We start from the raw sequence: 83694 nt of genomic DNA on the forward strand, positions 1-83694 counted from the left end.
TGTCCGGCCTGACCGCCGGTGCGACCAAGGGCTGAGGGTGAGCCTCCCTCCGATCGTCGTCATGGGTGTGCAAGGTTCAGGCAAGTCGACCATTGGTGAACTTCTCGCCAAGCGCCTCGGTGCCCAGTTTCTCGACGGCGACACCCTGCATCCCGCCATCAACAAGGCAGTCATGGCCGCCGGTCATGCGTTGCAGGACGAGCACCGGCTGCCCTGGCTGCACGAGGTGGGGCGATGCCTCGCCGGAGATTATCCGAACGGTATCGTCATCGCCTGCTCGGCCCTCAAACGTAGCTATCGAGACCTACTGCGCGGTCACGTCCGCGACCTGTTCGTCGTTGATCCGGAAGGATCGATCGACCTGATCGCCGCCCGGCTCCGCGCACGCACCCACGAATTCATGCCTCCAGCGCTGCTGCAATCGCAGCTCGACACGCTCGAGGTACGAACAGACGATGAACGCGGCATGACCGTGGACATTGTCGAACCGCCCGGCGCCATCGTCGAACGGATCGTCGCGGCTCTCGCCGTCGAAACGGAAGGTGGTGAGGTCGACCGTGTCGCAGATCACGCGCGTTGAAACCTTTCTGGTCGCGCCTCGTTGGTTGTTCGTGCGGATCGAGACCAGCGACGACGTCATCGGTTGGGGCGAGGCCAGTCTGGAAGGCCATGCGGATGCCGTGCGCACCGTTGTCGACCAGTTCGCTGAATATCTCATCGGCGCTGACCCTGACCGCATTGAAGACCACTGGCAGGTACTGACCAAGAGTGGCTTCTACCGCGGCGGACCGGTGTTCGGCAGCGCCGTCTCCGGCATCGACCAGGCCTTGTGGGATCTCAAAGGGAAGTCTCTCGGGGTGCCGGTCTACCAGCTGCTCGGCGGAGCGGTGCGGGATCGCATCCGCATGTACGGCTGGGTCGGCGGCGACGATCCGAGCGGCATCACCGACGCGATCGCAGCGCAGCTGGCCGTGGGGTTGACCGCCGTCAAGATGAACGCTTCCGGCATCATGAGCAGGGTCGGCACGGTCGCCGAAATCGACGGCGTTCTCGAACGGGTTGCAGCTGCGCGCGCAGTGCTCGGCCCCGACCGCGATGTAGCCGTGGACTTTCACGGCCGGTTCACGCTCGCCAATGCCCGCCGGATCGCCCCGCTTCTGGAGCCGTTGCACCCATTCTTCATCGAAGAGCCGGTGGTTCCGGAGAACTCCCACCTGATCGGACAACTGGCCCAGGCCACCGCGATTCCCATCGCGACCGGGGAACGGCTCTACACCCGGCAGGATTTCCTCCCGGTACTCCAGGCCGGCATCGCTGTGGCGCAGCCCGACCTTTCCCACGCCGGCGGTATCTCCGAGGTGCGCCGCATTGCGGCGATGGCCGAGGTGTACGACGTGCAGCTGGCTCCGCACTGTCCGCTCGGCCCGATCGCGCTGGCGGCCTGCCTGCAGGTGGGCTTCGCCACACCCAATTACCTCATCCAGGAGCAGAGCATCGGCATCCACTACAATCAGGGCGCCGAAGTGCTGGATTATGTGCTCGACAAGCAACCGTTGAAATTCGTCAACGGCAACATTGAGCTGTTGACCGGCTCGGGCCTCGGCATCGAAATCGATGAGGTGGCCGTGCGGGCCGCCGACGCGCGGGGACATACCTGGCGCTCGCCGATCTGGCGGCACGCCGACGGCGCATTGGCCGAGTGGTGACGGCCATGAGCGTCTCGTGGACCCCGGATGATTTTCTCGCCGGGCTGCAGCGTGAACGCCTGCTCGCCATTATCCGCGCAACCGACCCGGACGCTGCGATAGCCGCGTCACTCGCACTCTTTGCCAGCGGCATCCGCTTTCTTGAAGTATCTCTCGTGACGACCGACGCGCTCGGAATCATTGCGGAACTCGCCCGGCTGGCTCCGAGTGATTGCCTGGTCGGGGCGGGAACGGTGCTGACCACCGACGATGTGCACCGCAGCGCCGCAGCCGGCGCAAGCTTCATGGTGACCCCGGCCGTGACCGAAGCCATCGCCGAGTCGGCCCGGCTCGGTCTGCCGGTCTGCGCGGGTGCGCTCACTCCGACCGAGGTCGTTGCGGCCGGCCGCGCGGGCGCCACCGTGGTCAAGCTGTTTCCCGGATCGTTCGGCGGCCCCGCCTACCTCAAGGCGCTGCGCGACCCGCTACCCGACGTGCCGTTCGTGCCCGTCGGCGGCGTCGATGCCGCGCTGGCCGCTGAATACTTCGCGGCCGGAGCTCTCGCCGTGGGCATCGGCGGCCCCCTGCTCGGGGATGCAGCACGCGGCGGCGACCTCGACGCCCTTAGGGGGCGAGCGGCTGCCTTCCTCGCCGTGCGCGACGACGTCAATCGGCTGGCGGCTGCGCGCGCATGACCGGGCCCGACGTCGTCACCCTCGGCGAAACCATGGTCAGCCTGCGCACCGGCAGCCCGCTGCGCCTCGGCGGTGCCCTGCAGATGAACGTGGCCGGTGCCGAATCGAATGTGGCCATCGGCCTCGCCCGACTAGGCCATACGGTGCGCTGGGGCGGCCGCGTCGGCGACGACGAGGTCGGTGCGTTCCTGCTGCGGACTCTGCGCGCGGAGTCGGTGCTCGTGGACACCGTCGCGATCGATGCCGACCGAGCCACCGGGCTCATGCTCGCTGAACGTCGCATCAATGACCTGTCCCGGGTGACCTACTACCGCAGCGATTCCGCCGGCTCGGCGCTCAGTGCAGCGGATGCCGCTGCCTGCCTGACTGCACCACCTCGCCTTCTGCACGTGACAGGTATCACCCCGGCTCTGTCGAGTTCGGCCGCGGAGGCCGTGACCGAGGCTGTGCGGCTTGCGCGCGCGGCCGGCGCCCTGGTGAGCGTCGACGTGAACTATCGCGCCAAACTCTGGAGCACGACCGCGGCCCGCACGACCTTGTCGGCTCTGGCCCGCAGTGCGGATATTGTCATCGCCTCCGACGACGAGCTCGGGCTCATTGTGGCCGGTGCTGGTACCCCCGAAGCAGAAGAGCGGGCAGCGGCCGAGCTCTCGGCCTGCGGCGTGAGAGCGCTCGTCATCAAGCGTGGTGCGCTGGGCGCCAGCGTCTACACCGACGGCGAGGTCGTGCACGCATCGGCGATCCCGGTGACGGTGCTGGACACGATCGGCGCTGGCGATGCTTTCACCGCCGGCTACCTGTCCGGCATGCTCGACGCCCTCACCCCCGGGGAAGCGCTGCACCGCGGCACCGTCACCGGTGCCTTCGCGGTCGCCGCCATTGGCGACTGGGAGGGTGCGCCGAACCGGGCCGAACTCACCCTGCTCGCCGCACCGGCCGGGACCACCCTGCGCTGACCCGGCATCCGCTTGCCCTGCTTTTTCATCACCCGCACGACCGAGGAGAACGCCATGAAGATCGACAGAGCAGAAGTCATCGTCACCAGCCCGGATCGTAATTTCGTGACCCTGCGCCTCACGACCGACGACGGGCTCGTCGGGCTCGGTGACGCCACCCTGAACGGCCGCGAACTGGCCGTCGTTGCCTACCTGCAGGAGCACGTCGTTCCGCTGCTGCTGGGCTCCGACGCGCACCGCATCGAAGACACCTGGCAGTTTCTCTATCGCAGTGCCTATTGGCGTCGAGGCCCGGTCACCATGGCCGCAATTGCCGCCGTCGACGTCGCACTGTGGGACCTCAAGGCGAAGGCCGCCGGCCTGCCGCTATACCAGCTCCTCGGCGGGGCCAGCCGGGATAGAATTCTCGCCTACGGCCACGCCTCCGGACGTGATCTGCCGGAACTGTTCGATTCCATTCGCAAGCACCAGGACCTCGGTTACCGGGCGATTCGGGTGCAGACCGCCATTCCCGGCCTCAGAGCCATCTACGGCGTCGCCGCGCAGACCCAGACCAGTGGCAAGCGCTACGACTACGAACCGGCCCAGCGCGCGGCGAGGCCCGCCGAAGAAGACTGGGACACCCGCGCCTACCTGCGGCACCTGCCGACCGTATTTGAGGGAGTGCGCGCTGAATTCGGCCCCGAACTGCCCCTGCTGCACGACGGGCATCACCGGATGACACCGATCCAGGCGGCGAAGCTCGGCAAGTCGCTCGAACCCTTCGACCTGTTCTGGCTCGAAGACTGCACACCGGCCGAAAACCAGGATGCCCTGCGCCTGGTGCGTTCGCACACCGTTACCCCGCTCGCGATCGGCGAGGTCTTCAACACGGTTTGGGACTACCAGACCCTGATCAAAGACCAGCTCATCGACTACGTGCGGTCGGCGGTCACCCACACCGGCGGTATCTCGCCCCTGAAGAAAATCCTTGACTACGCCGCGCAATACCAGATCAAGTCCGGTATCCACGGACCGACCGATATCTCGCCGGTGGGTATGGCAGCGGCGTTGCACCTCGACCTGGCCATCCACAACTTCGGAATCCAGGAGTATATGCAGCACGGCGACGCCACCAACACTGTCTTCGAACAGTCGTTCAGCTTCTCCGACGGCTACCTGCACCCCGGCAACAAGCCTGGTCTGGGAGTCGAACTCAACGTCGACGAGGCCGGCAAGTACCCCTACCAGACGGCGTATCTGCCCTTCAACCGGCTGGCCGACGGTACCGTCCACGACTGGTGAGCACGCCCGCACGACACGCCCGGGGTGCAATACCGTCCCGAACTGTGTAGGCTTGAAGACGAACTTCGGCGAGGGATCCTGCCGGGCCAGACTTGGACCGGCGGCATCCGTTATCGACGCGGCGGACGAGGCCTCGGGCTTTTCCTCACGCTGACATGCGTTCGAGTTGAATCAGTACCCCTCTTTCACGGGCTTCGGCCCGCGAACCACGACCTGGGCCCACGCCCCGCAAGGAGAAATACCATGGCTAGAGAAGTTACCGCCGTCGTCGCTGAACTGCGCGAAAGCTTTGGCAAGGGCGCGGCCCGCAAGCTGCGCGTGCTCGGCAAGATCCCTGCCGTCATCTACGGCCACGGCACCGAGCCGGTGCACGTGTCGCTGCCCGCCCACCGCATCGCCCTGTTGCTGCGTCGCGCCAACATGCTCCTCGAGCTTGACATCGCCGGCGCCAAGCAGCTCGTGCTGGTCAAGGACGTGCAGAAGGACCCGGTGAAGGCCATCATCGAGCACATCGACCTCGTCGTCGTGCGCAAGGGCGAAAAGGTCCAGGTTGAAGTTCAGGTGCACATGTCGGGCGAGTCCTTCGCTGGCACGATCGCCGACTTCGATACCAAGACGCTGCTGCTCGAGGTCGAAGCGACCGACATCCCCGAGAACGTCACCGTGTCGATCGAAGGCCTCGAAGACGGCGCCCAGGTTCACGCCAAGGACGTTCCGCTGCCCTCCGGCGCCACGCTGATCTCCGACGAAGACGCCCTCGTCGTCTACATCCACACCCCGCGCGGTGAAGATGAAGAAGAGGCCGAGACCGAGGTCATCACGGCCGGAACCCCGGCCGCTACGCCCGCCGCGTAGTAATAGCACTCATCAACTGGTTCCGTCTGGGCTTTCACCCCCGCACACGGAGGACTTCCCTGGATACGAACCTGTGGCTCGTAGTCGGGCTCGGCAACCCCGGGCCCGACTACGCCGGCAACCGGCACAATGTCGGTCAGATGGTGACGGCGCAGCTCGCCGACCGCCTCTCGTCAAATTTCAAGCGTCACAAAACGGCCGCCCTCGTGGCCGAAGGGCGCCTCGCGCCCGCCGGACCCAAACTGGTGCTGGCCAAGCCCACCACGTTCATGAACGTCTCCGGGAGCCCGGTCGCCGCGCTGCTGCGCTTCTACTCGCTGCCCGTGTCCCGGCTCATCGTCGTGCACGATGATCTCGACCTGCCCTTTGACACGCTCAAGATCAAGGTCGGCGGCGGTCACGGCGGCCACAACGGCCTGCGCGACATCATCGCTGCCGCCGGAACCAACGACTTCATTCGCATTCGCATGGGCATCGGGCGCCCGCCCGGCCGCCAGAATCCGGCCGACTTCGTGCTGCATGACTTCGCTGCCGCCGAGCGCGGCGTCCTGCCCAATCTGATAGCGGATGCCTCCGACGCGATCGAACTGATCGCCACCGACGGCGTTGTGGCCGCCCAACAGAAGTTCCACTCGCCGTCCTGAGGCCAGTTCGGCGCTGTCGGTACCAGTGCGTAGACTCATTCAGTGATCCTTCAGGGCTTAATCGCAGCGCTCGCGCGCGCCTCCACGTTCGACAACGCCCTCGCCTACGCCAGCCGGGATGCTGATTTCTCGCTGACCGAAGGTCTACGCGCCGCACTGCTCGCCGCGCTGCTCAATCTCCGCCGCGATGATGCCCAGGCCCTGTTCGTCATCACGGCGACCGGCCGCGAGTCGGAGGCGATCCGCGAAAACCTCGGCTGCTTCGCCACGAGCGCCGAAATCATCGACTTTCCGGCCTGGGAAACCCTGCCGCACGAACGCCTGAGTCCGAGCGCCGAGATCGTCGGCAAGCGCCTGCACGCCCTGCGCCGCATGCGCGAATGGCAGGAGGCCGAGCCGGCCACGCGGCATCCGCTCATCGTCGTCGCCTCGGTACGGGCCGCATTGCAGCCGGTCGCCGACAATCTCACCGACTACGAACCGATCGAGCTCACCGTCGGCGCCCGCGGCCACGACCTCGCGGCGATCGTGCTGCAGCTGGTCAACCTCGCTTACGCCCGAGTCGACATGGTCACCCGGCGCGGCGAGTTCGCCGTGCGCGGTGGCATCCTCGACGTCTTTCCGCCGGTCGCCGTGCACCCGTACCGGGTCGAGTTCTTCGGTGACGAGGTCGAGCAGATCCGCCTGTTCAGCGTCGCCGACCAGCGATCCCTGCCCGAGGTCGTCGACACGGTCAGCCTGCCGCCCAGCCGGGAACTGCTGCTCAGCCCTGCTGTGCGGCAACGCGCCCGCGAGATGCAGCATGAATTCCCGAGCCTGGCCGGTCTGCTCGCGAAGGTCGCCGAGGGGATTCCAGTCGAGGGCATGGAAAGCCTCGCACCGGCCCTGGTCGACCGGCTGGTGCCCGTCACCCACTACCTGCCGACCAACGCCGCCGTTGCCGTCCTCTCGCCGGAACGGGTCGCGAGCCGGGCGATCAGCCTCGCCGAGACCAACCGTGAGTTTCTCGGCGCCGCCTGGAGCGCGGCGACGGCCGGTGCCGACGCCCCGATCGACCTCGAATCGGGCGACTTTCTCACCCTGGGGCGCCTGCGCGACAGCGTGAAGTACTCGGCCCCTGGCGCGCCGGCCTCCGGTCACAACTGGTGGACCCTGAGCACGTTCCAGGCCGCACCGACCGATGCGCCGGTTTTACCCGAACACCTCGAGATGGACGAGCTGCTCACCATTCGCATCGAAGCGGATGCCGTTCCCACCTTCGCCGGCAGCGTCGACGGAGCCGTGGGTCACGTCGCCTCCCGGCTGCACGACGGCTGGGTCGTTGGCATAGTGGCCCAGGGCGCCGGCCTGGTCGAACGGGCCGCCCAGGTGCTCGCCGAGCGCGAGCTGCCGGCGCGGGTGGTAGAGGCATGGCCGGTGGAACCGGAACCGGGTATCGCCTACCTGCTGAAGGCATCCGTCGACCACGGTTTTGAGCTGCCGCAGAGCAAGCTCGCGCTGATCAGCGAGTCGGAGTTCTACGGGCGCACTGTCGGGTACTCGGAGCGGCAGATCAAGAAGCTCGCCAGCCGGCGCAAGAACGTCGTCGATCCGCTGCAGCTCGTGGCCGGCGACCACGTCGTGCACCAGACGCACGGCATCGGCCGTTTTCTCGAATTGACGCAGCGTGAGGTGTCAAGCGGCGGCCGCAACCCGGTCAAGACCACCCGCGAATACCTCGTGCTGGAATACGCACCGTCGAAGCGCGGGCACGCCGGCGACCGGCTGTACGTGCCGACCGACCAGCTCGACCTCGTCACCCGCTATGTCGGCGGCGAGGCACCGGCCCTGAGCAAGATGGGCGGCAGTGACTGGTCGAGCGCCAAGACCAAGGCGCGCCGAGCGGTACGCGACATTGCCGTTGAGCTCGTCAAGTTGTATTCGGCCCGCATGGCCAGCAGGGGGCACGCCTTCGGGCCGGATACCCCCTGGCAGCGTGAGCTCGAAGAGGCATTCCCCTTCGTGGAGACCCCCGACCAGCTCACCACCATCGACGAGGTCAAGGCCGACATGGAACGGCCCATTCCAATGGACCGGCTGCTCAGCGGCGACGTCGGCTTCGGCAAGACCGAGGTCGCCATTCGTGCCGCCTTCAAGGCCGTGCAGGACGGCAAGCAGGTCGCCATGCTCGTGCCGACCACCTTGCTGGTCAGCCAGCACATGGAGACCTTCAAGGAACGCTTCGCCGGATTCCCGATTCACCTGCGCGCCCTGTCACGGTTCCAAACCGACAAGGAATCGCGCGAAACCATCGCCGGCATGCTCGACGGCACCGTCGACGTCGTCATCGGCACCCATCGGCTGCTGTCACCGTCGATCATCTTCAAAGACCTCGGCCTCGTCATCATCGACGAGGAGCAGCGTTTCGGCGTCGAGCACAAAGACGCCCTGAAGAAGCTCAAGACCAACGTCGATATTCTCGCGATGAGCGCAACACCCATCCCACGGTCGCTCGAGATGGCGGTCACCGGCATCCGTGAAATGTCGACCCTTGCTACCCCACCCGAAGACCGGCACCCGATCCTGACCTTTGTGGGACCGTACTCGCAGCGGCAAGTGGCCGCCGCCATCCGTCGGGAACTGCTGCGCGAGGGCCAGATCTTTTTCGTGCACAACCGGGTCACGACCATAAACCGCATCGCCACGCAGCTTGCCGAACTGGTGCCGGAGGCGCGCATTGCGATCGCGCACGGGCAGTTGCCGGAGGCGCAGCTGGAGCAGGTGGTCGGTGATTTCTGGGAGCGCAAGTTCGACATTCTGGTCTGCACCACGATCATCGAGACCGGCCTCGACATCAATAACGCCAACACCATCATCATCGACCGGGCCGACAAGTTCGGCCTGAGTCAGCTGCACCAGCTGCGCGGCCGGGTGGGGCGTGGGCGCGAACGGGCCTACGCCTACTTTCTGTACGACGAGAACAAGCCGCTGTCGGAGACCGCCCACGACCGGCTCGCCACCATCGCCGCCAACAACGAACTCGGCGCCGGCATGCAGGTGGCCCTCAAGGACCTCGAGATTCGCGGCGCCGGCAACCTGCTCGGCGGCGAGCAGGCCGGCCATATCGCCGGTGTGGGCTTCGACCTGTACCTGCGCATGATCGGTGAGGCCGTGAGCACCTTCCGCGGCGATGTCGCTGAGGGGCAGACCGAGCTGCGACTCGAGCTGCCGGTCGACGCGCACATTCCGCACGACTTCGTCGACAGTGAACGGTTGCGCCTCGAGGCCTACCAGAAGCTCTCCAGTGCGAGCTCACCGACGGCGACCGATGACCAGATCGACCTCGTGCTCGACGAGCTCACCGACCGCTACGGCGAACCGCCCGTACCGGTGCAGAACCTCGTGGCCGTGTCGCGGCTGCGCTGGCAGGCCCAGCAGGCGAACCTCAGCGAGGTCGTGGCCATGGGCTCGAACCTCCGGGTGGCGCCGGCCGACCTGGCCGATTCGATTCAGGTGCGCCTGCAGCGGATGTATCCCGGCTCGCGGTATGTGTCCGCCACCGGCGCGCTCAGCGTACCGATGCCGCGGCCGAACGGCGAGCCGCTCGATGACAATGCCCTGATCGAGTGGACCAAGACGCTGCTGGCGGCGATCTTCCCCCCGGCCGTGCCGAGCGCGCTCCCGGCTGGGAGTTGAATACGGCAGCACCGTGGTTGGATCAACGACGGTGCTGCCGGGCATCACACGCGGGTGTTCAGTTGTTCGAGGTCTGTTCCGGCTGGTAGACATCCGGGATGCCATCGTTGTCACTGTCGATGGCCTCCTTCTCGGCGATGCGCCCATAGTGGCGGTTGCGCAAACGCAGGATCACCGTGGCCAGGAGTGCGGCTACGAGCGAACCGACCAAAATGGCTACCTTGGCGTGGTCGTCGTGCGGGCTGCCCTGGCCGAAAGCAAGCTCGCTGATCAGTAGTGACACGGTGAAACCGACACCGGCCAGCACGGCGACGCCGGTGACGTCGATCCACGACAGATCGGGGTCGAGCGCCGCCTTCGTGGTCTTGGTCACAATGAAGGTCGCGAGCAACACACCGATCGGCTTGCCAACGACAAGAGCAACAACGATGCCGACCGCGACCGGATCGGTGAGCGCCCGGTATAGGCCGTCGGCGCCGCCGATGGTGACGCCGGCGGAGAAGAAGGCGAACACCGGTATCGCGACTCCGCTGGACAGCGGACGGACGCGATGTTCCAGCGTTTCGGCCAGGCCGGGCCCTGCATTGGGCCCGCCGCCGCGCTTGCTGCGCAGCACCGGCACGGCAAAGCCGAGAAGTACGCCGGCTACGGTCGCGTGCACGCCAGAACCGTGCACGAGCGCCCAGACAATGAAGCCGAGAGGCAGCAGCACCAGCCACGCCGCCCAGCCTCTGGTGCCGAAGAAGTAGGAGAATTTGTGGGTCAACAGCCAGAACAGTGCGATCAGGACCAGGGCCAGCACGAGTGGCAGAACGGCGATGTCGTTCGTGTAGAAGAAGGCGATGATGGTGATGGCGAGCAAATCGTCGACCACTGCGAGAGTCAGCAGAAAGATGCGCAGCGCCGGCGGAAGCTTCGACCCGATGACGGCGAGAACGGCAACGGCAAACGCAATGTCGGTCGCGGTGGGAATCGCCCAGCCGCGCAGTGTTTCGGCGCCCGACTCGAGGTTGATAAGTACGTAGATGAGGGCCGGGATGATCACGCCACCAACCGCGGCGGCTACAGGAACGATGGCACGGCTCACACTGCGCAGGTCGCCCGCGACGAATTCACGTTTCAGCTCGAGGCCAGCGAGAAAGAAGAAGATCGCCAGCAGGCCGTCGGCCGCCCACGCGCCGAGGCTCAGTTCCAGGTGCCACGGTTCGTAACCGATTCTGTAGTCGCGCAATGCGTAGTACGCGTCGGAGAAGCCAGAGTTGGCCATGATCAGCGCGGCCACGGTCGCGGCGAGCAGAATCGCTCCGCCGACGGTCTCCTTGCGCAGAATGGCGGAGATGCGCACGACTTCGTTGTGGCTGCCACGACGCAAAATGGTCGCGGTCGATGGGGACGTCTGCGGTGTGGGCACGCGGGAAGGGTCGGTCATAAGAAATCCTCTGGTTTTTTGGGTACACACATAATGTGCCGACCAGACTTCCCGGCTCACCTCTGTTCAGAATACACGAGGCACCCGATTGAGCCGAAGAGGCCGTTTACGATGGAACCGATCTGAGGAGTGCACAACCATGACGAATCCGCTGTTTTCATCGGCCCGTACCGACGCAACGCGACCGCAGGAGAATCCGGCCCCGACAGTGCCGCGAGCCGCAGACACCGTCGCGGATCTGGGGTCCCCTCTTCCGGCAGGGGTGGGGCCAGCTGGCCCGACCCCCTTGGAGACCCTCATCGTTACCGTCGCGCGACTGCGCGCACCCGGCGGATGCCCGTGGGACGCCGACCAGACCCACGCCTCGCTCGTGCGCCACCTGGTCGAGGAGACCCACGAACTGATCGAGGCGATCGAAGACGGCAGCCGGGACGACCTGCTCGAAGAGCTGGGTGATGTGCTCTACCAGGTGCTCTTTCACGCCGACCTGGCAGCCCACACGCCGGAGGAGAACTTCGACATTCAGGATGTCGCTGCCCGCCTGACCGAGAAAATGATCGGGCGCCACCCGCACGTCTTCGGCAATGTCACCCTGCACAGTGCTGAGGAAGTCGCTGCCGCCTGGGACAGTTTCAAGGCCGCGGAGAAACCGGGCCGTACGAGCGTGCTCGACGGCATTCCGACCGGCATGCCGGCGCTCGCCCTGGCCGACAAGGTGCTCGGCCGGGCCGAGAAGATCGGCCTGCTTGAAGCGGATGCCGGTTTTCCCCTCCCGATCGAGTCCGAGGCTGATCTCGGACCGCTGCTATTGGCCATCGTGGCATCCGCCCGGGCCCAGGGCCTCGACGCCGAACGAGCGCTGCGAGTCGCCGTTCGCGATCTGCAGTCTGAGATTCGCGGCGCCGAGCATCCCGCCGCCGATGCCTTCGATGCCGGTATCATCGCACTGCCGACCTAACCTCCCGCTGGCTACGCGATGCGACTGCCGGCGGGGAGGTGCGTCGCGGGGGTGCGGGTGCGGCGCCAGGCCCAGGTTAGGGCGCCCGCGCCGAGCAGCAGATGAATGAAGAAGCCGATGAACCAGCTGGGCACCGCGCCGTCGTAGGTCTCCTGCGGTGTTGGACCGTCGAATTGCTGGTCGGCGTACCCATTGGCGGCCTCCTCGCATCCGTCGTACTCGGTGTACAGCTCTGGCGCGGCCTGCGCGCTTCGCACGCCGACGGCGATCTGACCGAACAGGTCGGTGGGGCGGCCGCCCTCGTCGAAGCTGCCGGGAGCGGCATCCGCCACCACCACGTACGGGTTTGCCGCCAGGATCCACCAGAAATAGTCGAAGCGCGGCACGTTGTAGGTCGAGGTCTGGGCGGTGGAGCATACGATGTCTGACTGCTTGCCGGTCTGCTCGTCGTAGGTTGACTCCACGACCTGATAGTTCACGCTTGTCGCTTCCTGCTGCGTGGCGGTGCCGAGCAGGGCGAACGCGATGAGCGTGCCGAGGCTGAGTGCCGCGACCAGGAGGTAGGTCAGCACGATCGAAAACAGTGGCCGGTTCAGGATGCCCGACAACCCCACTCCGACCGCCGCGATCACGCCCAACTCGGCCGCGAGCACCAGCACCGACACGCTGATCGTGCCGAGCGAAACTTCGCCGAGAACGACTGCGAACATGAGAAACGGCAGCGCCGCCGCCAGAAAGGCGAGCGCGGTGATCCAGGCGGCCAGAAACTTACCGAGAACAAGCTGCCCGGTGCTGATGAGCGTGACCTGCGTCGTGGCGAGGGTGCCGGCATCCCGGTCGCCGTTGATGGCGTTGCCCGACAGCGCCGGCGACACCAGGGTTCCCAGCAGCAGCACGAAGAAAATGATGGTCGAGAACACACCGCCACCGCCGGATAGCCAAGCCGAGGTGGCCAGCCAAAGCAGAAACGTGACGATGCCCACGAGCAGCATGAAGACACCCAGCAGTACGTACCAGGAGACGCCGCGCACCCGCTGGCGCAGTTCCAGCGTGACGATCAACCAGAGTCCGGTCAGGAACAGGCGGTTGCGGTCGTTCATGGCGTTACCTCCGGGTTGACGACGACAGAACTATGTCGCGCCGGTCTGTCCCGTGTGAGGTCGAGAAAAGTGTGTTCGAGGTTGCCGACGGCCGGTCCGAAATCGCACACCGGTACCCCGCTCAGGACCAAGTTGTGTAGTAGAGCGGCTGCGGAGGCTTCATTTTCCACCTGTACGAGGGTGCCGAGCTGGTCCACGCCGAGAACCTGCACGAGCGCACCGACCACGCCGGGCGTAGCCAGCGCACGCTCCAGCGCTGACTCATCGAGTGAGCGGATGCGCCACGCTCTGGCACTCGCGCCCGCCGCGGCCACCTGTTCCGGGCTGGCCGTGCGCCCGTCGGCGAGGTACACCGCGGCATCCGCCATTTCGTCGAGTTCGGCGAGAACGTGACTGGAAACGAGGACGGCGGTGCCCTCGCCGGCCAGGCGGCGCAGCAGCTGGCGCAGCGAAGCTCGCGCCGCGGGGTCAAGGCCGGAGGCCGGCTCGTCGAGCAGCAGGACTCCGGGGGAGTGCACGAGCGCCCGGGCCAGGCTCAGGCGTTGTTTCTGGCCGCGCGACAGCACCCGTGATGGCCGGTCGGCGAAGTCACCGAGGTCGGTCAGCGCGATCAGTTCGGTGGCGCGCACTGCGGACTGCGCGCCGGTCATGCGGTACATGCGGCCGGTGGTCTGCAGGGCCGCTCGGGCACTCAGGCTCGGCCAGGAACCGAGCGTGTCCGGCATCCAGCCCATGACGGCGCGCACCCGTTCCGGCTCGGTGACCGGGTCGTGACCGTTGATGCGAATGGTGCCGGTATCGGGGGTGAGCAACGTTGCGAGCATGAGTAGCAGCGTGGTCTTACCCGAGCCGTTCGGCCCGATCAGGGCCGTGACCGACCCGGCCGGAACGGTCAGCGTGGCGTCGAGCAGCGCGAGCACACTGCCAAACGATCGGCTGACCCCGGTCACCGCGATACCACTCGGCGTCACGGCCGCTGAGTCTGACAATGTCGTGACTAGAATGCGCACCCCCACTTGTTCTTCTCGAGTCTAGGCCGCAGGCATTGTATGGGTCGGATGGCCGCTCGTAAAGAACCTGCGAGACTTGCCCCATGGCTATTGCAGTGACCCCGCCGCGCGGTATGCGCGATTTCCTCCCCGCCGACAAGGCCGTACGCGAACGTTCCCTCGGCATCATTCGCGAGAGTTTTCGGGCGCACGGCTTTGACGAGATCGAAACCCCGGTCATGGAAGATTCCGCCCGCCTGCACTCCGGGCTCGGCGGCGACAACGAGAAACTTGCCTTCGCGGTACTCAAGCGAGGACTCAGCGCAGCGGATGTCGCAGCCGCAGTCGAGCAGGACGACCTGCTGTCCCTGGCCGACCTCGGACTGAGATTCGACCTGACCGTGCCGCTCGCCCGCTTCTACGCGACCCACCGGGCCGCGCTGCCGACGGTGTTCCGGTCCATTCAGATCGCCCCGGTCTGGCGGGCCGAACGCCCGCAGAAGGGCCGCTACCGCCAATTCATGCAGTGCGACATCGACATCATCGGAGAGGCCGGCGCGCTCGCCGAGATCGAACTGATCACCGCAACGGCCGCGACCCTCGACCAGCTCGGCCTCACGGGCTGCTCCATCCGCATCAACGACCGCCGCATCCTCTCCGCCCTGCTCGCCCACTGGGGCGTCCCGTCAGAACTGACCGAGCGGGCGCTGATCGTGATCGACAAGCTCGACAAGATCGGTGTTGACGGTGTCGCAACCGAGCTCGGCGCCCTCGGCATCGACGCCCCCGACCTGGCCGCCCTGCTCACCGAGCTCGGGACCGGCGGCTGGGCCCTCGGCGACAGCGCGCCGGACTGGCTCGACCCGGAGGCGTTCGCCGACCTGACTGCCCTGCGCGCCGCCCTTCCCGGCGTCGACCTCGCGTTCGACCCCACCCTGGTGCGCGGCATGGGCTACTACACGGGAACCATCTTCGAGATCTCCCACCCGGACCTCGGCTATTCCCTCGGTGGCGGCGGCCGGTACGACGGCATGATCGGCCGGTTCCTCGGCACCGACGTGCCGGCCTGTGGCTTCTCGATCGGCTTCGAACGCATCGTCGACCTGCTGCAAGCGGATGCCGCATCCGCTCAGCAGGCGGTCGTGCTCGTGCACGAGAAAGACGCCGATCCGGCCGGCCTGGTCGCCCTGAAGCGTGACCTCGTCGCCGGTGGCCTGCGCGTACGGCTCGAGCGCCGCACCAAGAACCTCAAGGCCCTGCTCGACCGGGCTGGTGAGGCCGGCTATGGCCGATTCGCGTTCGTGACGGCCGACACCCAGGCTGCTGGCGACCTCGACTTCAAGCCGCTCGGCGCCTGACCAGGCCCGGGCGGCCGGCCCAGCGGATCGGCCGACGGGTTTGGTTAGACTAAAAGCGCCTGGATCATCCGGCACACCCCTACTTTCAATCCGACCAGTACCCCGGCGCCTACCCAGACGCCACCCCGACAAATCAGGAGACAGTTGTGGCCCTAATTGAGGCAGTAGACGCACGCGAAATTCTCGACTCGCGCGGCAATCCGACCATCGAGGTCGAGGTTTTGCTCGGCGACGGAACGGTCAGCCGTGCCGCTGTGCCGTCTGGCGCGTCCACCGGCGTCTTCGAGGCCTATGAGCTGCGCGACGGCGACAAGGCCCGCTATCAGGGCAAGGGCGTGTTGAAAGCCGTCGAAGCCGTCATCGACGAACTCGGCCCGGCGGTCGAAGACATTGACGCGACCGACCAGCGCATCGTCGACCTCGTGCTCATCGAAGCCGATGGCACCGACAACAAGGAACGCCTCGGCGCCAACGCCATCCTCGGCGTCAGCCTGGCCGTGGCGAAGGCCGCAGCCAGCTCAGCCGGTCTGCCGCTATTCCGCTACCTTGGCGGCCCGAACGCGCACACCCTGCCGGTGCCCCTGATGAACATCATCAACGGCGGCTCGCACGCCGACAACGACGTCGACATCCAGGAATTCATGATCGTCCCGCTCGGTGCGGAGTCGTTCAGCGAGGCCCTGCGCTGGGGCGTGGAGGTCTACCTCTCCCTCAAGGCGCTGCTGCAGTCCAAGGGCCTGTCCACCGGCCTCGGCGACGAGGGCGGCTTCGCCCCCAACCTGCCGAGCAACCGGGCCGCGCTCGACCTCATCGTCGAAGCCATCAAGATCGCCGGTTACGTTCCCGGCAAGGACATCGCCCTCGCCCTCGACGTCGCCGCGAGCGAATTCTTCAAGGACGGCAGCTACAACTTCGAGGGCAAGAAGTTCTCGGCCGAAGAGATGAGCGCGTACTACGCCGAACTCGTCACCGACTACCCGCTGGTCTCCCTCGAAGACCCGCTCGAAGAAGACGACTGGGATGGCTACGTGCACCTCACCGCGTCGCTCGGCGACAAGGTGCAGATCGTCGGCGACGACCTGTTTGTGACCAACCCGGTGCGCCTGGCCAAGGGCCTTACGCTCAAGGCTGCGAACTCCATCCTCGTCAAGGTCAACCAGATCGGCACCCTGACCGAGACAATGGACGCCGTGTCCCTGGCGCAGCGCGCCGGCTACACCGCGATCATCTCGCACCGCTCAGGCGAGACCGAAGACACCTTCATCGCCGACCTCGCCGTGGCAACGGATGCCGGTCAGATCAAAACCGGCGCCCCGGCACGCAGCGAGCGCGTCGCTAAGTACAACCAGCTGCTGCGCATCGAAGAAGAACTGGGCGAGGGCGCGGTCTACGCCGGCCGCGCGGCGTTCCCGCGGTTCACCGCGTAAACCTGGCCCAACACGCACGAGCGGGCCCCGACCACCGGACTGTGGGCTGGTCAGGGGCCCACAGCGTCACTCGGTACCATTTTCGAACAGGACCGCACCGAAAACAGTGAGAGGAGTTGCCGTGGAGCCGAAACGACCGGGGTCCGCCTCGCAGAAGTCTGCACCGCGGCAACCCGCTGTCGCACATGCCGAAACTCCCGCCGGTGGCTGGCTGCGCAGCATCCGTTTCTCCGGTTTTTCACTGGTGATGATGGTCGTTCTCGTGCTCGCCGTCGTGGTGCTCGCGCCGAGCCTGCGCACCTACGCCGAACAGCGGCAGCAGATCAGCCAGCTCAGCGCGACCGTCGCCGACCAGAAGGCCGAGGTCGATCAGCTGACGAGTCAGCGCGAAAGGTGGAACGATCGCACCTACGTCACGACGCAGGCGCGCGAACGACTGTCGTACGTGCTGCCGGGCGATATCAGCTTTCTCGTCATCAACGATCTGCCGGCCGTCGCCCCGCTCGAAGCGGAGGCGGCACCGGTCAGCACCAATATTCAAAGCACCACAATTGATTGGCTGGGTTCCTTGTTCGCCTCCACCATGACTGCCGGGCTCGCTCCGCAAGCCGCAGTACCAACGACGGATATCCCCGGGCCGGTAGCACCGTGACCCGGCCTCCGTTCGACCCGTTCTCCTCGGCCGACATCGACCTCGTCTCGGCCCAGCTCGGTCGCCCGGCGCGCAACGTCGTCGGCATTGCTGCCCGCTGCGTCTGTGGCGCGCCGACCGTGGTCGCTACCGCGCCGCGTCTGGCCGACGGCACCCCGTTTCCCACCCTGTACTACCTCTGCCACCCGGCTGCGACCGCAGCGATCTCCTCGCTCGAGGCCACCCAGGTCATGAACGAATATAATGACCTGCTCGCCGACGATGACGATGTGCGCGCCGCCTATGAGCGCGCGCACGCGAGTTTTCTATTCGACCGCGACCAGCTGGGCAGCGTGCCTGAGATCGCCGGAATCTCATCCGGCGGCATGCCGAGCCGGGTCAAATGCCTGCACGCCCTGGCCGCACACTCCCTGGCTGCTGGGCCCGGCGTGAACCCGATTGGCGACCTCGCGCTTGAGCGCGCTCCCTGGTCGCCGGAGGTCTGTGTCTGTCTGGACTACTCTGCCGCTCCGCCGACAGTCGAGCCCGGGCCGGCTCGGGCGTGACCGTGATCTCCCAACGGGTTAGCACCGGCGTCGGCCTGGTCCTGGCCACGGCCCTGTTTAGCGGTACCGTCGGCGGCTCCGTCATGCTCGACGCGCCTGCCGCCCGCGCCGACCAGATTCGCGACCTGCAATACTGGCTCACCGACTATGGGTTCTCCGAGGCCTGGAAGACCACCCGGGGTGCCGGCGTCACCGTTGCCGTCATCGACTCCGGGGTCAACGGCAGCGTCGTCGAGCTGAACGGCGTCGTGACCGGGGGAACGGATGTCTCCGGCCTCGGCTCTGCCAATGGCCAGACTCCGGTCGCCGGTGACGATGACGACGGCGAACACGGCACTCTCGTGGGCTCGCTGCTGGCCGGTCGAGGCACCGGGGACGGCACCGGTCTCATCGGGGTTGCCCCTGAAGCCTCCATTCTGGCGGTCTCGGTTGCGTTCGGCAGCACCCGTTCCGCCGTGAGTAACGATGACCAGATTGCGCAGGGCATCCGCTGGGCCGTCGACAACGGTGCCGACGTCATCAATATGTCGCTGACCCGCAACACGCTGTACTGGCCGAAGAGCTGGGACGACGCCTTTCTCTACGCCTTTGAGAACGATGTTGTCGTCGTGGCCGCCGCCGGCAACCGGGGGAGTGGCACCACCGAGGTGGGCGCCCCCGCAACGATCCCCGGCGTGCTGGCTGTCGGCGGGGTGGATCGCAACAAGACGGCGAGTTTCGACGCCTCCTCACAGGGCATCACGATTGCCGTTTCAGCGCCGAGTGAGAAACTCGTCGGGGTCATGCCCGATTCGACCTACGTGCAGTGGGATGGCACGAGTGCGGCCGCGCCGATCGTGTCCGGGCTGGTTGCCCTGGTGCGGTCCGCGTATCCCAACCTGGATGCGGCGGGCGTCATAAACCGCGTCATCGCCACGGCGAACGCGAACGGGCAGACTGTGCCGAGCCCGATCTACGGCAACGGGCTGATCGATGCCGCCGCCGCCGTGACCCGCTACGTCGCCCCAGCAACCGGGGCCACCCCCACGGAGCTGCTGACGGAATGGATCACGCTGCACCGCCGCGCTGAGATCGAGGTCGTTCCCACCGAGGTTCCCGTCGCTGAAGCGCCGGCCGCTGCCGCGGAAGACCCCGCGCTGCCGGCCCAAAACGTGCTCACTGCCTGGCTTCCGAGCCAACTGACCTTGACCTATATCAGTCTTCCGCTCGCTGTCCTCGTGGGGTTTGGTATCCTAGTAACGTTGTTCGGCATTGGGGCCGTTCGGTATCTCAAGCGAATTCGGCGCAACCCCAAAGATTTCGCACCGTCATAATCATGTAGGAGGCCTTCTCATCGTGCCCAAAATTCTCATTGTTGGTGGCGGCTACGCCGGTTTTTACACGGCGTGGAAGCTTGAGAAGTGGCTGCGATCCGGCGAAGCCGAGGTCACCATTGTTGACCCGCTGCCGTACATGACGTACCAGCCCTTCCTGCCGGAGGTCGCTGCCGGGTCCATCGAGCCGCGTCACGCGGTCGTGTCGCACCGTCGTCACCTGAAGAAGACCAACATTGTCTCCGCCAAGGTCACGCACGTGAACCACGCCGAGAAGACCGCCACGATCACACCGCCGATCGGCGAGCCGTACGAGTTCAAGTACGACATCGTCGTGGTCACCGCCGGTGCTGTGTCGCGCACGTTCCCGATCCCGGGCGTCGCCGACCAAGCCATCGGCCTCAAGACCATTGAAGAGGCGGTCGCCATCCGCGACCGGGTACTCACTAACTTCGACAAGGCCGCCGCTCTTCCGGCTGGCCCTGAGCGCGACCGTTTACTTACCTTCGTCGTGGTCGGTGGCGGTTTCGCCGGCATCGAGGTCTTCGCCGAGTTGCGTTCCTTCGCCACGTCGCTGCTCACTCTCTACCCGGAGATCAGCTTCGAAGAGACCAACTTTCACCTCATCGAGGCCATGGGCCGCATCATGCCCGAGGTCTCGCTCAAGACGAGCCTGTGGGTCATCGACAACCTGGCCGGTCGCGGTGCCCAGATTCACCTCGACACGCAGCTGACCAGCGCGGCCGACGGCAAGATCGAGCTCTCCAGTGGGGAGACCTTCGAGACCGACCTCATCGTCTGGACCGCCGGCGTCATGGCGAACCCGACGATCGTTCGTCACACCGACCTGCCCATCGAAGAGCGTGGTCGCCTGCAGGTTCGCGCCGACCTGCGCGTCGGAACCGAAGACGACATCATCGCTGACGCCTGGGGCGCCGGCGATGTGAGCTGCGTTCCCGACCTCAGCGGTGGCGGCGTTGGCGGAAACTGCGTGCCCAACGCCCAGCACGCCGTGCGCCAGGGCAAGCTGCTGGCCAAGAACATCGTCGCCGTGTTGCGGGACGAAACCCCGGTGCAGTATTTCCACAAAAACCTCGGCGCAGTAGCCGGCCTCGGCGTCGGAGTCGGTGTGTTCCAGTCCGGCAACCTCGCCATCACGGGTCTGCCGGCCTGGTTTGCTCACCGCGGCTACCACGGACTGGCTATGCCGAGCTGGGAACGCAAGCTGCGGGTCGTCGGGGGCTGGGTCAACAACGTGGTGCTCGGTCGCGATGTCGTATCGCTGAGTGCCACCGCGAACCCGCGCGCCGTGTTCGAAGAGTTCGCTTCGCGTCCGAAGCCGCCGGCCCCGGCCGAAGCCCCCGCTGCTGCGCCCGCCGCCAAGGCCCCGGTAGCTCCGCGTGCACCCCGCGCGCCGCGCAAGCCCACGGTCAAGGCTCCTGCCGCGAATGCTGCGGCGCCCGCCGCGAAGACTCCGCTTGCGGAAAAGGCGGCAGCCGAGGCATCCGCTTCGAAGTAACGTTTTCGGTGGGTGCTGCCGGGCGATACCCTCGACCGACAGTACCCACGTTCTCACCGCCCGTTATCGGGCACGCCCCCATAGCCCAATTGGCAGAGGCAGACGACTTAAAATCGTCACAGTCTGGGTTCAAGTCCCAGTGGGGGCACCACAAATATTTCTTTGTTGATCGTGGTTTTAACTCGGCAACGGGTGCCTCAGGTGCCCTGTTCGCCCACATTTGTAATCATTCGGGCACGATCGAGGGTGTCATTTTTCGAAGTCGTCTGCACAGCTCCCTCCGGCCACCGACGAACTCGCCTCAATTTCCGTAAGCCGAAATCCTTGCGGAACGCAAGTATTCGCGAGGTGGTGCAAGGCTGCGGGAGGAGCTCGTGAAGCGATCGTCCTCCGGGATGTTGTGCAAGGCAGGTGGGAGGATTGGCCGCATGGTGCAACCACTGCCCGCCGTCGTGTATCTGTGAGCCGCGACTCCGCTCACAGATTTACTAAACCATCGAGAGAGGCCATCACACTGCTGAAGGGGCTTAATATCGAGGGAGACGCCCACTTGGGGACAACCGTTCGACACCATTCTCGAGTCGCCTTAGATCCCGCCCAGCCATCCACCAGACCTCGCCGGTTACCGTGCTGCTGGCCATGCAGTCTGAATAGCCGGGCTGGACGCTGTTGCGACGACCGGCTGAATCCGCCGTCCCCATTACGGCACCCTTCGTCACGCTACGTTCGGAGTCATGTGGAAGACATTTGTTCGACAGGCGACGGCCGACAATCTGGAACTTCTTGAAACGATCGAGAATGAAGCTGACGCGCTGTTCGCGACCGTGTTCTCGATAGTCGGCTGGCGGACTGCTCGTTCATATGTCGAGCCATCACAGCAGGGTGGCTTCATCCTCGTAGCCTGCGACGATCCGGGATCGAACCCGATCGGGTTTGCCCACGTCCTCGAAGTCCCTGGCAGCAATCGTCTTGAGCAGCTATCGGTCAGGCCGTCAGCGGCGCACCGCGGGCATGGGCGCGCACTCGTCGAAGCAGTCAAGAGGGAATCACGACTGCGCGGATGCAAACGCGTCACCCTGCGAACCTTCGCGGACGTTCCACGGAACGCCCCTTTCTACTCGAGCTGGGGTTTTCTCGAGCATGATCCCGATTCTGATTTTCTTCGAGATCAGTTATTGGCGGAGCAAAAGCGAGAACTCGGGTACGGCCGGCGTATTCAAATGAACTTCGACCTGACTGATGAGTTGCCCCGCTGAGGGTCCCTCCTGTGAGCCGGCCGGCTGACCTCAGAACGGAGGACACGGGAACCGCGATCTGCGTCGCACATCATCTCCACCACGAACGCCTTGATCGAAAACCACTACGGGGTGAGTACTTCGCCCAACAGAATCTTTTCATCGAAAAAAGCGATGAAATGTTCCAACACTTCACTGCTGTTCTATCTGCCGAGGAGAACCCCGTGCACGAAGATGATCGCCGGAAATGTCGCGGTGAAGGCCCAAAAGAAAGTGTCGAGGCCAATCAGTACGGCTGTTCCGAGATGGAGCATGGCCCCGGCAAAAAGCAGCGCTACCAGTACGCCAGGGGGAGCCACAACGGCTACGGGAAAAATGATCTCCACGACGATAACTGACCATCCGACGAAGCCTCCAAGCCAAGGTCGTCTACGAAGTACGGCTGCGGCCGTGGAGTGTCCATAAGTAGCGGTGTTGAGAATGCTTTGCAGCGCTGATCCTTGACGCCACTGTGCGTTGGATATCTTCGATATTCCCGCAGCGAAATATGCCAACAAAGCCTGAGCCGCGATGAAATACAAACCCACGGCTTGAAAAGGACTCGACGTTGGGAGCAGGAAGGTGAATGCCAAGCCCGCAAGGATGATGAACGATATTTGATTGGAGCCATCTTTGCCATAGCGAATTTGATAGGCCAGGAAAATGCTTGATAGCAAAATGATCGTTGCGTAACTGGCGTAGAGCAGGTTGCTTTGAAACGGAATGATTAGCGCTATGGAACAGACGATTCGAGCAATCACAACAATACGTAGCCACACTGAGCCGCTGTGCCCGACCATCCATCCACTTGACGCACCGTGTGACCTAGCGAGGATCTGTCTGCTATTCCAGTCAAACAGCCCGCTCGAGCCGAATTCTTTCAAACTCAAAAGCAATTGCAAAGAACCTTGAAGAATGCCTATTCCCACGATTACGGCGGTAATTCGTGCGGCGCTTTCGATTGTCAACATGGCTTATGACACCGGGTGAGTCAGCGAATAAAAACGAACGCGTGGCACAGAGGCTCCGCTTGGACCGCGTGTTTCAACCAAAGCAAACTGGTAGAACGCCTGCGACGACAATGAACCTCCGAGTCGCTTGCGCGCAACGTCAAGCAAGATTATGTATGGCGCGGTGAACTGAAGCCGCTCTGTAGAGCAGTTGATACTGGAAAGCGCCAGCAGCTGAAACAATTCGATCATGCCCTCTCGGTAGCGTTTTCGAGGGTTCCAAAGGGGAAAGAGAATTCCTCTCGGGGATAAATTCAACTCCAACCATGGACTGACGCTCGTTTCATCGTCGCGACTGCGATAAACAAAGTGATAGTTACTCGCACCGGGATCTGGCGTAAAAAATGACCATTTTGGTATGAGTGTGAACCGGTCAAACCGTGTAGTTAGCCGGCTGAGCCGATTATTTTTCTGAAAAGCGATCGTCAGTAAAAACCAGACAGAGAAAACAACGATTCCAATAACGCCGAATACGGAGCTTGCAATATCAATTATCATGTGACCTTCCTCAGATCGAATCGGTCGGCGAACGGTTTGTAACGGAAGCGACTTGACGAACGAACTCGTGGCGGGATCGTTTACCGATTCTGGTAGCAGGCGGCTGTTGATGATTTGAGAATACGCAGCAGAGTTCTGGTCATTTCGATCGGGCGGCACTTGTGTCCGCTTGGTAGGCCCGAAGGGCCTCCAACGTCTGTGCCGATCGGTGCTCTACAGGAACTTCTGCAAGCTCTTCGCTCATACCCTCTATGTCGCAACGGATAGCAGAACCGCCGTCCGTGACGATCCAGTCGTCATTGGGGTCGACAGGGGTGATGAGGCTGTCGAGGGTCGAGAGTTCGAGATCGGTGAGGCTGATAGCCATGTGTGTTCCGTCTTTCGGGCTCGGAGAAATCGTGTCGACGCGCTCTCACTATGAATCCAGGGTGACTTGCGGCCGCTCATAATCAAGCGGGCCGTTCCACAGAAAACCGAGTCGTATCGGTTCAACTACTAGTGTCTATTCTGAAAATCATCTTTCGTCAACTATGAAAACAAAAAAACTGTAGATATATCGGCTCGTTATGGGAAGGCCCTGCAGCGATGTGTTCTGGGGTAGCGGAGCATCAACCCGCCATCCCTGCTTAGTGCGATTGCCTCCTGACGGCCGGGAACCTCTGGCATGCCGTTCAAGGTTGCCCTTGAGGAACGCGCCCAGGGAGAGATTCTCGCACGGCTGTTCCTGAATGCCGATCGGTCATTCACGATCGCCGAACTCGCTCGCGCCGCCAAAGCACCATATGCGAGCGCTCACCGAGAAGTCTCTCGCATCATCCAAATGGGACTTGCCAGCACGGAGAAGCGCGGTCAGTTTGTCGAGATGCGAGTGCGCGCGGATGCACCCGCCTCCCGGCGCCTCGCTGAGTTGCTCGCTCTGACGTATGGGCCGGCCGTCGTGATTCCCCAGCATCTGACGGGGATATCCGGAATCGATCAGGCCTTCATCTACGGTCCTGGGCCGCCCGCCGCGCCGGGGAGCCGGGTGACGTTCCGGCAGACATCGACGTGCTCATCGTCGGGAACCCGCCCCGTGGCGCATGCAACGAGGCGGCACGCCTCGCGGGCGCCAGTCTTGGACGTGAGGTGAACGTGCGAATCGTAAGCGCGGCCGCGTGGGAAGCTGCCAGCACGGACCCGTTCTTGCGCACGCTGACCGAACGTCCGTTCGTGAGTCTTGAACTTCGGGAGGATCAGCCATGATCAACCGTTGGGACCATGGGAGAGCCGAGGTCGAGCAGCTTCTCAAACCAGGCCGCCTCATGCGGGTCGCCGCCAACCGCGACTTCGCCGAACGTCACCTTGCGCAGGCCTAGGTGCACCTCACTGCAGCAGCGACCCTACCTATTGACCAGTGAACTGGCCGCAACGTGCCCTCGGGGTTGCCCACACTTTGCTCACACTTTACCCACAAACGTAAGAAAATGACGTGATTGTGGCACTGCCCAAGTGATCAAAGAACGTTGATCTTACGGGGAAGTTGCCCGTTCGCCGGGCGGTGATTGGCCCCGCAATTGGGTTCAAGTCGCAGTTCCGGCACCATCAGAAATATTGGCCGACGTCACGTTGAGGGCCCGGCCACATCAATCCGCTCCGAGCTGCGGCAGCGGCAGAGTCCATTTCTTGGAAGGTCCTGCGACGAAAAGAGGGACTCGTGGGCATTATCATCGTCGCGACCGGCCACGGCTGGCGGCCGTTCCTGGTGGGAGCGGGTACGGCTGTGGTGCTCGGCACCGCAGCCTCCCCGGTGTATCTGGGGGTGCATCACCCGTCCGACGTGGCGATGTCGATCGTCGATTCGATCGCCGCGGCGTCGTTGGTGAATGCTGCATTGATGCTGTTGATGGCACACTTGAGCGAACGTCGATCCGGCCTCCGCGCTGGACGCCCCTATGGAGGAATCTCGCATGCCCGGTGAGATCATGACTCGCGCTCGACTGTTGCTGATCGAAGACGATGCAAAGCTCGGGCCCATGATCAAGGACGTGCTCACGGAGATTTACGATGTCACACTGGTCGCCGACGGTGCGGAAGGTCTCGCCGTCGGCCTTGCCGGCGAGTTCGAGGTGATGGTCATCGACCGGCGCCTGCCCGCGCTGGACGGTCTGGGAGTCGTGAAAGCCCTCCGCCGCAAGCTGATCACCACCCCCATCCTGCTCCTCACGGCGCTGGGGACCACCGGCGACAAAGTGGCCGGGCTCGATATCGGCGCCAACGACTACCTCGTCAAGCCATTCGAGTTCGAAGAGCTTTTTGCCCGGTTGCGAGCCATCCGTCGGGTCTTCACCGGGGAGGGTCGCACCTTGCTCGTGGGTGGGTGGGAGTACTATCCGGACAGTCGTACGATCTATTCCCCATATGACGGACGCATCCTGCTGACAATCAAGGAGAACGAAGTACTCAAACTCCTGGCTGAAGCCCCGAAGCGCACATTCTCCCGCCAGCAGATCCTGCACGCCGTCTTCAGCACTACAGACACCACCGGAACGGTGGATACCTACGTGCACTACCTCCGGCGCAAGACAGACACCAACATTGTTCTCACCGTGCGTGGTCAGGGCTACCGCTTAGGACAACCATGACCCGTAGCAGAAGACTCCCCGTCGCTGACAGTGACATCCTTGCCATCCGTCGGGCCTCACGTATCGTCGGTACTCGCATCGCGGCCGTCTGCGCGGCCGTTGTCGCGGTCGTCATCCTTGCCGTGTTCGTCTACATCCTGTCCGAAATTTCGCCCAGTGAGCTGTTTGAACGGGTGCCGGACACCGACAACCTGCAGGTCAGCGCCGTCAAGCTTCTGCGCGCGGCCATGATTTTGGGCGTGGCCCTGATCCTGCTGGCTGGCGTGATGAGTTGGCTGGTCACCCGGCGAGCCGTGCAACCCCTCGGCGAGGTGCTGCGCATCCAGCGCGCCTTTGTCGCCGACGCGAGTCACGAACTGCGAACCCCGCTCGCGGTGCTGGATGCCCGCCTGCAAATTCTGCAACGCGCCCTGCCTTCAGGCGACCCATCAACCGCGGTCGTCGCGGAGTTGCGCAGCGATGCGAAGGACCTCATCCACATCGTCAACGAGCTTCTCGAATCGGCGGAAATCGGTGGTGCGGCGATGCAGGACACTGGCATCGTCGATGTGCTCGCTGCGGTTGATGTCGCCGTGCAGTCGATGGCGCTCATCGCTGTCAAGAAACACATCACCATTGCATTGGATGCTCCGGATCCCGGGTCTGCGCGCATGCCAGCATCCAGTATGACCCGGTGCGTCGTGGCCCTGCTGGACAACGCGGTGCGGTTCGCGCCGAGTGGATCTGTCATCACCGTGCACGTGGCCGTGACTAAGAAGACGGTGTCGGTCACGGTGCGTGACCACGGCCCCGGTATTCAAGGTATCGACCCGGCCCGTGTTTTTGATCGGTTCGCACACTCCGGTGCTCCGGTGGACGGCGGTGGTAATGCCCGCACCGGGTTTGGTATCGGCCTGTCCCTCGTGCGGGAGATCGCGGTGCGCTACGGCGGATCTGTGGACGTGGTGGACAGTTCCGCCGCGGGCACGGAGATCGGGCTTACATTTCCGCGGGCGAAGCAAATATGACTGGGGGCGGCGATCGACCGGCACCCCTTAACTGGACAGCGATACCACGGCGGTCCAGGTGACCCCGTAGTCGTCGCTGGCGGCAATCCCGGTGGCGTCCGCGACGAGGATCCACAAAGAGGAGCCGCCGACGGCGGTGAACGCTTCGGGAGTACGACCGGTCGTTCCGGTCTGCGTCCACGTCTCGGCGTCCTGTCGCCAAATCCCGCCACTGGGGTCCAGACCGACCAATCCTCCGCCAGCATCGGCGCTGACAGTATCCACCAGGAGAAGCGCCGGAGCTCCAGCCAGTGGGCTGAACGATCGGCCCGCATCGATGCTCATCATGAGCCCCGAAGCCGTTGTGGCATAGAGATGATCGGCCTGTGACGGATCCGCGCTCAGGTCGCGGAGTTCGAGCACCGCTCGCGACGACCAGGTGAGGCCGGAGTCGTCACTGACCGAGATCTCCCCAGCGGCGGCGTCATAACCGTAGACGCGCAGGGAGCCGTCGTCGAGCGGGACGGCATCCAGATCGTGAAAGTCGGTCAGGCCCTCCCGCGACAGTGCCGTCCAGGACGACGCACCGTCTGTACTGGAAATGAGTCCCAGATTGGGGAGGTCCAGGTCGGTCTGCTCAGCCGGGTCAGGGTGGCCAGACGCCAACAACTGGCCGGGCGCTGCCACGGTGAATCCCATCGTGTCCTGGGCGCGGCCGGCGATCTGCACGGGCTGGATCGTGTCGGCTCGTGGCGCCCCGGCCAGATAGGTGTCGGGCAGAACACTGGTCGGGATGAGCCATACGCCCTGGTGGGTGGCCGCATAGGTATGACCGGTCAGGGGATCGGCGCCCAAACCGTGCACATGCTCAAAAGCATTCTCAACCGGGTCGGTGTCCGGCGCAACCGCGATCGAACCGGGGGCAGTGGCAGCGCACCCCGTGAGGGCAATGATGCCCACAAGGGGTAGGGCCAGTGCACAAATTCGGAGTCGTGACCGGCGAAATCTAGCCAAGAGTGACTCCTCGGGCGCTCATGAAGGGCACGGCATCGATACCGTCACCGTCGCTGCGGGTTTCAAAATGCACGTGGCAGCCGCTGGACGCACCCGTCGATCCCACCAGGGCAATGATTTCACCGGCCACGACGAGCTGTCCGACGTCGACGAGGAGCTGACTGTTGTGGGCATATCCGGTCTCGATGCCGTTGCCGTGGTCGATGAGAACCCAGTTGCCGTAAGAGCCTTGATAACCGGAGTCGACAACTTTTCCGCCATTCGCGGCGAACACCGGCTGGCCGCAGGGAGCGGCAATATCGGTGCCATTGTGGAAGTCGCCCACACCGTCAACGGGCTTGTTCGGGCGCGAACCAAACGGACTCGATAGTCGGCCCAAAACGGGTAACGCCCAGCCCTGATCGCTGAGCTGCCCCGGACTCAGGCTGGCCCATTCCCCGTTGCTGGCGACTTCGGTGTACGACGCGGGTTCGGGTGCTTCCGTAATGGTGTACCCGTCGCGCTGGATGGGTGCCGTTGTGGTGCCGCCAGCACTGACGCTTTGGAGATCGCCTGCCTCGGCCGCGGCAGGCGTTGCGGCTTGCGGTGTGTGCGGGTCGACCGCAAGCGCGGGCAGAGACGTGCTGATCGCGAAGAGAGCGATCATCGCCATGGCGCTGACGGCCGCAGCACGTTGACGCTGTGGGACGGGCCGGCGAACTGCTCGCGCCGGCGGTGCGGCTGATTCAGTTGGGCCGGATCGGCGCGCGCGGAGCTGGTTCTCCAATGTGCGCATGTCGCGGCGCGACAGTGGTGGCAGCGCTCCGGAGGCTTGCGGCGCCGTGGCGACGTGACCGGTGTTATCCACGGAGCACCGCCTCGGGAACACGCGTCAGTCGAGGAAATTGACGGCAATGCATAAATAAGTCCTTGCAGGTGATTCAGAAAACGGGAAATGATCTCGATAGCGGGGGCTTCCAGCGGAAGCCCCCGCCTGGAACAAGCCGGTTTAGGGCGCGGCCAGGAGCGTGGCCATGACGGCGAGTTCAGCCGTCTGAGTCTTGACGATGTTGGCGGCCATCGCCCGCGCATCCGCATTTTCGCCGTTATCGATTTCGAGCTGCGCCATCGCCACAGCACCCCGATGGTGCGCAGTCATCTGTTGCAGAAACACGGTCCTGGCCTCTGTTCCGGAGGCGTCGCGGAGCGTCATCATGTCATCGTCGGACATCATTCCGTTGGAGCCCTCACCCATGCCCGACATGCCCGACATGCCGGACATGCCGTTCTCGTCTTCGCCCCACGCCGTCAACCAGTCTTTCAACTGGGCGATCTCCGGTTTCTGAGCGGCCTTGATCGCGGTCGCAAGGGCGGTGACGTTTTGATCGAGACCGTCTTTCGCGAGCAAGTCGTCGCTCATTGCAACGGCTTGTTCGTGGTGGGGGATCATCCCCTGTGCAAACGTCACATCGGCGGCATTGAACGCGGCTGTCGTTTGGCTGCCGGTAGGGCTCGCAGGCGCCGTGGCGGAATTGCCGCCAGCGCACGAGCTGAGGGTGAGAGCTGCCGCCAGGGACACAGCAGCGTAGAAAAAAGTTCGCGGTTTGAGCATCATTCATCCATTCGTCGTCAAGCATTTGAAACCCGAGTGGCCGAGGTTCGGCAGAGTTCCGATTCACGTACTGGCTCGGAACTGCGGCAGGTCTAAACGCGGCTGATGGACAGAAGGGTAAGGCTGGGACGGGGGAGCGGTACGGCAATGATGCGCCATATTCCCAGAGCGGCGCCACCGAAATCGAGCGGGCGCCGATACCTGGCCGGGGGTCGAGTCAGGGAAACCATGACGACGAGGGTGAGCAGCAGTACGCAGGTCATCGCGAACAACGCGCACCCAAGCGATCCATCAAAGCTGTCGGAAGACATCGAAGCCAGCACCGGTGCGGCCAGGACAGCCGCCATGACCATAACGTCTGCCTGTTGGCCGGCAAGTGCTGACGCGGCGGGGACCGGTGTGTGCATGGCATGCCCGGTGGCCTCGGAATGGAAGGCGAAAACTGCGAAAAGCAGCGCAGCAAGAGCGAGTAACGAGATGAAAGGCGATAGAGAGCCGGATGCGCCTGTCCGACGTACCGCGCGATCCAACGTCATGTCACCTACCTCTTTGCCTTCAGCTCGAGGATGGCCTGCCAACCTCAACCCGGTTAGCGTACCGCACGCCCAGCGGTGAATCCTGAGCGTGGGTTTTCACGACGGTGCACCACAGGCCGGCGATCAGTTTCCGCATCAGAGGTTCCAAAAGGTCGGTGTGACCTGAAACGCGCGTACCGATCAGCGCAAACGGTCGAGGTAGCGCAGAATGACACCCTCCCGCAGCGCCCAGGGCGACACCTCGAGTTCCGCGGCCCCGAATGCGGCCATCGCCGCACCAAGCACGATGCCGCCGGCCACGATCTGAAAGGTGCGGTCCGCGGTGATTCCGGGCAGCGCCGGGCGGGCTTCAGCCGGAATGCGGGCTAGGCGCGGTACCCAGTCCTCGAGTTCGGTGCGGCCGAGGCGCAGCCGGTCGGCGGCGCCTACGCCATCCGAGGTGGTACCAGCCAGGCGGGCGAGCGAACGGATCGCCTTCGACGAGCCGACGATGTGGTGCGGAGGTGGCAAGTGCGCGAACGCGCCGACCGCATCGCGCAGAACGGATGCCGCGTGCTTGCGCAATGCAGACACTTCCTCCGGCAGCGGAGGATCGTGGTGCAGAAAGCCGATCGTGCTGCGCCCGGCACCGAGCGGGAGCGACAGGGCCACGTCGGGAAATTCGCTGCCGCCGGCGGCGATCTCCAACGACCCGCCACCGATGTCGAAGAGCAGAATATTGCCGGCCGACCAGCCGTACCAGCGCCGGACGGCCAAAAAGGTCAGACGGGCCTCGTCCTCGCCCGACAAGACCTGCAGGGCGACACCGGTCTCGCGTTCGATCCGGTCGAGCAGCTCCGGGCCGTTGGTCGCGTCGCGCAGCGCCGAGGTGGCGAACGGCAACAGTTCGTCAACGTCGTGCTGCTGGGCGACATCCGCTGCGTGGTGCACGGCGGAAAGGACCGCCGCGACACCCTCGTCATTGATGGCGCCCTCGGGGGTGATGTAGCGCATGAGGCGCAATACGCTCTTGTCGGCGGCCATCGGCACGGGCGGGGCGCCCTCGTGCGCGTCGACAACCAGCAGGTGGACGGTATTCGAACCGACGTCGAGAACTCCTAGGCGCACATGTGTACGCTACAGCCTGCAGCGTGCTAACGCCGAAGCGGTTCGACGAACCGCTGCCAGGTCCAGGCGCTCGCGCAGACCGCGGCGAAGGTTGCGGCGACGATCCAGAGCGCCGTCCCGGTGCCGTCGCTCTGGACTTGCTCGACCAGCGGGGCAAGCGCCGCGAACAAGATTCCGTAGGCGACAACGGTCAGGCCGGTCCACACCAGCGGCGACCAGGCCAGAATGCGGTGCCCGCTGGTGTGGCCGATGGGCACCATGATCAGGACAGCCGAGCCGATGGCGGCGAGCACGATCGTATTGCCCGTCTCCGCGGCGAGCGAGGTGACGAAATCATTCGCGCCGGGCAGCAGCGACGCGAGCGACCAGGCGAGAACGGCCAGCACCGTGAGAGCCCCCACCCGCACCGCGGCGAGCTGGCCGCGCTGCGCACTCGTGGGCTGCGCGCCAGCCAGGCCCGCAGCATCCGTTGTGGCTGACAGGGTGACACTGCCGAGCAGCCCGAACAACAGGGCCGGATGCACGTCGAACACCCGGGACGCGATCGCTGCGGCCGCGATGAGCAGCAGGTACCGCGGTAGAAACGTCACCGTTCCGCGCAGGCGCAGCACGCGCGAGCTCCACCACAACGGGACAAGGCTGGCCACCGCGTTGACCAGCGTGAGCCCGATGATTACGGCGACCAGCAGACGCAGGTACGCCGGCTGGTCCACGATCGGCCCGGACAGCATGACGAATGTTGCCGCAGCCAGCAGGGCCGCGCCGGCACGCACCCACCTGTTGAGCCGCAGCGTCGGTGCGACCTCAAATTCTTCGCGCACCCGGTTGCGACCCGCCAGTAGCGGCAGCACCCGGCGTGGACGGCCGTCACGCGTGCGCGAAATGGTGCCCGCGAGCATGCGCGAGGGCACCGCGATCAGCAGTAGCGCGCCGAGAGCGAGCAGGCCGGCTTGAAACCAGGGAAACGGCGAGCCGCTGCCGCTCGGGCCGATGGCCGCGGCAAACCTGGTCGGGTCATCCCACTGGCCGGGCAGAGCGGATGTCCCCTCCGCCACTTTCGGGCCCGCAGCTCTCGGCTCCTTAGCTTCCGGGGCGGGCGCGCCGGTACTTGGCTCCGGGCTCGGCGACGGCGTGGCCGTCGCGCCGGGCACGGCCGCCGAACCCTCCGGTGACGGCGCGGCCGCTCCGCCCGGAGCCGCCGTGCCCGATGGCGTTACAGGGGCGGACTCAGAAGGTGTCGCAGTCGGGGAGGTGTCGGAAACGTAGCTGACCGACACGGGCGTGCTGCCCGGGCTGACATTACCGGCGGCATCCTGCTGCACGGCGCTCACCGGATACGATCCGGCGGCCACTCCGCCAGCCGAGCAGCTCCAGGTTCCGCCGACCACCGGGGCGGAGCAAACCGAGTAGGCGCCGGCGAACACCGTCACGGTGGCGCCGGTTTCCCCGGTGCCGGTGTACTGAGCACCGGCAACGGAAACCTGCGCGCTACCACTCGGAGTAGTCACGACCGGCGCCCCCGGTGCGGTCACGTCGAACACGATCGTGACCGGTGTGCTGGAGTTCGACGATGAGGGGCTGCTGAACGAAGAAATCTGGTTTGCCGTCACTTCCCGGCTGCCGTTCGTGAGGAGGCCCTCGAACAGGCAAGCCCAGGTGCCGGAACCGTCCACGGTGCCGGAGCAACTTTCACCGTTCGGCAGAAATGCCGTCACTATGGCCTGGGGATGCCCGGTTCCGCGCACCCAACCGTTGGATTCCGACCCGGTCAAGCCGCCGAGCACCGTGGGGGCGCCGAGGACCGCGACCGCAATCTCGTCGCTCAGAGTCGCTTCCCCGGTCACCACCACCCGCAGCTTGATCGTGGGGCCGTTCTGCAGGTAGACATTGGCGCAGCTCCACGCGGTCGACGAGTCATTGACGATGCACAACGGGTCACCGCCCCGCGGCGACAGCAATTGAATTTCCTGGTCAGCAGCCTTTGACCCCGTTACCGTGGTGCGATTACTGCTGATGAATTGCGCGTCGCCCGGGTTGTCGATCTGCGGACTGGGGGCTGGCGAAGTCGTCGCCTTCGGGATGGGCTCGCCGGTGGGCGGCGCGGTCGAGTCCACCGTCGAGTCCACCGTCGAGTCCACCGTCGAGTCCACCGTTGATTGGGGCGCAGGAGTCGCCGGGGCCTCTTCGGCCCTGGCCGTGGACAGTACGGGTGCCGCGAGGGCAATCGCACAGCTCAACAGCAGAGCGGCGACCGCTGCACGGCTGCGGACGTGTCGGGCGCGCGCCTGGGCGCCCCAGACCGCGACACGAGCCGATTCGGACACAGCTACCCCCTGACCCTAGTTCAGGGCTATCTGGCGGTAAAGTCAACCTCCCACACACCGAGAAAGTAACAAACCAGAAGAATTCTTCTCGGCACCTCCCGGGCTGCTGTGGAGCGGCCGCAAACGTGCCACCCTTGATGCGCAGCGGATGCCCCGCGTCACCCCCGCCGAAAAGAGTCCTACTGTTATGAATCCCACGCCCCGCACTCACGGATCACCCTCGACTCGCGCTGTCGCAGCCCGGGACTGGGAACACCGCGCCGGCGAGCTCGGCGATCGTCTGCCGACCGGGTTCGAGGTGTCCGTGGCCACCTCCGCCTTTCAGATCGAGGGGGCTGCGCGCGATGGTGGCCGCGGTGACAGTGTGTGGGACACCTTCAGTCAGGCGCCCGGGCGCATCCGCGACGGGTCGAACGCTTCCGTCTCGACCGACCACGTGAAGAACTACGCGGCGGATGCCGCCCTGCTGCGCGACCTCGGCGTTGATTCCTACCACTTCTCGCTCGGCTGGACCCGACTACAGTCGGAGGGTCGCGGGGCGCTGAACCGCAATGGACTCGCCTTCTACGATCGCTTGCTCGATGCTTTGCTGGCCGACGGCATCCGTTCGACCGCCACTCTCTCGCACTGGGATCTGCCCGCGGCCCTGCGCGGCGGCTGGCTGAACCGCGACACTGCCGGCCGCTTCGCCGACTACGCCCACGCCGTGGGGGAGGCGTTCGGCGACCGCATCGACGCCTGGGTCACTCTCGCCGAACCGGCCACGGTCACCGCGAATGGGTACGCGCTCGGCACGCACGCGCCCGGCCGCACCCTGCTGTTCGACGCGTTGCCCGCTGGACACCACCAACTGCTCGCGCATGGACTCGGCGTGCAGGCCCTGCGCGCCGCCGACGTGCGCGGCCGCATCGGCCTTGTCAACTCCCACACCCCGGTAGAGCCCGCCACTGACCGTGATCAGGACCGCTCCTACGCGGCACTCTACGACCTGCTGACGAACCGCCTGTTCGCCGACCCGGTGCTGCTCGGCCACTACCCCGACCCGCTCGAACCGTTCGCGCTCGAATTACGCACCCTGCTCGAGGCCGATCCCGACGATCTGCGCACAATCCACCAGCCGCTCGACTTCTACGGCGTGAGCTACACCGAGCCCGCCCGCGTCGCCGCCGACCCCGCCACTCTCACCGGCCCCGACGGCCAGCCGATCCCGATCACGTCCTGGCCGTTCCACCTCGAGCACTTTCGGGAACACCCCACCACCTCGACCGGGGCCGTCAACGCCCCCGAGTACGTCGCTGTGGCGCTCGCCGAACTGGCCGAACGCTACCCGGCCCTGCCGCCGGTATACCTGTCGCTGGCCGGCGGCGCATTCCTCGACCACGCGGATGCCCGCAATTCGGTGCACGATCCCGCCCGCATCGACTACCTCGCCGAACACCTCGTGGCCGCCCTCGATGCTGCTGGGTCAATCGATCTGCGCGGCGTCACCTTCTGGTCCCTGCTCGATGCCTTCGAGTGGAACGCCGGCTACACCCAGCCGACCGGCCTCGTGCACGTCGACTTCAGCGACGACCGCCGCACCCGCACCCCCAAGCAGAGCTATCGCTGGCTGCAGCACGCCCTGGCAAACCGCTAAGGCGTGCGCCGGCGTAGAGTCACCGACCCCAGCACGACGGCTCCCACAATCCACGCTCCAATGATGAGCAGCTCCCCGCCGACATAAGCGGCGTCCTGCGAGTCTGTCGCGACCGCCTGCAACGCGTCGATTGCGTGCGACAACGGCAGCCAATCACTGACCGCGCGCAGTACATCGGGCAGCTGTTCGCGCGGCAGAAAAATGCCACCGAGCAGAATCTGCGGAAACACCAGGGCCGGCATGAACTGCACGACCTGAAACTCCGTGCGGGCGAACGCGCTCGCGAGCAGCCCGAGCGTCGTGCCGAGCACGGCGTCGGCGACGGCGACGGCGAGTAACAGCCAGATCGATCCGCTGATCGTAAGCCCGCACAGCCACACCGCGAACCCCACAGCGACAGCCGATTGCGCCACCGCGAGCAGCCCGAACGCGAGCGTGTAACCGAGAATGAGATCACCCTTGCCGAGCGGCATCGACAGCAGGCGCTCGAGCGTGCCGGTGCGACGCTCACGCAGGGTCGTGATGCTCGTCACGAGAAACATCACGATGAACGGAAAGAGCGCGATCATGCCCGGCCCGATCGTGGAGAACGCGGGCGTGTCGGAGAAGATCCAGGCCAGCAGCCCGATCAAAAGGCTCGGCACCACGAGGAGCAGCACGATCGTGCGCGGGTCGTGCCGCACCTGGCTGAGCACCCGGCCGGCGGTCGCGAGAGTGCGTTGCGGGTTCACGAGGCGCTTCCGTTGGTCGCGTCCCTGACCGGATGCCGCGCAATCAGCGCCAGAAACGCCCCCTCGGTATCGCTGGCTCCGGTTGAAGCCAACAACCCGGCGGGGGTGTCATCGGCCAGAATCTCACCGTCCCGCATGAGCAGGAGGCGGTCGCAGCGGCTGGCTTCATCCATCACGTGGCTGGAGACGAGCAGGCTCGTTCCCGAGACGGCGAGCTGATGAAACAAGGTCCACAGCTCGACCCGCAACAGCGGGTCGAGGCCTACGGTCGGTTCGTCGAGCACGAGCAGGTCGGGGGAGCCGAGCAGAGCACCAGCCAGCGACACCCGGCTGCGCTGTCCGCCGGACAGCGACCCCACTACCTGACCAGCCTGACTCGTGAGGTCCGTAAGCGCCAGTACCCGATCGACGTCGCTGCGCGGGGCACCCAGCACGGCACGAAAATACTGTAGGTTCTGCCGCACGGTGAGGTCGTCGTACACGCTGGCATCCTGCGTCACATAACCCACCCGGTGGCGCAGCGATTCCGATCCGGCCTCCCGGCCGAGCACCATCACGGTGCCGGACTGCACCACCTGCACGCCGACGATCGTTCTCAGGAGCGTGGTTTTACCGCATCCGCTCGGACCGAGCAGCCCCACCACGACTCCGCGGGGAATGCTCACCGACAACCCGTGCAGGACGGGATGCTTGCCGCGCCGCACATGCAGATCGGTCGCGTCGACCGCGGGGGCGGACTTGTTCACCATGACCGAACTCTTCGCCGCGGTGCCCGCCTTGTCAAGTCGACAATGGGTGATTTTGCTGCCACGCGAACGCTCGTGCGCGGCGATCTAGGCGATCAAAACTGATCCCCAACTAGGGTGGAGGCTATGACACTTGCGCTGCCGATCCTTGTGTCTGCGGCAGTGTCGGCATCCGCTGAAGCGGAGAAGGTGTCGCTTCGCTACTACGAGGACATCGTGAGTCGCTATCACGGGCGACCCGCGTTGCGCCAGGAGATTCTGGCGGCCCAGGCTGGTTACCCGATCAATGACCTCGTTGCGCCGAACGGGTTGCTGTTGCTGGCCCGCCAGGGGAGCGCCGTGCTCGGCTGTGCCGGAATGCGGATTCGCCCCGGCGATATCGGTGAGGTGACCAGGGTCTTTGTCGAACCAGCTGCCCGCGGTCAGGGCGTGGGCCGGCTCCTCTTGCAGAATCTGGAAAGTGAATCGCGCGCGCTGGGGCTCACGGCACTGCGGTTGGACACGCGAAGCGACCTCATCGAGGCGCGCAGCCTCTATGCCTCGCTCGGTTTCATCGAGGGTGAAGCGCACAACACCGACCCGTACGCAAATCACTGGTTTCGCAAAGAATTGCGCTGAACTCATGACTCCCTCGCACAGCTTTCCGGAACCTGGTCTCGTGCCCGAGCTTCTGGTCACATCGCTCGAAAAGAGTTTGGAGTTCTGGTGCAGCCTCGGTGGTTTCGAGGTGCAGTACGACCGCTCCGACGACGGGTTTGCCTACATCGCGCGAGGCTCGGCCCATGTGATGATCGAGCAGCGGGGCGCGGGCCGCAACTGGCTTCCGGGGGCGCTGGAGCTTCCCTTCGGCCGTGGTATCAACTTCCAGATCTCCGTGGCATCGATCGATCCGCTGGTGCGTGCCTTGCGTGGGGCCAGCTGGCCGCTCTTCATGGAGCCAGAGACGAAATGGTACCGAACGGGCGATGTCGAGTCTGGCGTCGCTCAATTTCTCGTGCAGGACCCGGATGGATACCTGATCCGTTTCCAGGCCTCGGTGGGCCGACGCCCGTCATCCCGATAGTCTGCCGAGCGGTTCGGCCACAGCTGGGAGCGGGCACCCAGCCACCTGCACTAGCTTCGGTGCATGACCGAGCAGCAGCCCTACCACGTCGTCAAGAGTTACGACGATTTCGAATTGCGCCGATACCCAGCGCATCTGGTGGCCGAGGTTATCATCGAGGGCCCGTTCGAAGACGCTGGTAATCGGGCCTTCCGATATTTGTTCGCGTACATCACCGGAGCCAACCGATCACGCGAGAAAGTCGCCATGACGGCGCCGGTTGTGCAAACGGATGCCGCAGAAAAGATCGCGATGACCGCGCCAGTGCTACAGCAGGGCGTGGAAGATGGGTCTGGCGCCGCAGCCGGTGAACGATTCCGGGTCGCTTTCGTGCTCCCCGAAGGCCTGACGGCCGAAACGGCGCCGCAACCCACGGACCCCACCGTGCACCTGCGCACGGTACCTGCAAGCCTGGCCGGTGTACTCCGCTTCAGCGGGCGCTGGAGTCAGACTCGTTATGAACAACATCTTGACCAGTTGCGCGGGGCGCTCGCCGCCGCCGGGTTGAGCACTTTGGGGTCACCGAGATTCGCACGATTCGATCCGCCGATCAAGCCGTGGTTTCTGCGCCGCAACGAGGTACTGTTCGATCTCGAAGAGCCCGGCTGATCAGCGCTTGCCCTGCCGCCGCGGGATCCCTGTGCGCCTTGAGCTTGCTTGGAGTGTGATGAGAAGCGGGTGGGGGCCTTCGGGGTCGCAGTTAGTATGAAAAGGTACGCACGGGGGTCGTTCTGGTCCAGTTCATGTCTCCGTGTCAACGTACACATCGTGCCAATTTGCAAGGAGACGCTGCCATGGAATGGCTCATCCCGGTTTTGATCGTTGTCGTACTGGTCGCCATCGTGGGTATCTACCTGTGGTCGACCTACAACTCTCTCGTAACGCTCAACGTGCGCGTCGACGAAGCGTGGAGCGACATCACCGTGATGCTCAAGCGTCGTGCCGACCTGCTGCCCAACCTGATCGAAACGGTCAAGGGCTACGCAGCGCACGAGAAGAGCGTGTTTGAGAACGTGACCCGTGCTCGGGCTGAGACGCTGTCGGCGCAAGGCCCGGCCGACGCATCCGCTGCAGAAAACCACATGCAGACCGCGCTGAAGAGCATCTTCGCCGTGGCCGAGGCGTACCCGCAGTTGCAAGCCAGCCAGAACTACCTGCAATTGCAGGGCGCCATCGTCGACACGGAGGACAAGATCCAGGCCGCTCGCCGGTTCTACAACGGTGGCGTGCGCGAAATGAACACCAAGATCAAGGTATTCCCCAACCACCTGTTCGCCGTAAACCTCGGGTTCACCGAGCGTGAATTCTTCGAGGTGGCCGATTCCGCAGCGATCGCGGAGCCGCCCCGCGTGCAGTTCTAAGGGAGCGCGTCGATGTACAGCGCGATAGCTAAAAACAAACGCAACACTGTTTTTATTATGATCCTCTTCTTCGTGATCATCGCAGGGCTCGGCTGGCTGGCCAATGCTGTCTACGGCCGGGGCGGCTACGGCATTCTCATCGCCACGGTCGTCATCACCGCCCTGTACGTCATCATTCAGTACTACGCGGCGGGTCGCCAGGCCATCTCCATGAGCGGCGGCATCAGGGTCAACAGCCAGTCCGATCATCCCAGGCTGTGGCGTATCGTCGAGAACCTGTCGATCACGACCGGCACTCCGATGCCCGAGGTCTATATCATCAACGACCCGGCACCGAACGCGTTCGCCACCGGCCGCGACCCGAAACACGCGATCGTCGCCGCCACCACCGGACTACTCGACATCATGGACGATTCCGAGCTTGAGGGCGTCATGGCCCACGAGATCGGCCATGTGCGCAACTACGACATTCGAGTGTCGATGGTCGTGTTCGGACTCGTCGTGGCGATTGGGTTCATCTCCGATATGTTCCTGCGCATGGCGTTCTTCGGCCGCAACAACAACAGCAACGGCAACCCCGTCGTCATGGTGTTCGGCCTCGTCGCCATGATCGTAGCTCCGCTCATCGCCACTGTGGTGCAGCTCGCCATCTCCCGCCAGCGCGAATACCTGGCGGATGCGACGAGCGCGTTGACGACGCGACACCCGGACGCCCTCGCCTCGGCGCTGGCCAAACTTGGCCAGTACGGTCGCCCGATGCAGAAGCAGAACAGCTCGATGGCGCACCTCTGGATCTCCGACCCGCTGAAGAAGGGTGCCATGGGCAAGCTGTTCGCGACGCACCCACCGATCGAAGAGCGCATCGAGCGTCTCACGGCCATGGGCCGTAAGTTCTGACCCGGTTCGCAGCGGTCAACATCGCCGCGTGAGTACGTGCGGTCTGGCGCACGGCGCTAGCGGGGGATTTTCAGCCAGGTCATGCCACGCAGTTCGATGCAGAACCGGTCGGGTGCCTGCACGATGGTCATGAGCACGTCGTCGCAGTTCGCGCAGCGAACGATGAAAGTATCGGGTTCGCCGTAGACCATCGCACGCGCTAGAACCGAGATGTCCCCGCATCCGCCACAACGAGCGGATGCGGTGGTCGGGTCGAACGTGAACAGATCGGATAGTGGGCCCGCGAGGGCGTTCCCGTCGAGGTGCTCGCCCATTACGCGCCTCCGAACCGTTCGGTCTTGACGCGTTGCGGTTCGTGTCCGAGGGCGACGAGCGCGGTGGCGACGGTCTCGACGAATCCGGTCGGCCCGCATACGAACACCGTCGGTGAGACCGCGGCCGGAAAACCGTGCGCCTCCACGTCTGCGGCGGTGATACGTCCGGCGGGCCGAGACCATCCGCTCGGAGCGTGGCGGGTGAAAATCCAGGTCACCTCGAGGTGGGCAGACGGGGATTCGAGTTCCGCGCGGAAGAATGCGTCCAGCGGCGTGCGTACCGAGTAGAGGAGGCGAAACGGCGCCGTACTGCCGGCTGCCTCGTGCGAGCGGATCATCGCCATCAGAGGCACGATCCCCGAACCGCCGCCGATCAGTTGCACGCTCTCGGTCTGTTGCGGCGTCCAAACGAACCAGCCGCCCAGGGGGCCGCGCAGCTCGATCTCGTCGCCCTCGCGGAGCGTGTCGACCAGGTACGGCGAGACCTCACCGGTGGGCAGGCGGTCGACCGCGAGCTCGATCCGGTCACCAACACCGGCCGACGCGACAGAATACGACCGCACCGCGGTGTAACCGTTCGGGGCGGTCAGCCGCACGTCGGTGTGCTGACCGGCGATGTTTCCGCCCCAGCCCGGAACGTCCAGTACGATGCTGCGCCCGGACGCGGTCTCCCGTCGGGTCGAGGCCACGACGCCCACCTTCCAGTTCACCAATAGCGCTGTTCGAGCCAGGGATCGCCATACATGTTGTAGCCGTTCTGCTCCCAGAACCCGGGTTCATCAGTACTCTGCATCTCGAGGCCGCGAATCCACTTGGCGCTCTTCCAGAAATACAGGTGGGGGATGAGCAGTCTCGCCGGACCACCATGCTCCGGATCGAGGTTGACACCGTCGAACTCCAACGCAATCCAGGCCTTGCCGCCCAGCAGGTCGGCGAGCGGAACGTTTGTCGTGTAGCCGCCGTAGGAATGCGCCATCACGTACGCATCGGTCGTCTCGACGGTCGCGAACAGGGTATCGAGGGAGACGCCTCGCCAACTCGTCCCGAGCTTCGACCAGCGCGTGACGCAGTGGATGTCGGTATCGATATTTTCAATGGGCAACGCGTGCAATTCGTCCCAGCTCCACGTCTGCAGGGTGTCTGCGTCCGTGCGAATGCTGAACTGCCAGTCCGCGGTGGCGATGTGGGGGGTGGGCCCGGCCGATAGCACCGGGAAGTCCGCGGTGAGGTACTGCCCGGGCGGAAGCTCAGGGTTCGCTTCGCCACCGCGGCCGGTGAAGCCACGAGAAATGACTGCCACAGGATGCTCCTTCGATTGCTGACCAGAATAACAGAGAGGGCCCAGCGGTCGCCAGCTTCGCTGGCTGATCCGGGCTGGTCGACGGCACGGTATCGGGGGGCAGAAAACGAATCCGGCCAGGCACCACGTGGACGGAAGCGGACCTAGCCCAGTTCCGCAGCGAGCCCCGCCGCGAGGTTGCCGCGCTTCATCACGACGATGTCGTCGAGCCCCTGCCAGGCGGCAGCCTCCCGCAGCACGAGTGCGAGCCGAGCAGCGGCATCCGTTGGCGCCGTTGGTTCGGCCCAGGCTGACTGCACCCGCAGCACGCCGGCCTGCCGATCGTTTTTGAGATCGACCCGGCCGACGACCATGTCACCGAGCAGAATCGGCAAGGAGTAGTAGCCGAACACCCGCTTGAGCTCCGGCGTGTAGATCTCGATGCGGTAATGAAAATTGAACAGGCGCAGGGCGCGGGCCCGTTCCCAGACCACAGGGTCGAACGGTGACAATACCGTCTGGGCGTTTATGCTGCGTGGCAGCCGCGCGTCGCGGTGCAGCCAGGCAGCTCCCGGAGTGCCCCTCGTTTCCCAGCCGGCCACTTCGACCGGGATGAGGTCGCCGGCCTCTTCGAGATCCCGGATCGCCACCAGGGCCGGTGTCGTCTTCAGTCGAAAGTAATCGGCGAAGTCTTTCGCCGTGCCGATGCCGTGGGCCCGGGCAGCTCGGCTGACCAGCTCACGGTGGGCATCCGCACTCGAAATACCCTGCCCGAGCAGCTCGGGCGGGAAGACCTGTTCGGGCAGGGCGTAGACCCGTTCGAAGCGGATGCGTCCGGCGCTGACCACGTCACCCCAGCGGAACAGCGTCTCCAACCCGGTCTTCACTTCGGACCAGCCCCACCAGGGCCCCCTGCGTCTGTTGGCGTCGTGTTCGATCGCGCTCGCGGGCATCGGCCCGTTGGCGGCAAGCTCGGCCAGAAGCCAAGCGAGCATCGGACGGTTGGCGTGCGACCAATCGTCGGTGTTTTGGGCCGAGCGGTCGCGGAAGTGCTGCATCCGCCAGTGGAACAGCGGCCAGACCTCGATCGGCAGAAACGATGCCTCGTGCGCCCAATACTCTGTGAAACGGGCTTCGCGCCCGGTGGTCAAGCGGTCGAGCTGTGCCTTGTCGTAGGCGCCGAGCCGACTGAATGCTGGCATGTAGTGGCTGCGTTCGAAGACGTTCACCGAGTCGATCTGCAACAGTTCAATCCGGTTCACGAGGCCGGTGAGCTGACGGATGCCGATTGCCGTGCCGGTGCCCGAGCTGAACCCCTGCGCGGCCAGGGCGATGCGGCGCGCCAAAGCGGGGGAGATTGTCTCTGGCATTGCCCTGATCCTAGCGGTGACGGTGAAACGCCCCGCTTCTCTTCTGCCTCGCGCCACTGTTGCCGCAACCCCCGGGCCATCGAAGCGACCCCGGGAACGCATATGGGCTCCCGAGTGACGAGCGCTGACGGATGCCGACGGCCGGGTCGGACGGGAGCCGAACCCGTGCAAGACCTGTGTGGTATGCCGGGCCGTTCTAGACTGAGAGGGTGAGCGAATCCACGGGCAATCCAGGCACGCGTGCGCTGTTGCGGCTGCGTCGCCGAGGCGTGACGATTCGAGCGCGCGAGCGCGCCGGTCGGACCGGATCCGAGCTCGGTGCCGCGCCGGTCGAGGCGGTGGCGCCGACGCCTGCCCCCGGCGGTGTGGACGAGAATCTTCCGGCGGGCATCCGCTTGGCCGGAGCCTGGTCCTGGCGGCTGATTGTGATCGCCGCGGCCATCGCCATCTTGATTTTTCTGGTCATCCAGCTGCGCCTCATCGTCATTCCGCTGCTGGTCGCCGTCCTCGTGTCGGCCCTGCTGATTCCCTTCGTGGCCTTTCTGGTCCGGCATCGGTGGCCGAAGGGGCTCGCCGTCGCCGTCGCCATGGTGGGCACACTGGTGCTCGTCGCCGGGCTGGTCACGCTGGCCTCCACGCAGATTGCCGAGGGTACCGTCGGTTTGAGCGAGCGCCTCACCGCGAGTTTTGACAGTCTCAAATCGGTGCTCGCGGCATCTCCGCTGCAGTTGTCGGATACCGAGATCACCAACTATCTGCAGCAGGGCTGGACCGCGATCCAGAATGACAGCGCCGTGTTCATCAGCGGTGCCCTCTCGGTGGGAACCACCCTCGGACACCTACTCACCGGGCTGCTGCTCGCCCTGTTCAGCCTGCTGTTCATCCTCATCGACGGCAAAGCGATCTGGGCGTGGATCGTGCGGTTCTTCCCGCTGCGCGCCCGCGCCGCCGTCGACGGTGCCGGCATCGCCGGCTGGACCACGCTCGGCAACTTCGCTCGAGTGCAGATTCTGGTCGCCTCCATCGACGCGGTCGGCATTGGTGTCGGTGCAGCCCTGCTCGGGGTGCCGATGGCGATACCGATCGGCATTTTGGTGTTTCTGGGCTCGTTCGTTCCCATTATCGGTGCTGTGGCCACCGGTTCCGTTGCCGTTATCATCGCCCTGATCTTCAACAACTGGGCCGTTGCCCTTGCCATGCTTGGCGTCGTTCTGCTCGTGCAGCAGGTCGAAGGACACGTTCTCCAGCCGCTCATCATGGGAACAGCCGTCAAGGTGCATCCGCTGGCCGTCGTGCTCGTGGTCGCATCCGGAGCCCTGCTCGCCGGAATTCCCGGCGCCCTGTTCGCCGTGCCGGTGGCCGCCGTGTTGAACGCGATGATCACCTACATCGCTGGCGGCACCTGGCGCTCGAGTCCACCGGCGGTGATGCCGACGAGTGGTTCGGTGCTGTGGCAGACCGTGCCGCAAAGCCGACCGGGCTACCGCTCCGTCGCTGCGCTGGCCCGCACGGCACGGGTGGTACGGCCGCGGAGCATCCGTACCACCCGTGACGGATCCGCCCGCAGCACGCCCTCAGATTCCAGCGCCCCCGGCGTCCCGCACGACAATTCGGAGAACTAAGACATGCCAGAGACTATCCTTCTCGCACCCACCCTCGCTGAATTCGAGGCCGCGCGCGCGGTTGTCGCCGAGGTCGCGGATGTGACCCCGATGGAGAGCTCGCGGTACCTGGCCGACGTCTTGGGGGCACCGGTCTACCTCAAGTGCGAAAACCTGCAACGCACCGGCTCATACAAGATTCGTGGGGCCTACAATCGGCTGTCGAAGTTGACCGAGGAGGAGAAATCCCGCGGCGTCGTTGCGGCCTCGGCTGGCAACCACGCTCAGGGCGTGGCGTTCGCCGCGCGCGAGCTGGGCATCAAAGCGACCATCTTCATGCCGGTCGGGGTTGCGCTGCCCAAGCTGTCGGCGACGCGCGACTACGGTGCCGAGGTCATTCTGCGTGGCACGACCGTGACCGAACCGTTGCTGGCCGCAGCCGAATATGCCCGGGAGACCGGGGCGATCCTCATTCCGCCCTTTGACCACGTGGATGTCGTCACCGGGCAGGGCACGCTGGGTCTTGAAATTCTCGACCAGGTTCCCGAACTTGAAACGGTCATCGTGCCCATCGGCGGCGGTGGGCTCATCTCCGGTGTTGCCAGTGCGCTCAAGCAGCGCGCAGCCCGCGACGGCCGCCGCATCAGAGTCATCGGGGTACAGGCAGAGAACGCGGCCGCCTATCCGCCCTCCCTCGAAGCGGGGGAGGCCGTGATGATCAGTATTCTGCCGACCATCGCCGATGGCATCGCGGTCGCCAAGCCGGGGCTGCTGAACTTTGAGATCGTGCGCGACGCCGTCGACGAGATCGTCACCGTCACTGAAGACGACACCGCCCGCGCGTTGCTCGTGTTGCTGGAACGCGCCAAACTCGTGGTCGAACCGGCCGGCGCCGTGGCCGTCGCCGCCATCCTGGCTGGCAAAATCACCCCAACCGGGCCGACAGTGGCCATCCTCTCGGGCGGCAACATCGACCCGCTGCTCATGCAGCGCGTGATCAGCCACGGCCTTGCGGCGTCGGGACGGTACCTCACCCTGCGCATCATGCTGCCGGACCGCCCTGGCCAGTTGGCCCGCATCTCCGAACTGCTCGCCGAGGCGACCGCGAACGTCATCGAGGTGCTGCACACCCGGCACGGCGCCGGCCTGCGGATCAGCGAGGTCGAACTCGACGTCAGCGTCGAGACTCGGGGGCCGGAGCACCGTCAGCATGTCGTCGACACCCTGCGGGCCGCCGGCTACGACCCCCAGATCGACTAGCCGCCGACGGACAGGGCCGATGCCGTCGGGGTCAGGCTCCGGTGAAGGTTTCCACGTTGGAGACGTGCACGCTTATTTCCTTGCCGTTGGGCGTGGTGTAGCTCGTCTTCGCGCCGACCCTGAGTCCGATGATCGCCGCACCGAGCGGGCTCTGCTCGCTGAACACGTCGAGGTCGCTGTTGGCGCCGATCTCGCGGCTGCCGATAAGAAAGCGACTCTCGTCACCGGCGATCGTGGCGGTGATGACGGTGCCGGGAACGACGATGCCGTTGCTTTCGGGAGCGTGGCCGACTTCGGCAGTGCGCAGCAGCACGGTGAGGGTGCGGATGCGCGCCTCCATCTTGCCTTGCTCCTCTTTCGCCGCGTGATAGCCGGCGTTCTCCTTGAGGTCGCCTTCTTCGCGCGCGGATTCGATCTTCTTCGCGATGTCGCCCCGGCCGAAATTACTCAGTGTCGCCAATTCCGCTGCGAGGCGGTCATGGGCCTCCTGAGTTAGCCAGGTGACCGTTGTGTCGGTTGTCACGAGTGATCTCCTTTTATAACGCCCGAGCGCAGAAAGACCCGTTGAGGCCGCGCGGATATCGTCGACGCCCCGACGATTGCCGAGACGAATACGTCAGTTTAGGTCAGCCAGCACTGGTAAATCAAACCGGTGTTGCTGAGGTCGGTGGTGCGCAGAATCTCTGTGAACGACCGGTTGTAGAGCGTGGATGGCGGCAGATCGATGATCTTCCAGCCGACGACGGAATAGCTCTCGTTGAGGGCCTGCACCGCGCAACTCGCCGTGCGGTTCACCGGGAGGGACACCTCGAACGTGACGCTCACGCTGTGTTCATCGATGATCGTGTGACCGATATCGCGAGCCTCGATCTGAGTGGATGCTCCGTCCAGCCCGGTCCACAGTACCCACGCTCCCAGCACCAACACGAAAATACCGCCCAGCCCCCACAGCATTCGCCGGTCGCGCCGTTTTCGGGTGGGCGTGCGCCCGTACCTCGATTGGATGGAGACACTTTCGCGCGTTGCCGGCACAGCCGCGACTTCAGATTCGTCGAGGCGGTAGGGCTCACGGCTCGGTTGAACTCCGGTGGGCGTGCTGTTGAGGGGCACTGGCGATTTCACACTTTCGACGGAGCGATTAGGCTAGTAACTAGGTTATCTGGCCTAAGGTTATCCGGCATTCCTGAGGAGTATGGTGACGCTGCGACTGATGGCCGTGCATGCCCATCCCGACGACGAATCGAGCAAGGGCGCGGCAACGTACGCCTACTACCGCAGCCTCGGGGCTGAGGTGCTCATCGTGAGTTGCACCGGTGGCGAGCGCGGCAGTATTCTCAATCCCGCTGTCGTCGGCCACGCAATGGCCGAACGCGATATTTCGGGCCTGCGGCGCCTCGAGATGCAGGCCGCACAACAGGCCCTGGGAGTGCAACACCGCTGGCTCGGATTCGAAGATTCCGGCATGGACGACGACAACACGGTGCCGCCGAACTCCTTCGCTGATATTCCGCTGGAATATTCAGCCGAACCGCTCGTCACCATGGTGCGCCAGTTTCGTCCGCAGGTTTTGATCACCTACGACGAAAACGGCGGCTACCCGCACCCCGACCACATCCGCTGCCACGAAGTCTCTCTGGAAGCTTTCCGCGCGGCCGCGGACCCGGATCGGTACCCGAACTCCGGTGTTCCGTGGCAGATCGACAAGCTCTACTACGACCGGATCTTCAATCTGGAGCGCATCGACGCGATGTACCTCGCCCTCAGCGTGGCAGAGCCGGATTCTCCGCTTCTCGAACCCCTCGAGGCGGCGCGGGAGCGCATGGAGAACTATCCTCAGCTCGCTACCACCCATGTTCCGGCCGGCGCATTTCTCGAGGTGCGCGATGCGGCCCTGCGCTCGCACGCGAGCCAGGTTGCTCCCGACAGCAGCTTCTTTTTCTGGCCCAATGATCTGGTGCGCGAGGCTTGGCCGTATGAAGATTTCCAACTCGTTGAATCGAAAGTAGACACCGCTATGCCCGAATCCGATCTCTTTGCCGGAATCCAGGACGACGAATGACGGCGCTCATTAGCGACGCGTTGATCACCGTCGTGCTGGCCGCGACGCCGGACCCCAACTTCGACCCGAACACCGTCACGCCGGGTGTCGTCGGCTTCGTGGCTATCTTCTTTGTGGCGGCGGCGACCGTGCTGCTGTGCCTCGACGTGGTTCGTCGCATCCGTCGCACCACCTACCGAGCCGAAATCAAAGCGCGGCTCGACGCCGAACTAGCGGAGCGGGACAACGACCCGAACGCACCCCGCACGCCGGGTGACAAGCCCGAATAAGCGCGCTCTCCGTTACGGGTAGAGCGGATGCGTGGCGATCAGCAGAATCGCCGCGAAATGACACAGGAACGCCACAACCGTGAGGGTGTGGAAGATCTCGTGAAAGCCAAACACGCCTGGAATCGGGTTGGGCTTCTTCAGCCCGTAGACCACCGCACCGACCGTGTAGCAGAGCCCGCCAACCAGAATCAGTGTCATCATGGCGGCGTTGGCTTGGAAAAAGTCCACGATAAACAAAAGCGCGCCGTAGCCGAGGAGCAGGTAGAGCGGCACATAGAGCCAGCGTGGGGCGTGAATCCAGAAGACGCGAAAGAGAATCCCGAGCCCGGCTCCGCCCCAGACCAGCCAGAGCAGCAGCGTGGATTTATCCGGTGGCAGAGCGAGCACGGTGATCGGCGTGTATGACCCGGCGATCAGCAAGAAGATGTTGGCGTGATCGATGCGCTTGAGAATGATGCGGGTGCGCGGCTGCCAGTTGAAGCGGTGGTACAGCGCCGAATTACCAAACAACAGCATCGAGCTGAGCACGAACACCGCCGAGCTGATCTTGGCAGCCGGCCCTTCGGCGAGCACGAGCAGCACGAGGCCGGCCGCGATCGTCACGGGAAAAGTGCCGGCGTGGATCCAGCCGCGCCAGGTCGGCTTGACGTCCTCCGGATGGGCGTCTGCCGCCTCGATCAGTGGCAAATTGGGACTGGAATGCTCGGCGGCCATGCTGCAAGGATACGACAGGGCGCACCCAGTCTGCCCCGAACGCTCGTCGGAGTGGACTAGCGTAATTGTGTGCAGAAACCCCAAGTCCCCTTAGCGCGCGGCCTCCTTTACAGGCTGTATCAGCGCCGCCTGAGGCGCGGACTCACACCGGCGCACCTGCCCCGGCACGTTGCCATGATCATCGATGGCAACCGGCGCTGGGCCCGGCAGCTGGGGTTTCAGACCGCGGCCCACGGTCACCGCGCCGGCGCCGCCAAGATGCGAGAATTTTTGGAATGGTGTGACGATCTCGGAATTTCGGTGGTCACCCTCTACCTGCTTTCCTCCGACAACCTCACCCAACGCCCGAGTGATGAACTCGCCGATCTGATCGAGATCATCGCCGATCTTGCCGAAGAATTGTCGCACTATCGTGACTGGCGGGTGCAGCAAGTGGGGTCGAAGGCCGGCCTGCCCCTGCCGCTCGTGGCAGCGCTCGATGCAGCGGATGCCCGCACCAGCGCCCATACGGGACTGCACATCAATCTCGCCGTCGGCTACGGCGGGCGCACCGAGATCACCGACGCGATGCGCAGCATTGTCGCTACCCACCACGCGCACGGCGGTTCGCTGGAGGACCTCGCAGAGACCCTCACGCCCGAACTGATCGGCCAGCACCTGTACACCGGCGGCCAGCCAGACCCCGACCTGGTTATTCGCACCTCGGGCGAGCAGCGGCTGAGCGACTTCATGTTGTGGCAGAGCGCGCACAGTGAGTTCTACTTTGTCGAAGCCCTCGGGCCTGACCTGCGACAGATCGATTTTCTGCGCGCCCTGCGTGACTTTTCCCGCCGGCAGCGTCGCTACGGAAGCTAGACCCGTTCGTGGAGTGAGACTGGGTGGGGTGGCAGGGGGAGTTTGTGTTTGACAACCGATTGGACCCGCGCATGAATTCACTCCAGACCTTTGCCGACGGCTTTCGTGACGAGCCCGGCTATCTCGACTTCGGCCGGGTAGGCCCGCTCTCCGCGGCCGTCATGGCCGAGAGCCTCGGTCAGACCGAGGTGCTTTCCCGCGCCCGGCACGGCAGCCTCGACCATTTGGACGAACAAGATCTGCGAGCCCGCACCGCGGTATCCGAACTCACCGGATTCGCGGCCGATCAGATTGTGCTCCAGCCCAACACCAGTTCGGGCCTCATGCAGGCCATGTTCGGTTTGACCGGTTCCGTGCTGCTGTCCGCTGGAGACTTTCCGAGCGTGCCATTCGCGGCGGTGCGGGCCGCTGAGGCCCTGCACGCGGTCACCCCGCTCTGGTTGGAGACCGTGCGAGGCCGCGTCACCCCCGGCGAGATCCGTGACCAGCTCACCCCGGCCGTCGCTGCCGTCGCCGTCTGCCTGGTCGATTCCCGCACCGGGTACCGCACCGACCTCGACGGTATCCGTCAGGTCATCGGCGATCGCCTGCTCATCGTCGACGCCATCCAGGGATTCGGCGTCGTCGATGCCGCCTATGAGGCAGCGGATGTCGTCGCCTCCGGTGGTCAGAAATGGACAAGGGCCGGCTGGGGCACTGGTTTTCTCGCCCTGAGCGAGCGTGCACTGGAACGCCTCGTGCCGGTGTGCTCCGGCTATGTCGGCACTGACACCGACGACCCGTGGGACGAGGTCACCGCGCCCAGCCACGGCGCCCGCGCCTTTCGGGTCACCAATGGCGACTCCATAGCCCAGGCCCGGTTCGCCGCAGCCCTGGAGCAGACCGCTGATGTCGGCGTCGACGTCATTCAGGCCGCCATGAATGACAACGTCTCCCGCATCATCGAACTCGTCGACGAATTCGTCATCGAGATCGTCTCACCCCGCGATGCCAGGGAGCGGGCCGGAATCGTTGTGCTCGAGCCGCCGGCGGAACTGCTGACCACCCTCGTGGCGAGCCTGCATAACCACGGTCTCACCGCGACGACGCGCGGCGGAACGGTGCGGCTCTGCGTCCACGCTGTTCTCGACCCCGACACGGTGACCATGCTGAGGGCTGCCCTCACCGCCTACACGCTGGCCGCGACCTACTAGACCCGGCGATGCGTCCGGCTGCGCCTTCGGCTCGGAACCCGGAGCCGGCGTCAACGTAAGGTGAACGTCAGATTTTGGTGGGCGTGTCGGGTTTCTTTTTGTTCCCGTACGTCGTAGCGTCACAGTCATCAGGTACGACACCTGATCGAGACGGCCATATAAGTACGGCTCGAGAATCGCTTCATGGCCAGCTCGCCGATGTGATCCGCGTCCTCGTGACGCAGGGTGGGAGTGGCTGTGACCGCTAAACGAACCGACGCCAGCGCGACTGACCGGGTGGAGACATCCACTTCGCAAACCGAGCGCACCTTCGTGTTGGACACCTCGGTGCTTCTGTCAGATCCGAAGGCAATCTTTCGCTTTGCCGAGCATGCCGTCGTGTTGCCCGTGGTGGTGATCAGCGAACTGGAGTCCAAGCGCAACGACCCGGAGATCGGATATTTCGCCCGGCAGGCGCTGCGCAATCTTGACGAGCTGCGGCTCAAGCATGAGCGCCTCGACTTTCCGATTCCGGTCGGCGAGGGCGGTAGTCTGCGTGTGGAGCTCAACCACTCCAACATGTCGGTGCTGCCATCGGGCCTGCAACTGGGCGACAACGACTCGCGCATCCTCGCCGTTGCTCTCAATCTGGCCAACGATGGCATGACCGTGACCGTCGTCTCCAAGGATCTGCCGCTGCGGGTGAAGGCCGCATCGCTCGGCCTCGCTGCCGATGAATACCGGCACGAGCTCGCCGTTGATTCCGGCTGGACGGGCATGGACGAGATTACCCTCAGCGCTGAGCAGATGAGCGTGCTCTATGACAAAGAAACGCTGGACTCCCGCACGGTGCAGGACATGCCGATCAACACGGGCCTCGTCATTCACTCCGACCGCGGGTCGGCCCTCGGCCGGGTGACCAGCCGTGGAACGCTCAAGCTCGTGCGCGGGGACCGTGACGTCTTTGGACTGCACGGTCGCTCGGCCGAGCAACGCCTGGCCATTGACCTGCTCCTCGACCCTGAGATCGGTATTCTCTCGCTCGGCGGGCGGGCTGGAACCGGTAAGTCGGCGCTGGCCCTCTGCGCGGGCCTGGAAGCCGTGCTGGAACGCCAGCAGTATCGCAAGATCATGGTCTTCCGTCCGCTCTACGCGGTCGGCGGCCAGGACCTCGGCTTCCTGCCCGGTGACCAGGGCGAGAAAATGGGGCCGTGGGCGCAGGCGGTGTTCGACACGCTCGGCGCGATCGTGTCGGAAAATGTGGTCGAGGAGGTGATGGAGCGCGGCATCCTCGAAGTGCTTCCGCTCACTCACATTCGCGGCCGGTCCCTGCATGACGCCTTCGTGATCGTCGACGAGGCGCAGTCGCTGGAACGCAACGTGCTGCTGACCGTGCTGAGTCGCATCGGTCAGAACTCGCGCGTGGTGCTCACCCACGATGTCGCCCAGCGCGATAATCTGCGGGTCGGCCGCTTCGACGGCGTCGCCAGCGTGATCGAAACGTTGAAGGGGCATCCGCTGTTCGCGCACATGACACTGACCCGTTCGGAGCGCAGCGCGATCGCAGCGCTCGTGACGGAGATGTTGGAGGGGAACGAGGTTATGTAGCTGAGCTGTCGAGCGGATGCTGGTGGGTCGCCCCGGCGACAGGTCACCTGCTCCTCAGCTCAAACATCGACGATGCCCAGGGTAGCTCCGAGAAAAACACTCGGAGCTACCCTGATAATCGCCGACACTCGACACCCCGCAGATAACCTGCCGCCGCAGCTGGATCGCGACCATCGCGCATCCGGTTATTGGCGCCTTTGTCGTGGAGCCGAATGGGTGGTGGTGTTGACTATTTCTTCTGCGGGGGACGCGTCATGCTCAGCACGTCGAGGGCCGTGTCGAGTTCGGCGAGCGTGAGGTCGCCGCGTTCGACGTGGCCGAGCGCGATGACGGATTCACGCACGGTGAGGCCCTCGGCGACGGCCTTCTTGGCAACCTTGGCGGCGGCTTCGTAGCCGATGACGCGATTGAGCGGGGTGACGATCGATGGCGACTTCTCAGCCAGCGCACGAGCGTGCTCGAGGTTGGCGACGAGGCCGTCGACGGTCTTGTCGGCGAGTACGCGGGTCGCGTTGGACAGCAGGCGGATCGACTCGAGCAGGGCGGTTCCCATGACCGGGATACTGACGTTGAGCTCGAACGAGCCCGAGGCACCCGACCAGGCGATGGTGGCATCGTTGCCGATGACGCGCGAGCAAACCATGAGCACGGCCTCCGGAATGACCGGGTTGACCTTGCCGGGCATGATCGACGAGCCGGGCTGCAGGTCGGGGATGCTGATCTCGCCGAGCCCGGTGTTGGGGCCGGAGCCCATCCAGCGCAGGTCGTTGCAGATCTTGGTCAGCGAGACGGCGATGGTGCGCAGTGATCCGGAGGCGTCGACGAGGCCGTCGCGGTTGGCCTGGGCTTCGAAGTGGTCGCGCGCTTCGGTGATCGGCAGTTCGGTCTCGGTAACGAGAAGTTCGATGACGAGCTGCGGAAAGCCAGACGGGGTGTTGATGCCGGTACCGACCGCGGTGCCGCCGAGCGGAACCTCGGCGATGCGGGGAAGCGCCGTGCGAATGCGCTCGATGCCCAGGCGCATCTGCCGGGCGTAGCCGCCGAACTCCTGTCCGAGGGTGACCGGGGTGGCATCCATCAAGTGGGTGCGGCCGGCCTTGACGGCCTCTTTCCACAGTTCCGCCTTGGCCTCAAACGAGACGGCGAGGTGGTCGAGCGAGGGGATGAGCTCGTCGATCAGGGCGCTTGTGACGGCGATGTGCACCGACGTGGGGAACACATCATTCGAGGACTGGCTCGCGTTGACGTGGTCGTTCGGGTGCACCGGGCGGCCGAGGGCGCGGGTCGCGAGGGTCGCGAGAACCTCGTTCATGTTCATGTTCGAGGAGGTGCCGCTGCCGGTCTGGTAGACATCGATCGGAAACTCGCTGTCGTACTGGCCGGTGATGACCTCGTCGGCGGCCGCGGCGATCGCATCGGCGATGTCCGCATCGAGCACGCCGAGCTGGGCGTTGGCGAGGGCTGCCGACTTCTTGATGCGGGCCAGGGCCGCGATCTGCGCGGACTCGAGGGTGGAGCCTGAGATCGGGAAGTTCTCCACGGCTCGCTGCGTCTGGGCACCGTACAATGCGTCCGTCGGTACCCGGACCTCACCCATCGTGTCGTGTTCGATCCGGTAGCCGGCGTTTGCGGAGGTGTCCACCACTATGTGCATCCCTTTCGGTGCTGTAGGAGAGTCGTGCTGTGCGCAACGGCTGCGCGATCATTCCTGGCGGGTCTAAATGACGCCCACCACGATATTGGGGTCGGCGTGCCCTTCGCGAAGAACGTAGTTCGCGCCGACGATAGCCAATGTACCTTCTGCGACGGCCGAGCTGATCACCTCGGACCGTTTGAGCATCTCGGTGACCGTGTCTTTGAGATGTTCCCGGCCGACGTGGCCGGCATCGACCAGCGCTGGGTCCACGAAAGCGGATACCGCCGGCCCGCTCACTCGACGCACCGCCGGAACGATCTTCTCGATAAGGTGCGTGATGTGGGTTGGCAGGGCCGGGGCATCCTCTGCTTGAGAGTCGATGGCGGCGCGCACCGCGCCGCACTCGTCGTGGGCGAGCACGAGGATCAGCGGCACGTGCAGCACGGCGACGGCATATTCGAGCGAGCCGAGCACGGATTCCGAGATGACCTGTCCAGCGTTGCGCACGACGAACAGATCACCCAGGCCCTGGTCGAAGATGATCTCGGCTGCGAGGCGGGAGTCGCTGCAACCGAACAGGGCGGCGTGCGGAGTCTGCTGGCCGACGAGCTCGGCCCGCCGATCGACGTCCTGGCGGTGGCGCGGGGTGCCGGCGACGAAGCGTCCGTTGCCCTCACGCATTTCTTCCCAGGCCTCGGCTGGAGACGGGATCGCCGTCGATGCCCGGTTCATTCGGCGGCGTTCTGGGCCACGTTGGCGGCCAGCGCTGTAGCGAGGATTTCGAAGTCGCCGGTGGGTGCCGTACCGATGAGCACGTAGGTGCTCGCGCCGGCGGTCGTCACGAGGGCATAGTCGAAATTGCCCCGATCGGCGGCCGCCGCGCTGTTGCGGTACACGTCCCAGGTCACGCCGGCGATGCTGACGGTGTCAACGACGGGCACATCGGGCAGTTTCTGGGCGAGCCAGGTGGGGTTGGCGTCGAAGGCCTGGTTGAAGCCGATGTACTGATTGCCGGGCGTGAGCAACCCGATGTACCAGGACGGTACCTGACCGTTGCTGCCGGCCCGCCACTCGGCGTCGTTGGCGCTCCAGCCGCCCGGCAGCTCGGGGCTAGCAAGGGTGTGATCAACGACCGGCTGCACCTGGGCGGCGATGCTCGCATAGTCGACGTCGCGAATGACCGGATTGTCGTTGCGCGGCACCAGAAGTACGAGCACGAGCACGGCGCCCACCGTCACGAGCAGCGAGAGCACGAGATTGTTGACGGTCTTGTGCGACCGGTACTTGCGCGAATTCTCGGCGAGCCGGTCGGCGGTCTCCTGGGGAGTCTCCGGCCGGCCCAGTTCAGCGACGACGCGCGGCGGCTTCGGGGCGCGGCTCATCTGCTGGGCGTGCCGTCGGTGTCTGTGTCGACGGTGGTTGTGTCGGCGGCGGGCGCCGTGGCAGCCAGGCGGGCGGCATCGAGTCGGGCCTTGGCGCCGATCAGCCATTCTTCGCAGCGGCGAGCGAGGGCTTCGCCTCGTTCCCACAGCGCGAGCGACTGCTCCAGGGTGCTCGAACCCTGCTCGAGCTCGTTCACGACGCGAATAAGGTCATCGCGGGCCTGTTCGTAGCTGAGATCATTGATGGCGGGGGCAGGCGAGGTCATGACATCCATTCTAATTATCTCGACACGGTGGCGAGCACGGCGGCGTTCGCGGTGGCGGGTACCGTGCCGCTGGCCAAGGTGAGCAGGAGCTCGGTACCGGCCGGGGAATCTCCGACGCGGCGCAGCACGCGGCCGTCGGGCAGCTGGGCGATCGCATAACCGCGGTCAAGGGTGCCCTGGGGGGACAGGGCGCGCAGCTGAGAGCGCAACTCCAGCACGGCGGCCTCGGCGCGCTCAAGAATGCGCCCGGTCAGTTCGGCACCGCGCGCAACGTAGCGGGTGAGGTCTTCGCTGCGAGAATCGATGATCCAGCGCGGGTCGACGAGCACCGGGCGGCTGCGCAACTGCGAGATTCGATCGATTTCCGACGAGAGGATGCCGGTGAGCCGGCTGCTGAGACGCGCCCTGGCCTGCTGCACCCGGTTCAGTTCGTCGCTGACGTCGGGAACGACGCGCTTGGCGGCATCCGTCGGGGTGGACGCGCGCAGGTCGGCCACCTCGTCGAGCAGCGGACGGTCGGCCTCGTGCCCGATCGCGCTGACCAGCGGCGTCACACAGGCTGCTGCCGTGCGCACGAGGCTTTCATCGCTGAAGGTGAGCAGGTTTTGAAAATCGCCGCCGCCGCGGGCGACGATGATCACGTCGACCTCGGGATCAGCGTCGAGACGCGCGATGGCACTGGTGACCTCGCCGACGGCGCGATCACCCTGCACGGCGGCGTGAGCGACCCGAAAGTTGACGGCCGGCCAGCGCAGCTGGGCGTTACGAATGACGTCTTTCTCGGCGTCGGAATCTTTTCCGGTCACCAGGCCGATGCAGTGCGGCAGAAACGGCAGGCGCTTCTTGCGGGAGGCGTCGAACAGACCCTCGCTCGCGAGTTGCTTGCGCAGCCGTTCGAGCCGTTCCAGCAGGTCGCCGAGCCCGACGTGGCGCATTTCGAAGGCCTGCATGGTGAGCGTGCCGCCCTTGACCCAGAAGTTGGGCTTGACCAGCGCGACGACGCGGTCACCCGCCTTGAAGTCGGCGGTGAGTTTGGCGCGCACCGACGACCAGATCGTGAAACTCACCGTGGCATCTTCGGAGAGGTCCTTGAGCTTGCCGTAGACGTTGCCGCCGCTGGCCCCCCACTGGGTGATCTCACCTTCCACCCAGACCATGCCGAGACGTTCGATATAGCCGCGAATCTTGCCCGAGAGCAGGGCGACCGGCCACGGTGTCTCGACGGTGGCGGGGGCATCCGTCATGCCGTGGTCCTTGGTGTTGGGCTGGCTTGGGGCACAGGCTGGTCCTCCCAGAGTTTTTCGGTCGTGCGTGCGTAGACTGAGGCGGTGAAGACCGCGATTGAAACAAGCACAGCGCAAACGAACACAGCGCAAGCCAAGAGCACCTCGCCCGTTATCGGCTTGGGCATGCCACGCATCCCGAGCGCCCGCAACAGGCTTAAGGATACCCCGGTGGTCGGACACAAGCGGGTGCTGCTCGCTGCGCCTCGCGGTTACTGCGCCGGAGTCGACCGTGCGGTCATCGCGGTCGAGAAGGCGCTCGAACACTACGGCGCCCCGGTGTACGTGCGCAAGCAGATCGTGCACAACATCCATGTGGTCTCCGAGCTCGAGCATTTGGGTGCCATCTTCGTCGACGAGGTCGACGAAGTTCCGCACGGCGCGCACATCGTCTTCAGCGCCCACGGCGTCTCCCCGGCCGTGGTCAATGCCGCCGCCGAGCGCGGCCTGCAAGCCATCGACGCCACCTGCCCGCTCGTCACCAAGGTGCACCGCGAAGCCGTGCGCTTCGCCCGCGACGATTTTCAGATTCTGCTGATCGGCCACGAAGGTCACGAAGAGGTCGAGGGCACCGCCGGTGAGGCCCCCGAGCACACCACCCTCGTCGGCAGCCCCGACGAAGCCGACACGGTCGTCGTGCGCGACCCCGATCGGGTGGTCTGGCTCTCGCAGACCACGCTGAGCGTCGACGAGACCATGGAAACCGTGCGCCGGTTGCGGGCGCGCTTTCCCAACCTGCAGGATCCGCCGAGCGACGACATCTGCTACGCCACCCAGAACCGTCAGGTCGCCATCAAGAAGGTGGCCCGCGACTCCGACCTGGTGATTGTGGTCGGCTCCGCTAACTCGTCCAACTCGGTGCGCCTGGTCGAGGTGGCCCTGGAATACGGCGCCAAGGCCGCGTATCGCGTCGACTTCGCGAGCGAGGTCAAACAGGAGTGGCTGGACAACGCGGCGACCGTCGGGGTGACGAGCGGGGCATCCGTTCCCGAGGAACTCGTCGACGAATTGCTTGAGGCGCTCGCCGACGCCGGATATAACGACGTGGAACAGGTCAAGACCGCCGAAGAAGACCTCATCTTCTCGCTGCCCAAGGAGCTGCGCAAGGACCTCTCCGGCGAAACGGATGCCCGCGCCTTCGGTGGACGCGTCGCAGCAGCTGAATAGTCGACCGGGTAACCGAGTCAGCTACTGACGGCTGAGAAACTCAATGAGGGTCGGGTCGCTGAGCATCGCGGCGAGGATGAACGCAAACAGTGCCACGATCGACACAGCACCGCCGATAATCGGGATATAGAACGCTCGGCGGCGTTGGAGCAGCAGACGCACCGACACCGCCGAGGCGGCCAGCCAGACGAACACCAGCGCGATAGCTCCGACCGAGGTCAGAGGCCCAAGACCGGCGGCTGGCGTGTAGGTTCCCAGGCCCTGCTGGGTATAGATCAGCTGCATCGCGTCGGGGAGTGCGCCGAGCGAAAACGCGCCATAGAGGGTGCCCAGGAGCCCGAAGGCCAGCAGCCCGATGGTCAGCGGCCGGTCCCAACCGGGCACGATGCGCCGAACCGGCTGGTGAGGCCGTTGCGGTGCCACCGGAGCAATCGACTGTTCTGCGCGCAATGGCGTGCCCGCTCCCGCCCCGACAATGGGGGCGGGAGCGGATTCAACCCGGTCTTCTTCCTGCGGAGGTCGCCACGTCCAGCCCTCGGGGGCAAGTTCGCCGTATTGGGGGCGGGGGCGGGGGTCTGCTGCTGGGGGTGGAACGGAGTCCGGGTTCTCTGACATTGCTCTAACTGTTTGAATGCCCGGCGGAGCCGAGCTGGCGGGTGGATTCGACAACGCGCGCGGCCATGGCCGACTCGGCTACCTTGCCCCACGCACGCGGGTCGTAGACCTTCTTATTACCAACTTCGCTGTCGACCTTGATCACACTGTCGTAGTTCTTGAGCATGTAATCGGCGATCGAGCGGGTGAAGGCATACTGGGTGTCGGTGTCTATGTTCATCTTGACGACGCCGTTGGCGACGGCTTCGGCGATTTCAGCATCGGTCGAGCCGGAGCCGCCGTGAAAGACCAGGTCGAGCGGCAGCGCTTCGAGTCCGAACTTGGCGGAGAGGCCGGTCTGGATCTCCTTGAGCAGTTCCGGGCGCAGCCTGACATTGCCGGGCTTGTAGACGCCGTGCACGTTGCCGAAGGTGAGGGCAGCCATATAGCGGCCCTGCTCACCGAGGCCGAGGGCCTCAACCATTCTGATCGCGTCATCGAGGGTCGTGTACAGGTTCTCGTTCACGTCAGCCTGAACGCCGTCTTCTTCACCACCGACGGCACCGATCTCGACCTCGAGAATGGCGTTGATCGCGCGGGTGCGCTTCAGAATGTCTGTGGCGATCTCAAGGTTCTTGTCGAGCGCGATGGCCGAACCGTCCCACATGTGCGACTGGAAGATGGGGTGGCCGCCGTCGGCCACCGCCGACTCCGAGGCTTCGATGAGCGGAATGACGAAGTCGCCCAGTGCGCCCTCTGGGCAGTGATCGGTGTGCAGCGCGATGGTGATCGGGTAATTGTCGGCGACCGCGTGAGCGAAGCGGGCGAAGGCGAGCGCGCCGGAGGCCCTGTTCTTCACGGTGTGCCCGGCGAAGTAGTCGGCACCGCCGGTGGTGACCTGAATGATGCCATCGGAGCCGGCTTCGGTCAGGCCCTGGAGAACGGCGTTGATACTCTGCGACGACGACACGTTGAAGGCCGGGTAGGCGAACCCGCCTGTCTTCGCTTTGTCGAGCATTGCGGCGTACTGGTCGGGGGTTGCGATGGGCATTGCTTCTCCTCGAAAAATGTGCGGGGGTGTGACCCGAGTCTAACCACGCCCGCCTCCGCGTAGTCCGCCGCGATAGGGTGACTTGGGCGGACAATCCGCGCGATCCGCCGCGCATCCGTCGTAATCGAAGTCGAACTTACGTCCGGGAGGACCTTATGAACAGCACTGAGACCGCCACCCTTTTTCAACATCCCGACCGCAACCTCGCCATGGAGCTCGTGCGTGCCACCGAGGCCGCCGCTATCCGGGCTGTTCCCTTCATCGGCCGCGGCGACAAGAACGCTGCCGACAAGGCCGCCGTCGACGCCATGCGAGTCTTCCTCGGCACCGTCAACTTTGACGGACTCATCGTGATCGGTGAGGGTGAAAAAGATGATGCCCCCATGCTTTTCAACGGCGAGCACGTCGGCAATGGCCGCGGCCCCGCCTGCGACATCGCCGTCGATCCCATCGACGGCACGAGTCTCACGGCCGCCGGCCGTCAGAACGCCATCTCCGTCATCGCTGTCTCGGACCGCGGCACTATGCTCGACGCTTCCTCGATCTTCTACATGGACAAGATAGTCACCGGTGCGGCCGGGCGCGGCGTCGTCAGCCTCGACCAGCCGATTGCCGACAACATCCGTGACCTGGCCCAGGCCATGAAGAAGCCGGTGGGGGAAATCACCATCGCTGTACTCGACCGCCCCCGCCACGCCGGCCTGATCGACGCGATTCGCAGCGCCGGTGCCGGTACCCGTCTGATGCTCGACGGCGACGTTGCCGGCGGCATCAATGCTGCCCGCTACGAGACCCGCATTGACATGTGCGTCGGCGTTGGCGGAAGCCCGGAGGGCATCACCACGGCCTGCGCGCTCAAGGCGCTTGGCGGCTACATGCAGGGACGCCTCGCCCCGAAGGACGACGCAGAACGCGCCAGAGGCGTCGCGGCCGGGCTCGACATCGACAAGCTGCTCGAGATCGACGACATGGTCAGCGGAGACAACACGTTCTTCGTGGCGACGGGTGTGACCGATGGCGGACTCGTCGACGGTGTGCGTCGCAAGGGCCCGATGATTCGCACCGAAAGCATCGTGCTGCGCTCACGTTCGGGCACGTCCCGTCGTGTCATCGCGGAGCACCTCGCCGAGAAGTGGCTGTAAGCGCCCCGATCGAACGCTGGTTCGTCACCGAAACTGCACGCCTCGAGTCTGTTCGTTCAAACCCGAGACGTGCAGTTTTTCGATTCAAACTTCTGCATCGTGCTTCGAACTACACACGTACGTCGGTGTCGGTGAAGTCGGTCAGGTCCAGTTCGACGGCATCGACTTCATCAACATCAACATCAACATCAAGTTCATCGACAGCGAGTTCACTGACAGCGAGTCCATCCGGGTCCGGCTCGGCGGTGTCCAGTTCGGCGGTGTCCAGCTCTGCCGCGTCCACACCGGATACCGGTGCCTCCAATTCGGGCGCGGTCAGTTTGCGCGGTGAATCGTGAATGATGGCCGGTTCGGTGAGCAGCCCGATCTTGGTCTGGTCAATCCCCGGAAACTGCCGGGCGGTCACGAGCACCCGGGACTCCAGCGAGTTGGCGAACTTGTTGTAGCTGTCCACCGTGCGCTCCAGCGCTTTGCGCAGCGACTCGGCATGGCCCGACAGCGCACCGAGTCGCTGGTACAAGGCGTTGCCGAGGTCGAAGAGTTTCTGCGCCTCATCGGTCACCGCCTGCTGCTGCCAGGTGAAGGCCACCGTCTTGAGTACCGCCCACAGGTTCACCGGCGACGCCAGAGCCACCCGCTTACTGAACGAGTAATCCAGAATCGATGGGTCAGCCTCGAGCGCTGCCGACAGCAGGGATTCGCTCGGAATGAACGCGATCACGAACTCCGGGCTGGCATCGAACCCTTCCCAGTAGGTCTTCTTGGCCAGGGCATCGATGTGAGCGCGCACGGCCTTGACGTGCTTGTCGATCAGTACCTTGCGACGTGCGCCTTCCTCGCCGGTGGCCGTATAGGGAATGGTGCTCGCCTCGATGTAGTGCTCGAGCGGAACCTTGGCGTCGATCGCGATTGACTTGTTGCCGGGCAGGCGCACGACCATGTCCGGGCGGCCGAGCCCGGCATCCGTGCTGATGTTGGTCTGCGTAGTGAAATCCACATACTGGGCGAGGCCGGCGGCTTCGACAACGCGCCGCAGCTGGGTTTCACCCCAGACGCCGCGGGTGCTGTTGGAACGCAGCGCGCTCGCGAGTGATTCGGTTGTCACCCGTAGCTGCTGGTCAGAAATTTGGGCCTGCTTGAGCTGCTCCGAGAGCGAACCGTACTGTGCGCTGCGCTGGGTTTCCAGCTCGGTGACCTTCTCCTGCATGGTGCGCAAGGTCTCACGCACGGGGCTGAGGGCCTCCAGCACGAGGTGTTCGCGCTTCTCCCGCTCGGACTGCAACTGCTGGTCAGAGCGTTGCCGTTCGACGGTCTCGCGCGCCCGCGCACGGTCATGGTCGATCTGCGCGGTGAGACCGTCGACCGTCGCGAGCGCGGCCGATAACTCACTCTGCAGGGCGGCGCGAACGGCTGCCTCGCCGGCCCGGGCCTCGGCGAGGGCCACCTGATGGCGTGCCTCAAGAACGGCGGGGTCGTCCACGACCGGGTCGTCGCCGGCAGCGCCCGAGCGGCGACGTTGCACCAGTACCAGAGTCAGCAGGGCGCCCAGGGCAGCGCCGATGACGAGACCGACAATCAAACTCAGTAGTGGATCCATGCTTGAAGTCTGCCAGCGCCCACCGACATCGCCGAAATGACACTCGGATCAAGCGAATTGCTGACGCAGCCTGACTAGCTGAGCGCCATCGGACCGTGCGTCTGTGCGTGTTCCCTGGTGGCTACCGGCCCGATGACGCCGACCTTGACCCGGGTCACGTGGGCGAGCTGCTCAAGCGTGTCCACCTCGTGGCGTTTGGCCGCGTGAATGATGATGGCCGCGCACGCCTCGGCGTCGGCGAGAGCGTTATGGTGCGAAAAGTCCTCAAAACCGGCCGCCATGGCCGCAACCGGCAGCCGATACGACTCCAGATGATAGGTGCGGCGGGCCACCTGCAGGCTGCAGACATAGCGAATGTCGGGCACCGGCTGACCGGTCACGAGCGACGCCGTCTTGATCACGCCGAGGTCGAACCCGGCATTGTGGGCCACAAGGTCGTCGCCGTCGACGAAGGCGACCAGGCGCTCCAGTTGCTCGCTCCAGGTGGCTGCACCCACGACATTCGCCGCCGTAATGCCGTGAATGCGGGTGTTCCACTCGGAGAAAGCGTCGTGACCGGGCGGCGGCTGAATGAGCCAGTAGGCCGAATCGACGACTATGCCGTCACGCACTTTGACCATCCCGACCGAGCACGCCGAGGCGCTCGAGGAGTTGGCGGTTTCGAAATCGATCGCGGTGAAATTCAGCACCCCCTATGTTCTCACGGGCCACCGACAGAGCCCGCGTCTCGAGCTGCCGGTAGAATGATCTCTCGTGGCTCTTACTATTGCAATCGTCGGACTGCCCAATGTTGGCAAGTCCACCCTCTTCAACGCCCTGACCAAGAACAACGTGCTCGCAGCGAACTACCCGTTCGCGACGATCGAGCCCAACGTTGGAATCGTGAACCTTCCCGACTCGCGCCTGGCCGACCTGGCAACCATTTACGGCAGCAAGGCCCTGCTGCCGGCACCGGTGTCGTTCGTCGACATCGCCGGCATCGTGCGTGGCGCGAGCGAGGGGGAGGGGCTCGGCAACAAGTTCCTCGCCAACATTCGCGAAGCGGATGCCATCGCCCAGGTCATCCGCGGCTTCGACGACCCCGACGTCGTCCACGTCGACGGCAAGGTCAACCCGGCTGGCGACATGGAAACCATCAACACCGAGCTGATTCTCGCCGACCTGCAGACCCTCGAGAAGGCCGTGCTGCGCTTCGAAAAAGAGGTCAAGGGCCGCAAGCTGCCCGCCATCGTGCTGGAGACCGCGCTCAAGGCGCAGGCCATTCTCGACGGCGGCCAGCCGCTGTCCTCGGCCACGCTCGACATCGAGCCGATCCGCGAACTCGGCCTGCTTACCGCCAAGCCCTTCATCTATGTCTTCAACGTCGATGAGGCCGTGTTGCAGGACCAGGCCAGGCTCGACACCCTCGCCGCGCTCGTCGCTCCGGCGAACGCCGTGTTCCTCGACGCGAAGCTTGAGTCCGAGCTGAGCGAACTCAACGCCGAAGACGCCGCCGAGATGCTCGCCTCGACCGGTCAGGCCGAGAGTGGACTCGACCAGCTCGCGCGCATCGGCTTCGACACCCTCGGCCTGCAGACCTATCTCACGGCCGGCCCCAAAGAGTGCCGCGCCTGGACCATTCACAAGGGTTGGACCGCGCCGCAGGCCGCTGGAGTCATCCACACCGACTTCCAGAAGGGTTTCATCAAGGCGGAGATCTTCTCCTTCGAGGACCTCATGGCAGCCGGTTCGATTGCCGAGGCCCGTTCCAAAGGCAAGGCGCGCATCGAGGGCAAGGAATACGTCATGCAAGACGGCGACGTGGTGGAGTTCCGCTTTCAAGCAACCTCTGGCCAGAAGTAAGGAACGAACCTTAGCCGACTACTTCGATGCCGTAGTCGACGGCAAAGTCCCTGGCCCCGTCGACCTGTGGGTTCTCTACGAGCAGGCTGGCGCGATCTTGCTCACCGCCGCCGCCGACCTTGGCGAGTTTAAGGCGGAGTCCGTGCATCTCAAAGCGTCAGACGACAGCGTGACGATCAACCGGAAGACGCCTTCCGAAGCGCGGGCGGTCCTCGACGATCTAAGCCTCAGCTATAAGTATTCGTTCTATTGATTGTCGGTCCGGTCGGACGCCAGAACTCGTTCTACTGTGTACCTATGGGCAGGCCAGCGCCGCATCATGGTCACGATCACGAATCCGTCGCACGTGTCTACCGAGGGGCTGAAGAGCGTCATGGTGAAGTTCTTTCAGAGCACGCCGAGCGCCGTGCTGGTCATCGCCGGTGGGCGCAGAGCGCTGGTACAAGCAAAAGTTCGTCGTTCGGGTCGCTGCGTGGTTGGGTGTTCTCATTTCCGCGCCCATCATCGCGTGGTTGATCGCGTTATTCGGATCGAACTCGAAAAGGCCAGTCACCAACGGTGAGGGCTTGTCGTTTCCGGCCCTCGCCGACCCGGTCAGCGTGTTCGGTTACGGTAAATCGAATCGATTAATTGCAAATTCTTGCTCGGTCGGCGTAGCACTTGTCGCAGAAACCGCCAGCCCCACGAGTTGGTGCGTGCGAACGACGGGCAGGCACGACGCCGGCTGCACGACAGGCAGCGTCCTTTCCGCTACGCTCAGTTCAATTCACCGTTCTCGGGGGGCTATAGCACAGCCTCGAGTACTGGATCAGTGCCTTAGCAACCGGCGGGCGTGCCAGCAGCTGCACGGCGTTCGAATCGGGGGCATCGCGGGTGCTGGCAGCGAGTTGCTCACCCTGCTCGCCGATCGACTGAGCGTAATACGCCCAGTTGACGACGGTGACGAATGTATTCGAAGTCCACTGGCGAGCGACGAGCTTGGCGACAGCCTGCGTACCGGCATTTGTCCATTCGGATCCGCGCCCGGGCTCCTCTGGTCGCTCGTCCGGTACTATCACGTTGAAAATCCCTTGGCACGCGGCATCGACTACCAGTTCCGCGGTAACCTCTTCGAAATCCTCCCGGAACTTCGAAGAGCCCGAGTACACGCTGGGTGTTAGGGTCGCCTCCACCACGCCATCGGCGCCAGCTTGCAGCTGCGGGCTATAACTCGCGTAGCGAGCGTCAACGACATCCGCAGCCAACCGCAGCGTCGCGATGTCATTGTCCGCGAGCATCGTTTCAGTCGACGTGAGCAGACGATTACGCAGCTTCAAATCGTCCGGAGATAACTGCTCGTCGGCAATTCCCTTCAAGGAGTTTCGGGCTTCCACCACGTCATCGATCTTTGGCACCGCTGCATCAATCACCTGATTCGCCCGTCCCAGGGCCAACTTCGCTACCTGAGTGGTACCGCTACAAGCGGTGCACACGGTCAGAACTAGCGCACAAACTAGGGTTACTCTTACGCGGCCGACACCGTCACCATGCATTGCGTCCTCCAGCTCGTTGCGGACAACATACTCGCCGCCCCCGTGGGCGACAAGGCAGTTCGAGCGGCCGTCCAGAGCCCTCCGATCCGATCAGCAATGTTCGCCGCATTTCGAGCGCGGCGTCTGTGGAGGGGGCGAGCAGCAAACATGAGCAGGGTCCGGCTGGCTGATCCCCGTTCTTAGGCTCTCTTCCGAGGTCGCTCCTAAGTTGAGTAGTCCTTGGCATCGGGCCACTTTTCTTCCCAGCCTCGGTTCTGAGGATGGCTCGACAGTCGCTGTCGGATGTCGATGAGGACTTCGTTGACGTCAGGTAGGAGCGCCATTTACTTTCGGACGAAGGTGCGGTCCGTCACATTGGTGCGAAGCACGTGGGCCGGTTTCTGGCCCATTTCGTTTTGAAAATGGGATTGCGAGTCAGTTCGAGAGAGCGTTTGTCCCGAACACCTGGAATGCGCTGTAGAGCTGTTCTAGCGCGTCCGCGGCATCCGGTGTGGTCTTAAGCTCGATGCCGATGCCGATGCCGATGCCGATGCCGATGCCGATGCCGATGCCGATGCCGATGTAGTCGTTGGCGTACCCGCGCGTGAACCATGCTTTCTCTTCAAAGCCGCGTCCCTCCCAGCGGGAGCCGAGACTTCGGGCACGGCTGATCGTAAACTCGCCGTCAAACTCAGCGGCTTCCAGGGGCATCATCACCGCTAGGTTTCGGTGACGACGACGCGACGGCCTGGCTGCTGCTGAGTCTGCTCAGCATGGGCCAAGCGACCGAGGCAGCAAATTTATGGTCCTCGTCTTCAAATCCGCAATTTTTCCTATGCAAAGATGTGAGTGGTGCAGGACGCCGATAGGTCGGTACTGGAACTCTGGGGGACGCTATGACTGACACGACCAGTGAGCTTGGACCTTCTCGACTTCAGAAGGCCGTCGAAGCGATTGCTATCTCGCCGAAGGATGCCGCGAAGCTAGTAGACGGGTATCGCCGGTCCTTCCGGAAGAAGTTCGAGCGAGAGCCCGAGACCCCTGCAGACAAGCGTCGGATCGCCTCGAAGGTGATCGATCGTTACTCGAAATTCGCGGCTGCGACGGGGGCGGCGGCCGCATTGCCCGGCGTAATTCCCGGAGTTGGAACTGCGGTCGCAGTTATCGGGGGCGGTGCAGCTGACATTGCCGCCAGTCTCAAGATCCAGATCGATATGTGTATGTGCTTGGTGGACGTCTTCACGGAGGAAATGAGTAGTGAGGACAAGAAGCACCTCGCTTTCGTCCTCGCGCTAGCGGGTTCCCTCGAGGGGCTTGCAACGAATACCGGCAAGGTGGCCGTCGAGAAGGTGGCCCAGAAGCTCGTGTTCCAGTACATCAGGGGCCCAGCTCTCGTGACGATCAAGGAGCTGTTCAAGAAAGTCGGCGTGACCTTCCTACAGAAAACCGCCGCAAAGGCCATACCCGCTGGGGTTGGAGTCGTGTTCAGCGGTTCGACCAACTATGTACTGACGACGGTCGTCGGAAAAATTGCTGTCACCGTCCTCGCCAAAGACGTGTGAGTCAAGGATGAGGACGGTGGATGCTGAACGAACCGCTTGACCAACGCACAGTTTTAGAAATGGCTGAGGCAGGCAGCCCGGGACGCAGGTACCGAGCAGGCTGACCGTGGCGGCGCTCAGTGATCGTTTACGGATAATTCCGCGGTGTTTGAGCGCTGATTCAACGTGTGCTGGAGCTGCGCAAGTTGTTCTCCCAGAGCTCGGATCTCACCGCGTGTCGCCGCTTGCTCATCCTCTTCCTGTTGTGAAACGCGCTCGACGATCCACGAGGCGAGGGTCGCTGTCACGACGCCGAGAAGTGCCACACCACCGAGCATAAGCGCGCCGGCTATCAGGCGTCCTTGTGTTGTCACAGGAGCAAAATCGCCGTATCCGACCGTTGTCACGGTGACGAATGCCCACCAGAGAGCGTCACCAAAATTTGTGATGGTCGGATCTGGGGCGGCCCGTTCGGTATCGAGAACAGCGAGTGCGGCGACGAATACCAGCAGGGCCGCTGCGCCGGCGACGTAGATGACGACGCGGCCTCGGAAGGCGGCACCGGCGGTGCGTTGGAGCACAGCCAGCAGGGTGACCAGGCGAAGTAGTCGAAGTGGCCGGAAGAGGGGGAGAGCAACGATCAGAAGGTCGAAGACGTGCGTGTAGAACCACTTCCACCGTCTGGGTGCAAGAGTGAGGTTAGCCAGGTAGTCCAGGGCAAACATCACCCAAGTGGCGGTGATTACGGTTTCGGCAACGCGGTCAGCAGGGCCACGGAGGTCGCCGATGACTGCCCATGTGTAGGCGACGAGAAATATCACTGCGGCGGCCGTCAGCGGCCATTCAGAAAGGCGCTGCCAGCGAGATTGGGTCATCCCTTGATGATGTCAGCGCGCGTACCCATCGACGACCAGTCTCGTGGAGAGCCAGCGCTTGTCAGGCTCTGGGCCGGTCGGAAACGCATCAACCTGGCCGCCTACGTTGTTGGGCCTTCGAACGAGAGTGACGTTCGTCAGTCACGTTCTCGGTCACGGGTGTACATGCCCAAACGGTCGGCGACCTCACCACGAAGCGTGCTGAGTTCGAGAATAGATGCGATGCAGCGAGGGCTGTAGTTGTGCCGATCAGCACTTCTCAGCGGCACTCTGGCGGGACCGACTGGACCCAGGCACTACACCGAAGACAATCGTGCCCGACACCGGAGGCGCACCCGTTGAGAGCTCACGAAGTTCAGGCGATGGGAGACTTCTTGATATCGCGGAGCGCGAGTCCAAGTCGGTCGGCGACCTTGACCTTGGGCGTTCCGAGTTCGAGCATGGATGTGATCACTGCCGCAGTGGCCGTGCGGGCAGCCGTGCTCTGCTTTGCTGCACGTTCCTGAATAGTAAAACCAAGTGCAGGGATCGGTAGGGCAGGCATCGAGGCTCCGGGCGAGTTGCGGCGTGAGGGGCGTCTCGACGGGCGCGGCGGGGGTACTCGAATCAGCGGAGTGACGTGGACTGACCATGCGATTCTTCCCTCAGATGGCGCAAGTTCAGAGTCAGACTAGCCCGCAGACAGGGCTCCAGTCGAGCCCGTCTCGCGACGCAGCACAGCGTCTTTCGAGCCGGGCGGAAGCGTTCCTAGTTCGGGACAGTCAGCCATTGCTCGAACTCAAGGTCCAGGAAGACAGTGTGCCTGGCGTCGGTGTCGGTGGCCCGCGATACCGTGGTGAGATGACACGCAATGTGCGCCCGTCCACCCGTTTCATCCTCGTCGGCTCGTGGGAAGAATGTGCGGCCTGGGCCAGCCGTGCCCGACTGGATCTCAAGGAATGGGCCCACCTCGAGCCAGTCGGTGTCGGCCCTGCCTTGCGGGTGTTCGAACTGGGCGACGAGGGCGACCAGTTGGCTGAGCGTTTAGCAGCGGAGCGGAGGGGACGGGCCATGGCCGTCCTCGAGGTCCACGAAGACGACACTGATCTCGCTCACCGGGTCCAAGTTCCGGGTGGCCTTGGTTTTGATGCTCAGGTCGACTGGTTTCTCGCCGATATGCTCGGTTGTGACGCCGCCGATAGTCGGGTGACTCGATCCGAGGGCGAGACGACGGACGGGCTCCGCTTCTGGAGTGGCATGATTGGCCGGCATATGTACACGATCACGGAGACTCACACCGCTGGCCACTAGATGGCGAAGACCACGCGCTGGCATTTGCTGCCATGAAAAATTGCTGTCCTCGGTCGGTCTGAGATGAGATGGAATTCTCCTCTGCCAAGTCCCCACAGATTTTCGGAAGGATTCAGTCATGCCGCGTGTTGTCCGCCGCCCGGTACCCCTGTTCATGGACGTCGACGGTTCGCTCCTCGCCTGTCCGACAGACACGGGCGAAGCCGATCCTCGGCTTCGAACCGGCCGGCTTGACTTGGATTTCCCCGATGACCTGTCGTACCCAACCAGAATCTGGTTCGACCCTGAGGTGGTGGCGGGCCTCAACAAGCTCGTCAATGAGGGGCTTGTCCAACTAATTTGGGCGAGCACATGGGATCACGCGGCGAATCGGCTGCTTGTGCCGGCCGTCGGTCTGCTCGAGGCGCCGTACGACGTTGCCGAGATCGGGACTCGGTACGGGGGCCAGATGGCTGCAGGTATCTGGGTGAAGGCCCTGGCCGTAGGCCGGTGGCTTCTAGAGAACGGACTCCAAAATGCTCCCATCGTCATGGTTGACGACTTGCTGACCAGCCACGCGAGCGGGTTCCTGAGCCCACAGCGGCGGAGCATAGAGGTCGTGGGCGGGGGTCAGAACTTATTTATCGAGACGCAACCGGAGCAAGGGCTGCATATCGCACAGGTGGCGGAGATCCGTTCTTTCACTGAGCGAATCGCGCAGGGAACCTTCTCCTAGCATGCGCTGGATTCCCGGTGGCGGCCCGTCAGCCCACCAGGCCCTCCACTTGAGCCAGGGGCGTGCTCGCCTCGGCAGCGCGGCACCGTCGAACCGTTCAGCATCCCGACAAGAGTCTCGCCACGCCAGGCAACAAATGTTGGTTGCTGACTACGCGGGCGTCGGTAGAGATATAGCAGCTGGGGAGGGAAGTCTTCCGAATCCGCCAGCATCCGACACAGAGCTGGTCGGTCAGACTCCCTCATGAATTTCACACGCGTTGCGTCCACTCTCCAAGTGGACCACACCTATACCCTGCCCGCACAACACCTTCAGGAACGCCGCCATACTGCGCTGCGACGGCAGACGGCAGTTGTAATTTTCTCTCTTGAACCACGGCGGTGACCAAGAGCACCAGATCGCAAGAAGGGCACCGCAAGTACGGGCTCGTCGCCGGCATGGTCGAAGACGGTATCCATCTGTGCCCGCTTATGGTCGGACTACTGTGGATCGTCGTCGTCGCCCTTCTTCTGCCGCAGCAGTTGAAGTGCGTACTGTCGGCGGCTCTCCGGCGTGACCTCCACAGAACGATCTCGCAGCGGCGGAGCTGATGCAGTCAAAATGTCCTGGTCCAGTGCGGAGTAAAGAAATTCTAATCCGACGAGATTGTCCAAAGCCTCGAAGTCGAGGCCACTGAGCGACCACGGCGCATCGGGAACTCCCACGGTTCTACTCGATGTCACGAGCCGGGCCACGACGTCTAGGGGGAGCCAGTCACCCGACAAGAAGACCGCCGCGATCCAGATGCGGGCGCCGTCTACGTCTATGCGATACCAATCCCAAATCAGATCCCAAATTCCCGGGTTAATTTCAAGAGGGGATGTAGCACGCTGTGATTCGAAAAGCTCTTCCACGTGTGCAATGAAGCTCACGTCGGCCTTTGAAAAAGCGGACTTTTGCTCAGCCGTGAGTCGGTAGTGGGCCTTTGCATCGCCGGCGTGGTGGAGCCAGTCCGACAGGATTGGGAGCCCGCCGAATTTTCCCGCAACCCTCTCCACTGCCACCAAGACGTCCGACGGAGGCAAACCGAGGAACACACGCGCACCGAGGCCGCGCAGGCGCCGGTGATCGTTGAAGGTGTCGGTGCTTTTCGGCACGACAGGATCCTGGACGGCAAGCCAACTCAAGAGTGCGAGGCTGCCGGAGGGATTGGCTTCGTTCGCGGTCTCGAGCTTGGGAATGATTAGCCCAGCCTTGGCGGGGAATTCGGAGAGGATCAAGTCGAGCTCGTGACCGAGTGTTCCATTCGAGATTTGTGCGTACGCCGCGAAGACAACTCCGTCCGAGAGGTCGTCGTTTGGGACGCCGAAATGAAAGTAGCGGTCGAAGTAGTCGGGATTTCCGATCCGCGGTGCAGTCGCATCGCGTGTGCCGGACGTTCGGTTGGTCTCGTTCCATTCTTGATTGAATTTTGGAAAGAGGTCTGAGAGTACGTCGGCCACATCAGCATGATGCTCGACGGCAATATGCGCGGCACTCAGCCGACGAACCCACGGTTCCTTCGAGACTTTCGAGTGCATCCCCCTCAGAATGGCGCCCACGGACGCCTCGCGACTGCCGATAAGTGAGTCTCGTTCTGCCCGAAGCATGGCGTAAAGCAGCGGTTCCGCCGTTCGAATCCAGGTGAGAATCAAATAGTCTTCAAGATCGAAGTCTCTCGCGTCCTTGGGCAGGAATGCTTCCGCCTGCGACACAAAGCGACCGATCGACCTCGGCGTATCGAGGCGACGCCGTAATACCGAGTAGTACGCCGAGCTGAATCTCTGCAATGGGTGGGAAACGGTGTCGAGACCAATACGGGCGGCCAACTTGTCGATTGCAGCATTTAGCCATGCCTCGATTTGCCGGTCGCGGAGAGGCGGGAGATCGAGTCTGATCTGCACCATTTTCTCCAAGTACTCGACCGCTCGCCTCTGGTCGTTTTCCCCTACAAGGCCCGTACGCGTCAGCGCGTCGAGAAGAGTGTCCTCGTCATAAGAGATGAGGTAGTGGACATTGTGCAGTCGGCCCGTCAGTCGAAGCAGTTTGAAGACAAGAAGAAGTTCGTCAGGGGACAACCGATCTAGGTCGTCCAGGACCATCAGTACCGGCCTGTTCGCCTTTCTGAGAGCGTCGTCGGTCGAGCGTTGGATTGCTGAAAGAGACTGGTCGCCGCCGATCATTTTGGATATTGCAGACAGCGCTTGGCTTGGGTCAAGCCCAAGACCGGCAAAGACACTCGCCAACGGGGCCGTTGCCTGACCGATGCTGGATATCTTGCCGCGAACGCTGTCCCACGACTTCTCGGGTGGTAAGGCTGCGGTCAGTTCACGAAAGAAACCTACTTGAAGAGAAGGTAGATCCGAGTAATACCAAGGATTGAAATCGACGATAATCCAGGGCGCCCGCTCTCCAGATTTGTGAGAGTCGAGCCGAGAACGGATCATGTTTAGCATGCTCGACTTGCCCGATCCCCAAGCGCCAATGAGCGCCACGACCGAAGACTTGCCGCTGACACTCAGATTATTGAGCAGCCGGGCACCGTCATCCGCGTAGTCTGCGCGTCCTAGGCGATCGGGAGAGTCCTCAGTATCGAGGATCGGGTCGTCCCCGAGCCAAGTTGGATTTTCGGGAAGGACATCCATAGGTCACAGCATGGCAGATGCGTAGCCACTGTTTACCATCTGGGGTATTCATCCGCCCTGCAGCCATGGCGCCTCGTGAAAAGGGTTCGGATGGCCGGGGACGGATGGCGTGACGGGTCATGACCAAGCGCGTCACAGACGACGCACGGTTCTCGCCTGCTGCACCCTAACGATGTGTCCCAAGAATGAGATGCCGGTAGCGACACCAACTGCGCATGTCCAAAAACCACCGCCGGTCTTCATATGGCTTATTGGGGCGCGGGCACTGCTGCACCATGGACGACTCGGAGCGCTTGATGGTTACGACCGGGAACGCCCCCTAGCGGCGTGGGCGGCCAAACAGCGCCTGGCGTATCGCCGCCGGCGCCTGCCGCGAGAGCGGTTCATTGCCTGATTGTCCGCGAAAGGTTCCATCCGTTGCTGGAGCCCGCAATGCTTCGGCTCGAGTTGTCGGACTTGTGGACTGTCAGGAAGCGAGACCCCGCATGGTTAAGTTGTCCATGGCCTGGTCTTGAGCGAGGAAAATACCAGCGATGTTCTCCGCCAAATTGCTTTGTTGGGCGCTGGTGAGCGCATCCCAACGTGGCCGCCGCCCGCCAGTAGCAGCCGCCTGCTGATCCGCCAGGCACCGAGCTGTCTCGTCGACAAGGCTCACACGAAACACGGGCCAGCCATCGCGCCAGTTTGCTTCACTCATTCTTTCCTGCACCTCTCAAATTTCTATCTGCGCTTTTCATATAAATCTCATGGACACCTGTCAACTGCCGGCGCGAAAGGCTCACCGCCAATCGGAGGCCTCGGTAAGCCGCACACGTCATTGGCATCGTGTCCGTTACGGTGAAAGTCAACCGGTCTGGCTGCCGTCATCGTGTTAGCGAAGCGGCGGACATCTTACGAGCGAAGCTCGCAGAGGTTTCCGGCGAGGTGTTATCCCTAGGCTGAGGGTCCGCGCCGTTCGAATGAGTCCGCGGTGAGCCGTATTCGAACCCGCTGGGCACACCTCAGGGAAAAGAGCGGCCATGCTTTTCATGTTCGTCGCTATGGAACTGGCGTGCCATTGCGAAGTAAGAACTCTATCTCCAGTGTTTTCGGGTCGAGGATCGCCTGGCTGACTCTGTCATTTCCATTCATGTCAAGGACGACTGAACGCACGCGCAGAGGAGTTGGCGTTGGGAACTCCTCGATTTGGTCTCTGTGCACGTGGTAGTGACCACCGAAGGTGATTTGGGGCCGAGTCTGAACAACCGCCCGGCGGAACATCTCGTTGCTTTGCCTCGCGTATTCCATGATTTCTGGGGGCACTCGTGGGTCAGGATCCCGGACGTACAGGATTGGCGATTCGTGGCCGACGAGAACATCGACGGGCTTCGTGCCGAGTGCGGTGAGGTCGTCTTCGCTGATTTGCTCGGTCGGCCACCAACCGACATTTTCGCTTCGGAGGTCGCGGTCTGTGCTGTTCGCGCCGCCGAGCGCGGCAAGAACGTGGCTTTTCCCTACTTGACTTCGAAACCCGCGAGGCAAGTGAGCGACATTCCAACTCACCCATCGGTAGCCGTTCTCGTCTATCGGATAGCCAAGAATTCGAGGATGGTAATCGTGGTTGCCATCGACGAAATAAAGTGTCTGCCGGTTCCGCGTGAGGGCCCGCGACAAGTCTCGCAAAGACACTTGCCAATTCTCGCCGGGCCAAATTACCCCGAAGTCCCCAAGCTGAATCACGGCTCTGATTCCACGATCTGCAAAGATTCGTAAGACCTGAAGCGCGTGTATCAAGTCACCATGGATGTCGCCCATGACGCCGATGAGATCAGCGTCCTCAAGCGAGACACGATCCTCAACACCGGTAGGGGAGGACGATGAACGGAGGTTCTTCGGGAAAGGCATGGGATGGAAACCGCCCGGAGGCACCTCCAGGGTGAAGCCTCTTTTGCTCATGATGCCGAGTTCATAGGTTAGTAATGTCCATTCGAATTAACGCTTGAAGACAAGCTCGAAAATCTAGCTGCTATTTGGCTCGTTGAGCTGCTCCATGAGTTGCCCGAACGGAACATCGATTGCGCGCGCAATTGCGAACCACGTCGCAAGTGTTCCGATACGGTTGCCCACTTCAAGGTTGATGACCCCCGTGCGGCTGAGCCCTGAACGTTCAGCGAGGGCTTCATAGGTGAGTCCTAATTCAGCCCGCCGTCTTCCAAGAGCATTGCGCAGAGCATCGAAATTTGGTTCAAATTCCACCTTGGCATGAAGATTGGGTACGGGCGTAAGGCTCTTCTTGGGGATCGACACTACTCAATTGGAGAGTCAACAAGTGTTAACCACAGTACACAACTGTTGACTATCGTGGAAATACCAGCCCAGGCAGGTGCAATTGCTCTCAGTCATCGTTGCTCGCTCGGTCGCCCTCATCGTCAGTCCTTGAGCGCTCGAGCTGCTAAGCAGTGCCTATCCAAAACAAGGATCCGCTCTACAAGAACAGACCATTGCCGGAACCTCACATGGACGCTCGATGAGCCAGTCTAAACACTCTTGGGAACTGGCTCAATCGGCCGAATGCGTCAACAGAAACGGTTGCGTCCCCGCGAGTGGTGTTGCTGGTCCCGCGGGGGCCCGCCACGATTAGTCAACGATCATTGCTCCACCTCCGTGGCCCTGCGCGCGCTTCCCGTGCAGGTCACCCGTCTATACGCTTTGGTCAGGCGGTGTCGGCGCAGAACCGCCCATGTTCCGCGGCGCTGGCCGCGTTGACCCTGCGGTCAGCGCCGTTGCCGTGACCCACGAGGAGGTAGTGCGGCCAGCACTCAGCTGGCCGCATGACCTCCTCGGTTCAGTGGATGGTGATGTTGCCGCCCTTGAGGGCCACCGGCGTCGAACCCGTGGTGAAGACCACGGTTCCGGAGGGGTTCTTGATCACGATCTTGATCGTGTCGCCCTTCTTTCCACCTGAGGACCCGTTGTCCACGACTGACACCTGGAAGGTGTAGCCGGCGGTGCCGTTCCACTTCCCGCTGCCGGTCCACGTCGCCGTGTTTCCTGATACGACCAGGCTGGTCGCGGTGTTGCCGTGGAACTTAGCTTTGTCGGCTTTGGCGTGCAACTGGAACTGTCCCTTGAAGCCGGTGGCTTCGGGGATCACGTTGAACCCGAATGACGTACGGCCCGTCGAGATGGATGTCCAACCGCCACCGGTCACCTTGGCCCCGGCGGCCTGGACGGTGAACAGCGTGTCGGCAGCAGTCGCAGATCCGAGGTAGTAGTTGTCGCCGGTGAATTCGGCCTTGACCGCGTACACGCCTGAGGCGAGCGGCACGGTGATGCTGGCCACTCCATTGGCGTTGGTCGTCGCGGAGAACGTCTGCGTCACCATGTTCGAGTCGGTCACGGTAAAGACGACCGTCTTGTTCGACAGGTCACCGAGAGTCGAGTCAAGCTCACCCAGAGTGGCGGACAACGTCGTGCTGGCCATCGGGGCAACCATCGTCTCGCCGCTGTAGGTCAAGGTGGAGTCCTCCTTCGCCACCGTCACGGAGTCGGTGTCGGATGAGGCTGCGAATCCTGCGTCGCCTGCGAACGAGGTTGTCACCTGGTAGGCCCCGGGGGACTGCGACATGGTAATCGAACCGCTGGCCGTTCCGGCGGCGCCGGTTGAGCCCGTGGTCGACTGCGTCCCCAGGGTGAACGTCAGGTCCTTGCCGCTCACGGGGGCATCGGGATCGGCCATTGTGTCGGTCAAGACGCCGGACAGTCCGATTGAGTCGGAGTACTGGACTGTCGTGGACCCGGTGTAGGCGGTGGTGGTTGTCGCTGGCCCGGAGACCACGCAGTCCGGGTCGGTACCGTCAACCAGGCCATCTCCGTCGTTGTCAACCGCGTCGTTGCAGATCTCCGGCTTCGTGGTCGAGATCCCGCTGGCGCTGAGCAGGACCCAGCTGTCGAGGGAAGAGTCGCTTCCGTCCGCGATGGCCAGCTTCATTGTGTTGGTCTCGCCGTTGTTGACGGCAGACTCGCATACCAGCCCAACGGTGAGCCCGTCGGCCTGCGTGTCGATCGTCGGCGTTCCATCGCTCAGATCGTTGTTTCGGTACAGCTGGGGGCGCACTGAGTTGGTGCCCAGCGGGTTGCCGCCATTGATCGTGTTGATCGACACCGGGACGTTATCTACCGTCGCGCAGTTCTGGCCGTTGACGAAAAAAGCGAAGGTGTCGTTGAACAAACTGTTCGAGTATTCGTTGAACTCCTCGGAGGCGAAGACGTAACTCACGTATACCGTCGCCGCATTGGGGACGAAGTCGAAGCTCAGCACCGAGGCGTCGTTCGTCTGGAATCCGGACAGCGTCGTGAGGTCAGTGTCTCCCGGTCCCCCGAAGGCGGTGGTGGTGCTGTCTGCGTTGTTCGGGCCAACGATGGATGCTACCTCGCCCGATGACAGGATGACACCCGAGTTGAAGCCGAAGACGGTGGGATCGGTCTCGGCGAAGGTTCCCGCCGCCCGCTCGTCTCCGGTGTAGGTGACGTTGCTGACGGACACGCCCTCACCGGCCAGCGCCTGTGCCAGTTCGAGCGGGGCCAGTGGACCGGTGAGGTCCGCAGTGGTGGTAGCGGCGTTGGCTGGTCCCGTTCCCAGGACCAACATCGATGCCGCCAGCGCAATCGTTAGCGTGCCTGAAACTAGCCTTGATTTCATAGTCGTACTCCCTCGTTTCGATTGTTGCTGTGGGCGTTCGCGAGGCAGTGCCCCTTCGCCCGTGGCCGGGGTCGTCTCTCCCCAGGCTTTTCCGTGAGCTAGTTTCGGCTCCCTTATGGGGGGTGGCATTCAGCACAGTAGGCCTGTCCCCCAAACATGGCTAGAGGGCGTGTCTTCAATGTGAGAGGTGGTTTGCCCGGATGCTGTGGTTATGACGCGAGTCAGTGTGCTTAGCGATGAGATGTGCGCCCGGATTGAGCCACTGCTTCCTTCTGTGAAGGGCCTTACGGGTCGGCCGATGCATGAGCATCGACCGCTGGCGGAGGGGGCGGCTACCCCTCATTATCAACGTTGAATAAGTGGCCTTGACCGCGGAGAATGGATACTGTCACCGAGCTTGGTTCAAGGGCCTGAACCCACAGCTCGATGATGCTTCACCGGCCGAGGCGTTCTCGGATGGGCGGTCCAAAGATGTGATGGCGGCGGCTCGCGCTTAGGTCGACGCACGCCAACGACTCGTTTCTAGCCGGAAGCCCGGTGGCCGTTCTGTGTACTCGGGCGGGAGTCGAGTAGGGCATGGCTCGTGCTGGGATTGTTCTCCCTGACGTATACGCCGCGTTTCTTGGCGGGCTGAAACGAAGGGCCCGGGACGCTCAAGGACATGCGCAACTCGCCGTGCTGGTCGGCGATGCTGAGATGACGGTTCGACACCTCACCTACGACCTCCACCGAGATATTTCGGCAGAGCTCCTCGAGGAGGCCATCGGCCTACATCAAGAGGATGCTCCACGAATTGCCTTCCAGATTCATGCACCCCTGGCCGCACTGAGACTGAAGCCTTTCAACTTCGCTTCACGCGACGATATTGAGCGATATCTCGCCGGAACGCGAACTGACACCGACAGGTCGCGCGCTTTCCATTTGATCACCAAATCTTCAGACAACGCGCTTCTCACACTGGACGAACTGATGACGTCACTCTCCCTCTGAGCGTTCCCCTTGTGGTGGGGCCTGTAGCTGACGGCGAGTTTGCTTTTGACGCGGAGCAGGTGGTCGGGGACAAGTACAACTCTCTGCATCTTGGGGCAGTTGAGCTATTTGCCGGGTGGCTCCGGACGATTCTTCAGGGCCCTCAACTGATGTATCAGTACGAATTGAAACGCCATCAATATCACTGCACAGATCCCCAGCCCTCCAAAGACAGAGTAAAAGAGAGCTGCGTCATATCGCCCTGTGACAATGCGGCTCGCAAGAAGGCGAAGCGTCTGCTAAAAAATCACGCAGAACGAGTCTTCGGCGCCGTTCAGACCATAAAAATGGCGAGAGCCAAATTATGCGGGTTGCACGGGCCGTAGCGAAGCTAGCGATCGGCGGCGTGCTGGCAGTGTTTGGCGGGACCGCGGCGATGGCGGCGGAGCTGGCCAAGTCTGTGCCGAGCGCGACACAATCCATTGAAGTAGTGCCCGGCGAGGCTGTGACCATAACAGTTGGGTTGGTCGAGGACCAGTCCGCGACCAACGATAACCTCGATGCCGCGGTCGCCGAGGTGACAACTGACGTCACTACGGCCGCTCTCAGGTGCGGTGAAAACGTCACTTACGGCGACGACAGCTACTTCACGCTGACCTCGAAACCAAGTTTGTCGAGGCAGCAAACGAGCCCGTTACCATGACCGGCGTTGTCCTAGAAGAAGATGCGTGGATAGAAGTGTCCATCCTTCAGGAGCCTTAAGGAAGTGGCATCGATGCTGTCGCCCCGATACAGGCGGAGTTTGAGCACGGATCTCTTTCTCTTGATCGGAATCCGACGGGTGCCCCACTGTAAACGTCTCTTGTTAGAGGGCAAAATCGAGGGTCTTGCAGCCGTGAATGAGTGCTTTTATCGCGACGAGCATGCGCGCGCGAGGCACAAAACCGATTTGTCGTCGGTTTCCGATCTGCGGCGACCTCGAATTACCGAGCGTCTGCAGAGCTTTTGGGGTGCAACGAAACCCTCAACTTTTCTGAGCTTTGCTCAGTTGCCGTTGATCGGGCGGTGAGAGTTGACGAAAAAGCATCGTTTTAGGCCGCAAACAGGCCCAGATTACCCGATTACCAGCACATTACCAAGGCTGGGTAACGCCTAAAGCCCTGATCAGCGCGGCTTTTCACGGGTACATTACCAGATTACCCAGATGCGGGGTGTATATATATAGGTAAGAGAGACATAGACATTGATAACGATGTCTCCCTAGCCTCCTGTGTATGTATCTATGTCTGGTAATCTGGTAATCTTCTATATATATGGGCTTGGATGCCAGTGTTTTACTGGCATCGAAACATTACCCGGCTTGGGTAATGTTGGGTAACCTGGGTAATCTGGGTAATGTTCCCGAAAACGCGTTGAAACACCTGTTTGTCTCCGTGAAACCTAGAACCGGTCGTCCGTGAAGCGGCGATCGTTTGTAGTCCGATGATGCAAGTAAGTGTTGGCGGCTCGGTGTACCAATAATGAGCTAGTCGGCGGAGGCCAACAAAGGTAGCTCAGAGCGCTGTACGCCTCTCTTACGAGTTGTGAAGTCTATGCCACCGTGAGCGAGAGAAATGCCTTTAAGGCCGTTAGAAGCCATTCTGTAGCCGCTGAGAGGGGTCAGACGCTCCGTTCGGCCACCTGCCTGGGCTTAAGCGGGCAGTCCTGCCGTGCTCAGCGCACCTGCGCACTTGCACCACCGGGTTTTTAGAGACGGCGGATCTGTCTCTTCAGGGCGCGTGCCTCGAACTTTGTCCCGTAATTCCACAGTTGTTCGCGGCATAGTCGACTGTCTGTGCCGGTGTACTTGGATGACCGCGGCCTGGGTGTGATGTGGAACCTGAGAAGGCTAAGTCATGTGCTTGTCGATGAATCAGCCCGAGCGTGCCGGTAGCCGGGTATTGGACTCACGAGGTTTCCGTCCGGAGCCGGAGGCACTCGTTACGGGGCCGGCAAGTCACGACTGGGCGGGGAACTCGGGTCCGTTTCCGGGCGTGATTGCATTTCGTTTTACCTGCCTTCCTGTGTCGCGGAAGAGGCACCCTTGCAAGCATTCAGTTTCGGGCTGGCCTTCGCCTGGGAGGAACGCATAGACCCTGAACGGTGAATCCGAGATCCGTCAACAGGTCAGAGGCCGAGCCTGACTACAGCATTGTTGTCGAGGGGATTGACCTCCCGTGAGTAGATCTCAACAGTGTCTGGGCTGCGGTGACCGGTTTGCCGCATGATCTCGTGGTGAGTAGCGCCAGCCCGGAACGCCTCGGTAACGAAGCCGGCTCGAAGCGAGTGGGCCCCGTAATCCGCAGGGTTCAAGTCGATATGTGCCACCCGTCTCTTGACGACGTCATTGACGACATTGCCGGTGATGTGACGCGCTTTGATCGCCCCATTCTTCATCACAGGGCGGAGGAATGGCTGTCGTCCATCGAGTAAGGGTACGTTCTCTCGGCAAGCATGCTCCGTCATCGAGGCACTTCGAACTGCGTTTTCAAGGTCGGAGCTACTCTTTGCTCCCGCGGACAGGGCAATCAGCCATCGAATGTATGCGCACGGTGCACAAGTGAGCGGGCTGCCTCCGAAAGGAATAGCCTTCAGAAAACCATTCCCTTTTTGATCGGTCTTGGAGCGTCGAACGCGGATGTGTAGTCCATTCTCTGGGTGAATGCTGATGTCCTGGAGTTCGAGCGCTGCAAGCTCTGACCGGCGGAATGCTCCGCCGAATCCGATAGTCAGGATCGCCGCATCTCGATGGCCGATCACCCCGTGGGGCCATGACGTGCGATCAATTCCAACCAGAGTCTTACGCAGCCCGTCCAAGAGCAGAGGCGCCTTGCGCGCGATCGGTCGGGCCCTCTCACGACAGATGCCCTCGATCGTGTTCGCGACGTCCCTGTGTTCTCCCGGTTTCGACAGTCCCGCCAAAGAATGCATCTTGTTGATCGAGGAGAGCCAATGTCTGATTGTGGAAGGCGCATAGAACCACGCTCCATTGCTGTCCAGAAGGTCAGCAGCGTATGTCAGATATGCCGCGACGATGAGAGGACTCGCTGGAAGCGGATCAAAACCCTGCACCGCGCACCACCCGGTGAAGGTGTCCCATTGCCCGCGAACCGCCCGCCGAGTGTTGGGTGCCAGCGACTCTCGCTGAAAGTGGTTGATGCGCTCCAAGCTCGCTGTGGGAATCAGCGGCACCGCACCTTCCAAGACCAAGGAATTGCGGTCCCGATGGCGAGTGACGACTCCCGGGGCGCTCGGGCGCGGCGCCAGTGGTTGCCGGCGGGCTTCTTTCAGAATGGGGTGCCTCCAGATAGTAGTGATTCCCTGCAGAATCATCGGTAATAATTTCGGGGTCGGTGTGAGATTGGGTTGACAAAACCAGGGTTCGAGCCCTCGGTAGTCGTGCAGAACGCCGCTGACCGGGGCCCGGTGTCGGTCCCCACCCCGTAGACATGCGGCACATTTTCGTTTCCGCGGGCGATAAGTCCATCCCGCGGGCGACACGGCGCTACCTCACTCGAGGTCTCGAAACGGGACCCGTTGGCCGTCAAATCCCCCTAGCTGGCGGGGCTCTGTGTGACTGCACCTGCCATGGGGAGCAGTAGGGCAGCCAAACTTGAGGCCTGAGTGGTCGTCAGCTGCGGCGCCTCAGAGACCAGGAAGTCCATGTAGGCGTCGAGGTCGAGGTGCAGTGGGGCAGAGAAATGTGTGGTGTCCATGGGGTTTCTATGCGCAACATCCGAAACCGGCTGGAGATGAGGCGATCTCACTGATTTGGAGTTGTCGATAGGAGTGACGGATCGGTCACCAGCGACAGTCCCGAAGCTTGCTACTAGCTACCCCAATTGCCGACCTCGACAAGTGGCGAATGACCGCGACGACGGGGTCTAATCCAGATCTCGAGACCGCCTGGCTCGAACGTCTACGTTAGGACTCGTCCGTTGCCAGGCTGCATCATGACAACCAGGGGAGGCGATTTCTTCCTGGTTCGGCACACACGATCACTTGGCACGCTCACCGAGCTCGAGAACATCAAGCCGTTGGATTCCCCCAGGAGGACGCACGCGGCTGGATTGATCAGCCGCGTGCTGGCTATGGCTTGTGGTGCTTCACCTGGGCAACCGGTCAGTAGGTCGGAGCCTTCGCTTGGCCCAAGCGATGTCCGATCAGGGGAGGATCACCTTCGACGTCGTAGCGGTTGGTTCCGCCGCCGACGGTGGACCGCCAGGATGCTCAGCGAGCGAGCTCATGGGGGACATGGTCTACGGCGCGGGCGTCATCTCCGTCCTGCCATGTGTCCCCCCGAGCAGCGTCTTAGGTGTTCTTCCCACGGTGGTTGTGTGCGTGGCGAGTTGTAAAAAGGTGAGGACCTCCTGTATCGATTGGGTTACCACACTCACTCGATGCCACGGAGGCCCTCATCTCTCACGTTAC

84 protein-coding genes and 1 tRNA gene (1 of these 85 running past the window's edge) are annotated in these 83694 nt (G+C 63.6%); 44 read left to right on the top strand and 41 right to left on the bottom strand.

The window, feature by feature from the left end:
* From E3T50_RS04935 to mfd, 9 genes are all read left to right on the top strand, one after another.
* Nucleotides 1-35: the end of a carbohydrate ABC transporter permease gene (locus E3T50_RS04935; protein ID WP_134550845.1), read on the top strand. Its footprint begins 847 nt before the window's first position; 35 of the gene's 882 nt are visible here — the last part of the coding sequence; its start codon lies off the left edge, out of view; it ends in the stop codon at nucleotides 33-35.
* 2 nt (nucleotides 36-37) lie between these two features.
* Complete coding sequence (locus E3T50_RS04940; RefSeq protein WP_241990767.1) at nucleotides 38-580, top strand: gluconokinase; 543 nt, start codon at nucleotides 38-40, stop codon at nucleotides 578-580.
* Nucleotides 558-1706 carry a galactonate dehydratase gene (gene dgoD / locus E3T50_RS04945; RefSeq protein ID WP_134550846.1) on the top strand — a complete coding sequence of 383 codons (1149 nt, stop codon included), beginning with the start codon at nucleotides 558-560 and terminating at the stop codon, nucleotides 1704-1706. The genes E3T50_RS04940 and dgoD overlap by 23 nt, the downstream gene beginning before the upstream one ends.
* A 5-nt stretch (nucleotides 1707-1711) precedes the next feature.
* Entirely contained in the window at nucleotides 1712-2380 is a 669-nt protein-coding gene (locus tag E3T50_RS04950; RefSeq protein ID WP_134550847.1) for a bifunctional 4-hydroxy-2-oxoglutarate aldolase/2-dehydro-3-deoxy-phosphogluconate aldolase, read from the top strand.
* Complete coding sequence (locus E3T50_RS04955) at nucleotides 2377-3336, top strand: sugar kinase (protein WP_134550848.1); 960 nt, start codon at nucleotides 2377-2379, stop codon at nucleotides 3334-3336. Before E3T50_RS04950 ends, E3T50_RS04955 begins: the two co-directional genes overlap by 4 nt.
* 54 nt (nucleotides 3337-3390) lie before the next feature.
* On the top strand, nucleotides 3391-4620 hold the full coding sequence (manD, locus tag E3T50_RS04960) for a D-mannonate dehydratase ManD (protein ID WP_134550849.1): 1230 nt from the start codon (nucleotides 3391-3393) through the stop codon (nucleotides 4618-4620).
* A gap of 243 nt (nucleotides 4621-4863) precedes the next feature.
* On the top strand, nucleotides 4864-5475 hold the full coding sequence (locus E3T50_RS04965) for a 50S ribosomal protein L25/general stress protein Ctc (protein WP_134464262.1): 612 nt from the start codon (nucleotides 4864-4866) through the stop codon (nucleotides 5473-5475).
* 59 nt (nucleotides 5476-5534) lie between these two features.
* Nucleotides 5535-6119, top strand: a complete 585-nt coding sequence (pth, locus tag E3T50_RS04970) for an aminoacyl-tRNA hydrolase (RefSeq protein ID WP_134550850.1) — start codon at nucleotides 5535-5537, stop codon at nucleotides 6117-6119.
* Between the two features lie 42 nt (nucleotides 6120-6161).
* Nucleotides 6162-9794 carry a transcription-repair coupling factor gene (gene mfd / locus E3T50_RS04975; protein WP_134550851.1) on the top strand — a complete coding sequence of 1211 codons (3633 nt, stop codon included), beginning with the start codon at nucleotides 6162-6164 and terminating at the stop codon, nucleotides 9792-9794.
* A gap of 58 nt (nucleotides 9795-9852) precedes the next feature.
* Here mfd and nhaA read toward each other — a convergent pair whose 3' ends face one another.
* The gene (nhaA, locus tag E3T50_RS04980; RefSeq protein ID WP_134550852.1) at nucleotides 9853-11223 is read right to left on the bottom strand and encodes a Na+/H+ antiporter NhaA; all 1371 of its coding nucleotides are present in this window, start codon (nucleotides 11221-11223) and stop codon (nucleotides 9853-9855) included.
* Between the two features lie 139 nt (nucleotides 11224-11362).
* Between nhaA and E3T50_RS04985 the strand changes: the two genes are divergently transcribed.
* On the top strand, nucleotides 11363-12181 hold the full coding sequence (locus E3T50_RS04985) for a nucleoside triphosphate pyrophosphohydrolase (protein WP_134550853.1): 819 nt from the start codon (nucleotides 11363-11365) through the stop codon (nucleotides 12179-12181).
* Nucleotides 12182-12192: 11 nt separating this feature from the next.
* Here the strand turns inward: E3T50_RS04985 and E3T50_RS04990 are convergent, their stop codons facing one another.
* Complete coding sequence (locus E3T50_RS04990) at nucleotides 12193-13281, bottom strand: ABC transporter permease (RefSeq protein WP_134550854.1); 1089 nt, start codon at nucleotides 13279-13281, stop codon at nucleotides 12193-12195.
* Nucleotides 13278-14252, bottom strand: a complete 975-nt coding sequence (locus tag E3T50_RS04995; RefSeq protein WP_134550855.1) for an ABC transporter ATP-binding protein — start codon at nucleotides 14250-14252, stop codon at nucleotides 13278-13280. The genes E3T50_RS04990 and E3T50_RS04995 overlap by 4 nt, the downstream gene beginning before the upstream one ends.
* Before the next feature lie 122 nt (nucleotides 14253-14374).
* Between E3T50_RS04995 and hisS the strand changes: the two genes are divergently transcribed.
* The 8 genes from hisS to E3T50_RS05035 all read left to right on the top strand — a co-directional run bounded on the left by hisS (nucleotide 14375) and on the right by E3T50_RS05035 (nucleotide 22340).
* Nucleotides 14375-15628 (top strand): histidine--tRNA ligase, encoded by a 1254-nt coding sequence (gene hisS, locus E3T50_RS05000; protein ID WP_134550856.1) that lies wholly within the window; start codon nucleotides 14375-14377, stop codon nucleotides 15626-15628.
* Nucleotides 15629-15774: 146 nt separating this feature from the next.
* Entirely contained in the window at nucleotides 15775-17055 is a 1281-nt protein-coding gene (gene eno, locus E3T50_RS05005) for a phosphopyruvate hydratase (protein WP_134550857.1), read from the top strand.
* Between the two features lie 121 nt (nucleotides 17056-17176).
* On the top strand, nucleotides 17177-17707 hold the full coding sequence (locus E3T50_RS05010) for an FtsB family cell division protein (protein ID WP_134550858.1): 531 nt from the start codon (nucleotides 17177-17179) through the stop codon (nucleotides 17705-17707).
* On the top strand, nucleotides 17704-18252 hold the full coding sequence (locus E3T50_RS05015) for a DUF501 domain-containing protein (protein WP_134550859.1): 549 nt from the start codon (nucleotides 17704-17706) through the stop codon (nucleotides 18250-18252). The genes E3T50_RS05010 and E3T50_RS05015 overlap by 4 nt, the downstream gene beginning before the upstream one ends.
* Nucleotides 18249-19565 (top strand): S8 family serine peptidase, encoded by a 1317-nt coding sequence (locus E3T50_RS05020; protein WP_338145339.1) that lies wholly within the window; start codon nucleotides 18249-18251, stop codon nucleotides 19563-19565. The genes E3T50_RS05015 and E3T50_RS05020 overlap by 4 nt, the downstream gene beginning before the upstream one ends.
* Before the next feature lie 22 nt (nucleotides 19566-19587).
* Nucleotides 19588-21084, top strand: a complete 1497-nt coding sequence (locus E3T50_RS05025; RefSeq protein WP_134550860.1) for an NAD(P)/FAD-dependent oxidoreductase — start codon at nucleotides 19588-19590, stop codon at nucleotides 21082-21084.
* A 74-nt stretch (nucleotides 21085-21158) separates the two neighbouring features.
* A tRNA-Leu gene (locus E3T50_RS05030) sits at nucleotides 21159-21235 on the top strand.
* A gap of 583 nt (nucleotides 21236-21818) precedes the next feature.
* Nucleotides 21819-22340, top strand: coding sequence for a GNAT family N-acetyltransferase (locus E3T50_RS05035; RefSeq protein WP_134550861.1), 522 nt, complete (start codon nucleotides 21819-21821; stop codon nucleotides 22338-22340).
* 182 nt (nucleotides 22341-22522) lie between these two features.
* On the opposite strand, the gene E3T50_RS05040 is transcribed toward E3T50_RS05035, so the two are convergent.
* The 3 genes from E3T50_RS05040 to E3T50_RS05050 all read right to left on the bottom strand — a co-directional run bounded on the left by E3T50_RS05040 (nucleotide 22523) and on the right by E3T50_RS05050 (nucleotide 24233).
* Nucleotides 22523-23329, bottom strand: coding sequence for a hypothetical protein (locus E3T50_RS05040; protein ID WP_134550862.1), 807 nt, complete (start codon nucleotides 23327-23329; stop codon nucleotides 22523-22525).
* 3 nt (nucleotides 23330-23332) lie between these two features.
* Nucleotides 23333-23866 carry a hypothetical protein gene (locus tag E3T50_RS05045; protein ID WP_134550863.1) on the bottom strand — a complete coding sequence of 178 codons (534 nt, stop codon included), beginning with the start codon at nucleotides 23864-23866 and terminating at the stop codon, nucleotides 23333-23335.
* A gap of 139 nt (nucleotides 23867-24005) precedes the next feature.
* Nucleotides 24006-24233, bottom strand: a complete 228-nt coding sequence (locus E3T50_RS05050; protein WP_134550864.1) for a hypothetical protein — start codon at nucleotides 24231-24233, stop codon at nucleotides 24006-24008.
* A 297-nt stretch (nucleotides 24234-24530) separates the two neighbouring features.
* Between E3T50_RS05050 and E3T50_RS05055 the strand changes: the two genes are divergently transcribed.
* The 4 genes from E3T50_RS05055 (at nucleotide 24531) to E3T50_RS05070 (ending at nucleotide 27494) form a co-directional block, all read left to right on the top strand.
* Nucleotides 24531-24995, top strand: a complete 465-nt coding sequence (locus E3T50_RS05055; protein ID WP_134550865.1) for a hypothetical protein — start codon at nucleotides 24531-24533, stop codon at nucleotides 24993-24995.
* Between the two features lie 564 nt (nucleotides 24996-25559).
* Nucleotides 25560-25823, top strand: a complete 264-nt coding sequence (locus tag E3T50_RS05060) for a hypothetical protein (protein ID WP_134550866.1) — start codon at nucleotides 25560-25562, stop codon at nucleotides 25821-25823.
* Nucleotides 25813-26487, top strand: a complete 675-nt coding sequence (locus E3T50_RS05065) for a response regulator transcription factor (RefSeq protein ID WP_241990768.1) — start codon at nucleotides 25813-25815, stop codon at nucleotides 26485-26487. Before E3T50_RS05060 ends, E3T50_RS05065 begins: the two co-directional genes overlap by 11 nt.
* Complete coding sequence (locus E3T50_RS05070) at nucleotides 26484-27494, top strand: sensor histidine kinase (protein WP_134550867.1); 1011 nt, start codon at nucleotides 26484-26486, stop codon at nucleotides 27492-27494. Before E3T50_RS05065 ends, E3T50_RS05070 begins: the two co-directional genes overlap by 4 nt.
* Before the next feature lie 27 nt (nucleotides 27495-27521).
* Here E3T50_RS05070 and E3T50_RS05075 read toward each other — a convergent pair whose 3' ends face one another.
* The 6 genes from E3T50_RS05075 to E3T50_RS05100 form a co-directional block, all read right to left on the bottom strand.
* Entirely contained in the window at nucleotides 27522-28433 is a 912-nt protein-coding gene (locus E3T50_RS05075) for a F510_1955 family glycosylhydrolase (RefSeq protein WP_206751311.1), read from the bottom strand.
* A 46-nt stretch (nucleotides 28434-28479) separates the two neighbouring features.
* Nucleotides 28480-29334 (bottom strand): M23 family metallopeptidase, encoded by an 855-nt coding sequence (locus tag E3T50_RS05080; protein WP_134550869.1) that lies wholly within the window; start codon nucleotides 29332-29334, stop codon nucleotides 28480-28482.
* Nucleotides 29335-29475: 141 nt separating this feature from the next.
* Entirely contained in the window at nucleotides 29476-30081 is a 606-nt protein-coding gene (locus E3T50_RS05085) for a DUF305 domain-containing protein (RefSeq protein ID WP_241990769.1), read from the bottom strand.
* 89 nt (nucleotides 30082-30170) lie between these two features.
* Nucleotides 30171-30425, bottom strand: coding sequence for a hypothetical protein (locus tag E3T50_RS05090; protein ID WP_134550870.1), 255 nt, complete (start codon nucleotides 30423-30425; stop codon nucleotides 30171-30173).
* A gap of 369 nt (nucleotides 30426-30794) precedes the next feature.
* A complete protein-coding gene (locus E3T50_RS05095) occupies nucleotides 30795-31721 on the bottom strand; it encodes a Ppx/GppA phosphatase family protein (protein ID WP_134464216.1) in 927 nt (308 codons plus the stop codon).
* Nucleotides 31722-31747: 26 nt separating this feature from the next.
* Nucleotides 31748-34045: a hypothetical protein gene (locus tag E3T50_RS05100; protein ID WP_134550871.1), complete on the bottom strand. Its 2298-nt coding sequence runs from the start codon at nucleotides 34043-34045 to the stop codon at nucleotides 31748-31750.
* Between the two features lie 187 nt (nucleotides 34046-34232).
* Here E3T50_RS05100 and E3T50_RS05105 point away from each other — a divergent pair, with 187 nt between their 5' ends.
* Nucleotides 34233-35681, top strand: coding sequence for a glycoside hydrolase family 1 protein (locus tag E3T50_RS05105; RefSeq protein ID WP_134550872.1), 1449 nt, complete (start codon nucleotides 34233-34235; stop codon nucleotides 35679-35681).
* Here the strand turns inward: E3T50_RS05105 and E3T50_RS05110 are convergent.
* Together E3T50_RS05110 and E3T50_RS05115 are read right to left on the bottom strand one after the other, a co-directional pair.
* Nucleotides 35678-36412 carry an ABC transporter permease gene (locus E3T50_RS05110; protein WP_134550873.1) on the bottom strand — a complete coding sequence of 245 codons (735 nt, stop codon included), beginning with the start codon at nucleotides 36410-36412 and terminating at the stop codon, nucleotides 35678-35680. The genes E3T50_RS05105 and E3T50_RS05110 overlap by 4 nt on opposite strands.
* Complete coding sequence (locus E3T50_RS05115; RefSeq protein WP_134550874.1) at nucleotides 36409-37161, bottom strand: ABC transporter ATP-binding protein; 753 nt, start codon at nucleotides 37159-37161, stop codon at nucleotides 36409-36411. The genes E3T50_RS05110 and E3T50_RS05115 overlap by 4 nt, the downstream gene beginning before the upstream one ends.
* A 123-nt stretch (nucleotides 37162-37284) precedes the next feature.
* Here E3T50_RS05115 and E3T50_RS05120 point away from each other — a divergent pair, with 123 nt between their 5' ends.
* The 5 genes from E3T50_RS05120 to E3T50_RS05140 all read left to right on the top strand — a co-directional run bounded on the left by E3T50_RS05120 (nucleotide 37285) and on the right by E3T50_RS05140 (nucleotide 40518).
* The gene (locus E3T50_RS05120; RefSeq protein WP_134550875.1) at nucleotides 37285-37776 is read left to right on the top strand and encodes a GNAT family N-acetyltransferase; all 492 of its coding nucleotides are present in this window, start codon (nucleotides 37285-37287) and stop codon (nucleotides 37774-37776) included.
* 40 nt (nucleotides 37777-37816) lie between these two features.
* Nucleotides 37817-38221 (top strand): bleomycin resistance protein, encoded by a 405-nt coding sequence (locus E3T50_RS05125; RefSeq protein WP_198417952.1) that lies wholly within the window; start codon nucleotides 37817-37819, stop codon nucleotides 38219-38221.
* 63 nt (nucleotides 38222-38284) lie between these two features.
* The gene (locus tag E3T50_RS05130) at nucleotides 38285-38869 is read left to right on the top strand and encodes an SOUL family heme-binding protein (protein ID WP_134550877.1); all 585 of its coding nucleotides are present in this window, start codon (nucleotides 38285-38287) and stop codon (nucleotides 38867-38869) included.
* Nucleotides 38870-39054: 185 nt separating this feature from the next.
* Nucleotides 39055-39621 carry a LemA family protein gene (locus E3T50_RS05135; RefSeq protein ID WP_134464202.1) on the top strand — a complete coding sequence of 189 codons (567 nt, stop codon included), beginning with the start codon at nucleotides 39055-39057 and terminating at the stop codon, nucleotides 39619-39621.
* A 12-nt stretch (nucleotides 39622-39633) separates the two neighbouring features.
* Nucleotides 39634-40518 carry a M48 family metalloprotease gene (locus tag E3T50_RS05140; protein ID WP_134550878.1) on the top strand — a complete coding sequence of 295 codons (885 nt, stop codon included), beginning with the start codon at nucleotides 39634-39636 and terminating at the stop codon, nucleotides 40516-40518.
* Nucleotides 40519-40574: 56 nt separating this feature from the next.
* On the opposite strand, the gene E3T50_RS05145 is transcribed toward E3T50_RS05140, so the two are convergent.
* The 4 genes from E3T50_RS05145 to E3T50_RS05160 form a co-directional block, all read right to left on the bottom strand.
* Nucleotides 40575-40832: a DUF6510 family protein gene (locus E3T50_RS05145; protein WP_134550879.1), complete on the bottom strand. Its 258-nt coding sequence runs from the start codon at nucleotides 40830-40832 to the stop codon at nucleotides 40575-40577.
* On the bottom strand, nucleotides 40832-41521 hold the full coding sequence (locus E3T50_RS05150) for a ferredoxin reductase (RefSeq protein ID WP_241978517.1): 690 nt from the start codon (nucleotides 41519-41521) through the stop codon (nucleotides 40832-40834). Before E3T50_RS05150 ends, E3T50_RS05145 begins: the two co-directional genes overlap by 1 nt.
* A gap of 17 nt (nucleotides 41522-41538) precedes the next feature.
* Nucleotides 41539-42132, bottom strand: a complete 594-nt coding sequence (locus E3T50_RS05155; RefSeq protein ID WP_134550880.1) for a sulfite oxidase-like oxidoreductase — start codon at nucleotides 42130-42132, stop codon at nucleotides 41539-41541.
* 143 nt (nucleotides 42133-42275) lie between these two features.
* A complete protein-coding gene (locus tag E3T50_RS05160; protein WP_134550881.1) occupies nucleotides 42276-43481 on the bottom strand; it encodes a winged helix-turn-helix domain-containing protein in 1206 nt (401 codons plus the stop codon).
* 209 nt (nucleotides 43482-43690) lie between these two features.
* Between E3T50_RS05160 and E3T50_RS05165 the strand changes: the two genes are divergently transcribed.
* The gene (locus tag E3T50_RS05165) at nucleotides 43691-45103 is read left to right on the top strand and encodes an AI-2E family transporter (RefSeq protein WP_241990770.1); all 1413 of its coding nucleotides are present in this window, start codon (nucleotides 43691-43693) and stop codon (nucleotides 45101-45103) included.
* 3 nt (nucleotides 45104-45106) lie between these two features.
* The gene (gene ilvA, locus E3T50_RS05170; protein WP_134550882.1) at nucleotides 45107-46342 is read left to right on the top strand and encodes a threonine ammonia-lyase; all 1236 of its coding nucleotides are present in this window, start codon (nucleotides 45107-45109) and stop codon (nucleotides 46340-46342) included.
* Between the two features lie 31 nt (nucleotides 46343-46373).
* Here the strand turns inward: ilvA and greA are convergent, their stop codons facing one another.
* Both greA and E3T50_RS05180 read right to left on the bottom strand, forming a co-directional pair.
* On the bottom strand, nucleotides 46374-46865 hold the full coding sequence (gene greA, locus E3T50_RS05175) for a transcription elongation factor GreA (protein WP_134464188.1): 492 nt from the start codon (nucleotides 46863-46865) through the stop codon (nucleotides 46374-46376).
* 98 nt (nucleotides 46866-46963) lie between these two features.
* Nucleotides 46964-47296, bottom strand: coding sequence for a DUF4307 domain-containing protein (locus E3T50_RS05180; protein WP_134550883.1), 333 nt, complete (start codon nucleotides 47294-47296; stop codon nucleotides 46964-46966).
* A 238-nt stretch (nucleotides 47297-47534) separates the two neighbouring features.
* On the opposite strand from E3T50_RS05180, the gene mca reads away from it, so the two are divergent.
* Both mca and E3T50_RS05190 read left to right on the top strand, forming a co-directional pair.
* Nucleotides 47535-48401 carry a mycothiol conjugate amidase Mca gene (mca, locus tag E3T50_RS05185; protein ID WP_241990771.1) on the top strand — a complete coding sequence of 289 codons (867 nt, stop codon included), beginning with the start codon at nucleotides 47535-47537 and terminating at the stop codon, nucleotides 48399-48401.
* Nucleotides 48398-48670: a hypothetical protein gene (locus E3T50_RS05190; protein WP_134550884.1), complete on the top strand. Its 273-nt coding sequence runs from the start codon at nucleotides 48398-48400 to the stop codon at nucleotides 48668-48670. Before mca ends, E3T50_RS05190 begins: the two co-directional genes overlap by 4 nt.
* 12 nt (nucleotides 48671-48682) lie before the next feature.
* On the opposite strand, the gene trhA is transcribed toward E3T50_RS05190, so the two are convergent.
* A complete protein-coding gene (gene trhA / locus E3T50_RS05195; RefSeq protein ID WP_134464182.1) occupies nucleotides 48683-49384 on the bottom strand; it encodes a PAQR family membrane homeostasis protein TrhA in 702 nt (233 codons plus the stop codon).
* 69 nt (nucleotides 49385-49453) lie between these two features.
* On the opposite strand from trhA, the gene E3T50_RS05200 reads away from it, so the two are divergent.
* The 3 genes from E3T50_RS05200 to E3T50_RS05210 all read left to right on the top strand — a co-directional run bounded on the left by E3T50_RS05200 (nucleotide 49454) and on the right by E3T50_RS05210 (nucleotide 53019).
* Nucleotides 49454-50239: an isoprenyl transferase gene (locus E3T50_RS05200; RefSeq protein ID WP_134464180.1), complete on the top strand. Its 786-nt coding sequence runs from the start codon at nucleotides 49454-49456 to the stop codon at nucleotides 50237-50239.
* A gap of 71 nt (nucleotides 50240-50310) precedes the next feature.
* Nucleotides 50311-51432, top strand: a complete 1122-nt coding sequence (locus E3T50_RS05205) for an aminotransferase class V-fold PLP-dependent enzyme (protein WP_134550885.1) — start codon at nucleotides 50311-50313, stop codon at nucleotides 51430-51432.
* A 237-nt stretch (nucleotides 51433-51669) separates the two neighbouring features.
* Nucleotides 51670-53019 (top strand): PhoH family protein, encoded by a 1350-nt coding sequence (locus E3T50_RS05210; RefSeq protein WP_420898714.1) that lies wholly within the window; start codon nucleotides 51670-51672, stop codon nucleotides 53017-53019.
* Nucleotides 53020-53248: 229 nt separating this feature from the next.
* Here the strand turns inward: E3T50_RS05210 and E3T50_RS05215 are convergent, their stop codons facing one another.
* From E3T50_RS05215 to xseA, 5 genes are all read right to left on the bottom strand, one after another.
* Nucleotides 53249-54664 (bottom strand): class II fumarate hydratase, encoded by a 1416-nt coding sequence (locus tag E3T50_RS05215; RefSeq protein ID WP_255454264.1) that lies wholly within the window; start codon nucleotides 54662-54664, stop codon nucleotides 53249-53251.
* 72 nt (nucleotides 54665-54736) lie between these two features.
* Entirely contained in the window at nucleotides 54737-55387 is a 651-nt protein-coding gene (locus E3T50_RS05220) for a carbonic anhydrase (RefSeq protein ID WP_277612659.1), read from the bottom strand.
* The gene (locus E3T50_RS05225; protein ID WP_166783965.1) at nucleotides 55384-56037 is read right to left on the bottom strand and encodes a DUF4245 domain-containing protein; all 654 of its coding nucleotides are present in this window, start codon (nucleotides 56035-56037) and stop codon (nucleotides 55384-55386) included. Before E3T50_RS05225 ends, E3T50_RS05220 begins: the two co-directional genes overlap by 4 nt.
* On the bottom strand, nucleotides 56034-56312 hold the full coding sequence (locus E3T50_RS05230) for an exodeoxyribonuclease VII small subunit (RefSeq protein ID WP_134550888.1): 279 nt from the start codon (nucleotides 56310-56312) through the stop codon (nucleotides 56034-56036). Before E3T50_RS05230 ends, E3T50_RS05225 begins: the two co-directional genes overlap by 4 nt.
* A gap of 5 nt (nucleotides 56313-56317) precedes the next feature.
* Entirely contained in the window at nucleotides 56318-57547 is a 1230-nt protein-coding gene (xseA, locus tag E3T50_RS05235; RefSeq protein ID WP_134550889.1) for an exodeoxyribonuclease VII large subunit, read from the bottom strand.
* 165 nt (nucleotides 57548-57712) lie between these two features.
* Between xseA and E3T50_RS05240 the strand changes: the two genes are divergently transcribed.
* Nucleotides 57713-58753 (top strand): 4-hydroxy-3-methylbut-2-enyl diphosphate reductase, encoded by a 1041-nt coding sequence (locus tag E3T50_RS05240; protein WP_134550933.1) that lies wholly within the window; start codon nucleotides 57713-57715, stop codon nucleotides 58751-58753.
* A gap of 21 nt (nucleotides 58754-58774) precedes the next feature.
* Here the strand turns inward: E3T50_RS05240 and E3T50_RS05245 are convergent, their stop codons facing one another.
* On the bottom strand, nucleotides 58775-59368 hold the full coding sequence (locus E3T50_RS05245) for a DUF6264 family protein (RefSeq protein WP_134550890.1): 594 nt from the start codon (nucleotides 59366-59368) through the stop codon (nucleotides 58775-58777).
* A gap of 4 nt (nucleotides 59369-59372) precedes the next feature.
* Nucleotides 59373-60398 (bottom strand): class II fructose-bisphosphate aldolase, encoded by a 1026-nt coding sequence (gene fbaA / locus E3T50_RS05250; protein ID WP_134550891.1) that lies wholly within the window; start codon nucleotides 60396-60398, stop codon nucleotides 59373-59375.
* Nucleotides 60399-60553: 155 nt separating this feature from the next.
* Between fbaA and glpX the strand changes: the two genes are divergently transcribed.
* Nucleotides 60554-61540 (top strand): class II fructose-bisphosphatase, encoded by a 987-nt coding sequence (gene glpX, locus E3T50_RS05255; RefSeq protein WP_134550892.1) that lies wholly within the window; start codon nucleotides 60554-60556, stop codon nucleotides 61538-61540.
* 109 nt (nucleotides 61541-61649) lie between these two features.
* Here the strand turns inward: glpX and E3T50_RS05260 are convergent, their stop codons facing one another.
* Entirely contained in the window at nucleotides 61650-63137 is a 1488-nt protein-coding gene (locus E3T50_RS05260) for a DNA recombination protein RmuC (protein WP_134550893.1), read from the bottom strand.
* Between the two features lie 74 nt (nucleotides 63138-63211).
* The gene (locus tag E3T50_RS05265; RefSeq protein WP_134550894.1) at nucleotides 63212-63826 is read right to left on the bottom strand and encodes an exonuclease domain-containing protein; all 615 of its coding nucleotides are present in this window, start codon (nucleotides 63824-63826) and stop codon (nucleotides 63212-63214) included.
* A 64-nt stretch (nucleotides 63827-63890) separates the two neighbouring features.
* On the opposite strand from E3T50_RS05265, the gene ychF reads away from it, so the two are divergent.
* Nucleotides 63891-64979, top strand: a complete 1089-nt coding sequence (ychF, locus tag E3T50_RS05270) for a redox-regulated ATPase YchF (RefSeq protein ID WP_134550895.1) — start codon at nucleotides 63891-63893, stop codon at nucleotides 64977-64979.
* Nucleotides 64980-64989: 10 nt separating this feature from the next.
* On the opposite strand, the gene E3T50_RS16150 is transcribed toward ychF, so the two are convergent.
* Nucleotides 64990-65127, bottom strand: a complete 138-nt coding sequence (locus tag E3T50_RS16150) for a hypothetical protein (RefSeq protein ID WP_166784204.1) — start codon at nucleotides 65125-65127, stop codon at nucleotides 64990-64992.
* 171 nt (nucleotides 65128-65298) lie between these two features.
* Between E3T50_RS16150 and E3T50_RS05275 the strand changes: the two genes are divergently transcribed.
* Nucleotides 65299-65541 carry a hypothetical protein gene (locus E3T50_RS05275; protein WP_134550896.1) on the top strand — a complete coding sequence of 81 codons (243 nt, stop codon included), beginning with the start codon at nucleotides 65299-65301 and terminating at the stop codon, nucleotides 65539-65541.
* Nucleotides 65542-65740: 199 nt separating this feature from the next.
* On the opposite strand, the gene E3T50_RS05280 is transcribed toward E3T50_RS05275, so the two are convergent.
* Complete coding sequence (locus tag E3T50_RS05280; protein WP_134550897.1) at nucleotides 65741-66388, bottom strand: hypothetical protein; 648 nt, start codon at nucleotides 66386-66388, stop codon at nucleotides 65741-65743.
* Between the two features lie 537 nt (nucleotides 66389-66925).
* On the bottom strand, nucleotides 66926-67207 hold the full coding sequence (locus E3T50_RS05285) for a hypothetical protein (RefSeq protein WP_206751312.1): 282 nt from the start codon (nucleotides 67205-67207) through the stop codon (nucleotides 66926-66928).
* 179 nt (nucleotides 67208-67386) lie between these two features.
* On the opposite strand from E3T50_RS05285, the gene E3T50_RS05290 reads away from it, so the two are divergent.
* A complete protein-coding gene (locus E3T50_RS05290) occupies nucleotides 67387-68052 on the top strand; it encodes a hypothetical protein (protein WP_134550899.1) in 666 nt (221 codons plus the stop codon).
* A 116-nt stretch (nucleotides 68053-68168) separates the two neighbouring features.
* Here the strand turns inward: E3T50_RS05290 and E3T50_RS05295 are convergent, their stop codons facing one another.
* Both E3T50_RS05295 and E3T50_RS05300 read right to left on the bottom strand, forming a co-directional pair.
* A complete protein-coding gene (locus E3T50_RS05295; RefSeq protein ID WP_134550900.1) occupies nucleotides 68169-68906 on the bottom strand; it encodes a potassium channel family protein in 738 nt (245 codons plus the stop codon).
* A 355-nt stretch (nucleotides 68907-69261) separates the two neighbouring features.
* A complete protein-coding gene (locus E3T50_RS05300; RefSeq protein ID WP_134550901.1) occupies nucleotides 69262-69450 on the bottom strand; it encodes a hypothetical protein in 189 nt (62 codons plus the stop codon).
* A 296-nt stretch (nucleotides 69451-69746) separates the two neighbouring features.
* Between E3T50_RS05300 and E3T50_RS05305 the strand changes: the two genes are divergently transcribed.
* On the top strand, nucleotides 69747-70196 hold the full coding sequence (locus tag E3T50_RS05305; RefSeq protein ID WP_134550902.1) for a hypothetical protein: 450 nt from the start codon (nucleotides 69747-69749) through the stop codon (nucleotides 70194-70196).
* A gap of 118 nt (nucleotides 70197-70314) precedes the next feature.
* Nucleotides 70315-70911, top strand: coding sequence for an HAD domain-containing protein (locus E3T50_RS05310; protein ID WP_134550903.1), 597 nt, complete (start codon nucleotides 70315-70317; stop codon nucleotides 70909-70911).
* A gap of 479 nt (nucleotides 70912-71390) precedes the next feature.
* On the opposite strand, the gene E3T50_RS05315 is transcribed toward E3T50_RS05310, so the two are convergent.
* The 4 genes from E3T50_RS05315 to E3T50_RS05330 form a co-directional block, all read right to left on the bottom strand.
* Nucleotides 71391-73574 carry a KAP family P-loop NTPase fold protein gene (locus E3T50_RS05315; RefSeq protein ID WP_134550904.1) on the bottom strand — a complete coding sequence of 728 codons (2184 nt, stop codon included), beginning with the start codon at nucleotides 73572-73574 and terminating at the stop codon, nucleotides 71391-71393.
* A gap of 1038 nt (nucleotides 73575-74612) precedes the next feature.
* Nucleotides 74613-75509 carry a metallophosphoesterase family protein gene (locus E3T50_RS05320; RefSeq protein ID WP_134550905.1) on the bottom strand — a complete coding sequence of 299 codons (897 nt, stop codon included), beginning with the start codon at nucleotides 75507-75509 and terminating at the stop codon, nucleotides 74613-74615.
* Between the two features lie 63 nt (nucleotides 75510-75572).
* The gene (locus tag E3T50_RS05325) at nucleotides 75573-75860 is read right to left on the bottom strand and encodes a helix-turn-helix transcriptional regulator (protein ID WP_198417012.1); all 288 of its coding nucleotides are present in this window, start codon (nucleotides 75858-75860) and stop codon (nucleotides 75573-75575) included.
* A gap of 538 nt (nucleotides 75861-76398) precedes the next feature.
* Complete coding sequence (locus E3T50_RS05330) at nucleotides 76399-78255, bottom strand: choice-of-anchor L domain-containing protein (RefSeq protein WP_134550906.1); 1857 nt, start codon at nucleotides 78253-78255, stop codon at nucleotides 76399-76401.
* 576 nt (nucleotides 78256-78831) lie between these two features.
* On the opposite strand from E3T50_RS05330, the gene E3T50_RS05335 reads away from it, so the two are divergent.
* The gene (locus E3T50_RS05335) at nucleotides 78832-79245 is read left to right on the top strand and encodes a hypothetical protein (protein WP_134550907.1); all 414 of its coding nucleotides are present in this window, start codon (nucleotides 78832-78834) and stop codon (nucleotides 79243-79245) included.
* Between the two features lie 343 nt (nucleotides 79246-79588).
* Nucleotides 79589-79927, top strand: coding sequence for a hypothetical protein (locus E3T50_RS05340; protein WP_134550908.1), 339 nt, complete (start codon nucleotides 79589-79591; stop codon nucleotides 79925-79927).
* 1463 nt (nucleotides 79928-81390) lie between these two features.
* On the opposite strand, the gene E3T50_RS05345 is transcribed toward E3T50_RS05340, so the two are convergent.
* Together E3T50_RS05345 and E3T50_RS16155 are read right to left on the bottom strand one after the other, a co-directional pair.
* A complete protein-coding gene (locus tag E3T50_RS05345) occupies nucleotides 81391-82455 on the bottom strand; it encodes a site-specific integrase (RefSeq protein WP_166784205.1) in 1065 nt (354 codons plus the stop codon).
* A gap of 362 nt (nucleotides 82456-82817) precedes the next feature.
* Complete coding sequence (locus tag E3T50_RS16155; protein WP_166784206.1) at nucleotides 82818-82979, bottom strand: hypothetical protein; 162 nt, start codon at nucleotides 82977-82979, stop codon at nucleotides 82818-82820.
* Nucleotides 82980-83694 lie beyond the last annotated feature (715 nt).

The sequence above is a fragment of the Cryobacterium gelidum genome (genome assembly GCF_004403985.1).
Lineage (GTDB): Bacteria > Actinomycetota > Actinomycetes > Actinomycetales > Microbacteriaceae > Cryobacterium > Cryobacterium gelidum.

Bases quoted from the DNA above. Each gene is read 5' to 3' on its own strand.
- E3T50_RS05190 (WP_134550884.1), top strand. From the start codon at position 48,398: ATGACGGCGCTCATTAGCGACGCGTTGATCACCGTCGTGCTGGCCGCG.
- E3T50_RS05260 (WP_134550893.1), bottom strand. From the start codon at position 63,137: ATGGATCCACTACTGAGTTTGATTGTCGGTCTCGTCATCGGCGCTGCC.
- E3T50_RS05295 (WP_134550900.1), bottom strand. From the start codon at position 68,906: ATGACCCAATCTCGCTGGCAGCGCCTTTCTGAATGGCCGCTGACGGCC.
- E3T50_RS04965 (WP_134464262.1), top strand. From the start codon at position 4,864: ATGGCTAGAGAAGTTACCGCCGTCGTCGCTGAACTGCGCGAAAGCTTT.
- E3T50_RS04985 (WP_134550853.1), top strand. From the start codon at position 11,363: ATGACGAATCCGCTGTTTTCATCGGCCCGTACCGACGCAACGCGACCG.
- E3T50_RS05225 (WP_166783965.1), bottom strand. From the start codon at position 56,037: ATGAGCCGCGCCCCGAAGCCGCCGCGCGTCGTCGCTGAACTGGGCCGG.
- E3T50_RS04990 (WP_134550854.1), bottom strand. From the start codon at position 13,281: ATGAACGACCGCAACCGCCTGTTCCTGACCGGACTCTGGTTGATCGTC.
- E3T50_RS05160 (WP_134550881.1), bottom strand. From the start codon at position 43,481: ATGCCAGAGACAATCTCCCCCGCTTTGGCGCGCCGCATCGCCCTGGCC.
- E3T50_RS05290 (WP_134550899.1), top strand. From the start codon at position 67,387: ATGACTGACACGACCAGTGAGCTTGGACCTTCTCGACTTCAGAAGGCC.
- E3T50_RS04950 (WP_134550847.1), top strand. From the start codon at position 1,712: ATGAGCGTCTCGTGGACCCCGGATGATTTTCTCGCCGGGCTGCAGCGT.
- E3T50_RS05130 (WP_134550877.1), top strand. From the start codon at position 38,285: ATGACCGAGCAGCAGCCCTACCACGTCGTCAAGAGTTACGACGATTTC.
- ilvA (WP_134550882.1), top strand. From the start codon at position 45,107: ATGCCAGAGACTATCCTTCTCGCACCCACCCTCGCTGAATTCGAGGCC.
- E3T50_RS04955 (WP_134550848.1), top strand. From the start codon at position 2,377: ATGACCGGGCCCGACGTCGTCACCCTCGGCGAAACCATGGTCAGCCTG.
- mca (WP_241990771.1), top strand. From the start codon at position 47,535: ATGGTGACGCTGCGACTGATGGCCGTGCATGCCCATCCCGACGACGAA.
- E3T50_RS05035 (WP_134550861.1), top strand. From the start codon at position 21,819: ATGTGGAAGACATTTGTTCGACAGGCGACGGCCGACAATCTGGAACTT.
- E3T50_RS05145 (WP_134550879.1), bottom strand. From the start codon at position 40,832: ATGGGCGAGCACCTCGACGGGAACGCCCTCGCGGGCCCACTATCCGAT.
- E3T50_RS05305 (WP_134550902.1), top strand. From the start codon at position 69,747: ATGACACGCAATGTGCGCCCGTCCACCCGTTTCATCCTCGTCGGCTCG.
- E3T50_RS05320 (WP_134550905.1), bottom strand. From the start codon at position 75,509: ATGAGCAAAAGAGGCTTCACCCTGGAGGTGCCTCCGGGCGGTTTCCAT.
- E3T50_RS16155 (WP_166784206.1), bottom strand. From the start codon at position 82,979: ATGGACACCACACATTTCTCTGCCCCACTGCACCTCGACCTCGACGCC.
- E3T50_RS05275 (WP_134550896.1), top strand. From the start codon at position 65,299: ATGGTCACGATCACGAATCCGTCGCACGTGTCTACCGAGGGGCTGAAG.
- glpX (WP_134550892.1), top strand. From the start codon at position 60,554: ATGAACAGCACTGAGACCGCCACCCTTTTTCAACATCCCGACCGCAAC.
- nhaA (WP_134550852.1), bottom strand. From the start codon at position 11,223: ATGACCGACCCTTCCCGCGTGCCCACACCGCAGACGTCCCCATCGACC.
- hisS (WP_134550856.1), top strand. From the start codon at position 14,375: ATGGCTATTGCAGTGACCCCGCCGCGCGGTATGCGCGATTTCCTCCCC.
- E3T50_RS05310 (WP_134550903.1), top strand. From the start codon at position 70,315: ATGCCGCGTGTTGTCCGCCGCCCGGTACCCCTGTTCATGGACGTCGAC.
- E3T50_RS05230 (WP_134550888.1), bottom strand. From the start codon at position 56,312: ATGGATGTCATGACCTCGCCTGCCCCCGCCATCAATGATCTCAGCTAC.
- E3T50_RS05065 (WP_241990768.1), top strand. From the start codon at position 25,813: ATGCCCGGTGAGATCATGACTCGCGCTCGACTGTTGCTGATCGAAGAC.
- E3T50_RS05050 (WP_134550864.1), bottom strand. From the start codon at position 24,233: ATGGCTATCAGCCTCACCGATCTCGAACTCTCGACCCTCGACAGCCTC.
- E3T50_RS05070 (WP_134550867.1), top strand. From the start codon at position 26,484: ATGACCCGTAGCAGAAGACTCCCCGTCGCTGACAGTGACATCCTTGCC.
- E3T50_RS05335 (WP_134550907.1), top strand. From the start codon at position 78,832: ATGGCTCGTGCTGGGATTGTTCTCCCTGACGTATACGCCGCGTTTCTT.
- E3T50_RS05055 (WP_134550865.1), top strand. From the start codon at position 24,531: ATGCCGTTCAAGGTTGCCCTTGAGGAACGCGCCCAGGGAGAGATTCTC.
- manD (WP_134550849.1), top strand. From the start codon at position 3,391: ATGAAGATCGACAGAGCAGAAGTCATCGTCACCAGCCCGGATCGTAAT.
- E3T50_RS05340 (WP_134550908.1), top strand. From the start codon at position 79,589: ATGCGGGTTGCACGGGCCGTAGCGAAGCTAGCGATCGGCGGCGTGCTG.
- E3T50_RS05045 (WP_134550863.1), bottom strand. From the start codon at position 23,866: ATGATAATTGATATTGCAAGCTCCGTATTCGGCGTTATTGGAATCGTT.
- E3T50_RS05085 (WP_241990769.1), bottom strand. From the start codon at position 30,081: ATGATGCTCAAACCGCGAACTTTTTTCTACGCTGCTGTGTCCCTGGCG.
- xseA (WP_134550889.1), bottom strand. From the start codon at position 57,547: ATGACGGATGCCCCCGCCACCGTCGAGACACCGTGGCCGGTCGCCCTG.
- E3T50_RS05245 (WP_134550890.1), bottom strand. From the start codon at position 59,368: ATGTCAGAGAACCCGGACTCCGTTCCACCCCCAGCAGCAGACCCCCGC.
- E3T50_RS05315 (WP_134550904.1), bottom strand. From the start codon at position 73,574: ATGGATGTCCTTCCCGAAAATCCAACTTGGCTCGGGGACGACCCGATC.
- fbaA (WP_134550891.1), bottom strand. From the start codon at position 60,398: ATGCCCATCGCAACCCCCGACCAGTACGCCGCAATGCTCGACAAAGCG.
- E3T50_RS05090 (WP_134550870.1), bottom strand. From the start codon at position 30,425: ATGGCGGCTGTCCTGGCCGCACCGGTGCTGGCTTCGATGTCTTCCGAC.
- E3T50_RS05300 (WP_134550901.1), bottom strand. From the start codon at position 69,450: ATGCCTGCCCTACCGATCCCTGCACTTGGTTTTACTATTCAGGAACGT.
- E3T50_RS05205 (WP_134550885.1), top strand. From the start codon at position 50,311: ATGAATTCACTCCAGACCTTTGCCGACGGCTTTCGTGACGAGCCCGGC.
- E3T50_RS05105 (WP_134550872.1), top strand. From the start codon at position 34,233: ATGAATCCCACGCCCCGCACTCACGGATCACCCTCGACTCGCGCTGTC.
- E3T50_RS05120 (WP_134550875.1), top strand. From the start codon at position 37,285: ATGACACTTGCGCTGCCGATCCTTGTGTCTGCGGCAGTGTCGGCATCC.
- E3T50_RS05240 (WP_134550933.1), top strand. From the start codon at position 57,713: ATGCCACGCATCCCGAGCGCCCGCAACAGGCTTAAGGATACCCCGGTG.
- E3T50_RS05140 (WP_134550878.1), top strand. From the start codon at position 39,634: ATGTACAGCGCGATAGCTAAAAACAAACGCAACACTGTTTTTATTATG.
- E3T50_RS05040 (WP_134550862.1), bottom strand. From the start codon at position 23,329: ATGTTGACAATCGAAAGCGCCGCACGAATTACCGCCGTAATCGTGGGA.
- E3T50_RS16150 (WP_166784204.1), bottom strand. From the start codon at position 65,127: ATGCACGGACTCCGCCTTAAACTCGCCAAGGTCGGCGGCGGCGGTGAG.
- trhA (WP_134464182.1), bottom strand. From the start codon at position 49,384: ATGGCCGCCGAGCATTCCAGTCCCAATTTGCCACTGATCGAGGCGGCA.
- E3T50_RS05180 (WP_134550883.1), bottom strand. From the start codon at position 47,296: ATGCTGTGGGGGCTGGGCGGTATTTTCGTGTTGGTGCTGGGAGCGTGG.
- E3T50_RS05220 (WP_277612659.1), bottom strand. From the start codon at position 55,387: ATGAACCGGGCATCGACGGCGATCCCGTCTCCAGCCGAGGCCTGGGAA.
- E3T50_RS05135 (WP_134464202.1), top strand. From the start codon at position 39,055: ATGGAATGGCTCATCCCGGTTTTGATCGTTGTCGTACTGGTCGCCATC.
- E3T50_RS05330 (WP_134550906.1), bottom strand. From the start codon at position 78,255: ATGAAATCAAGGCTAGTTTCAGGCACGCTAACGATTGCGCTGGCGGCA.
- E3T50_RS05115 (WP_134550874.1), bottom strand. From the start codon at position 37,161: ATGGTGAACAAGTCCGCCCCCGCGGTCGACGCGACCGATCTGCATGTG.